At 33.2% G+C, this 115,343-nt stretch carries 73 protein-coding genes (1 of these 73 running past the window's edge); 33 read left to right on the forward strand and 40 right to left on the reverse strand.

The features are described from left to right. The first annotated feature begins 92 nt into the window (after positions 1–92). Positions 93–563: a hypothetical protein gene (locus tag HGP29_RS25375; protein ID WP_168885271.1), complete on the forward strand. Its 471-nt coding sequence runs from the start codon at positions 93–95 to the stop codon at positions 561–563. A 124-nt stretch (positions 564–687) separates the two neighbouring features. Here HGP29_RS25375 and HGP29_RS25380 read toward each other — a convergent pair whose 3' ends face one another. Beyond that, a complete protein-coding gene (locus tag HGP29_RS25380) occupies positions 688–2,223 on the reverse strand; it encodes a sulfatase-like hydrolase/transferase (RefSeq protein ID WP_168885272.1) in 1,536 nt (511 codons plus the stop codon). A gap of 485 nt (positions 2,224–2,708) precedes the next feature. Here HGP29_RS25380 and HGP29_RS25385 point away from each other — a divergent pair, with 485 nt between their 5' ends. Beyond that, on the forward strand, positions 2,709–4,133 hold the full coding sequence (locus HGP29_RS25385; protein ID WP_168885273.1) for a sulfatase-like hydrolase/transferase: 1,425 nt from the start codon (positions 2,709–2,711) through the stop codon (positions 4,131–4,133). 279 nt (positions 4,134–4,412) lie between these two features. Here HGP29_RS25385 and HGP29_RS25390 read toward each other — a convergent pair whose 3' ends face one another. The 3 genes from HGP29_RS25390 to HGP29_RS25400 all read right to left on the reverse strand — a co-directional run bounded on the left by HGP29_RS25390 (position 4,413) and on the right by HGP29_RS25400 (position 7,409). Further along, the gene (locus HGP29_RS25390; RefSeq protein ID WP_168885274.1) at positions 4,413–4,883 is read right to left on the reverse strand and encodes a hypothetical protein; all 471 of its coding nucleotides are present in this window, start codon (positions 4,881–4,883) and stop codon (positions 4,413–4,415) included. Between the two features lie 106 nt (positions 4,884–4,989). Beyond that, a complete protein-coding gene (gene cydB, locus HGP29_RS25395; protein ID WP_168885275.1) occupies positions 4,990–6,027 on the reverse strand; it encodes a cytochrome d ubiquinol oxidase subunit II in 1,038 nt (345 codons plus the stop codon). A 2-nt stretch (positions 6,028–6,029) separates the two neighbouring features. Then, positions 6,030–7,409 carry a cytochrome ubiquinol oxidase subunit I gene (locus HGP29_RS25400; protein WP_168885276.1) on the reverse strand — a complete coding sequence of 460 codons (1,380 nt, stop codon included), beginning with the start codon at positions 7,407–7,409 and terminating at the stop codon, positions 6,030–6,032. 219 nt (positions 7,410–7,628) lie between these two features. Here HGP29_RS25400 and HGP29_RS25405 point away from each other — a divergent pair, with 219 nt between their 5' ends. Together HGP29_RS25405 and HGP29_RS25410 are read left to right on the forward strand one after the other, a co-directional pair. Continuing rightward, complete coding sequence (locus HGP29_RS25405) at positions 7,629–9,287, forward strand: DUF6377 domain-containing protein (protein ID WP_168885277.1); 1,659 nt, start codon at positions 7,629–7,631, stop codon at positions 9,285–9,287. A 234-nt stretch (positions 9,288–9,521) separates the two neighbouring features. Continuing rightward, positions 9,522–11,009, forward strand: a complete 1,488-nt coding sequence (locus HGP29_RS25410; protein WP_168885278.1) for a glycoside hydrolase family 30 protein — start codon at positions 9,522–9,524, stop codon at positions 11,007–11,009. A gap of 289 nt (positions 11,010–11,298) precedes the next feature. Here the strand turns inward: HGP29_RS25410 and HGP29_RS25415 are convergent, their stop codons facing one another. Then, on the reverse strand, positions 11,299–11,841 hold the full coding sequence (locus tag HGP29_RS25415; protein ID WP_168885279.1) for a DUF3944 domain-containing protein: 543 nt from the start codon (positions 11,839–11,841) through the stop codon (positions 11,299–11,301). A gap of 170 nt (positions 11,842–12,011) precedes the next feature. Here HGP29_RS25415 and HGP29_RS25420 point away from each other — a divergent pair, with 170 nt between their 5' ends. From HGP29_RS25420 to HGP29_RS25435, 4 genes are all read left to right on the forward strand, one after another. Then, positions 12,012–13,331, forward strand: coding sequence for a DEAD/DEAH box helicase (locus tag HGP29_RS25420; protein WP_168885280.1), 1,320 nt, complete (start codon positions 12,012–12,014; stop codon positions 13,329–13,331). Between the two features lie 439 nt (positions 13,332–13,770). Further along, entirely contained in the window at positions 13,771–14,700 is a 930-nt protein-coding gene (locus tag HGP29_RS25425; protein ID WP_211093420.1) for an alpha/beta fold hydrolase, read from the forward strand. Positions 14,701–14,877: 177 nt separating this feature from the next. Then, on the forward strand, positions 14,878–15,420 hold the full coding sequence (locus HGP29_RS25430) for a sigma-70 family RNA polymerase sigma factor (protein ID WP_168885282.1): 543 nt from the start codon (positions 14,878–14,880) through the stop codon (positions 15,418–15,420). A 126-nt stretch (positions 15,421–15,546) separates the two neighbouring features. Then, the gene (locus tag HGP29_RS25435; RefSeq protein WP_168885283.1) at positions 15,547–15,822 is read left to right on the forward strand and encodes a hypothetical protein; all 276 of its coding nucleotides are present in this window, start codon (positions 15,547–15,549) and stop codon (positions 15,820–15,822) included. Positions 15,823–15,975: 153 nt separating this feature from the next. Here HGP29_RS25435 and HGP29_RS25440 read toward each other — a convergent pair whose 3' ends face one another. From HGP29_RS25440 to HGP29_RS25490, 11 genes are all read right to left on the reverse strand, one after another. Beyond that, complete coding sequence (locus HGP29_RS25440; RefSeq protein WP_168885284.1) at positions 15,976–18,177, reverse strand: endonuclease; 2,202 nt, start codon at positions 18,175–18,177, stop codon at positions 15,976–15,978. A 118-nt stretch (positions 18,178–18,295) separates the two neighbouring features. Next, positions 18,296–21,238: a DUF5689 domain-containing protein gene (locus tag HGP29_RS25445; protein ID WP_168885285.1), complete on the reverse strand. Its 2,943-nt coding sequence runs from the start codon at positions 21,236–21,238 to the stop codon at positions 18,296–18,298. A 47-nt stretch (positions 21,239–21,285) separates the two neighbouring features. Beyond that, positions 21,286–24,006, reverse strand: coding sequence for a TonB-dependent receptor (locus tag HGP29_RS25450; RefSeq protein WP_168885286.1), 2,721 nt, complete (start codon positions 24,004–24,006; stop codon positions 21,286–21,288). A gap of 28 nt (positions 24,007–24,034) precedes the next feature. Continuing rightward, positions 24,035–25,081 carry an endonuclease/exonuclease/phosphatase family protein gene (locus HGP29_RS25455; RefSeq protein ID WP_168885287.1) on the reverse strand — a complete coding sequence of 349 codons (1,047 nt, stop codon included), beginning with the start codon at positions 25,079–25,081 and terminating at the stop codon, positions 24,035–24,037. A 12-nt stretch (positions 25,082–25,093) separates the two neighbouring features. Further along, positions 25,094–25,963, reverse strand: coding sequence for an endonuclease/exonuclease/phosphatase family protein (locus HGP29_RS25460; protein ID WP_168885288.1), 870 nt, complete (start codon positions 25,961–25,963; stop codon positions 25,094–25,096). Between the two features lie 483 nt (positions 25,964–26,446). Next, positions 26,447–27,598 (reverse strand): sugar transferase, encoded by a 1,152-nt coding sequence (locus HGP29_RS29100; RefSeq protein WP_168885289.1) that lies wholly within the window; start codon positions 27,596–27,598, stop codon positions 26,447–26,449. A 70-nt stretch (positions 27,599–27,668) separates the two neighbouring features. Then, positions 27,669–28,790: a glycosyltransferase family 4 protein gene (locus HGP29_RS25470; RefSeq protein WP_168885290.1), complete on the reverse strand. Its 1,122-nt coding sequence runs from the start codon at positions 28,788–28,790 to the stop codon at positions 27,669–27,671. Beyond that, positions 28,759–30,300 (reverse strand): O-antigen ligase family protein, encoded by a 1,542-nt coding sequence (locus tag HGP29_RS25475; RefSeq protein WP_168885291.1) that lies wholly within the window; start codon positions 30,298–30,300, stop codon positions 28,759–28,761. Before HGP29_RS25475 ends, HGP29_RS25470 begins: the two co-directional genes overlap by 32 nt. Next, entirely contained in the window at positions 30,297–31,505 is a 1,209-nt protein-coding gene (locus HGP29_RS25480) for a glycosyltransferase (RefSeq protein ID WP_168885292.1), read from the reverse strand. The genes HGP29_RS25475 and HGP29_RS25480 overlap by 4 nt, the downstream gene beginning before the upstream one ends. Before the next feature lie 10 nt (positions 31,506–31,515). Then, positions 31,516–33,678: a GumC family protein gene (locus HGP29_RS25485; RefSeq protein ID WP_168885293.1), complete on the reverse strand. Its 2,163-nt coding sequence runs from the start codon at positions 33,676–33,678 to the stop codon at positions 31,516–31,518. Positions 33,679–33,690: 12 nt separating this feature from the next. Beyond that, positions 33,691–34,347 carry a TolC family protein gene (locus HGP29_RS25490; RefSeq protein WP_168885294.1) on the reverse strand — a complete coding sequence of 219 codons (657 nt, stop codon included), beginning with the start codon at positions 34,345–34,347 and terminating at the stop codon, positions 33,691–33,693. A 225-nt stretch (positions 34,348–34,572) separates the two neighbouring features. Between HGP29_RS25490 and HGP29_RS25495 the strand changes: the two genes are divergently transcribed. The 12 genes from HGP29_RS25495 (at position 34,573) to gshAB (ending at position 50,762) form a co-directional block, all read left to right on the forward strand. Beyond that, positions 34,573–35,643: a glycosyltransferase family 4 protein gene (locus HGP29_RS25495; protein ID WP_168885295.1), complete on the forward strand. Its 1,071-nt coding sequence runs from the start codon at positions 34,573–34,575 to the stop codon at positions 35,641–35,643. Beyond that, complete coding sequence (locus HGP29_RS25500; protein ID WP_168885296.1) at positions 35,640–36,431, forward strand: class I SAM-dependent methyltransferase; 792 nt, start codon at positions 35,640–35,642, stop codon at positions 36,429–36,431. Before HGP29_RS25495 ends, HGP29_RS25500 begins: the two co-directional genes overlap by 4 nt. After that, positions 36,428–37,324 carry a glycosyltransferase gene (locus HGP29_RS25505; protein WP_168885297.1) on the forward strand — a complete coding sequence of 299 codons (897 nt, stop codon included), beginning with the start codon at positions 36,428–36,430 and terminating at the stop codon, positions 37,322–37,324. The genes HGP29_RS25500 and HGP29_RS25505 overlap by 4 nt, the downstream gene beginning before the upstream one ends. Further along, positions 37,321–38,508: a glycosyltransferase gene (locus HGP29_RS25510; protein WP_168885298.1), complete on the forward strand. Its 1,188-nt coding sequence runs from the start codon at positions 37,321–37,323 to the stop codon at positions 38,506–38,508. The genes HGP29_RS25505 and HGP29_RS25510 overlap by 4 nt, the downstream gene beginning before the upstream one ends. Then, positions 38,501–39,121, forward strand: a complete 621-nt coding sequence (locus tag HGP29_RS25515) for an acyltransferase (RefSeq protein WP_168885299.1) — start codon at positions 38,501–38,503, stop codon at positions 39,119–39,121. Before HGP29_RS25510 ends, HGP29_RS25515 begins: the two co-directional genes overlap by 8 nt. Further along, entirely contained in the window at positions 39,114–40,040 is a 927-nt protein-coding gene (locus HGP29_RS25520) for a glycosyltransferase family 2 protein (protein ID WP_168885300.1), read from the forward strand. Before HGP29_RS25515 ends, HGP29_RS25520 begins: the two co-directional genes overlap by 8 nt. A gap of 12 nt (positions 40,041–40,052) precedes the next feature. Next, a complete protein-coding gene (locus tag HGP29_RS25525) occupies positions 40,053–41,246 on the forward strand; it encodes a glycosyltransferase family 2 protein (protein ID WP_168885301.1) in 1,194 nt (397 codons plus the stop codon). A gap of 1 nt (position 41,247) precedes the next feature. Continuing rightward, complete coding sequence (locus HGP29_RS25530) at positions 41,248–43,842, forward strand: Ig-like domain-containing protein (protein WP_168885302.1); 2,595 nt, start codon at positions 41,248–41,250, stop codon at positions 43,840–43,842. An 8-nt stretch (positions 43,843–43,850) separates the two neighbouring features. Further along, complete coding sequence (locus tag HGP29_RS25535) at positions 43,851–44,768, forward strand: PorP/SprF family type IX secretion system membrane protein (RefSeq protein WP_168885303.1); 918 nt, start codon at positions 43,851–43,853, stop codon at positions 44,766–44,768. A gap of 2 nt (positions 44,769–44,770) precedes the next feature. After that, on the forward strand, positions 44,771–46,912 hold the full coding sequence (locus HGP29_RS25540; protein WP_168885304.1) for an OmpA family protein: 2,142 nt from the start codon (positions 44,771–44,773) through the stop codon (positions 46,910–46,912). A 231-nt stretch (positions 46,913–47,143) separates the two neighbouring features. Next, positions 47,144–48,484, forward strand: coding sequence for an MATE family efflux transporter (locus tag HGP29_RS25545; RefSeq protein ID WP_168885305.1), 1,341 nt, complete (start codon positions 47,144–47,146; stop codon positions 48,482–48,484). Then, entirely contained in the window at positions 48,471–50,762 is a 2,292-nt protein-coding gene (gene gshAB / locus HGP29_RS25550; RefSeq protein ID WP_168885306.1) for a bifunctional glutamate--cysteine ligase GshA/glutathione synthetase GshB, read from the forward strand. Before HGP29_RS25545 ends, gshAB begins: the two co-directional genes overlap by 14 nt. Positions 50,763–50,978: 216 nt before the next feature. Here the strand turns inward: gshAB and HGP29_RS25555 are convergent, their stop codons facing one another. Beyond that, entirely contained in the window at positions 50,979–51,701 is a 723-nt protein-coding gene (locus HGP29_RS25555) for a hypothetical protein (protein ID WP_168885307.1), read from the reverse strand. 203 nt (positions 51,702–51,904) lie between these two features. Then, positions 51,905–54,193, reverse strand: a complete 2,289-nt coding sequence (gene katG / locus HGP29_RS25560) for a catalase/peroxidase HPI (RefSeq protein ID WP_168885308.1) — start codon at positions 54,191–54,193, stop codon at positions 51,905–51,907. A 306-nt stretch (positions 54,194–54,499) separates the two neighbouring features. Here katG and HGP29_RS25565 point away from each other — a divergent pair, with 306 nt between their 5' ends. Then, a complete protein-coding gene (locus HGP29_RS25565) occupies positions 54,500–54,868 on the forward strand; it encodes a hypothetical protein (protein ID WP_168885309.1) in 369 nt (122 codons plus the stop codon). 57 nt (positions 54,869–54,925) lie between these two features. Here the strand turns inward: HGP29_RS25565 and HGP29_RS25570 are convergent, their stop codons facing one another. After that, positions 54,926–55,219, reverse strand: a complete 294-nt coding sequence (locus tag HGP29_RS25570; protein WP_168885310.1) for a hypothetical protein — start codon at positions 55,217–55,219, stop codon at positions 54,926–54,928. A gap of 224 nt (positions 55,220–55,443) precedes the next feature. Here HGP29_RS25570 and HGP29_RS25575 point away from each other — a divergent pair, with 224 nt between their 5' ends. The 3 genes from HGP29_RS25575 (at position 55,444) to mog (ending at position 59,759) form a co-directional block, all read left to right on the forward strand. Next, the gene (locus tag HGP29_RS25575; RefSeq protein ID WP_168885311.1) at positions 55,444–57,474 is read left to right on the forward strand and encodes an IPT/TIG domain-containing protein; all 2,031 of its coding nucleotides are present in this window, start codon (positions 55,444–55,446) and stop codon (positions 57,472–57,474) included. Positions 57,475–57,674: 200 nt separating this feature from the next. Next, positions 57,675–59,120 carry a hypothetical protein gene (locus HGP29_RS25580; protein ID WP_168885312.1) on the forward strand — a complete coding sequence of 482 codons (1,446 nt, stop codon included), beginning with the start codon at positions 57,675–57,677 and terminating at the stop codon, positions 59,118–59,120. Positions 59,121–59,219: 99 nt separating this feature from the next. Continuing rightward, on the forward strand, positions 59,220–59,759 hold the full coding sequence (gene mog, locus HGP29_RS25585; protein ID WP_168885313.1) for a molybdopterin adenylyltransferase: 540 nt from the start codon (positions 59,220–59,222) through the stop codon (positions 59,757–59,759). A gap of 60 nt (positions 59,760–59,819) precedes the next feature. Here the strand turns inward: mog and HGP29_RS25590 are convergent, their stop codons facing one another. Further along, positions 59,820–60,467: a hypothetical protein gene (locus tag HGP29_RS25590; protein WP_168885314.1), complete on the reverse strand. Its 648-nt coding sequence runs from the start codon at positions 60,465–60,467 to the stop codon at positions 59,820–59,822. Positions 60,468–60,651: 184 nt separating this feature from the next. Here HGP29_RS25590 and HGP29_RS25595 point away from each other — a divergent pair, with 184 nt between their 5' ends. Continuing rightward, the gene (locus tag HGP29_RS25595) at positions 60,652–61,251 is read left to right on the forward strand and encodes a MarC family protein (RefSeq protein ID WP_168885315.1); all 600 of its coding nucleotides are present in this window, start codon (positions 60,652–60,654) and stop codon (positions 61,249–61,251) included. Between the two features lie 65 nt (positions 61,252–61,316). Here the strand turns inward: HGP29_RS25595 and HGP29_RS25600 are convergent, their stop codons facing one another. The 13 genes from HGP29_RS25600 to HGP29_RS25660 all read right to left on the reverse strand — a co-directional run bounded on the left by HGP29_RS25600 (position 61,317) and on the right by HGP29_RS25660 (position 94,202). Beyond that, entirely contained in the window at positions 61,317–66,125 is a 4,809-nt protein-coding gene (locus HGP29_RS25600; RefSeq protein ID WP_211093421.1) for a T9SS type A sorting domain-containing protein, read from the reverse strand. Between the two features lie 217 nt (positions 66,126–66,342). Continuing rightward, complete coding sequence (locus tag HGP29_RS25605; RefSeq protein ID WP_168885317.1) at positions 66,343–68,310, reverse strand: CHAT domain-containing protein; 1,968 nt, start codon at positions 68,308–68,310, stop codon at positions 66,343–66,345. A gap of 231 nt (positions 68,311–68,541) precedes the next feature. Then, entirely contained in the window at positions 68,542–69,999 is a 1,458-nt protein-coding gene (locus HGP29_RS25610) for a T9SS type A sorting domain-containing protein (protein ID WP_168885318.1), read from the reverse strand. A 246-nt stretch (positions 70,000–70,245) separates the two neighbouring features. After that, positions 70,246–70,755, reverse strand: a complete 510-nt coding sequence (locus HGP29_RS25615) for a DUF4625 domain-containing protein (RefSeq protein WP_168885319.1) — start codon at positions 70,753–70,755, stop codon at positions 70,246–70,248. A gap of 70 nt (positions 70,756–70,825) precedes the next feature. Beyond that, entirely contained in the window at positions 70,826–72,139 is a 1,314-nt protein-coding gene (locus HGP29_RS25620; RefSeq protein WP_168885320.1) for a metal-dependent hydrolase family protein, read from the reverse strand. 217 nt (positions 72,140–72,356) lie between these two features. After that, positions 72,357–73,649: an SPOR domain-containing protein gene (locus tag HGP29_RS25625; RefSeq protein ID WP_168885321.1), complete on the reverse strand. Its 1,293-nt coding sequence runs from the start codon at positions 73,647–73,649 to the stop codon at positions 72,357–72,359. Positions 73,650–73,661: 12 nt separating this feature from the next. Further along, positions 73,662–74,906: a T9SS type B sorting domain-containing protein gene (locus HGP29_RS25630; RefSeq protein WP_168885322.1), complete on the reverse strand. Its 1,245-nt coding sequence runs from the start codon at positions 74,904–74,906 to the stop codon at positions 73,662–73,664. 42 nt (positions 74,907–74,948) lie between these two features. Then, on the reverse strand, positions 74,949–77,165 hold the full coding sequence (locus HGP29_RS25635; RefSeq protein WP_168885323.1) for a T9SS type A sorting domain-containing protein: 2,217 nt from the start codon (positions 77,163–77,165) through the stop codon (positions 74,949–74,951). Positions 77,166–77,168: 3 nt separating this feature from the next. Beyond that, the gene (locus tag HGP29_RS25640; protein ID WP_168885324.1) at positions 77,169–85,526 is read right to left on the reverse strand and encodes a LamG-like jellyroll fold domain-containing protein; all 8,358 of its coding nucleotides are present in this window, start codon (positions 85,524–85,526) and stop codon (positions 77,169–77,171) included. A 24-nt stretch (positions 85,527–85,550) separates the two neighbouring features. Further along, on the reverse strand, positions 85,551–86,480 hold the full coding sequence (locus HGP29_RS25645) for a tail fiber protein (RefSeq protein ID WP_168885325.1): 930 nt from the start codon (positions 86,478–86,480) through the stop codon (positions 85,551–85,553). 36 nt (positions 86,481–86,516) lie between these two features. Continuing rightward, positions 86,517–87,401, reverse strand: a complete 885-nt coding sequence (locus tag HGP29_RS25650; protein WP_168885326.1) for a phage tail protein — start codon at positions 87,399–87,401, stop codon at positions 86,517–86,519. Positions 87,402–88,517: 1,116 nt separating this feature from the next. Then, complete coding sequence (locus HGP29_RS25655; protein WP_168885327.1) at positions 88,518–92,501, reverse strand: hybrid sensor histidine kinase/response regulator transcription factor; 3,984 nt, start codon at positions 92,499–92,501, stop codon at positions 88,518–88,520. A 105-nt stretch (positions 92,502–92,606) separates the two neighbouring features. Continuing rightward, positions 92,607–94,202, reverse strand: a complete 1,596-nt coding sequence (locus HGP29_RS25660; protein ID WP_168885328.1) for a sulfatase — start codon at positions 94,200–94,202, stop codon at positions 92,607–92,609. Positions 94,203–94,554: 352 nt separating this feature from the next. Between HGP29_RS25660 and HGP29_RS25665 the strand changes: the two genes are divergently transcribed. The 6 genes from HGP29_RS25665 (at position 94,555) to HGP29_RS25690 (ending at position 107,026) form a co-directional block, all read left to right on the forward strand. Further along, entirely contained in the window at positions 94,555–97,608 is a 3,054-nt protein-coding gene (locus HGP29_RS25665; protein ID WP_168885329.1) for a SusC/RagA family TonB-linked outer membrane protein, read from the forward strand. A 10-nt stretch (positions 97,609–97,618) separates the two neighbouring features. Continuing rightward, on the forward strand, positions 97,619–99,160 hold the full coding sequence (locus HGP29_RS25670; RefSeq protein ID WP_168885330.1) for a RagB/SusD family nutrient uptake outer membrane protein: 1,542 nt from the start codon (positions 97,619–97,621) through the stop codon (positions 99,158–99,160). Positions 99,161–99,224: 64 nt separating this feature from the next. After that, positions 99,225–101,621: a glycosyl hydrolase gene (locus HGP29_RS25675; protein ID WP_168885331.1), complete on the forward strand. Its 2,397-nt coding sequence runs from the start codon at positions 99,225–99,227 to the stop codon at positions 101,619–101,621. Between the two features lie 51 nt (positions 101,622–101,672). Next, a complete protein-coding gene (locus HGP29_RS25680) occupies positions 101,673–104,120 on the forward strand; it encodes a glycoside hydrolase family 2 TIM barrel-domain containing protein (protein WP_168885332.1) in 2,448 nt (815 codons plus the stop codon). Positions 104,121–104,193: 73 nt separating this feature from the next. Then, complete coding sequence (locus tag HGP29_RS25685; RefSeq protein ID WP_168885333.1) at positions 104,194–105,477, forward strand: family 16 glycosylhydrolase; 1,284 nt, start codon at positions 104,194–104,196, stop codon at positions 105,475–105,477. 4 nt (positions 105,478–105,481) lie between these two features. After that, on the forward strand, positions 105,482–107,026 hold the full coding sequence (locus tag HGP29_RS25690) for a sulfatase family protein (protein ID WP_168885334.1): 1,545 nt from the start codon (positions 105,482–105,484) through the stop codon (positions 107,024–107,026). A gap of 54 nt (positions 107,027–107,080) precedes the next feature. Here the strand turns inward: HGP29_RS25690 and HGP29_RS25695 are convergent, their stop codons facing one another. From HGP29_RS25695 to HGP29_RS25720, 6 genes are all read right to left on the reverse strand, one after another. Beyond that, positions 107,081–108,028 carry a ligand-binding sensor domain-containing protein gene (locus HGP29_RS25695; protein WP_168885335.1) on the reverse strand — a complete coding sequence of 316 codons (948 nt, stop codon included), beginning with the start codon at positions 108,026–108,028 and terminating at the stop codon, positions 107,081–107,083. A 97-nt stretch (positions 108,029–108,125) separates the two neighbouring features. Continuing rightward, positions 108,126–109,052, reverse strand: a complete 927-nt coding sequence (locus tag HGP29_RS25700) for a helix-turn-helix domain-containing protein (protein ID WP_168885336.1) — start codon at positions 109,050–109,052, stop codon at positions 108,126–108,128. A 38-nt stretch (positions 109,053–109,090) separates the two neighbouring features. After that, on the reverse strand, positions 109,091–109,453 hold the full coding sequence (locus HGP29_RS25705) for a hypothetical protein (protein ID WP_168885337.1): 363 nt from the start codon (positions 109,451–109,453) through the stop codon (positions 109,091–109,093). 141 nt (positions 109,454–109,594) lie between these two features. Beyond that, on the reverse strand, positions 109,595–110,464 hold the full coding sequence (locus HGP29_RS25710; RefSeq protein WP_168885338.1) for a hypothetical protein: 870 nt from the start codon (positions 110,462–110,464) through the stop codon (positions 109,595–109,597). Positions 110,465–110,650: 186 nt separating this feature from the next. Continuing rightward, complete coding sequence (locus tag HGP29_RS25715; protein ID WP_168885339.1) at positions 110,651–111,529, reverse strand: hypothetical protein; 879 nt, start codon at positions 111,527–111,529, stop codon at positions 110,651–110,653. A gap of 29 nt (positions 111,530–111,558) precedes the next feature. Beyond that, positions 111,559–112,710: an alpha/beta hydrolase-fold protein gene (locus HGP29_RS25720; RefSeq protein WP_168885340.1), complete on the reverse strand. Its 1,152-nt coding sequence runs from the start codon at positions 112,708–112,710 to the stop codon at positions 111,559–111,561. 890 nt (positions 112,711–113,600) lie between these two features. Here HGP29_RS25720 and HGP29_RS25725 point away from each other — a divergent pair. Together HGP29_RS25725 and HGP29_RS25730 are read left to right on the forward strand one after the other, a co-directional pair. After that, positions 113,601–114,749, forward strand: a complete 1,149-nt coding sequence (locus HGP29_RS25725; RefSeq protein WP_168885341.1) for an ATP-binding protein — start codon at positions 113,601–113,603, stop codon at positions 114,747–114,749. Then, entirely contained in the window at positions 114,746–115,174 is a 429-nt protein-coding gene (locus HGP29_RS25730) for a response regulator (RefSeq protein WP_168885342.1), read from the forward strand. The genes HGP29_RS25725 and HGP29_RS25730 overlap by 4 nt, the downstream gene beginning before the upstream one ends. A 102-nt stretch (positions 115,175–115,276) precedes the next feature. Here the strand turns inward: HGP29_RS25730 and HGP29_RS25735 are convergent, their stop codons facing one another. Then, positions 115,277–115,343: the 3' end of an outer membrane protein assembly factor BamB family protein gene (locus tag HGP29_RS25735; protein WP_168885343.1), read on the reverse strand. The gene runs 1,124 nt beyond the window's last position; the window shows 67 of its 1,191 coding nt (coding positions 1,125–1,191); the start codon falls outside the window, past its right edge — the gene reads right to left on this strand; its stop codon occupies positions 115,277–115,279.

Below are 115,343 nucleotides of genomic sequence, written 5' to 3' on the forward strand. Positions count from 1 at the left end.
ATAGTAATAAGTTACAAACTTATGACATAAACAAATTCGTAGTGACACTGCGTTTAACACTACGAATAGAGTGAAATTTCATGAAAATTACAATGGATTTGAAACACCAGAAAAATAACATTCTTAATTCTTTTATTGATGAAACTATCGAAAAAGGATATTGGGAAAACTTTAATGATATTCATATTGATGATATTGATGAAGAATATTCAAATAAAACATCATGGGTTGAAGGTGGGTTAAAATGCTTAAACGATACTAAAGGATACCTTGAGAAAGAATATAAGGATTTTACTTCTTTCTTAATCATTCCATTAGAATCATATGTTACAAAAGTCGGTGTTAATTTTAAAGATGAAGAAACTTTAATTAGAGAATTAAGTTATACACCACCTTCGTTGTATATATGTGAAAAAGGGTGGGATAATTTAAAACAGACATTAGATTATGGTATCCTATTACAAAATGATATAATAAAATTTAAGGACTTTATTTTTTATCATGTTGAATATAAAATTGATGGAGATTCTGAGTTCAGAAGATCAATTATTGTATGTTATTAAATAATACCTTAGGATTATATTCACATTTAAGTACTCAAAAAACATAGATACAAAAAATCACCCCAATTGCTCTAATCCTATTACAGAACAATTGAGGTGATCTTTTTATTTAAGGAAGAGAGAATTACATCTCAAAGTACTTGGCAAGATAAGTATCATTAGATTCCTTCATCCAGTCTACTAAAGCATCTTTTAGTTCTTCAACCTTAGCTTTGTATTTTTTCTCATCAATCACATTTTCTAATTCCTTCGGATCTTTCTTCAGGTCATACAATGCATTTGGTCCTTCACTGTAGAAAACATATTTATACTGACCGTCTGTAATCATTCTACAGACATAATCATTTTTATGTGGATAAGTTCTTTCACAAACATTGTATTTACGCCATGAAGTCTTCTTTTCATTTACCAAAGGTCTTAGAGATGCACCTTGTACTTGTTTTGGAATTTCAATGCCACAATAATCAAGAATGGTAGGCATAATATCGATAATACTCACTTGATGCGTATCTTTCACCATCTTCTTGTTTTGCGATTGTGGTGCCTTAATAATTAATGGAACGCGTACTAACTCATCGTAGAAGCCATCTAAACTTTTACCCATCGCTCCAAATCTACCTTGAATATCACCATGGTCAGAAGTAAAAATAATCAACGTATTGTCATATTGACCTGTCTCTTTTAAAGAAGCGATAATACGGCCTACTTCTTCATCCATGTATTTCACTTGAGACCTGTAGATAGCCAGATATTCTTTAATACCTTCTTCGCCTACCAATTTACCCAATCTTTGGGCATCCATATTGTTTGCGTTCGGGTGTACTTTGTCCACTTCGCTCATGTCTACCTTCATCTTATCTCTATCATACATGCTAAAATAAGGTTCAGGCATGGCCCATGGAATATGTGGAGGATGGTAGCTGACAGTGATCATCCAAGGTTCTCCTTTTTTAGCTTTTACCGTTCGAATTGCTTCATTTGTAATCGAAGTATGCGGTAGTAATTCTACCGGAATAGAAGTTTCTCCAGTAGCTAAAATCCCTTTATGTTTCCATTTTGTTGCTTCTGTCGCTTCTGCTGCTTCTTTATATACTTTACTTTGATACAGCGGATATCCCCAAAGTTCTTTGTCAGATGGTTTCGGGTTGATCTTTGCCATTCCATCAACTAATTTTTGCTTGTAGTTTTTGCTCGCTTCATAAGAATGTGATTGACCTTTTAACAAACTACCTTTGTAACATTTCAATTCCTTTTTCTTACCGATATGCCACTTACCATAATGACCTGTAAAGTACCCTTCATCGTATAAAATATTTTCCGTTAAAAGGTATTCAATTTCCTCCACACCATGCTGTTTGTATTTGGCATTGGGTTTAGTCATTAAATTATTAATAATCGTATTACTGTGTGGGTACATTCCAGTAACAAATGTTCCTCTTGCAGGAGAACATGAAGGAGTTGTCACGATAGCATTACTGAAATATGCTCCATTATCTGCCAGTGCATTCAGGTTGGGTGTATCAAAACCTTTATCTACAAACTCAAGACCGTACCAAACATGTTGATCCGTCTGAATAAATAATACATTAGGTTTCTCTTGCCCAAAAGCATTCATAGCTAGTAAGCCAACTAAAAATGCAATAAGTAATCTCTCTTTCATCTGTAAAAAATTTACCTTTTAAATAAAAAGGGTAGTAGATAATAATTTCATTTCTAAACTCTCCTAAAAGTAGTTATGGATCAAAATTAAGAACCGTAGTTATGGAATGGGTTTAATGTTGTATCAAACTGATTTAATATTTGAGCAATGAAGAGATTTTACTACTCTTTTACAATAAAAGTATACCTCAAAACCATCATGTGTTTTCCTTTTTGTCTGAAGAATCAGGAAGTAGCATAGCTTATTAGAGAAATACTGATTTAAAGTTGGTGTAAAAAAAACTACCCTTCGGAGGAAAAATCTCTTTATGTCATTACATATAAATCAAATATCGTCATTTTATAACACAACCTTATCAATTCAATAGCACAAAATAAGCGATAGTGAAATTGTTAGTTAGAAGTTTCTTTTTTATCAAAAATGTGAGAAGCTCTATTGATATTGTATTACAATGATGTGGAAACATAAATGAATTATTACTTGAAATGAAAAAAAATATTCTTCTTGCAGCCTCACTGTTATCAGTGATGACTTTCTTTTCTTATACTTCCATAGAGAAGAAGAAACCCAAAAAGCCGAATGTAATCGTAGTCTTAGTCGATGACCTAGGATATAAGGATGTTGGTTTTAATGGTAGTAAAGAAATCCCTACACCTAATATTGACAGAATTGCTCATGAAGGGGTGAAGTTTACGAATGGATATGTATCGTATGCAGTTTGTGGTCCTTCAAGAGCAGGGTTGATTACAGGAAGATACCAAGACCGCTTTGGTTCAGGAAGAAATCCTCTTTGGGCTCCAAATGATATTGATCAAGGGTTAAGTGTCGACGAAGAAACTATTGCAGACGTTTTAGGAAGAGAAGGCTACAAAAGTATGGCATTAGGTAAATGGCACTTGGGAGCACATGAGAAACTGAGACCTTTGAAAAGAGGATTTGATGAGTTTTATGGTTTCCTGACGGGTGGCCATAAATATTTCCCTGAAGAATGGATCTTAAATGATATCTCTGAAATCAAACAACATAGTGATGCTTACAAAACAAAGTTGTTGCATAATAATACTAGGGTAGATGAGAAAGAATATTTAACGGATGCACTATCTAGAGAAGCTGTTCGCTTTGTAGATGAAAATTCAGATAAGCCATTTTTTATGTATTTAGCATACAATGCTCCACATGCTCCTTTACAAGCTACGCCAAAATACCTTAAACGTTTTTCTCATATTGAGAACAAAAAGAGAAAAACTTATTGTGCTATGGTTTCTGCTGTAGATGATGGTGTAGGTTTACTTTTAGATAAATTGGATGAAAAAGGAATAGCTGACAATACGATCGTTATTTTCTTATCAGACAACGGAGGGACTCCAAAGATTACAGCAGATAATGCTCCTCTAAGAGGTCATAAAGGTAATTTATTCGAAGGTGGTATTCGTGTTCCATTTGCTATGCGATGGCCAAATATGATTGCCAAGAATTCCGTTTATGAGCGCCCAGTTATTTCTTTGGATATTATGGCAACTGCAGTAGAATATGCGAATGCTAAACCAAAAAAACAATTGGATGGGGTAAACATTGTCCCTTATATCACAAAGGAAAAGCAAGGAGATCCGCATCAGTCTCTACGTTGGAGAAGTTTTGATAAGAAAACCTACACGGTACGTATGGGTGATATGAAATATATCCGTCTTTACAACAGAAAGACAAATAAGACGAGACAAGAATTTTATGACCTTTCTAAAGATATTTCAGAATCAGACAATTTAACATTACCCAAAGAGCAGAAAAAAGAGTTGCAAAAGGAATACGATCAGTGGGTAGAGCAGATGGTTGTACCCAAGTATCTAGGACTTTTACAAGATAAAAAATACTCAGAGTTAAATCCTGACCGATTTAATGTTCTTGCGTATTAAAGATCCAACGTTATATCAATTCACCTAAATAAAAAGACCTACTCTTAATAAGGGTAGGTCTCTTTGTATCTATTTTATGTCAGTTTATTGTTCTTTAGTCATTTGTAAAACACCAATAAATTGATTTTCAATAGTAAAATCGATAAGCCATTAAACTATGCAGACTATTATTATTTAGAGGCTTTATTGAGAAAAAAGGAATATGATATGAATGATAAATTGGCTTTTGTTATTGATTAGCTGATAAAAATAAAAAGGGTAGTTTTTAAGCTGCCCTTTTTATTTATGGTATTGAATACTACCATTTCTCTTATATCTATTAATTATAGATTCCGATTTTATAGTTGATTCTTTATTGATGTAAACAGATTTTGATACATCATCTATATTAATTACCGAAGTATAAATAAGCTTTTCACTTAATGATGAAAGGACTTCAAGCACTAGAATTTCACTATCTAATTGAGCTTTTTCGAGTTGAATTGAAAATGTTCCTTGTAAATTGGAATATCCACAAGTAAGCAATTCCAGCTTATCATTGTTTGGCTTTAATACTTCTATATGATAAAGAGTAGGTTCTTCTGTTTCTATCGATCCTGATAACTTTATTCGTTCAACTTTTTCGGTAAGACTAACTATTTTAATCTGCTTCTTTTGGTTGATATTTTGTTTTACCAAGTAAGAAAAAAGTACTAAGGTAAAACAGAATAATACCCCCAGAAAGAATAGTTTTTTAAAGGGGTGTTTCATATTTGCTGATCACTAATAATTTATATCACAAAATTAAATCGTATTTATCAGCAAACCTTTCAAATTTCAATTCAAAACTATCAAAAAACAGTTATTTATACTAAAATTAATAGGAGTGTTCATCAAGTTTCACTTTACCCCAGAATACTCTATATACAATAAATGTGTAAGTCAATACTAAAGGCGTACCTATTGCCGCAATAGTTAACATCAATTCTAGACCTTTTTCTGAAGCAGCAGCATTATAGATAGTCAGACTATTTGCCGGATCATTGGTAGCAATTAATAAAGAAGGATATAATTGAATAGCTACCATTATTAATAACAGGCTAAAGGTGAGTGATGAAAATACAAAAGCCGATAAATATTTCTGTTTTTTAGCTAACCTTGGAATATTGGCAATACTTAAAACAGCCAATACAGGTAGTATAAATAACTCAGGATATTCTTTAAACCTTTCTGCCAAATGAGGTAAGAAGATTAAAGTATACAAACTCATGATAATGTACATGATGATAAAACCAATCATACACTTTTCTAACATCTGAACGACATGATCAAATAATTTACCTTCTGTTTTTAAAGAAAGGTAGATTGCTCCATGCATCATCATCATAGCTAAAGTAGTTAGCCCTACAATAATAGAATAGGGGTTCAAAAACATCCATAAGTTTGGTTCAATGGCATCAAAATTCTCATCCAAAGGAAAACCTTGTAAGACATTACCTAATACCACCCCTAACAGAAAAGCGATCATTGCACTTGAAATAGAGTAGGACACATCCCACATACTTCTCCACCATTTCATAGGTTCTTTACTTCTAAATTCTATTGAAATAGCTCTAAGAATTATAAACCAAATAAATAACATAAATGGTATGTACATGGCTGAGAATAATGTCGCATAGAAAACAGGGAAACCAGCAAATAGAGTTCCTCCTCCAATCACAAGCCATACTTCATTACCATCCCAGACTGGACCAACAGCATTTAATGCTATTCGTCTACTTTTATCATTATTGATAAATAAGTGCATAGCACCTGCTCCTAAATCGAAACCATCTAAGATTCCATATCCTGAAAATAATGCCCCTACTACAAGATACCAGAGCGTAGGGTAATCTAATCCTAAAAATGTCTCCATAATTAATCTTTTGAGTAGAAGTTATTAATGTCTTTTTGATGTATTCTATGATCGATCAATTCACTATCATCTGGACCATGTTTGATTTTCTTATTCAATAGGTAAATAAATAAGGCAAACAATAATGTATAGATGAAGGTAAACATGATCAATGAAAACAATACTTGTTCTGCTCTAACAGACCTTGATAAGGCATCTGAAGTTCTCAATAAACCATAAACCACCCATGGTTGACGCCCCATTTCGGCTGCAAACCAACCAAATTGATTCGCTAATTGAGGTAAGATCACTGCAAAAACAAAAATCCATAAGAGCCATTTATGATTGTATAATTGATTCTTCCATAGTAAAAAGGAGCCTATTAAGGACAATCCTATGAGCATCATTCCAATGCCTACCATCAGATGATAAAATTGAAATATGGCATTTATCTGTGTCGGTTGATCATTTTCATCAAAAGCATCAAGACCTTTCACTCGGGTATCAAAGTTTTGATACAACAGGAAAGACAACCCTCCTGGCACTTTAATACCATAGACTTCTTTACTTTCTTGATCTACCCAACCAAATAAATACAAATCAGCGGGGTCCTCAGAATGATAATGTCCTTCGAATGCGGCTAATTTTGCGGGTTGATTTTCTGCAACTCCGTCAGCAGAAAGGTGCCCCAAGAATAATTGAACTAAGGAGAAAACAGTAGCAGCTGCAAGGCCAATTTTTATACCTAGTTTAGAAATCTCTTCGTGTCTATCTCTTACTAAGTAATAGGCATGTACACTTATAAATAAGAATGCTCCAGCTAAAAAAGCTCCGACCCACACATGAAGAATACGTTCAACACTAGAAGGGTTAAATACCATTGCCCAGAAGTCAGTGATTTCTGCTCTAGCTTCCATACCTTCTCCAACTATATGATAACCAGCAGGTGTTTGCTGCCAACTATTTGCGACCACAATCCAAATGGCAGAGAACATAGAACCAAGAAAAACACCCACTGTGGCGAAAAAGTGAGTGATAGGTTTTACTTTATTCCAACCAAAAAGTAATATTCCAAGGAAGCTACTTTCTAAAGCAAAAGCGAAAATACCTTCGGCAGCAAGTGCAGAACCGAAAATATCACCTACATACCTAGAATAGGTGGCCCAGTTTGTCCCAAACTCAAACTCCATAACGATACCGGTAGCTACACCAATACCAAAAGTAAGTGCAAATATTTTGGTCCAAAATCTAGTGAGAATTTCATAATTTTTGATTCCTGTTTTTAGGAACATGCCTTCTGAGATGACCAGCATCAAACCGATACCTATACTCAATGGGGGATAGATATAATGAAAGGATACTGTAAAGGCGAATTGAATACGAGATAATATTTCTACATCCATAATTGGTTTGGAGCGTAGTTATAGTTAAATAGATTATTTTATAAAGTTAAATTCAAAAATCTAACATACAAAAGACTATTTGTAGATTGTTATTGTTTCTTGTTTAATCATTATTCTTTGATGAATAAATGCTGTTTATATAAGTGATTTTTTGAAATGTATTACAACATTAATATCATGAACTAAGATTAGTTATCTTGCAGCATTAACCTAGCACATATGGATCGATTTAAATATATAATCACTTTAGTTTTTTTCTGTATTCCTATACTATGTTGGTCTAATGATGAATTAGAGGATCTATTTCTTCAATTGGATGAAATTATTCAGCAGATCCCTAGTTTAGATCAGAAAAAGGAAGAAAAAATTAAGAGCTTAAAAGAGGCATTAGCGCTTAACGAGAATTCATTGAAAGAAAAGTACTTTCTAGCAGAAGAACTCTTTTTGGCATATGAGTTTTATAAATTTAAAGAGGCGATACACTATGCTTTCCTTCAAAGAAAATTGGCAAGAGAATTAAATGATCAAGATTTAATAAATAGAAGTAATCTTAATCTATCAATCCTACTTATCAATTCAGGAAGCTACGAAGAACCTGCCACAATTATGCAAAAGATCGACCGACAATCACTTAATGATGATCGATGGAAACAGTATTATGAGACGCAAAAAACATTATACAATCAATTATTTGCTTACACTCCAACCATAGAACTAAAAGAGGTCTACTTGAAAAAGTACCTTAGTTATTGTGATACCTTATTGAACCTTGTCTCTGAGAATTCAGATAGCTATTTAGATATTAAAGAGACTTTTGCTTTAGATAAAAGAAATCTATTAGATGCTAGAAAAATAAGTTCACTCCGTTTATCGAGAACTAGTATAGGAGAGAGGGTTTACTCAAAAGCTGCCTACATGCGGTCGCTCACCTATGAGTTAGAACATGATGATTTAAACCAAAAAAAATACTTAATACTATCCGCCATTTCTGATATTAAGGGGAATATTAAAGACAATGCCTCTATAGCTTCTCTAGCACTAAAATTATACAACGAAAATGAGATAGAACTTGCTTATAAATATATACATGTTGCTAATGAAGATGCATTGTTTTTTGGTTCGAAATTAAGAGCCATCCAATTGGGTAACGTTATGCCATTAATTTCAAAATCGTATGAAGCCCAATTGCAAGAAAAAAATAATATACTGCAATTGTATACGATCTTAATTAGTGGTTTAATCATCATAGCTCTTGCTGCTGTTTTCTTTAGTCTTCAACAATTAAAAAAGTCTAGAGTCGCAGGAAAAGAATTAGAATCCACAAATCATGAATTGGGCGATGCTGTTGAAAACCTCTCAAAAGCAAATTCACAACTTAGACAACTGAGTATAGATTTGAAAAACACATCACATATAAAAGAAGTCTACCTCGGTGAATTCCTAAAAATATGCTCTGATTATATCGACAAACTTGAACATCAGAATATACACGCTCAAAAAATGTTAGTCGGAAGAAAGTATTCTAAATTTCTTGAAGAGTTAAAAAATCAAGATGTTCGTAAAACCGAAATGAAAGATTTTTATCAGAATTTTGATCAGACATTTCTGTCCATTTACCCCAATTTTATTGAGCAGATAAATGATCTTATCGATGAAAGTGCTCCTGTTATTGTAAAACAAAAAAGTCTTCTAAATACTGAATTAAGAGTTTTTGCTTTTATCAGATTGGGAATTTCTGATTCACATAAGATAGCTAAGTTATTAGGAACGTCCGTTACAACGATATATAATTATAGAGTTAAGCTCAGAAATAAAGCTAGAGGAGATAGAGATCTTTTTGAGGAACAAGTGATGGAAATTGGCAATAGTGAAGACTAGAAAATTAGATTTTAGTAGTTATTTTAAATATAAAAATCACTACTAATTTCATGTGTTGAAAATTATATATAACACTGTATATCAATATATTAATTTAACTAATTCACTACTAAAATACTACTCAAGCTTTACTTCGCTTTAAATTCCTTGTTGTTTTGTCTTGTCATCAGATAGTTCAATAACTATTACTACCTATGGCAAGAAAGTATTTACAATTTTGACAAGGAATAAAGTATGAAAAGGATTTTAACAACAGCTTTAGCCGCTGTATTACTTATCGGATGTGCTAAAGAAAATCAACTTCCAAAGGAAAAAGAAATAACCGACTTAAGTTCTTCTACACCTAGTAAAGTTTCTGTATTTACTACTGCAAAAGATACAGAGCTAAAAATGTCTAATACTGGACAAAGTGAATTTAAAAAAGCTGATCAAGCTAAAGAAAACGAAGTCTCCATCTTTATCAATCCGGAAAAGCAGTATCAAGAGTTTTTGGGAATTGGTGGTGCAATAACTGATGCCTCTGCGGAAGTATTTGCGAAGCTTTCTAAAGAAAAGCAAGAGGAATTATTGAATGCATATTATGGAGAGGACGGCATCGATTATACGATAATTAGAACTTCAATTCATAGTTGTGATTTTAGTTCTGGAAGTCATACATATGTAGAAGAAGGTGACAAAGAATTAAAAACTTTCGACATTGAGCATGACAGAAAGTATCGATTGCCAATGATTAAGAGTGCCATTAAAAAAGCTGATGAGAACCTTACTTTTTATGCCTCTCCATGGTCACCTCCGGCCTTTATGAAAGGGAAAAAAGATATGTTACAAGGAGGATCTTTACTCCCTGAATATTTTGATTCTTGGGCGAACTATTATATCAAATTTATACAAGAATATGAAAAAGAAGGTATAGATGTTTGGGGCGTAACGATTCAAAATGAACCAATGGCTGTTCAGACTTGGGAGTCTTGTATCTACAGTGCAGAACAGGAGCGTGATTTCTTAAAAAATCATTTAGGACCTGCATTTGAAAAAGCTGGGTTTGCAGATAAAAAGATTGTTGTATGGGATCATAATAGAGACCTAATTGTCAACAGAGCAAATACAATTTTCGGAGATCCTGAAGCTGCAAAATATGCTTGGGGTATTGGTTTTCACTGGTACGAAACTTGGGCAGGTGGGGAACCTATGTTCGATAATTTAGGCATTGTCAAAGAAAACTTTCCTGATAAGCAATTATTATTTACTGAAGGATGTAATGAAGGATTTGATGCTTCTAAATATCAGTATTGGCCTAATGCAGAACGCTATGGTAAATCGATGATCAATGATTTTAATAAAGGTACTGTAGGTTGGACAGATTGGAATATTTTATTAGACCAAAATGGCGGACCAAACCATGTAGGTAACTTCTGTTTCTCACCAATCCATGCAGATACTGATAAAAATGAATTGATATTTACACCATCATATTATTATATCGGTCACTTCTCAAAATATATTAGACCAGGAGCAAGAAGAATTAGTACTGCTGTAAGTAGAAGTGTTCTTGAAGCTACTACTTTCCTAAACACAGATGGAAGAATGGTATCTGTTGTTATGAATAGTACTGATGAACCTATCTCATATGCAGTATATGTAGACGGCCAAGAAACTCAAGTAGAGATTCCTGCTAGAGCAATTCAAACACTTTTGTATTCAAATGACCAGAAAACTATATAGATTACCATAATAAGGGCAAAATAAGACTACTATAAATAAATAAAGTAGTCCAAGAAAACCTTTATTAAAATAAAACCCCTTACATTAAAGTAATGTAAGGGGAGTATGTTTTTTATGATATGTTTCCATATCATTGATTCTTTACCCATATCTAATATAGGGATTCCAAGATTATTTTAGCAAATTTTTTGAATCATTTATTCAATATTAATTTTATAATCTTCAGAAAATCAAGCATAAAAAAAGAGCTTATTTTTCAATAAGCTCAAATTATTTATTGTAATATCTTTTATTTATTCACTTTTACTACATCAGTATTATTCTGATTATTGGTCTGTTCTAACCGTAAAATACTAATATATATTACTGCTGGAACTATGGCTCTATAAATAGGAGATGTCATTACTTCTTCATTCATTGCTTCAGCTAATAATACATCAAAAGGCATAGAATAAATCCCTGCATCTTGTATTCCTAAAGCTCTATCGTTTAATGTAAGAATTAACTCTTCTTCTAATTGTTCTGCTGTTTCAAAACCCATTATTTCAATATTCTGTACAATCATAATATCGACAAGAATATCTCTATAGTCTCTTAGGTTTTGTCTTAACAGGTCCCCAATAACATCATTTGATTGGTATTGTAATTCCAACGCAATACGGTCACTGTACTTATAATAATCTGTACCGTAGATTTCTGATTCTAATGAATTGCTCAGCCTTTCTCTCTTTCTGTAGCTTCCATCTATTTCTAATGTTAGAATATTATATAAGAACTCTAGTTGTTTATTGGAACATTGATCTAAAAACCACAGATCTGAATCAGTACGCATATTCATAGAATCTTTTTTGTTATTTTTGAAGTTGAAACACACTTAATTATACTTTAAACAATCTTAAAAGATTATTTTGTTTACGTTTGTTCATTCAGGTTAACGTATAATCACAGAATAAGATGTGTTTTTATGCATTTCACTTCTACTTTCGATCAAAATTTTAATACATGATCAAAAAGCCAAACATCGAACATATTAAAAAGCACTTAGGGTTTGAAGACTTTAATGCAATGCAGAAAGATACATTATCAGCTGCTCAGAAAAGTAACGAAATCGTTGTTCTTGCTCCAACAGGGTCTGGAAAAACAATTGCATTTCTCTTACCTATAGTCACTAGAATTGATCCTAATACAGAAGGTGTTCAATGTATTATTGTTGCTCCATCAAGGGAACTTTCTTTACAAATTGAACAGGTTTGTAAAAGTTTGGGTACAGGATTGAAAGTAAATTGTTGCTATGGAGGACATTCCGTTAAAGTAGAAAAAAACAATTTGTCTAATCCTCCACATATATTAGTTGGAACACCAGGTAGATTAGCAGATCATATCGATCAGAATAACTTTGATTATTCTTATGTAGAAAACCTAGTGCTGGATGAATTTGATAAAGCATTAGAGTTTGGTTTCCATAATGATATGTCATTTATCATTGAGGAACTGAGAAGTATAGATTTTAAAATTCTCACTTCTGCAACAAAGAGTGATGAATTACCAGAGTTTACTAAAATTAAGAACCCTGAAGTAATTGACTATCTGGAAGGACAAGTACCTAAAAGACTATCATTACATGTAGTTAAAGCTCCCGGAAAAGATAAACTTTACGAACTATTAAAGCTCATCTATTTCTTAAAAGCAGAACCGATGCTTATTTTCTGTAACCATAGAGAGGCAGTGAATCGTATTAGTGAATTGCTGAAAGAAAAAGGTGTGGCACATGAAGCTTTCCATGGCGGTCTGGATCAAGAAGAAAGAGAAAGAGCGTTAGTGAAATTTAGAAACGGCTCTGCCAATGTTTTTATCACTACAGATTTAGCAGCTAGGGGTCTTGATATTCCAACCATCAAACATGTGGTTCATTATCAATTACCTCCAAAAGAAGATGCATTTATCCATAGAAATGGCAGAACTGCAAGGATGGAAAAAGACGGTGATGCATATTTGGTTTTATCCGATGAGGATAACTTACCTGAATATATTGAAGATAATCCCAATGAATTAAAAGTACCTTCAGGACTAAAAGAACCACAATTACCGAAGTGGGTGACATTATATTTATCTGGTGGAAAGAAGAATAAGATAAATAAAATTGATATTGTTGGCCTGCTGATGAAGAAAGGAAAATTAGAGAAAGATCAGTTGGGATTAATAGAAGTAAAAGACTTTATTTCATTTGCGGCGGTGGATAGAAAAATAGCTTCTGAACTTTGTAACAAAGTCAACAAGGAGAGAGTGAAGAAAATTAGATTAAAAGTGGATATTGCTCGATAAAAAATAATTCACTGAAAACATGATATTTATAAAAAAAGATAAATAATCTTTTACATTTATTTAGAAGATATGTTCGCATTTTTGTACTTTTATATACGAAATGCGAACAGTCTCTAACTTGCTGCGAAACTTAGAGATGTGAATACTCAAATCCGCTCTCTCTTTAATCTATTTTTATTAGATCTCTAATCTCATTTTTTAATGAGTTTTTTTTTGCCCAAATTTTCAATTTACTAAAAAATCATTGATTCAACTTTTAGGCATTTTTGTTCAACTATATCGAAGGGATACCCATCTACCTTTGTAAAAGATCAAAAACAAAAGATCTGTTTTCAGAATTTGAACTATAAATTTTAGAACTATGAATGCCTTATCATCCTACCTTAATGAGACTATAAATAGCATCAATATTTTAGATAAATTTTACGCTTCATTTCTTATGTTTTGTACGAAAGAGTACAAAGGACTTAAGAAACAAAGAGCATTAAATAAATATTCAGAAAATCCCACATTAAATAACCCATCAGATATTAAGACAGAATATACTGTTATTAATACTATTAAAATTAGGTATGCTCACTATAGTAACCCTGGAAAAGAAACTATCCTATTACTCTCCCCATTACCCCAAAGTATTATAGCTTATGCACCAATTTGGAACGATTTGATAAAAGACTATAATGTCTATGCTTACGATCTTCCTGGGTTTGGTAGAAGTGAAGGTGGTTTAGAGTTTATGACCTTCGAAGCACAAGGGCAATTTCTACATCATTTTATTGAACATTTCAATATTAAAAAACCACATATTGTCGCTCCTGATGTCGGAATGCCAACAGCTATCTACTATACCGCTCAACATAAAAAGAATGTATCCTCTTTGATAATAGGAGACGGGCCAGCTATTAATCCGTCAAATAATGGATCTATTATTGAAAAGCTTGGTTTCTCAAAATTTTGGCAATTTCTAATTGGAAACTTCGTTGATGCGGGTGCCTTTGTTGAAGTTGGTAATCGTTTAGGATATGTCAACTATACACCCAATTCATTTGAGCTATCTGACTATATAAAATCTTATAAAGGAAGGCTTTCTAATCCAATAGAGTGGTTTAAGAAGTATCCTGAAAGCTTAACTACTTTAGATCCATTATTGGAAAAGGTCAGTGTTCCAACATTAATATTTTGGGGTGAAAATGATGAGATTCTACCAAAGGATAATGGAATTAAACTTCAAAACAGAATTAATCAGAGCGAGATCAAAATTTTTAAGAATTGTGGTCATTTCTCTTATCAAGATCAATCGGAAGAGTTTATGACAATGATTCAACATTGGTTGAACCAACAATTAGAAGGTAATAATAAGAATGATTAGGTAATGTAATTTGATAATATTGTATTTTTAAAGTACTCTTAAAAGTAGATATCTATGATGTCTACTTTTTTTGTTATTGAATATCAATACTATAGAATGTTTATTGATAGATAAATGATCTCATTCTGAGTCTTTTTATCTTTGTTACGTCTATGAGGTGAATACTTATTTTAATCTATGGAGACAACAATAATTTGGAATCAATTTAAGGCTGAGCTTTTAAACTTTATCACTTATAAGGTAAGTGATAAAATGTTAGCAGAAGATATTTTACAAGATGTTTTTATTAAGATTCATCAGAAGAGAAAATCACTCTCTGATGATAGTAAACTACATAGCTGGATTTATCAGATTACAAGAAATTCAATCATTGATTTTTATAGAAAGAAAAAGCTTTCTACAGACTCTTTATTAGAACATTTGGAGCTTCCTGAAGAAGTTGATGATGTTGAAGAGAATATTAAAGCTTGCACAGAGTGTGTAAAACCATTTATACTAGAATTACCCGAGAAATATAAGGATGTTCTATATAATGTCACTTATGGTAATGTTTCACAAAAGGAATATGCCATAATGAATGATCTTACATATTCAACTGTAAAAACAAGAGTTCAAAGGGGGAGAGAGCAATTAAAACATTCTTTTGAGACTTGTTGTGATGCAGTAGAAGATATCCAGGGTAATATCAGCTATAACTGTAAAAATGGTTGTAATAATTAATTTTTTTTTGAGTCCTTTTTGAAAACCTCCGTCTCCATAGGTGAAAAGACAATCAAATTAAACCTTATTGAATCATGGAAAAAGAAATAAAAAACTGTTGCGATAATAAAAACTGTACTTGCAAATGTGAAAGAGACGAGCAAGGTAACTGTGTTTGTACTTGTACTTGTGAGGATGGTACAATATGTACATGTATTTGCAAAGACGGTAAATGTGAGTGTGAAAACTGTACTTGCGAATGCAAATGTAATGAAGATGGTTCATGTACATGCACTTGTAAATGTAAAGACGGTAGCGAATGTACTTGTACTTGCAAAGATGGAGAATGTGATTGCGACTGTAATTGTAATGAAGAAGATTGTAAAGATGAAAATTGCTGTACAACATCTTCAACACCTCTAGATAAAAAGGATATTAACCCTTCAGATATCTCAGGATGTTGTCCTCCTGATTGTTGCTAAGGTATAATGCCATAATCATTTCGTAAATTAAAAAGCGACCATTCCATATGTAATTATGAAATGGTCGCTTTTTAATTTAATATAGATCAATTCACTATTTCCAAATAGAATCGATAAATTCTGGATGATCAACATAAGGATTTCTATTTCCTTGTAATAAGAAAATAGCCTCATTTCTATCAATTTCCTTTTGTGAAACAGGGTCAGCCTCATGCCATTCTAAAAGCATTTGTAAATAACCACTTTCAAAAACTTGTCCTGTAGTGCCATTAAATACATAGTCTGCCTCTGAAGAATTTTGATCCCAAGAACTTATTTCATCCTCATAACGCGTAGCCATGTAGAAATAGATTCGTGCAATATCTCCTTTGTATTCATCGATCGGTTCAAATACTTTTTGTCCATCTGCATTGTAACCCAAGATAGAACCGTTTACTGTTTCAGTTCCCCCTGAAGTTACTTCTCCATAAGGGTTGTTACTTCTTGTATTGTTTACTTTTTTATCAGCAGGAATAACATGGAAGATATCACTTTTCATTGGTTCATCAGAATTGAACCAACTTTGAGGCATAGAGTGCTCTCTGTTATAATATTGTCCTTCCTCAGTACCTCCAGAACCAGAATCTTTGTCAGTGATTTGAGTAAACTCATGCTCGCCAGGTTGGTCACCATCAGGAACACTTGGGTTTGATGGATTAGGAATATCAGTATACATATCCCATACGATCTTACCTTCACCATATTTATCATCTGTGGTAGTATAAGCATCCCAAAGTGCACTATAACCTAAATTGACATAATTTTCTGAAATGATATTATGTAAGGTAGATTTTAAGTTGTAACCTGATAATCCATCAGCTAATGCATAATAACTACTAGGGTCTACCGAGATAATCTCTTCAGCGTTGAATTTAAAGTTATCAATAGAATAACCACCATCATTTACATTTTCTTCACCTTCATATAAGAATGCTACAACAACATTTCCATAAGAAGTCAAATCAATATTTCCACTATGTGTCCAAGTACCATACCCACTAGAACCGTCATTAGATAATGTTGCGTTGATTTCAGTCCAAGTAGCTTGTGAAGGTGCAGCAGATCCATTAAAATCACTAGAGACCATCACTTTTAGCGTAGCACCCGTTGCAAATTCTTGTCTTGTATCAAATGATATTACTTTAAATTCTGCATTATTTACATCAAGAATAGGAGAGATTAACCAAACTTTTCTTTTTTCTTCCTGTTTGTAAACAGTCATATTTGCGTAACCATTGCTTTGGTATTCATTATAGAACCAGCCTTGTGTTCCCTCTTCTACGATATTATTCCAACCTTCGATAGCAATATCATCATATTTTGTTCCCTCGAATGCTTCTTTTATTTGACGAACAGTCTCAGAAGGAGTAGGTTCTTCTTCATCGTCATCATTGTCTTCGTCTTCATCATCCTCGTCATTACCACTTGATAATGTGAAATCTACTAAATCTGCAGAAGGAGTATTGATATAAATTTGAGCATCATCTCTAAATCGAGAAACTAAACCGTATAAAGTACCTGTACCTTCTGGTAGTGTATCACCAGCAAAATCAGAATACCCGCTAGTTCTTAAAATAATATCGTTATCAGTAGAACCATCGTTTAAATATCTATTTTGTGTTGACTCATTTTCAGCATCTGCGAAAGTTTTACCCTTATCACTATTCGCTACAGTAATATTTTCAATCATCACTCTTCTACCTACATAGTAGTCTAAGTCTTCTTGAATTTCATTAACTGTTGCGGTATAGGTTACCAATTCTTCTTCAGCACCCGTAAAGAAATAACGTTTCATAATCGGGCTAGGAATTCTTCCTGCTGCAGGCGAACCTTCATATAAACTAGGTACACCTAATTGGATATTACTTCCATAAGAACCTAAGACTAGCTCGTCGCAAATAACAGCTACTTCTTGACCTAATTTAAATTGGGTGTATAGGGGAGAGCTGTCGATTCTGATCAAAATACCACCCGTTGTATCTTGGATGTAGAGCTCTTTATATACATTTCCTTCTTCGTCTGAAGAAATAACTTGCCCTACAATTGTAGTGTTTTCAGGAATTGCAGTGGTATCATTATCACCATGACCAGCTGTAGTGTGCAAACTCTTTAAATCAGCAATAGTCATTGTTGCTGTATCATCAGGAAGAGCTGCATTCGTAGCCGCTTCGGGGTCGTTATATTCTGTATCTACACAGCTTACTAGAAACAATCCCAAAAGGAAAACAATTAGTCTATTTGTAAAAACCTGTTTCATTTATCAAAGTATTAAATTATAAGCGGTTAAGAGTCTTTATCGTTTTTACGCTTGATATTGAACTCTAATTAGTTCCCCACAAAAGTTGCGAGCTTTTGTGGGGAGGAGTGTTAAGGTCTTATTCAACAACCTTTTCTTTAATAGATACGTTGTCGTAAACAACCACTGCACTACCATAAGTTCTAATCTCAAAGTAGATAGAAACTGCATCTGCTGGAGCAGTATACTCAGCAGTGTATGTATTCCAAGAACCATTACCAGCACTATTTTCTAAATAGTCGTTTGGATCCTTGATATCACCAATTGATGAGTTAGCAGCGTTTTTAAAGAATGACCATAATCTACCGTCAGTACCGTCACCAGACTCAACATTGTAGTCGAAGCTTACGATATAAGTTTTACCTGCTTGAATAGAAATAGTCTGAGATATATCTTTAGTACCACCTGCTGTATGTTTAACAGCTGATGACCCTTCGTTTACAACTGTTGATTCCTGAGAAACATTTTCAGCTTTTGTCCAGCTATCAGGTTTATCATCTGTCCAATTTTCGAAACCACCATTTAAGATTAAGTTCTCACCAGGAGCTGGTGCTGGATCGACAGGAGTCTCATCATCTTCTTCCTCAATTTCACCTGCTACAACAGTTTTGATAGTCCAAGATGAGGCATCCGTATTAGAAGAAGCTAAATATTTGAAAGCGATATAATAAGAACCACTTGTTACCACAAATTGCGATAAAGATTCACCGAACTGTGCTCTATCAGTTTCTGTAGATAATACTGTCCAAGAAGCTTGTGATGGATCACCACTTCCTGCATAATCAGAAGAAACCATTACTTGTACTTTTTCAAAACCTTTGAAGTAGTTTAAGTTCTCAGTAACTAATAAACCTGGTTTTGTGAATGATGAGAAATCTACAGTTGATTTAGAAATCATCCATGATTCTACCTCGCCATTATTATAGCCATTGATAGAAGCCTCACCGTTTGCTGCTGCCCAAATTTCTTCGTTTTGTAGTACATTATATGTCATAAAGTCGATAGATGTACTTGTTAGACTGCTACCTAAAATATCATCTCCAGCACCAATTGTACCTGAAGGAGGTAATACTTCTTCTTCTTCAACAGTAGCTCCATCGAATGAGAAGTCTGATGCACTCTTGATACCAGGAACTCCGAAATATGTTAAGATATCACCTTTAACCCATACTTCTTTTCCGGCCATTTCAGGATTATCTTTCAAGTTTAAGCTCGATCTGATAAATGAACCTGATAATAATTGAATTGGCATACCCTTCGTTGCATCCGCTTCATCTGCTGATGCAGCGATAACAATATTAGAGTAAGACGAATTATCAGTTGCTCCTGCTTCAAAGTTACTAGCTAAAGAACTACCATTAACTGAACCAATGATGTATCCTTTAACCCAAACACCTGTTGCATCAACATTTTGTACCGCAGCAGCAATATTATAAGCATCCGTTAAGATACCTGTACCTTCTGCATCTATTGGAGGGGTAGTAGTGAAACGCTCATTTGTGAAATCAATATCATCTGGAGCATTTAATGTTAACTGAGGAGTACCATTGAAAATGGTAAGAATAGCTTGAATAGTACCGTTTTTCTCTGGTAAAGTTTCACCAGCAAAATCAGAATATTTAGAAGTACGAACTACAATTGTATTACCATTTGCATCTACTAAAGTTCTGTTGTATGCACTGAATTCATCGTCAGCATATTTTTTACCTAGTTCAGAATCTGCAAACTGAACATTGCTTAAGGTTACCCAAGTATTTGATAAATCTTCGATGTTATCAGGTAAAGCTGACAGATCTAAAGCTACTGCACTAGGAACATTTCCTTCAACACCAGCAAATAAGTGGTTATTGATCTCGCTTTCCTCAATGTTACCAAATTTCTCTTCGTAGATTCCCCCCATTTGAATAGAACCTCCATAGTTACCCATATACAAGCCTTTTGCTTTGATAAATACTGTTTGTCCTAAAGCGTAATCAGTATATAAGCTTGTTTTATTTAACTTGATTTGGATACCGTAACCGTTATCTTGAATTGTAATGTATTTGTATACATTACCTGTTGAATCTGATGAAATCACTGTTCCTTTGAAAACAACATCTGCTGTCATTTCCATCAAATCAGAACCATCATACATATCTAATACTTCTTGAATTGAATGCGTTGTTTCAAGATCACCAGCATCAGGAACTTCCTCAAAACGATCACTTTCAAAAACCACATCATCAGATGTATTTAAAGTCAGTTGAAGCGTACCATTATATACCGTTAAAATTGCACTGATTGTACCACTTTGTTCTGGTAATTCCTCATTTGCAAAATCTGCATATTGAGATGTACGAACGATAATTGTATTGCCTTCTGCAGTTGTTAATGTTCTGTTGTAAGCACTAAACTCATCTTCAGCATAAGTATTTCCCATTTCAGAGTTATCGAACTGAACATTTGCAACAGAAACCCAAGTATTGTATAATTTTTCAATATCCTCCGGTAGATTATCGATGTCCAATACTGTAGCTGTAGGAACTGTTCCTTGCTCACCAGCAACGATATACTCATCTATTACATCTTCTTCGATGTTACCAAGGCTGCCTTCGTAAACACCACCAATTTGTAAAGTACCACCATAGTTACCTAAGTATAATCCTTTACCTTTAACAAATACAGTTTGCCCTAGAGCATAATCAGCATATAAGCCAGATTTATTCAATTTCACTTGAATACCGTATCCGTTTTCTCCTTGTAAAGTAATGTACTTGTATACATTACCCGCAGAGTCTGATGAAATGACTGTTCCTTTAAAAACGACATCATCAATAATTTCCATCATGTCAGACTCGTCGTATAAATCGATAACTTCTTCAATAGAATGAGAAATTTCAATGTCGACAGTGCCTGTTTCATCTTCGGGTTGACCTGGGCCGTCTAGTTCTTTTTCATCTTTAGCACATCCAATGAATAAAGATGCTACTAAAAAGCTTACCAATAAGCTTCGAAAGAATTGTAGTAAATTGTTCTTTTTCATCATTACAGATTTAGTGAACAGAAAAAATTAGAATTGATTTATTTTTATTAGAAACTTAGGCTCAGATTAACAAAAGCTCTGATGCCTTGTGCGTAGAAATATTTGTTAGCAAACTTATTAGGATTACCATCTACAAAATCGAATCTGTATTGTTGGAATCCAGTAGTTTGTATATCACTATTGTTGAGAATATTATTGACATTAAGGTTTACTCTGAATAAGTAATCTTTAATCTTCCAACTTTTACCCGCGGAAACATCCACTGTAAAAGTATTTTTCATTTTCTCTTGGTGTAAAATTGCGTAGTACTCATCAGAACCATATTCAATACCCGGTTCGTTGATGGCTCTATCTGTATATCTAGCAGGGTTTAATGTAACGAAACGGTCACCTAAATAATTGACTTGAACACCAATAAACCAATATTTTTTAGACCAATATTCTAAACCAAGTGAACCTGCTTCTTCAGGAGATCCTCCTACATGTCTACCATTATAGAAGACTGTTTCATTATCACTTAATTTCTCAGAACTGTTGTCTACAGTAGTTGTAGCATATGGGTTTGCATTATAAGTATATGTTGCCTTTGTATAGGCTCCTTTAAGTCTTAAAGCTTCTGTGATATTGTATTGTAAACCAACCTCAACACCTACATTTTCTTGACCAACACCCGTTAATACATAGTTGACAAAGTTTTGATATGCATCATCATAATATGAAATTACATCTGTTAAGTCAGCAATTTGCGTATAGAAAGCAGATGCTCTAAACTTTAAGCGTTGACCTCTGTAGTAATAGTTTAAATCATATGAAGTCACTTTTGAAGACACTAGATCTTCAACTGTTTCATTTCTAGTTCTTAATGATGTGAAACTATCTTGGAAATAAGGAGCTTTAGTAAAGAAGGCAGCATTGGCAGTAATAACATTTCTACCGTTGATAAAATATTCACCACCTGCTTTTACACCATAGTCTAAGAAACTTAACACATCGGATTTACCATAAGAATCTTCTGGGAATAATCCTTTTAATCGGTTACCAAAACGGTACATCGAAGTATTTGTAAAATTACCTCCCAAGTATACCGAACCTTTAGCGAATGATTTTTTTACTTGACCCCACCAATTTGCAGTTTGGATATTGGCATCATAATCATGACCAATTCTATCACCTTCTCCTTTTACAATATTGTCATCATTGAGGTCATTAACTGCAGCCACTGGATCGATAAAATCTCTATCAGCAAAATTATCAATATCTACCCAGTAATCACCACCAAGTAAATCTCCAATGGTATTGTAGTTATTACTTTGGTACAGTTGATATTGTAAACCTGTGTGTACTTTCCAAGTAGGGTTAATGTCCCAAGTAAGCGTAGGATTGATGTCTAACTTATGAGAATCTAAGTGACGTTCTTCGATAATATAGTGAGATCTATTTCCTGAAACCGTTTCACTGTCAGGATCTAACCAGTCTGTTGGTACAGTTTGGAAGTTACTACGGTTCATATCATACATAAACTCCCAATCTACTTGACCAAACTCATCTGATTTCCAAAGCTCAGTAAGCATATCACCAGCAACATCATTACCTTGATCATATTGATAAGAAGGTAAATTACGGTAATAATCAGGTCTAGGGTCAGGAGCATCATACCAGTTCATTGCTGTTTTCTTTCCTTTACCTAAAGTATATCCAACACTAGTATTTAATCTTAATTTATCATTGATTTTCCAATCGTCCTTTAGGATAAACGATGGTGAGATCGTTGTTTTTTCTCTTGAATTTCTTTTCTCACCTTCCTGATAACCCCAATAAGGGTTGTAAAAGTTAGTCCCTTTTAAATCATAAACTTCCTGAACTGTTGCTCCTTGTTGACCTCTAGTAGAAGGAGCAACAAAAGAAGTAAATACAAGTTTATGTTTTTTGCTGAATTGCTTTTCAACCGCAAAGAAACCCGCCCAAGCATCATAAGTAGTTCCTTCTACATATCCTTCTTGTGCCCATCTTCTTGAACCTGAAACTGTAAATGCCCAACCATTATCTAACAATCCTGTTGAATAAGTTAGCATTACTCTATTTTGATAACTTGAATTACTGAATGAATAACTACCCTTAAAACCTGGTCGTTGCTGTGCTGGATCAGTAAGAATATTAGTTGATCCACCGATATTAGAAAAAGAGAAATCAACAGGTGACAAATTGTATGTTGTTTCTTTATTTCGAGTCACATCATTTAAACCTCCCCATAAAGACCAAGAAGCATAACCTCTTTCAGGATTGGCCATATTCACACCATCAATAAATACATTTAAGTAATTAGATTGATAACCTCTTTGTCTAAACCAATATGGTCCCCAAGCATATCCAGCTATTGAGCTATAGGCATCTCCTGATGAGAAAAGTAAGCCTGGAGTTGACTGAGTATCACCATCACCGGCATCTAAGTCTGTTAATGAAAGTGCAATAGTACTTGCTTCATCTAACTCAGGAATCATCTTAATAATCATTCCGTTGGATAGGGGAAGGTCTACCGGATTAAAATCATCCAATGAAATATGAACCATTGCATTTTCAGGTAACCCTACACTCGGTACTTTAAACACACCGTCCTCATTTGTAAGGTATGTATTCCCGTTTACTATAACTTGTACAGCAATCATTGGAGCTTCAGTTCCTGTGATAATAACTTTACCTTGGATGTCAGCTTCCTGCCCAAATACTGAGAGATGTATAAGGGTAATTAAAATTGTAAATAATCTTTTCATTATAAAAACGAAATTGAAAAGGTTGCTATTATTTAGTTGTATCTACTTTCTTTAAAAGATATATAACAACAGGAAAGTGATCTGAGTAACCTCCAGCATAATTTCCTCCTGCATATGTTCTAAAAGGGTATCCTTTGTATTTGCCTGATGAGTTCTTTAATTCATCATAATTACAGATGCTAGCTTTGTAAAAAAATAAGCCATCTTTATCCTCTTTTAATTCTTTTGTGATGATAATTTGATCAAAAAGATTCCATCTATCTCTATAGGCTAGAGACCCCAATCCATTCTTATACATCTTGTAATATGGGTTGTATAAAAAGTTCTTTTCATTAAGTTTTTTAGCGTCTCCAATTGCTCCTAACGATTTGTATACGCTTTTATTTGTAGGGTCATCATTTAAGTCACCCATGGTTATACAATTCATGTTAGGATGAGCAGTTCTTAAAGAATCGATAATTTGTCGATTAAGTTTCCCCGCTTCTTCTCTATATCTAGATTCTGCTCTTCTTGAAGGCCAGTGGTTTACAATAACAGCTAAAGCTTCTCCACCTAATTGACCTTCGACGATAAGTTGGTTTCTTGATTTGAATTCCCAGTTATCACCAGCATACGTTTCTTTTATCCTTAAATCTCTTGCTGAAACTTTTGTAACATGAAAAATATCCTTTCTATAGATTAAGGCAACATCAACACCTCTTTTATCTGGGCCTTCAATTTGTGCAACACCATAATTATATTTCGATAGGGCAGGTTGATTCACCAAATCTTCTACTACTCCTTTTGTTTCTATTTCTGATACGCCAACAATAGTAGGAACATCTTTTGAAATATCTGAACCAAGCTTGGCAATGATCTTAGACATACGTTCCTGTTTTTCTAAGTAACGCTTACCAGTCCATTTGTTTTTACCATTAGGAAGAAATTCATAGTCGTTTTTGTCTTCTGTATGAAGAGTATCAAATAAGTTCTCGAGGTTATAAAAACCAACTGTATACACTTTATACTCTGCTTCTTGAGCATTTGAGGTTAAAGAGTAACATAGAATGAAGAAAAAGTAAAGTAGTTTTTTCATAAAAATCAGTAATTAGTTTGAGAACACACTCAAAACAGGTCGATGATCACTTACTTTTGGATCATAGTAACCAGAACACTCATCCAATGTCAATGTATAAGCATCAACAAAACCATCAAAAAATTCATCAGTCATTAATATGTGATCAATATGGCTTGGCCAACCAGGGTATGACCAATTCAAAGGATCATCAGATCTTGCTAACGCTTCATCAGAAAACTGATAATTTGTACGATCATCAATAAAGACTTTATAGTCTGAGGTATTTGAAGGAATGATGGTATGATTGAAATCTCCTAAAACGATCACCTTTTCGTTGGCATAATTGGAATCCAAATAATCTTTTAACCTTTTTGCCCCTTCTGATCTTCGATAATTATTTGTTTCTCCACTACAACATTTCATATGTAAGTTGATCACTGTAAATTCCTGACCAGAGGTCTTATCTTTAAAAGTCACTAATAAAGGTTTCCTAGGAAAAAAATAGCTTTCAAAATCACCTGATGCTAGAATCTCTTTTGATAAAACTTCTAGATGATCTGTTCTGTAAACGAAGGCCAAATGGTAATCGTCATTAACGCCAAAAGCAATATCTTCATCAACAATTACATCATATCGTTCATCTAATTGTTTTATCTGATCCAGCTTTCCTGTTTGTTCAATTTCCTGTAATCCCCAAACATCATAACCACTTTCAATAATCGTGGCATTAACGAATTCAGTAGTTTCTGTATGCTTTGGAAAATGTTCAATATTCCATGTCAACACCTCAAGAGTGTTCTCGTTTTCTGAATAAGAAAGACAAGGAACTAAAGCATTATCTGTTTCTGGAAGTGAAACACTAGGATTGTCAACATCGGAAGAACACCCAATAGTAGACACACAAGCTATTATAGCAAGAAGATGATATGTTGTTAATTTAATGATAAAATAGAAAAGATTGAAAGTTTATAAATTGAAAGAGTACGGGTGCAAATGAACAAACTAGATTTCAGAAATTCTAACAAATTTTCTTTTCTTCATTTTACGATAACAATGTACAACCCAAATATAATTTTATAACACAATATACATTTATTGTTATATTTATCTATTGTCCATATTCTTGAAAGAATAATCTATGATATAGAGAAAAACTATACATTTTTTTCGTTGTGTTAAAATCGTCAATGAATGTTAATATTAACTGAATATTAATTCACTAATCAAATTTATCACAAAAAAGCATATAATTTATCTTATATGCTTGATTTAATGAATGTTAAGATGGTGCTATTACCTTTATTTTCGATATAAAAAATTTAAAGTGATTTTTTTAGACAATAAAAAAGGCCAACCCAATTTGAGTTGACCTACATTTTATATTTACTCTTCTTTTTGAAGCATTGCAAATGGTGTCTGATAAAGTAGCCTTAAATCTCTTCGTAAACTATACTTGTTAGCATAATTTACATCTAACTCTATTCTTTTTTCTGTTGTCATAAAAGGATCTGAAGCTTTTTTCACTTGCCATAATCCAGTAATTCCTGCTGAGTTTGAAAAACGACCAACTGCAAAATCTTGCGTTAACTGTTCTGCTTCATATACTGGTAAAGGTCTATTCCCTACCAAAGACATATGTCCTAAGAAGACATTAAACAATTGTGGCAATTCGTCGATACTTGTTCTTCTGATAATTGCCCCAACTTTAGTTACTCTTGGATCATTTTCTAATTTAAAGAAAGTAGCACCTTGCTTTTCGATCTTCAAATGGTTTTCTCCAATTTTGTAACCATTGTCACCAATTAAATCGCTTCCTTTCGGAATATCATTCTTATTTACTTCCTCTTTTGTTTCTCCATAAGCATTCTGATCTTTAAGTTTCTCAACTAAATGATCAGCATTTACCAACATGGATCTAAACTTGAAAAAAGGAATTTCAGAATAGTTTTTTCCGATTCTTTTAGATGTGTAGAAAATGGGTCCAGGAGATTCTAAACGGATAGCAATCGCAGTCAATATGAAAATTGGGCTAAGTAAAATAAGCAGAGTGGAGGAAGCAACAATATCGAAACCTCTTTTGGCTGCAAAATAAAATTGCTTCTTGGTTGGTAAGGATACCTTATTGATCTTTAATAATTTTCCTTTATTGTTTTGATTTTGATCAGGATACTTATCAACTAGTAAATTCTTTACTTTTAAGGTTAATTCTTTTGGTAAAAATGGTTTAACAATAAAATCATTGACACCTTGTTCTAAGGTTTCAATTTTGGTCGTAGAGCAATCTTCACTACTTAAAGTAATGATTGGCAGATTTTGGAATTCTTTTTCAGACTTCAAAAATTTGATAAGAGATATTCCATGTTCATCCTTTAGGTTTAAATCCATGATTAGAAGATGAACTTTTTGATGAGAGAGATGCTCTTTTGCCGCATCTATAGTAGAGCACTTATGAATGATATAGTCCTCAGTAAGTAGATTACTGACAAAATCTAGCATAAATTGATCATCATCTAAAATAACTATGTTTTTCGACATGATTGAAGTATGGGATGATTTTGATTAATATTTTATAACCTTTAAACATACATCACATAATAATCGTTCATTATGCGAGTGCTTTTTTATAAGCTTTTAGTGTATTTTTTATAGATGCATCTTCTGTATATCTTTTTACCCACTCAAAACCCTGATTGCCAAGAGCTTCTAATTTACTAGGACGTAATAAATAAAATGATATTTTTTCTACTAATTCATCTACATTATATTCAACTAAATCGCCTCCTTCGCCTACAATTTCATGAAGGGCTCCTCCTTTAGTACTAATTACTGGTGTTTTGGTAGACATGGCCTCTAGGGGAGTATATCCAAACCCTTCGTATAAAGAAGTAAACACAAAAAGGTCTGCTTTGTTATAAAATTCATTCAATTTATTATCAGGGATATAACCAACAAATTCCACATTACGCAGTTGTAACTCCTCTGCCATTTTGGGATATGGTGTATATTCTGGAAAAGCCCCTGCAATCTTCAGCTTAGCATAAGGGAATTTTTTCTCAATAATTTTCATTGCTTCGAGAAGCATTCCTACATTTTTTCTTTGCCCCAAACCACCTGTATAAATAATATTGAATGTATCTTTTCTTTCTATTTGAGCAATATTTTCAATAGGGAAAAACTGATTGAAATTGATGAAATTTTTACTAACATAAATAAGGTCTTCTGGGTAATCCGCATATTTCATGCAATCTAATTTTGCAGTATCAGAAACAACTAGAATAGGTGTATTCTTTTTCTTCAGTTGTTGAATGACCCATTTATAGTAACCTGTAAACCATTTACTTGCTTCAGTGACATGAAGTAACGATACATCATGCATAGTAACAACGGATGGATTTTTTAATAATGAGCAAGCATAACCGGAAATAAACCAGTGTCCATGTATTAAGTTAGTTGAAGGTGTATTCTTTATTCTTCGATGAATAAAATAGGGTAAGATATAAGGATGTAATGATCGAAAAGATTTGTAATGTATTTTATTAATCCAACTATACCTATGGTATTTTCGGTCTGTATGATCTCTTTTATATACCTTATATAATTCTGTATCAAAAGATAACTTTCTTAAGCCTTCGCCTAATTGATAGCTATATCGGCCAATCCCTGAATTAAAGTGCTGACAGGAAACAAGGGTTATTTTAGTGTCTGGGTTGATTAAATTTTGCTTCATATTCTTTGGTTTTTCTAATTCTCATTTCTTTGATTTTAGCTTCATGTTCAAGTTTTAGATTATGTTCTTCTAATTCCATTTCTTGAAAATGATCATGTATATGGTCTATTACCCGCATCAATAGTGCAATAAAAATCCATAACATAATACTGAAAGGTAAAATACCATTAACATCTTGTGCCTGTTCAACGATAATAAATGAACAGAGGACTGCAAATAATACTAATAGTAAGACCTTAAGTTTTGTGTCTTTAATTTTCCAAATTTTTGTATGCCGGAGCGAATACCATATAAAGGTGAAATAAATACCCATATATATAATATAACCTATCCATCCTGTTTCTACCATAACTCTAATGTGGCCCGAATCAGGTGCAAAGTTTGCTAGCATAGTTCCCGGCGAGAAACGTACGCCCCAAACACCTGTACTACCCAAGCCTCCACCCATGGGGTGTTTCATAATCCAAGGATACATGGCGTTTCTGTTTTCCTCACGTTCTTTGTAAGAAGTATCTTCAGAACCAGCAAAAGTGGATTGAATTCTCTGTATATGGTAATTATTAGAAGGGGTAATGATCAAAATAATAAAAAAGAAAGCGAAGATTCCTCCAGCAATGTAAATTTTAAAGTTACCCCAAAGACCTACAATAATTGCAGTAATTACGACCACTAATGCGATACCTGTTCTTGTTCCTGACCAAACTAACGCTGGTAATGAAATGATCGTCCCAAATGCGATCACTATTATAGAAGGCCATTTATACAAGTATGCTACAACAGCTCCTGCTACAATAATAATTGCCATCAACATACCAAAATGGGCCGGAGAAGCTAGTGTGCCAAATATTCTCCAACGTCCAGATATATATACTAGGTGTTTTGCATCATTAGCATATACCCAGTCCATTTCAAAAGGAAAGTAGCCATTAATATTTTGAATCACCCCCCAAACAGAACTAATATAACTACATAATAAAAGGAAAAAGAAGAGGTGTTTAATGTCTTCAATACTTCTAAAGTAATAGTAAGCTATAAAGTATAAAATGGGATAGAGTACATAAGGTCTCATCACAAAAAACCATGCGACTCTAGAACCAGCAATAGGATTGACCACTTGAAATACATTCCAACCAATCCAAAGGGCAATGGGAATCATCATGGGAACGATGAATGTACTCTTATAATCCTTCATCTCACTGCATTTATACAAATGTCCGAGAATGGTAAAAAGGATGGCAAAATCTACCCCTAAACCAATAGGGACAGGTAAATTCATCTTTAAAGGAATACCAATAAAAATACTAAGGAAGATATACAGGTATATTGAAAACTTGATATAAAAGAATAATGATAGTAGAAGTGGTACCGTAATACTCATCACAGCGATGCCTATCCCTAAACCCCAATGGTGTTTAATGGCTAAATATGCAACGCCTGCTGCTAATAAAGAGGCTATTACAATCGTTGCTACCGTGTTTATTGAGTTATTATTTGGGACCGGTGATATCATTCTTTGTTTCGTTCAGTATGAATAAAATTACCTTTTGCTTTTCCAGAAAATATACTTAGCAATGAATATAAATTACTCATTATTATATGAGGTAAACGAATTATAAGACTGGAAAATGAATGAGAAAGACCATTCCCTAAAATAAAAACAATACCACCAATTAATAGTACTAAAAAGCTAATTGTAAATAGGTAATACGTTCTAAAAAATAATAGTTCTAATAGTGATAATAAGGGAGTGATAAGCATTAAAATACTCCTAGGAGGTCTAAAAATACTAATGAGATAATCTAAAGCTTCAATGTCGAACTTAAAAAAAATCTGTTTTAGTAATCTAGGAAGAAATTGGAATGCTGTCATATATTGTTCAGCAAACCATCGACTTCTTTGTTGTTTTAATACTTCAATGTCTTCCGTCTTTTCTTCATATAATATAGCTTCTCTAGCATAGATGCCTTTCGGTTTTTTATCTCCTAAAATCCACTCAAGAAATAAGTTTTTATCCATACCTGGATTATTTAACGATAAATGGTCTATTCCATTAATAAAGAAGTCCATTGAGATGATAAAGCCACTTCCTGTAAGCTCAGGATTCCAGCCCAAAGCACATTTATAATTACGTAATGAAACATCGTTTAACCGTTCTGATATTTCATCATAATGCCCCACTGATTCTCTAAGGTTTAATGCTGATCTTCTTCCTTGAATATATTCATAACCAACATTTCTGAATTTTAGCAATTCACTAAAAAAATGTTCACCTACACAATTATCTTTATCCAATAAAACGAGATGAGTAGGCGAATACTCGCTGATCATTTCATCTTTTTTAAGCCATTCATTAAAGTACTTTAGAGCTTGTATATAAGTATTCCCTTTATCTGATGAGAAGGATTGATTGAGCATTGTAATCTCATAATTATTGGCCTCCTTAATGATATCTTCAGGTGTCTCTTGAAAAAGAACTACTATTTTAAATTCAACTAAGGGAGCATAAACGTTAATCGATTCTAAGCTTTTAATAAGTACATGATCGGCTTTATATGCAGGAATGAATATAAGCCATCGGTCATCATTAGGTGTATTGTAAGAATCGCCGACTTTTTTCTTATAGAAAGTCCCCACTATCAATGTAAAAGAGAGATAAGAGCAATAGAAAATGAGATAGACTCCGATAATAATATATAGTATTAATAAAATACTCATAGGGTTAATTTTATAATGTTGTTGATGTTAAAATTCCTCCAATAACATTGGCATGCTGTTCTAACATATAGGTTTGGTTCTTGATGTCGTCTCTTTCAAATCTTCTATGTAACTCATATACATAAAAGATATCAGAAGATAAGTTTAACCACTCCATCCAAATAGTAGCTTTATGGGTAGGAGGCGGAATAATGATTACATAATCGAAGACAGTACGTAAATGGGATAAGGTATAAAACCACTCTTGTGGTAGTTTGAAATCATAAGGAGAACAACTTTGTTCCGATAGATTTAGAATACAGTTTTCTCTACTTGCCTCAAAAGTATCTATACTCACAATAGGGACCTTTATCTCTTTCTCTGATAAAGGCGAAAACCAATCATTATAAATAATGATTGATTTCAAAGAAGATTTCGCTAACATTTGCTGAATTTCTATAGCCGTATCAAAAGTGATCGAATTGGTTCTTGCCCCCATAAAAGAAATAATATTCTTATTGGATTTGGGAAGATCTACAATTAATCTCCTTATATACTTCTTACTATCAGCATTTTGATCTGCTACATTTCTTCGTTTGATATTATCCCGTTTAGTCTGAATATACTTATAGAATTTAGGAGTAAACCTCGAGGTAAATTCCCGGATTGGAATGATATATAGACTGGTAATAATTGGGATTTTTGCATGTTTTTCTATTTGAGCCGGAAGGTGATGATTCGGATCAAATATTATTAATAAAGCAACCGTTACTAATAATAAAATAGTTGCACCCACAAAAGCACCTACTATGATTAACCCTTTCTTGGAACTAATCGCTTTAATAGGGAAACTCGCCTTTTCTATAATAAAGAAGTTGTGCCCAGCGTCTCTTTCTAATAATTCTGCAAAATATTTTTTCTCAAGAAGTATTAAATAGTGTTGGTTATCCGTTTCAATCTGATGTTCAAGTTTTGTGATATCAGAAATGATATCTATAAACTTTCTCGATGTAGAATTAAGCTTACCCATTTCCGTTTGAAGGGATTTAAGCTGTGCATCTAATTTTACATATTCAATTTGTTTCTTTAAGTAGTCACTCACCATTGCCTGCTTGGCTAAACTCGGATCATAAGTAGTGTTTGTCACCGAATTGCTTAATTTCTTATTGATTTTAGTTTCAAGCAGGTTGATTTTCTCATTGATTTTATAAGGGTAATCACTTGGTAATTTCTCAAGATTATATGCATTATATTCTTTGTCTCTTTGAAGTTTTCTAAGAGAATCTTTTAGCATCATGATCTCGGTATTCAACTCTTGTGAGTTTCCCTGAAAACCAAAATCGCTTTTATTTTGTAATGTTCTTTCTAAGTAATCAATTGTGTTTTCAACAGAACGCATGTCTTTTTTCACTAAAGAAATCTCTTTCTTTATTTCAGCAGAACGCTCAATAATAAATTTTTTAGTCGCCTTTATATCAATGACATTATTTCTTCTCTTGTATCGCTTAAGGGAATCCATCAATTCTACTAAATCTTGTTTTGCATTGATACAAGATTTATTGATACTTTCAGATTTTTCATGGTATCGACTTTGAAGCTCAAAACGGTATTCTCGGATCCAAGCATCTGTTAAGGCATCTACTATAAATTTTGCATTGTAAGGGCTCTTATCCTCAACACTTACTTCAATGTATTTACTACTACCAATTCTATTAATTTTTATCCTTTTGTTCAGGTCTTCAACACTAAGACCATTAAAAACTAAGATGTTATTAATAATTACATCAACAGGTCGTTGTAAATCAAATTCAATAAAGTTGTCTAATAAAAACTGAGCTCTTTTTATGATTTCCTTCTCCGAATATAAATCTGTCTTAATTTTAATATCATATAAGTTATCGGTTTGTAGACTCTCAATGAGAATCATTAATTGAACATGTTGTATTACTCTTTTGATCCTTGCTATTTCTAAAAGGTCTGTAAACATCAAACCAATTTCGAAAAGCTGTAAGGACTTAGAAGTTACAGAAAGGCTACCGTCAGTATTTAGTTCAAATTGAAGTTTTGCTTTTGATTGATAGGTTTTGAAGTCTGAAAGTTGAGTATACAAAACGACACACAAAACTATAGGTATACCTAACCAGAGGTATATCTTCTTTACAATACTTTTTAAAATGTAAATTAGGTTTTGCATTGATAATCTTTCTTACTCGCTAATCAGTAATTCCATCTCGTGTTGAGCCAACGCAGCTCCAACTTCTGCTTCTACTTTAGCTACTTGGGTTTCGTGTAATCTTTGTTCTAATCTTATATATTCATCAATTTTTGCTTCGCCTCTCAGCAATTTATCCTTTACTAACTGTAGAAGTTCTTTCTGACTTATTTCTTGCTCTGTAAGGATTTTAAGCTGTTCAGTAGCCCTTAAATAATTGGTATAGATTTGTATGTATTCTCTTTGAACAAGCTTGATTTGATTTTTATACAACATCTCATTTTTAACGACTTCTAACTGAGATTTTCTAACTCGGTTATTTAATGAAGTAATAGTAAATAGATCAATAGATAAACCCACTCCGATATCACTAAATGCACTGATTTGAGCAATACTTGCGGAATTTGTATACCTAAATGTGTTCACTTGAAAACTAAAAGAAGACAACCAACTTTTTCTTTCGGCTGCTAATTGCTCTTTCGAGATCTGAACTTCTATATCCTTAGCTTTTATTAAGTAATTATTTTCTAGGCCAATTGCTGATAATGAATCAATCTGGCTTTCTACATATAGTGGTGAATTTTGTGCTTGCGCGTAAAAATTTGATAAATAAAGTAATACTAATGTGAATGAAATTGTTTTTAGATTCATACGAAACAATAGTTTATCTTAAGATAGATAATCTTTTGAAGAGTCTTACCCCTAAAGTTTCATTTAGATAAATATTTATATAAGAATATTCTAATAGTACAAAATGGACTATTCTAAGACGGATAATGCCGTTTGTGATCATTTCAATTATCTATTGGACTATTCTAAAAGACACTATTATTTTAAAAAATCTATGGTTAATTTCAGTATAAACCTAATGATAAGATGAATATTAAGTGGCTATCTTGCGTAGAAAAAGGATGCGGAATAGGAGAGTATTCCGATCAAATGGTCGTTGAACTACTACATCAAAATCAGACGTCAACCTTGTACCGTAAAGGTACTCCAAGTACGTATGCTATTGATTACCCTCATCGATCCCTGAGAGGATTAAAAGATTATATCGCACCTTATTATTTATATAAACAACTAAAAAAAATTGATAGTGAGGACACCATATTACATGCAGATAATATTGACGCTTTTACTGCGATACATTGGTCTCAGAAGAAAACCAAGATAAAATGTGTGACTATACACGATGTTATCCCATTAATTTATCCTCAGAAAAATCAATGGCAACGGAGATATTATAATTATCAGTTAAAAAGTAGCATCCTGCATAGTGACCAAATATTTACCGTTTCTCATTATTCCAAAAATGATCTTATAGCTAAAACAGGTGTAAATGAGAAAAAAGTAAAAGTGATTTACAACGGAATTAATCACGACCAATTAAAACCGGTAAAGAATAAAAAAGAAAATGAACGGTTCACCATAAGGTATATTGGAGGCTTAGGTGCTGTACATAAAAATGCAACAGCTCTAATAGAAGTTGCTAAAATTTTAGAAGAGAAAAATATTGACTTTCTCATGCAAATTGGAAGTGGAAATGCGGCTTTAACACCATTACCTTCATTAGTTGAAAAATATAACTTAAAGAATATTGAGTTTGTTGGTTATGTGAAGGATGAGGACAAAGCTAGCTTCTTAGGACAGGCTGATTGTTTTCTATTTACTTCTTTATACGAAGGGTTTGGATTTCCACCTTTAGAAGCTATGGCTTGTGGTACACCTGTTGTTTCTTCAAATGCCGCATCACTAAATGAGATATTACATGATGCCGCCATGCTTACTTCTGCCTCACCATTAGATTTAGCTAATAATATAATCAGACTAATAGAATCGAAAGATTTACAAAAAGAATTAGTTGAAAAAGGAATAGAAAGAGCATCTCATTTTACTTGGGAAAATTCAGTCAAAACACTTAGAGAGAACTACGATTCTATATTATGAAAACAAATACACCTAAAGACAGATTTTCTTTATCCATCGATCCATCTTGGAGGGTATTAGAAATAGGAGGAGGGCATAATCCTCACCCAAGAGCTAACGTTGTTGTTGATAAATATGATAACACAAATAATGGGCATAGAGCAGGAGATATTGTTGTTCGTAAAGGACAAGAGTTTATTTTAGCAGATGGTGAAAATCTACCATTTGAAGATAACGAGTTCGATTATGTCATTTGCTGTCATGTCATCGAACATGTTGAGAATCCCACGCAATTTGTAAAGGAAATGACGAGAGTTGGAAAAAGAGGCTACCTAGAAATGCCATCTTTAATGGGAGAATACCTAGTGCCAAAAGGATCACATGAATGGGTATTTATGGATATTGATGATACTGTTGTCGGTCTAAAAAAGAATTCCGTTGGACCAATTGGAGAAGATTTAGATTTTGGAGATTTCTTCCTTTACTACCTTCAAAGAGAGTCGATTGCTTTCAAATTATTAATTGAAACTTATCCCAATATCTTAACTGTTCGATACGAATGGGAAGATTCTCTTGCTATAGAAATGAATCCAACCGATGAAAAAGTAAGAGACTATTTCCATGGTGCATGGACCAAAGAACAAATTCTTAATCAGTTCCCAAAAAGGACATTAAAACAAGAACTATCTGTTTTCTTTAATGCATTTATGCATCTCACCAGAGCCATGTTCTCGAAAATAATTACAGGACAACGATTAAGAAAATTAGACAATAGTATAGGGTTGAACACTCAAAAAGTGAAATCATGAAAATCAGTGTCATTGTTCCTACACATAATAGGGAAGAATTGGTCTTATATTTAGCGAAATCACTTGCTGAACAAAATTACCCTAAAGAGGATTATGAGGTTTTCATTGTCTGTGATGGCTGTATTGATAATACTGTAGCTTTATTAGATGAAAATTACGGTCAACTTAATAATTGGACTATTTTATCGATCAATCAATCTGGTCCGGCAAAAGCTAGAAATACAGGTGCTCAATTAGCCAATGGTAAGATATTAGCATTCACTGATGATGATTGTATTGCAGACCCCAATTGGTTAAAAGCTATTTCAGAAGCTTTTGATAGTGATGAAAACCTGATAGGTATCGAAGGGTTAACATTTACGGATAATAAAAATGTGACACCTCTCACACATCAAATTGAAAATTTAAATGGCAATCCAGCATTACCGACTTGTAATGCAGCTTATTTAAAAAGTACGTTTGAAGAGTTACAAGGCTTTGATGAATCTTTCCCTTATGCTCATAATGAAGATGCCGATTTTGCATGGCGACTGAAAGAAAAAGGGAAGGTGATCTTTTTAGACAGCATGAAAATTTATCATCCTCCACGAATGGAAAGTCTATCCAAATTAAAAGGGAGAATGAAAATATTAGAGAGTGAATTTCCTCTTTACTATAAAAACCCATTTCTGTATAAAAAGTATAGAAATACCAATCCCTGGAGAACTATTTATATTGAAGTGTTTCTCTATCACCAATTGATGTTTCTAAAACATGTTTTAGGTTTTTTCAGACGACCAAAAACCTTAAGTAAGGGACTCTCTTTAGTAGTTTCTTGGTGGGTAAATTTAATCGTACTATTTCCTTCATTCTTAAGAATGGATCAAAAATATAAAAAGCAGTTTTCTTCATGAGCAATAAAACACCCATAGTGATGCAAGGGCTCACCCGTTTTGACGAAAAATACGGAGCAACTTCCTTATTTTTAGCAAAAGAATGGGCTAAGGATCGTATGGTATTTTATATTGATCATCCTTTTACCTACAAAGATAAATTATCCAGTCATCTAAAGCACTCGTTAAAAGTTAGGTCATCAATTCTTGAAGGTAGGAACTTGTTTTTGCAACCTTATACTGAATTACCTCAGTTTATCAATATAACCCCTAACATTGTATACCCAATTAATTTTCTTTCTGAAGGTTCTCTATATAAATTCTTAAAGCAGAAGAATCTAAAACAGATTGAAAAAAGTGTAATGAAGGTATTGAAATACTTTGGGGTGACTGATTTTTATTATATCAATTCATTCAATCCCGTATATAATATCATTTCAAAAACCTTTGTACCTAAAAAAACTATCTATCACTGTGTTGATCTTATATCAGGAGAAAGATATATAGCAAAACATGGTATAAAGGCAGAGGTTAAAGCTGTAGCAAAAGCAGATCAGGTGATTACTACTTCAGATCAATTGAAAGATCGATTAAGTAAATTAAATTCGAAAACGGAAGTTGTTCATAATGGTGCTGATTTCTCTCATTTTCAATTAGATGAATACCCTTATCCCGAGGAATATTCAAAATTAGGTGAAGAACGTTTAAAAGTGGTCTATGTAGGAAATCTAGGTCTAAGGATTAATTATCAATTGATTAAAAGTATTGCATTAAAACATACAGATATCGATTTTATATTTATCGGCCCTATTAATGAAAGAGAGTTTGAAGGAGAAGATTTAGTACCGATCACTAATATTCATTTTCTAGGAGCAAGACCCTCCTCAGCTGTTCCTAACTTTATTTACCATGCAGATATATGTATGATTCCATTTGTCATCAATGATTTAACATCATGTATCTATCCACTAAAAATTAATGAATATTTCAGTATCGGTAAACCAGTTATTAGTACAGAATTCACCAATCTGAGTTCTTTTCAAGACTTATTGTATACTTTTTCAGATGTCAAATCTTTCGAAAAAGCAATCCTTGAAATCAAACAAGAGAATATTGAAAAAGGAAGTCGAAGAAAAGAATTCGCAGAGAATAATGATTGGTCGAATAAAGCGAGAACATTTCTTGAAATCATAGAAAATGATTAGTGCATTAAAAAATATTGTCACCCAAAACAACAGCTTAAAACAGTTTATTCATTCGTTAATTGTCAGCAATTATCGTCCTCGTTTATGGGTACGATTATTCTGGAATCCTTTTGTTCATACTATTGCATTTTCGTCGACTATACGATGGTCTGTAAGAAGGGATTTGTTTCCTTTCAATGCTTTTAAAGTTGGACATAATACCATCATTGAAAGTAGGGTAACTTTAAATAATGCTGTTGGAGATCTTGAAGTAGGGGACAATTGTGTTATTGGAATAGGCAATACTATTATTGGTCCAGTAGAGATTGGAAATGATGTGATCCTTGCACAGAATATTGTTATCTCAGCGTTAAATCACAATTATGAAAACCCCGAGCAACCTATTGTGGACCAAGGAGTCAATACCAAAAAAATACAAATAAAAAGTGAAGCTTGGATAGGAGCAAATGTTGTCATTGTACCAGGCGTAACTATTGGCAAACATTCGGTTATCGGAGCAGGGTCTGTCGTTACAAAATCAGTTCCTGATTATCATATAGCTGTTGGTAACCCTGCCAAATTAGTAAAACGTTTCAATTTCGGAACACAAAAATGGGAGAAAATTCATGAGTAAATTGGTATCAATAATCACAGTAAATTATAAGAATAATGCAGTTACTCTAGATTTATTACATTCTATAGTTGGACTAAATCGGAACGATCTTGAGGTAATTGTTGTTGAGCTTGGAAGCCAAAATTTTGATCCATCCATCTATCAAGCGATCATAAGTGATATTGTAGTTATACATAATAAAGAAAATCTAGGATTTTCAGCGGGAAACAATTTAGGTATTACTAAAGCTTCAGGAGAATTTTTGTATCTTGTTAATAACGATACGATACTACTTAGAAATAGTATAGACCCATTAATCAAAATATTAAATGACGATCCAACGATTGGAATCGTCAGTCCTAAAATAAAATACTATGATGAACCTAATACAATACAGTACGCAGGATATACCCTAGTGGATACCCTGACTGGAAGAAATAAAACTATTGGAGAATATGCAAAAGATAACCCTGAATACAACCACTCCTATGAGGTAGGCTTTATTCATGGTGCGGCCATGATGACTAAAAAAGAGTACATCTCAAAAGTCGGATTGATGCCACTTGACTACTTTCTATATTATGAAGAATTGGCTTGGTCAGATTGTTTTCATAAACAAGGTTTAAAAACTTATTATGAAGGTAATGCTGAAATTCTACACAAAGAATCCATGAGTGTTGGAAAGAACAGTCCTTTGAAAGAATATTTTATTTTCAGAAATCGATTGTTGTTTATGAAGCATTATACTTCCTCAACACAGTTCCCCATCTTCTTTATATTTATTTCAATTTTCTCACTACCGAAACGTTATTTCTCATTGTTATTTCAATCCAATACCAAAAACTTAAGGAAAGCTTTATTAACGGGATACACAGATGCGATATCATATTTAATCAATACCAAAAACCATATTCCCGATAAAGGATTGAAATTTCTATAATATTTAAACCTAATGTTAGACTCACTCATCACTTACTTTTTCTGGGCAAGCTTATTTGTCGTAGTTTATTCTATTATTGGCTATCCAATAGTGTTATATGCTCTTGTGCTTATTAAAAGAACCTTTGGCACATCTAAAACTTTAACCTTAGATAAAATAGAGTTTACTGAAAAAGTAGCCGTCGTTATCCCATGTTATAACGAATCAGACATCATTGAAGAGAAAGTCTACAATACGCTATCACTCGACTACCCAAAAGAATTACTAAAGATCTACGTTGTTGCAGATGGTAGTACAGACAATACTTCAAAAGTTATACAAAACTTACAACACAACGGAATTGATATACATTATTTCTATGACAAGAAGAGAGCAGGAAAATCAGCTGCTATCAATAGAGTCATCAATAAGGTAAAGGAAGAAATTACTGTATGTACTGATGCCAATACTTTATTGAACAGAACGGCAATTAAGGAAATCATCAAAAACTTTAAAGACAAGAAAGTCGGATGTGTTTGTGGTGAAAAAAGAGTACTTCAGGAAGCAGGCGATGTGGCTTCATCTGGAGAAGGTGCTTATTGGAAATACGAATCATTCCTAAAGAAATTAGATGCTGAACTTACATCTGTAATGGGTGGAGCAGGAGAACTAATTGCTTTTAGAACTAATGTATATCCACAGATTCCTAAAAAGATCATTTTAGATGATTTCTACCTTTCAATGAAAATCTTATTACAAGGATATAAAGTGGCCTACGAGCCTAAGGCTTTTGCTTCTGAGAAAGCATCGGTCTCGGTTAGAGAGGAAATGAAGCGAAAAATTAGAATCGCTGCAGGTGGTTTTCAAATTATATTTACACTGCTGCCTCTATTCAATATTTTCAAAAGAGGAATGGTCACTTTTCAGTATGTATCACATAGAGTATTAAGATGGTTATTTGTTCCCTTCGCTCTACCGTTGATATACATTGCAAACTTTTATTTAATGGTTTTTGTTAATCCTTTATACAGTTTACTGTTTTTAGGGCAAACACTAATGTACACTATTGCATTCATAATCCATTCAATAAAAAGAAAAACAAAACCATACAAAGTATTCATGTTGCCCTACTACTATGCAATTATGAATTACTGTGCATTGCTAGGTTTCTTCAGATACTTATCCGGTACCCAATCTTCAGTTTGGGATAAAGCAATCAGAAAATAAGATGAAAAATAAAACTTACATATGGCTCTTACCACTAATATTTATAGGACTTTGCAGTAGTGCATATATCTTCACTACCTATTCATACCTTGTATTGGGTGATAATCCTAATGCTGGACAAGCATGGAATAATGATGGACGACCGGAAGGTACTTATGTTGTATCAACTCGTCTTACACCACCAGCTGAAAGTGCAGAATTGTTCCAGTATATTTACGATACAATCTCTATTGCTACAGAGGCTTTTATTGAGGAACACAATAGAAACTTTTTAGTAGTAGAAACAGGTGCAGTTTATATCACTTTAGGGTTCGAAGATGCCGATTGGTTTAATACCTTAGGCTTCTACACTTACCCACATAATGATCCACCCGAGAGCATTGCTGATATAGAAAATACAAAAACAATTGTTTTCCCTAAATTGGATACTGAAAACACAATAAACAATGGTTTTCAGTTATACCTTGGAGATTACACTGCGGGTACTGTAATTGGCTTTTTCCTAGTTTCACAGGGTTGGGACCATACTGCTCCGGATAAAGTTTCTGCTATAGTTGATGGTCGATATACACTCTATTCAAACAGTGATTTGAACGAAGGAGTTGTTGATCCAGATGGTACAGAAATCGGATTCCTGACTCACTCAGTAGTTGTAGCCAACAGAAGAACAACAGAAAGAGATTTCTTATTATGTTTTGAAGATGATATTGAGAATGCAGATTACGATTATAACGATGCTGTTTTCTTTGTTCACTCATCACCTGAAAATGCAATTATTACATTTAACGGAGAGGTGAATGAACAAATTGTAGCAAGAGATACAACCATTACATTATCATTAAACCAAACATCTACTGTACCAATTACAACACTGATAGAAGATGAAGTACCGGAAGATGCTGTGATTACAATTACATCCATCTCAGACCCTATGCTAACGACAACACAAGATTTACCTAGTATTTCTGTGTTGGGAGAGGATACAAATATTGGTACGGATACCATTTTCTATACAGCCTGTGATCTAGGCTTTCCTCAAACTTGTGATGATGGTATGATCATCGTAACGACAAGTGATCAGAATGAACCTCCAGTAGCTAGAGATAGTGTATTGATTGATTTTGATGACCCTTTGTTTATCAATGGAATTACTGTGGCCGATCTCGCTACTGATCCAGATGATAATCTAGATTTATCTACAATTGCTATTTTAAGTGATGTTGATTCTAACTTAAATCTAACGATCACAGGTGGAACGATTACTTTTGCACCAAACCAAGATTATTCTGGCCCTGATTTCATACTATATAGAATTTGTGATTTAGGATCACCCGTGTATTGTGATGTTGGATCATTTATTATTGGAGGGAACGATGGCCCTATAGCCAATCCAGATGAAATCGATATTTATGCAGGAGAAGGAGTTATTATGGATGTATTGGGTAATGATACTCCAGGTAGTTCTCCATTAGATCCGGAAACCCTTACTATCATTTCAAAACCAGATGACAATACTGCAACTGTAAATGTGGTAGACGGAAAAATTGAAAATGTACCTCATCCAGATTTTACAGGTCCTTATGAAATAATCTATGAGATTTGTGACAGTGGTACTCCAACACTTTGTGACACCTCTACAATAACAGTCAATGTTGTAGATCCACAAGGAGATGAAGTGATTGATAGATCAAATATTCCTCCTTTAGCTCTAAACGACTCCGTAGTAACCAATGTAAATACAGCGATTTCTATCGAGATCAATAATAATGACTCTGATGAAGATGGTATTATTGTTCATGATTATTCATATATCGTAAAGCCACCATTAAGGGGTGAAGCTACATTAAATGTCTTCGTCAATAATGGGCAATCCATCCCAATTATCAATTACACTCCTAATGAAGGGTTTACAGGATTGGATGTCCTATCATACAGAGTATATGATGATGGAGACCCACATTTATCGGACGATGCGTTAGCACTTATCTTTATTACTGAAGATGGAGTAACCATAACTACTAATAATGATACCTTATGGGTAGATACAATTTATGTATCACCTTCTCAGGAAAGTTGTTTTTCTATTGCCAATAAACTTGCTGAAGAAAACTCAACTTTAAACGTTACATCAAATATTATCAATGTCTATCCTAAAAAAGAAGGTGCTTCCTTAAATTATTCGGATTCTGTGATCTGTTATCAAGCACCTGAAAATATGGAAGGAACAGATCATGTCTATTATACTATCTGTGATGCTTGGGGTACTTGCCAGCAAGGGTTACTAGTTATAATAGAAGGGGATGGAACACCAAAATATGAAGAACCTCTACTTACTTTCTATTCGGGCTTTTCTCCGAATGGAGACCAATTAAATGATGCATTTGTAATCGAAGGAATAGGTGGATATCCGGACAATGATATCACGATTTATAACCGTTGGGGACAACCTGTATATAAAGGCAACGGTTACGACAACACATGGAATGGTAATAACCAGAATAATGAACCATTACCAGACGGAACCTACTACTACATTTTAAAAGTAAGAACTCCTTACGAATTCAATTACAACGGCTATGTAGTAATTAAAAGATAATAATTCGTATGAAAAAACTACTCATCTTCTGTTTATTTTGCTTTGGGATAACAGAAGCCATAGGTCAGCAAATGCCTATGTTCTCACAATATGCTTACAACACACTAGCGATTAACCCTGCTTTTGCTGGAACAAAAGATGGGGTAGATGCCACTATGCTTTTTAGAAAACAGTGGACTGATTATGAAGGTGCTCCTTCGACGGTGAATTTTTCTGCCAATTCTGCAATTGCCAAAGGTAAAATGGGAGTAGGGCTAAATTTCGTCAATGATAAAATTGGTATTTCAACCAATAATACTGTGCAAGGAGCTTTTTCATACATTACGCCTATTACACCTGACATCACTATGTCATTAGGTATGTATCTTTCTTTATTAAACTTCAAACACGATTGGGGTGACTTAAGAATACAACATACCAATGATCCCGTTTTTGGTACAGAAAGCGAATCTATTTCTCAATTTAATACTGGTTTTGGTATCTACTTTTATAGCGACCGATTCTATTTTAGTTTTTCTGTTCCTAGTATTCTTGAGGTAAGTATGACAAAGACAGATGGTGATAATAATTTATATAGAAGACACTTTTTTGTAAAAGGTGGTGTACATTTCAATTTATCAAACCATATTGATTTTGTACCATCTGTTTTATTAAAAAAAGTAACCAACTCTAATTTACAGGCTGATGTAACAGCTACTTTTATTTTCCAAAAAATGCTTTGGGTAGGAGCATCATACAGAACTGAAGACGGGTTTGCAATTATGTCACAAGTTGTTCTAAAAGATAGATTTAGAATTGGTTATGCTTACGACTACCCAAATACTGAAATACAAAACCATACCTCTGGTACACATGAAATATTATTAGGAATTAATTTCCCTACGAAGAATAATAACTCAATTATTACCAGTCCAAGATATTTTTAAAGATGAGGACGTTCATACTATATATCATAATACTATCATCGATTAATGTAACTTTTGCTCAAAAACAAGAAACCTTACTACAGAGAGCTGAAAAGCATTACAATAGGCAAGAGTATGTTTTAGCAATTAAAAACTATAATAAAGTCAATACGTTGGATGTTTCTTCTAAGTATCGATTAGGCTATTCATACCAAATGATCGATGATTATCGTAAGGCACTAAAAACTTACCAGAGTATCGTAAAAGTAAAATGGGAAGGCCAAGATTTAGTTTTCCTAAATTACGGTTTGATGGCTAAAGCGATGGGTTTATACGGCAAAGCGGGAGATGCTTTTAAAGAGTATCTTTTTGATCATGCTGACGATAAGGATGTAAGAGATTTATACCTCTCTTGCCAAACACAATATTATGATGAGTTAGTAAAAAATAAAGCGCTAACTATAGTAGAAAACCTATCTTTTAATACGGAGCATAAAGAGATATCTCCCGTCTTGCTTCAAGATGGATTGATTTATTCTTCATCAAGAAGAGACCATGTGAAAAATGATATTCACCATAGGGATGGTAACCAGTTTTTAGACTTACACTTTGTCCAAAAAAATGACTTAGGAGTTTATGATGAAACAGAAATTCTTCATGAACATGTATTAAACAACCTACATGTTGGTCCATCTTGTTATGACACGATCAACAACAAGTTTTACATGACTGTCAATTTAAAGAAAAAGAAGTCTGTCGATGCCATTAATAATCTACAGATTGTGGTTTCCAACTATGATCCTATTGATCATCATTTTGACAGACCCGAAAGTATCAATATTAATAATCCAGAATATAATTTAGGACATCCTACTATTGCCAACCATGGAAATACCATGTATTTCGTTTCGGATATGCCAGGAGGTCATGGGGGGACAGATATTTATAAAACAGAGAAAGGTATTAACGGTAAATGGACTGAACCTGAAAATCTTGGAGATCTAATTAATACTTCAGGAAATGAAATGTTCCCTTATGTCTATGACGATAATACGCTATATTTTTCTTCAGATCGACACATAGGTTTAGGAGGCTTAGATATCTTTAAAGCAATCATTGTAAAAGGTGAAATTACAGGTATTGAAAACGTCGGGGCTCCAATTAACTCCTCTACGGATGATTTTGGTATCTGCTTCCAAAACCCTAATGAAGGGTACTTTACGTCCAATCGTTTCGATGGTAAAGGAGATGATGACATTTACTCTTTTAAGCATAATTCGTTTGACTTTACCGTTTTTGTTATCGATAGTGTTACAAGAGAACCATTGGAAAATATTATTGTAGAGTGTTATGATAATGACCGTATGGCAGTAATGAATTTTGAAACAGATGAAAAAGGATATGTACGTTTCAACAGTCGAGACAAAAAGATGATTCAGACCATCGCTGCTATGTCTTCAAACTATAAGTACAAAGAAAAGAATATTAAAGACAGAAAAGAGGAACGAAATGTTGTTGTCATTGAATTAGTAAAAGGAAGAAATTTACAACTTATTGGAGACGTTTTCGATTCTAAGACACATAAGAAAATCAAAAGTGCACATGTGTTCCTGTATGATAACGATTCTACCAGAATCCGGTCTATTGGTGATGTAAGAGATGGGCATTATTCTATCATTATTACTGAAGTACCAAATCATCATTACTTTATTTCTAATGCTGAAGGGTACATCACTAAAAATATGAAATTGATTAATCCGACTCCTGATCGATTTGGTGTGATTTATCAAGACATATATTTAGATCCAATTATGTCCGAAAATGTTGTGGATATTGAAAACATCTATTATCCTTTTGATTCTTCTTTCCTTACAGAGAAATCTATATCAACTCTAAATGAAGTATTTGCATTACTAAGAACTAATTATGACTATAAAGTTGAGATGCAGTCACACTGTGATATCAGAGGAACTGAAGGGTATAATATGCAATTATCTTTGGAAAGGATGGAATCTGCCATGGGTTATTTAGTAAGAAAAGGTATTTCTAAAGACCGATTGATTCTAGGATATTTTGGTGAAGAAGTAACCGCTATTGATTGTAAAGATTGTAGTGAAAGTGAACATCAATTAAATAGAAGAACTGAGATCAAGATCATTAGGTAATAGTTCCAAGATTTTGGTATTACAGACTTGTTACATTTACTTAAAGAATCTTTATAATAAAGTTTAATACCTGCTTTTTTTTAAGAAGTTGTTGTAATTTGTGTTATTAACGAATAGAGGGAATCAATCATAAAGCAAAGTCACTATTTCCTGTAGAATAATGAATGCCATTATCCTTTAATCCCTCAAGGTATTATCGAAATTACTTGCCTAAATACTTAGGCAACTCTTATGAAAAAAGATTTAACTAAAGGATCCGTTTTAAAAGGGATCCTTACTTTAGCCTTACCTATTATTGGTGCCATGTTTATGCAAACTGCCAATAATGTAATTGATATAGCATGGATTGGAAAAATAAGTAGTGATGCCGTAGCAGGTGTAGGTACTAGTTCTTTTTTTATTCAGTTAGTATGGTCTATTTGTTCCATATTTCTTATTGGTTCCGGTATTCTGGTATCACAATCCATTGGAAAAAATAACGAACAGCAAGCAAGAGAATACAGTAGAGAATCATTGATTGCATTATTTGGTATTATTCTCTTGATGGGGGTCTTGATGCAGATCTTCTTTCAACCGATAATTTCCTTTTTTAACTTCGAGAAACCCATCGTAGAAGATTATGCCTACACTTATCTAACATGGATGTCAGGCTTTTTATTCTTCTCTTTAACTGTTTTACTTATGACACAGATAAGTAATGCAAGGGGAGACTCTAAAACTTCATTAAAGTATTCTACCATAGGAGTATTTATAAATCTTGTCCTGGATCCACTATTTATCTTCACTTTTGATTTGGGTGTAATGGGAGCTGCATTAGCTACAGGTGTTGCCCAATTTATTACACTTTTCTTATTCCTAAAACGTTATGCTAAAGCATTTTTTGGTGATAGAGAAGAATGGATTTTTAGATTCGAAAAAGTAGGAGAAATCTTTAAAGTGGGGTTCCCCGCATCGCTACAACGTATCCTATTTACTTTAGTAGGAATTGCGATTGCAAAGATTGTTTCAGAATGGGGAAGTGATGCGATTGCAGCTCAAAAAATCGGCAACCAAGTAGAAGGAATTACGTACATGTGCATTGGCGGATTGTCCTCTGCAATGATGTCATTTACAGGGCAAAACTTTGGAGCAAAACAATATAAAAGAATAGAAGAAGGATATAAAAATGCCATGGCATTCACAATACTAATTGGGTTAATTAACGGTGCATTTTTCTATATTTTCTCTGAGTCTTTAATCCAATTGTTCGTCTCTGAAAAGGATACTATTGCAATGGGAGCAAGCTACCTTGAAATCTTAGGTATAGCACAAGTATTTATGTGTGTTGAAATGGTCACCAGTGGAATTATTAACGGTCTTGGTAAAACCAAATACCCTGCCTATATTAATATAAGTATGACGGTAATCCGAATTCCAATGGCCCTATACTTTGCTAAAAACCTAGGTTTAGGAATTGATGGTGTTTGGCTATCAATTGGTGTAAGTATGTTCTTACGCGCTGTTTGCTTAACAATAGCCTATAACTATACAAGAAATAAAGTGATTTTAAAATTGAAAAATGAAGTCAGTTAACCATATCATCGATCAACATTTATCCTCTCGATTATTTGAAGGCAACTTCGGTTTTGAAAAAGAAAATATTAGAGTAGATAAGTCAGGACATATTGCATTAACTCCACACCCAGAGAATTTGGGTGATAAATTAACACACCCCTACATTACAACTGATTTTTCCGAAAGTCAGATTGAAATGATTACACCTATTCGCCCTTCTGTAAAAGAGGCGTTAGGTTTCTTAGAGACTATTCATGATATCGTTACCTTAAACTTAGATAATGATGAATTGCTATGGCCTCAGAGTACTCCACCTTTATTACCTGAAGATGAGGCAAAAATTAACATTGCACATTTCGGAGAGAAAGGCATAGAAAATGAAAAATATAGAGAGCATTTAGCCAATACCTACGGAAAGAAAAAACAACTTTTATCGGGTATTCATTTTAATTTTTCGTTTCCAGAGAAAGCATTAGAGCATTATTACGAGACTTCCGAGAAGAATATATCTTATGATAAGTTCAAAGAAGAAATTTACTTAAGAATCACGAGAAACTTCTTGAAAGATAGATGGTTTTTAATTGCTTTATTAGGAAATAGTCCAGTACTACACAATACGTACAATAAAAGCTGTATCGATGAATTGCCAAAAGCTACTTCCGATGCCCACCACTTTTGTGATGCCACATCGATGAGAAGTAGTATGTGTGGTTATAAAAATAATATCGATTTAATACTTGATTACTCATCAATTGAGAATTATAAGAAAAGCATAAAATCGTGGATTGATAAAGGTGTGATTTCTTCTGAAAAAGAAAACTATTCAACTCTGCGATTAAAAGAAATTAATGGTAAGCTTTCGCATATCGAAGTAAGATTATTGGATTTAGATCCTTTAGTTAAGTGTGGCATCAATCCGCTGAATGCAGAAATTATCCATATTTTCTTAATCTATTGTCTTTTAAAAGATGAAGAAGGGATCAGTGATGAAGAACAAACTGAAGCACATTTTAATCAAGAAGTAGCTGCAGAACAAGGGATGTCGATGACTGCAGACCTTAAAATTGATGGGAAGAAAGTTAATCTCCAAAGAGAGATCATGCTAAAATATAGAGCCATAGAAAAAACTGTTGAAGATATCCTTCCTCAAAAATATATGGCAAGTTTAGAACATCTAAGAAATCTGTCGGATCATTTAAAACATCGTCCTGCATATAGAGTTTTAGATGGAATTAAAGAAACTACTTTCTTAGAGTTCCATTTACAACAAGCTAAGCAATATTATAAAGAAAGTAACGATCAAAACTATAAGTTTTTTGGTCTAGAAGATATGGAACTTTCTACTCAATTATTATTGAGAGAGGCTGTATTTAGAGGGGTCAATTTTGAAATTATGGATAGACCCGAAAATTTCGTCCGTTTAGAAAAAGATGGTCATATCGAACATGTAATGCAAGCGACTAGAACATCATTAGATAACTATGTGAGTGTCCTGATGATGGAAAACAAAGTAATGACTAAGAAATTACTTGAAGCTGCCAATATTAGAACTCCAAAAGGAGAACAGTATTCTGATGTTATCAAAGCAAAAGAAGACTTTATGTTCTTCAAAGGTAAAGCCATTGTGATCAAACCAAAGTCAACTAATTTTGGCTTAGGCATTACAATCATCAAAGAAAATAAAAATGAGGAGTTCTATCATAGAGCTATTCAAATGGCTTTTGAACATGATAATTCAATTTTGATTGAAGAATTTGTGACTGGAAAAGAATATCGAATTTTCATTATCAAAGATGAAGTTGTGGGTATTTTACATCGAGTTCCTGCCAATGTGAAAGGGGATGGTGAAAGTACCATCAGAGAATTAGTAATTGAAAAAAATAAAGATCCACTAAGAGGAAAAGGGTATAAGACTCCTTTAGAAAAAATTGCTCTTGGTGAGGCTGAAGAAATGTTTTTAGAAACTCAGGGGTACTCTTTTAGTACTGTTCCTGATAAGGATCAAATCATATATTTAAGAGAAAACTCAAATATTTCAACCGGAGGTGATAGTCTAGATTTCACTGATGACATTCCAGATTCCTACAAGAAAATCGCCGTTGATGCCACCAAAGCACTCAATGTTGAAATTACGGGATTAGACATGATGATTGATGATATAAAGGAAGAAGCAAATGTAAATAATTATGCTATTATTGAAATGAACTTTAATCCTGCCATCCATATTCACTGTCATCCGTATAAAGGAAAGAACAGGAAACTGAATGCAAAAGTGATGGATGCCCTAGGGTATTGATTAAAACGGTTGATGATATTAGATGTACTCGGTTAAAAAGCAATTTTTAACTCCTAGTTTATCAATCAAACCATCATTTGCTAAACTATAGAGCTGTGTGAATTTCGCATGGCTCTATTTCTTTTAATACAGATTACGTTTAATATATAACAACAAAGCCACCAACCTTTCGATTGATGGCTTTACAACTATCATAACTGAAAACATACTTATCATTTATCCTCTAAAATCATTGATTTGATATCTATGTCCTTCTAGGGTAAATATCAATGTAGTACCGCTGTAACTACAATCAACATTTCTTAAAACTTCATATCCATCATCGTACATATCATCAGGGTTGTTATAGTAGACAATCATTAATTTTAATTGACGACCTTCGAAAGATGGGTCTACATAAGCTTTTGTACCATCAGGAAGTGTTATTGTTTTAACATCTGCTACTTGTGGAGCTTCACTTGCCATCCAATCATTTGTTGGGTGTGTACTTGGACGTAACTCTCTAGTCCATTCACTTAGTGTTTTTTCATGTACTTCAAACGAATTAGTGTCTGTTATTTCAGGTTCATCAACAACTGTTCTATCAGCATGCGATTTTACTAATTTACTTTTATGAATATTCAAATGAGTAGTTTCGGTAGGAGTAACCTCATCAATGATTGTTTTTGAAGTATTCGTTTTTACTAGTTTTGTTTTATGAATATTGGATGTAGTTTCATTCGTTGGACTTACTTCATCAATTAGCTGTTTATTCAAACTTTTTTGTTGTTCATTATGATTGACTTTAGTTGAGTCTGGTTGTTCTGCACTCTTAGTCTCAAAATGTTGAACTTTTAATTGTTGAACAGGCGAAATGGGTTGTGGCTCATTGTCGTGGTTACAAGCTACCATTGAAAGTAATGATAATGCGATAATCGAAGTTGTGAACAGATTTTTCATAGTAGATATATTTTTGAATGTGTTTTTGAATAATTGTTATAGTTAATCAAACGGGACACATCCATAAGAGATGATGATATTTAATGGAGGTAACATTAGCGGGAAAAACCGTCACTTAAAGGGAAAAATTGAACATAAAATCCAATAAAAAAGGAGACATATCTCTATGCCTCCTTAACTTCAATCGGTATACTACTTATCTATTATGATTGTTTTACATCGAATCTATCTAGGTTCATCACTTTTGTCCAAGCTTTAACAAAGTCACGAACAAATTTTTCTTTTGATGTTTCGCTTGCGTAAACTTCAGCAATAGCTCTCAATTCAGAATTTGAACCAAAAATCAAATCCGCTCTAGAGGCTCTCCAGACTTCTTTTTGCGAAGTTCTATTTTTTCCAACGAATTCCAATTCATCTTTATCTACTGGACTCCACTCTGTATCCATATCTAATAAGTTGACAAAGAAATCGTTTGATAATGTACCAGGATTATCCGTTAGGATTCCCAATGACGAATCATCATAGTTGGCATTTAGTGTACGCATTCCGCCTAATAAAACTGTCATTTCAGGAGCAGTTAATGTTAGTAAGTGAGCTTTATCAACTAAAAGTTCTTCTGTTGTTAAAGTATACTTTTTCTTTTGGTAGTTTCTAAAACCATCTGCCATTGGTTCAAGTACCGCAAATGATGCTGCATCTGTTTGTTCTTGTGTAGCATCCATTCTACCTGGAGTAAATGGTACAGAAATAGAATATCCACCTTTTTTCACTGCTTCTTCTACGGCAACATTTCCTCCTAATACAATCAAATCTGCAATAGAAACTTGCTTGTTTCCTTTGTTAAATTTTGATTGGATAGCTTCGTACTTTGCCAATACTTTTTTCAACTGAGTAGGGTTGTTACTTTCCCAGTTTACTTGAGGAGCTAGACGGATTCTTGCTCCATTGGCACCACCTCTTCGATCGGAACCTCTATATGATGAAGCTGAAGCCCAAGCTGTTTCTATTAATTCGTTGTGAGCAATACCTGCATTCTTAATTTCTTTCTTTAACCTATTAATATCCGCTTTAGATAACGATTTAGTATTATTCTGAGGAATTGGATCTTGCCAAATAAACTCCTCTTTTGGAATTTCAGGACCTAAATAGGTTGTTTTTGGACCCATATCTCTATGTGTTAATTTAAACCATGCTTCAGCAAAAGCTTTATCGAAAGAAAGAGGATCGTCCATAAATTCTTCCATTACTTTTCTATATCCTGGATCTTCTTTTAATGCTAAGTCAGAGGTAAGCATCGTAGGTCTATGTCTTTTCGATTTGTCAAAAGCATCTGGAATAATTTCTCCCACATCTTTTGCCACCCATTGGTGATGACCTGCAGGGCTTTTAGTTAATTCCCACTCATTATTCATCAATAAGTTAATAAACGAATGACTCCATCTAGTTGGGGTAGGTGTCCATATTACTTCAAGACCAGAAGTTATCGCATCATTACCTTTTCCTGATTTATAAGTACTTTTCCAACCAAAACCTTGTTCCTCAATTTTTGCTGCTTCAGGTGCTGCTCCTACATGTTTAGCATCGCCTGCACCATGAGTTTTACCAAAAGTATGTCCCCCTGCGATTAATGCTACAGTTTCCTTATCATTCATACCCATTCTTCCGAAGGAGATTCTGATATTTTTTGCTGATGCTAACGGATCAGGTACACCATTTGGTCCTTCTGGGTTTACATAAATTAATCCCATTTGAACCGCTGCTAATGGATTCTCCTTATCCAAATCTAACTCACCCTCTTCATTCAAACGTTTTGATTCTAACCAACCTGCTTCTGAACCCCAGTAGATATCATTTTGAGGTTCCCATACGTCAGCTCTACCACCAGCAAAACCTATTGTTTTAAAACCCATAGATTCTAAAGCAACATTACCGGTTAGTATCATTAAGTCAGCCCATGAGATTTGATCTCCATATTTTTGTTTGATGGGCCATAATAATCTTCTTGCTTTATCTAAATTGCCATTATCTGGCCAGCTATTTTGTGGTGCAAAACGTTGAATACCCATTCTTGTCCCTCCACGTCCATCTCCTGTACGATAAGTACCTGCACTATGCCATGCCATACGTACGAATAGGGGACCATAATTACCATAATCTGCTGGCCACCAATCTTGAGAAGTAGTTAGTATCTTTTTTATATCGGCTTTTAATGCATAATAATCTAGTGAGTTAAATTCTTCTTCATAGTTAAAGTCTTCACCCATTGGGTTTGTTTTCTCCGAATTTTGAGCTAGAATTTTTACATTCAATTGGTTAGGCCACCAATCTTCATTTGTCTTAGCTGTTTTTAATTGTTCTTTTTTATGTAGTTTATCAAAACCAAAAGGACAACCTCCACTAGATTTTTCTGCTGTTGAGTCTTCGTTATTGTTTGTACATGCCACTGCAAAGACAGTCATGAGTGACAAGGAAAATTGGAATAATTTGTTCATAACTAACGAGTTAATAATGATGATATTTAAAAAGTAAATCGATGGAAATTCTGATGTGTAGAATTTACTTTCTGTTTGATTAAATTGTAGTACAAAAGTAGCCGACAACCCCGAATAAGTAAAATTGATAATATTGATACTAGTATAACTAATGATTATATATGGGTGTGAAATTTAGAAACGTTTCTAATTTATCTCTCACTTTTGGTGAACGAAAAATCACAATCATTGAACTAATATTCCAAAGTAAATAATGTGAGAAGAGTGACATTTGTAACATACAAAAACACAAACACTTAATTTATTATGGATACAGTTACTCTTCAAACAGCACCTCAAAAACCTATCGCATTACGCGTAATTATGGTTTCGTTTTTACTAAAAGTATTTATTGCATTTGGGTTATATTATGCAGTAAGTAGTGGAAAATTGGAGATTCCAAATGCTAATCCTGATTATATCCTTTACACTGCAGGTATATATATAGTGAATCTTGTCTGTATGATTGCCTCAGCATTAAATGGTAAGCTAAAACTATTTAGAGCAATTATCCTTTTCGACTTTATTGCATCTATACCAGCAAAGGCAATAATTGGATTTATTATGGCAACTTATTCCTTTGGGCTTACTTTTCATCCTAAGGTGAAAGAGTTTTTCAAAGCTAAAGCTGAATAAAAAAATAGCTTCAATGATTTAATATATCATTGAAGCTATTTTTTTGTGATCAATATTTTAAGCTACTTCTTGTAAGTTTTGGTTAATCCATGTATTTAATTGATCGATTACCTGTGAATCACCTAACTCATACTCAAAGCTACTTTTTTCTTCCAGATAAGTAAACCCTAAAGCTTTTAGAAAGAAAATCAATTTGAAACTTAATCTTTCATTCTTAGTAAATACTTGAATACCCAAATTCGTCTCCTTCCAAACTATCTTTAAAGATTTTATTCCTAGTTTATTTCTTTCAAAGAATATTCGTTTTTCTTCATTTCTAATGTATTGTCCTATGGGTAAAAGTTGATGCATGGAATTCGTATTTAAGGAAAATAAAATTGTAATAATAGATGATTAACAATTATAGTAACGATGTTTTATTTTATCTTGTTGCTTATATCATGACAACAAATATTAAGTAACCTGATATAGTTATTGTTACTTAAATTGATGGAAGGAAAAATTCAGTTTCACCAATAATTTTTTACCTTTGGAAAGCAAACTATTAAATAATTGAGCTAAACTATTCAACTCCCATGAAAGCATACTTATTGTATTTAAATTTAATATTTTTGGGCTTTTTATTAAGCTGTGAAAAAGAAAAAAATCCCGTTGAAGATGAAGACAAAATATCTGTAGAAGTTCCTACGGTAACCACTGATACAGCTATTGTTTTAGAAGAAGGCGGTGTAGAATTGTATGGTACCTTAGATAATAATGACCTAATTTCAGAACATGGATTTTATTATTCCTTAGATAGTAACTTCACTTTTTATAGTGAAACAAAACTAGGACTTCCAACTTCTTCAAGTGAGTTTAAAGAAGAGATATATTCTGGATTATTACCTGATAGAATTCATTATTTCAAATCCTACATTCATACCATTCATGACAGTATTATTTATGGTAAAACATTACCATTTACTCCTTTAAAGAATCGAGCACCAATAATTAATGGGATAATCCCAGAAATCGGATATTTAGGTGATACAATTAGTATTAGTGGTGAATATTTTGGAAATAATTCGAACGATAGCAAAACCTATTTTGGTACAAATAGAGCAAGAATACTAGAACAGAATGATTCATTAATTACCTGTATTCTTCCAAATAATATTGATTCTACTTCGGTCACTGTTTATGTAAGATCTTATAATCAAGAAGATAGTACCACTTTCCACTTGTATGACCCAGTAATAGAAAGTGTTTCTGCTAAGGAAGTTACCTTTGGTGATAAAGTAACGATATTCGGTAAACACTTTGATCATAATACGGAAAGGAATCATTTATATATAAGCAATAAGAAAGTTGAAATCTCGTCATCAAGTCGTACTGAAATCACATTTATTGTTCCCGAAGATTTAACGTCAAGTATCCTTGAAATTGAATTGCATACACAACTTCAGAAGCTAATCTATAATGACCCTTTACAAATAAAATCTCCAGAAGTCTCATCTGTTCCATCATGTACTTATTCAAACAGTTACATTCAGATCAAAGGAAAGTATTTTCATCCAGACTACTCTAAGAATTTAGTACATATCAATGGGGTAGAAGCAAAAATTATTGATGGAAATGAAAGTCAACTCACTGTTTATTTCCCCGATGGTCCTTACCCTAATGCAAAAGCCAAAATTGCAGTAGGTATTTTCGATACAGTAACTGATACAGAAAAAGAAGTTTGTATCCGAGATACTTGGGTGATGGTCACAAACACATTGCCTTTTAGTTTTTATGGCGATCCTGGTACTATGGAAATGAATAATAAAGCTTATGTCCTTTCTGATCCTGACCATTATAGCGACAATGAACTAGCTTTATGGGAATTTCATCCTGAAAGTTTAGAGTGGACAAAACATACTCTCCCATTTGAAATGAAATTCAGTGGAAGAAGTACTTCATCAACCACAAAAGGATATGTATATACTGCCACTAGTGAAAATAATTTCTGGGAGTTAGACCCAGTAACTAATCAATGGAAACAGCTAACAGATTTCATTGGACCAAGAAGAGATAAGGCATCAATGTTTACAATAGATAATGAAGTGTATTTGGGAATTGGAGCTGATACAGAACCATACACAAGCATAGCATATACAGATTTTTATAAATATGATGTGAATACAAATCAGTGGAGTAAAATCAGTGATTTTCCAGGTGATATTTATACTGGTAGAACCGAAACATCTACTTTCGTTCTTCAAGGTGAGGGCTATATTACTTGTGGAGCTAGGCATACAGGCATGTACGACTCATGGAAATATACTCCTAGTACGGATCAATGGACAAAAGTTGCTGATTTCCCAAATGCTAGATCTTATACGAACTCATTTGTATTAGATGGTAAAGGGTATGTTGCAAACGGTACTCGAATTGGAGGAACCGAAGACAGTCATTGTTACCAATATGATCCCTCTAGCAACCGTTGGTTTAAACAAGAAAATATCGGAAATACAGGAAGGTATAGAGGGTTTTCTTTCGTAGTTAATGGTGTTGCTTACAGTGGTGGTGGCTATGGAATTCATGGAGGTGATAATTTTAGCAACGAACTATATCAAAAACAATAAATTACTTAGAATGGAGATAGTAAAAAAAACTATCTCCTTTTTTATAACTATTAGTGGCTGGAGTATTGCAATAATTGATAAGAAAAGCTATCTATCACATTACCTATTAAGAAATACTCTAAGATCTTCTTAAACAAAAATCCATAGTTGGGCTCTATAACTTGGAATGATTTTTTAATAGTAGAAATAAAAAAGTTATTATGTCTACTTACACCAAGCTTTCTTTACTCCTTATTCTGTTTATCGCTATTGGATGCAAAGAACATCCTACAAAAATTCACCAAAGAATCCCCTTCACCTTTAATTGGCAGAAGATCGTAACAGATACATTCATTGTACATAAAGATTCTATTCTTGTAAAAGAGACTTCAAAAGGGAATGTACTCTATTTCGATGGTCATGATATAAAGGAGAATATTAATGGAGACTTCATTACAATTGAAATAAAAGAATTGATTGGGGCCAATGATTGTGCGAATTCTGATTTAAGAACCATCACAAAAGATCATCAACTACTGAGTACTGCTGGTAGTTTTTACTTCAATATTTCATCTGAAGATGGTAAGCAGTTGAAGATAGAACCTAATAGTAATAGTCACCTTTTTATCAAAGGAGTGGCTGATCCATCAATGAAAATATTTGAGGGTGTTCTAGATTCAACGAATAATTTAGTCTGGAGTGAAATGAATGAAAATATATCAAAAAATGCTCAATCAGAGTTTATTATTAAGAAACCAAAGTTTAAAGAAAAGAACTTAAATCCTTACGAAAATCTTCACAATTATATTCAAGAGACAGAACAGCTTTACCAATTTGATTCAGAAAAAAACCATTACGTACATAAAGTTTTCTCTACGAAAAAGAAACTAGAGAAGGCTTTATTTGATATCAACATACTTCCAGTTACAAACTCTGAGCTCAGTATTATTAAGCGTTACTATTACCATGAAGATAACGAAAATATCTATTTAAGATATATCTATCCATCAACCAAAGAAACGAGGTTTTCTTTAGAAGGAGATATTATCAGAGATATTGAAGTATATACTATTATTGCCGTACAAAATGGATTTATCGCTAGAAAGATCGCTAAAGGAAATCAAACTATTATACAGGAGGAATTTAGGACAAAAGAACTTCTGAGCATAATTCAAAAAGAAGCAAAAAAACATCATAAACAATATAAGGCATCTCTTAAGGCCAATAATCAACGTATTGCCAAGATCAATGAATACAGAAGAAATAATCAGAAATATAAAATCTATAATACATTCAGAGAGAAAAAGAATATTACATCAGGTTATAAGATCGACTTTGGAAATAATGTTCAATGGACTAATATCGATAAATATTACGATCAGGAATTAATAGTAACCTATAAAGGAAATGTAGTTAATCATGAAGGAGAACCTCTACGTTGTTCAATAGGCTTTTATAGTACCGATGAAAATATATATAATTCAAGTTATATCGATATTGATGAGGAGTATACTATATCATTTATAAAAGATGAAGGCTATTTTATAAAAATTAATGCCACTGATTATTTTGAGTATACTTTCAAATATGATGGTGACCCTTCAAAGCTTAAAAAGATTATAGTACCTGAAGAATATTATAAATTGGAAAAAGTATCGATGAGATAATTAATACTTTAATAAGAATTTTGATATGTTGAAGTTGAAATTTATAAAATATCTAGTTTTCACTAACTTCACTTACATTTTAACAAACACACCAAATTAATGAACAAGAAGACATTAAAAATAGGCATTATCAACGTATCTGACAGAGCTAGTAGAGGAGAATACGAAGATTTACCTGGAAAAGAAGTAAGAAGATTAATGAATCTATGGCTAACTACCCCATGGGAAGAGGTTTATGCAGTTGTTCCCGATGAGCAAGACTTATTGGAAAAAGAAATGATTGATATGTCTGACAATAAAGGCTGTAGCTTAATTGTAACCACTGGGGGAACAGGGCCTGCTGTGAGAGACGTTACCCCTGAAGCAACAGAAGCGGTCTGCGAAAAAATCTTACCCGGCTTTGGAGAATTAATGAGACAAATGAGTCTAAAATATGTCCCAACGGCCATCCTTTCTCGTCAAACTGCAGGAACTCGCAAAAATACACTGATCGTTAATTTACCAGGAAAACCTAAGTCTATTAAAGAATGCTTAGAAGTGGTATTCCCTGCAATACCATATTGTATTGACCTAATAGAAGGTGCTTATATAGAAACAAATGAGGAGGAAATGAAAGTCTTCAGACCCAAACAGAAATAATGGAAGTTCTACTTTTTCTCAGAAGTTCTGCTTAGAGCCTCTGAGAAAAAGTAAATGATGTTATTCTTCACCAATCCATATTTCTCCTTTTTTAAAGGAATATTGTTCTATTTTTCTATCTCTTGAGTAATCTAAATAGCTTAATCTATGGGGTTTCTTTAACAGTTTTTCAAACCATAATTTCTCTTCTTCATAAGCTTTTCTACTCACATAATTTTCCGGTTCATCTATAAACTGCTCATCGTAATGGTCTTCTTCCCAAGCATTAGTCCATTGGAGTTTATCTAATTCATCATATAGATTTCCATAATTTTTAGAATGGAATACCTTCTCTTTATTGGGTTGATGGAAGAGTTCTTCATAATAGCTGATATTACTGCCTATTGCACAAACAACCTGAGATTTAGAAATATCCCTTTCATATAACCATATTTTCAAATAATACTCTTCATCAAGTTGCTTGAGTTGTTCTTTCCAAGAATTAAATATATCAAGCAGCCCTTGAAGTATTTTCATCTTTGTCTTTCCCTTCGGAGGGGCAATCACACTGTTTCGTAAAGAGAGGTTACACCAAGGCTGGATATATACTTTCGCATATTCTTTTTCATAACGTTTTAGAACATCAAGATTTAAATTCTTATTATATTCTATCCAATTATCAATCTTTTTCCACCTTCTTCTGTGACCTCTAACTTTTTTGATTCTCATATTATATATTTTACAAACTGATATATAAAGCTAAGCATTTCAACTTATCTAAATCATAGAATGCATATAGTTTTGCCTTTTTTGTATAAGTAGTTTACCTTTTTATGTAACAAGTAGATCACAAGAAAAATGACCTTTGTGAATAGGTATACACCTAAATAATATTCATCAAAAAAATATCATTATGGAAATCTACTTTCAAGGAATACTTACAATTATGTCATTAGTTAATCCTCTTATTTGTTCGCAGATTTTTAATGGAATTGAAAAGGGGAGATCCTACCGACATAAACTCAAAGATCTAACAGAAACTGTCTTAAGTATAGGAGCCATTTTAGCTATTTCAGCATTTTTAGGATCCAAACTATTAAATACATTAGGGATAAGTTTAGATGCATTCCAAGCAGCAGGAGGTATAGTTCTATTCTGGATAGGGTTTAATATGTTAAATCAAAAATCGAATCAGCAACCAGAAGAAAAAGAGAAAAGTTTAATGCCACTAATATTATTTGCAGCAAGTCCCGGTACTATTACAGGGGTAATTACTTTATCCATAGCTGAAACAGAAAATAACTTCCCAAAAGTTGCATTGATTTCTATCCTAATAGTATTAACCTTAATGTGGGTGATTATTGCCCTAAGGTCCAAAGGAGATTCACCAAATAAAAAACCATCAAAAGGAGGGCAGTTAGCCACCAGATTTATGGGGCTTATTATCTTATCTATGGGTATTCAATTTATATTATCTGGAGTTTCTGGATTTTGGATGGGGGTTTCGATATAGTGTTATTAAAAAAGGCAGTCTCGAAGTATCCAAGACTGCCTTTATTATATAGTGAAATTCTATGCTTAATTTTTAATAAACTTAGCTACATAAATACCTTCATCTGTTTTTAACGTTAGGATATATAATCCGCTTTGGTATTCAGATGTTTTAATCTTTGTTGTAGAAGACCCAATACCATTTTCAATCAATTGCCCTTTTAGGTTTGTAACATTGTAAGTATATGGTTGACTTGTGATACTATTGATATTAAGAATATCTTTAGTCAATGTTGGATACACATTAAAATGTTTTTCTAACTCATCTTGTAGTGCTGTTATATCATCATTAGGATTGTTGTAATTTAAAGTTAATTCAATTATCACACTTTGATTTTTGTTATCAGCGAGGATTAAATCAATTCTATAATCATCCAATAATTGTTTTTTCTCTAAACTAGTTAGACCACCATCTATTTCGTTAAGATCAACACTTAATTCTTTCGAAGAAATATCAAACGCAAACCAAGTAGGGGCTGTCTCATTTGATTCTAATACAAGTGTATATTCTAACTCATCACCCAAAGTTGTAAAATATTGGTCCTCTAAAGTTGTTTTGAAAACACCTTCTGTAGTGACGTCAATTTTTACATTCTCAAATACAGTAGATACTACATCTTCTGTTTGGAAAATAACATGAATAGTATCTTTATCTGATTCAACTGTGTAAGTTCTTTGGTAAGAAATCTCCTCCTTTTCATTATTGATATAAAGTGTATAGTCAATATCTCCATAAGGGATGTTCTTTGTGAAGGTATAGACATTATTAAAATGTTCTTCAATACTATTTGATGAATAGCCATTTTCTCCAGAGATCTCTAAAACCAATTCATCACCCGAAGTAAAACTGTTATTCTCGATAGCATTATTCATGTCTATTTCCCAAGTGATATTTCCAGTATTTTCATAATCATCAATGCTAAGGTCTGAAGCAATCACTGAAACGCCATAATAAGTATCGTTAATTCCTTGATGCGTAAAGTCTTGATATCTAAAATACTCTCCATGAGTTGAAACCATACCCGTTAAGAATATTTTGTTATCAATATGTACTAAATCTTCATACCAACTTATAGATTTAAGAATAAGTCTGTTTTTTAATTCCCCATTATTGTATTTTAAAACTGAAAAAAATCTCCATCTTTTTTCATTCATTAATATTACTTCTTCTTCATTAAGGTGTAATCCATCTCGGATGTCTAATAGATAATAAGCATTATTATTTTCATCCACTTCTAACCTAGTGTAACCATAGTTTCCTCCTGAAGTAATATTATTTCTTAATATTTGTCCCCAAATTGGATTCCCTTTGCTATCGACTTCTAGAATAAAGTTGGAGTAATAATCTTCTGCATTCCCTTCTCCATATGGATCAAAAAGATCCCCAATCACGTTGTCATCTTTTTTTACCCAACCTGTCACATGTACAGAATTTTTTCCTGCCTGGAAACCAGTAGGCCATCCTGTATAACCACCACTCATTAACGGTTGGCTAAGTATTGTGTTAGCAAATTCTAAATTTTTTGTCTCTGTATTAATACAAATGATTGGGAAGTTTGAAGCTACATCCTTTAATATTTCTTCTTCATTTAGAGATATTTTATCAAAAAGAAATTCACCAGAGAGATATAAATGGTTAGATTGATCTACAGTAATCATATTGAAATAATATCCAGAAATTTCATCAACATGAATTGTTGAAAATAGCTCATTAGTATCATTTGTCAACTTATAAATATTAAAATCTGAATTTTGATCTATTTTAATACGTTCACAATAAAATGCCACTCCATTATTATCGATTGTAACCGAATATTCTGAACTGTGAGAAGCACTTGCTCCTACAACATTTTGTACTTCCAACTCATTATTAAGATATAAAAATATTGTTCGGTTTTCTGAACTTACGTTATATGCCTTGCCATCATAGATAAAAGATGTTTTACCTTCTGAGTTATTAAGAGCTAGAATCATATTTCCTGAATATGGGTCCACTTTGAATGTATTTCCAAAATCATTCTGTGTTTCCAATGTAAAATATTTACGCTTAATCAGTTTACCCTCAGCATCTAACTTCTCAATAACAGATCCTTCAGTATCTTCATTATTTATATATAGACCTGTTCTATAAATGTTATTCTCTTTATCCTTTTCAATCGCTTTGTAATCAAAAGAATCACTTATCAATACATCTAGAATTTTATTTGAAGTTTCATGAAGAATTTCATGACCAAAGCGAGAATGATTACAGTCAAAATAAACATGGATGTCCGCTACATTTCCATTATGTGTTGGTATTGCTGTATCATCAGAGTAAGTGGCTTCTCCGTATGTTAACTCTGGGTTTGAATTAATAATATAAATCAGGCTATCTTTTAAAGTAACGTCCTCAAAACTAAATTTAAAAGAATTTGTTTCTTCTAAAAACTCATAATCTTTGTTAGACACTACACTTTCAAGATCAATTTTCTCGTCTTTATAATAAGTATAACCTACAGTTTCGACCTCAGTAAACACCATCTTTTGTTTCTGATAATCTAATTGAGCGATATATAAATTTTGATCATTTTTTCCCTCCAAGTAGATCGGGTCTTCCGAAACAATAATATTATTTTCTTCATCCACCGACCATTTATCTCCATTAGATGTTATGATATTAAATGGTTCGTTATTCTCAATAAAAATAAGTCCTTCAAAAAGACTACCATCTATTGAATTAATTGGTGTTTCATCAACATCAGTACCACCAAACACGAAAGATTTAGAAGACCAATAATTATCTAAAGGAGTGTCTGAAATATAAGGTGTACTGTCAAAAGTTAACTTAAAGTTTTTACTAATATCACTACCAAAAGAAATAATCTCATCGTTATTTATATAAGAAGATTGTTGATTAGAACTACCAATAATATTTACTTTACCGTTCTTCTCAAAGATACTATGAAGGTTAAAATCAAATGAGTCAGATATAAGTTTAATACTTCCTGATTCAACTACCTTAAATTTCTCATGTCCATTACGGACTTCAATTTTCAAAAAACTCAATCCTTTACTATTATCATAGCTCATCAAATGTGCCCTTTCATTATAAACCTCAAAAGGTCTTTTGTGAAGAAAAGCCAAATAACAATCATGATTTTTGTCTACAAATAATTTAATCTGTTCGTTTTGAGCAATCCCTATTTGATTTTTAAAGGGAGTCAATAAAACTGCCCAATTAGGTTGGTAATTACTCCAACTTGAAGACAAGTTTAGAACAAAAAATGATTCTTCATGACTTTCATCAGTATTATCAATTCTACTAAATAATTTATCTAAGTACGCTTTTCTACCAGCAAGAAAAAAATCATTGTAGGCGCCTTCTAGGGCAAACAATTCTGAATAATCGCTTATTTCGTAGTCTGGTGAATTGGTAATATTTTTAGAATCAGAGATACTACCATTAGCATTATCAAACTTGAATATAAATAATTTCTGTCCCGTTACTTGACTTGGTAAGTCTAAAAAGTATGAACCATCTTTATAGAAGTTATCTAATCTAGCATCTATTGCTAAAGCAATTTCATTATATTCATTTACAGCAATAAGTGATGTATTGAAAACGGTTTGATTATCTAAATCTAACCTTGTATTCCAAAGAGATGCACCATTATTACTAAATTTAGAGATAACTACAGCACTAGTATGAGAAATTGTTTGCTGACTCTCATTAATTGTTAGCTCATTAGAATTTACAAAATGTTGAGTCAAGAAATTTCCACTGTTATCTACAGTAACTCCATAGCCATCAGAGATCAAATCATCAGCTACTTGAGAGATATGCAATTCTTTTGTGGTTATAATGTCTAAGCTTTCATCTAAGAGTATTAATACTAATTGGGCATCCCCATCAATCACATAACTTTGACCATCATAATTAAAACCCTCACCGTTGCGTCTTCTAGCAAGTATAGCAATATGTTCTCCATCTTTACTTACAGCAAGTTGATGTCCTTTTTTACCCTCAAGTTCAATACTAAAATATTTTTTTTGCAATTGAGTACCATCATCTTTTATGATAACTGACCTTTTATCGGCATCACAAGAATTACAACTTCCTACAGAATAAACATTCTCATTATTATCTAATTGAGTATCAAAAATCATATAGTCATCATCTGCCGCTTCAACTGAAGTAAGGAGATGAAACTTTTCTGTATTAATCTGTAAATCTTTTTCTCCGAATTTTGGATAAAAATTTAAATTAAACTCACTTGGTACATCAGATGAGTTTAATCCAGATATACCATCCCAATGTACATGATATGAAGTTAATTCTTGAGTAAGATAGTATTGAGGATCATGGTTTATCGAGACCTTAAATCTTTCTCCTAAGAAAATTTTACTTCCTACAGAACACTTTACTGATAAATTAGCCTCATCGATTTCAATGGACAATGGAATTTCATTAGAAAAATTACCTGTACTATTTTGATCTATCTGTACTCCTAATGATTTGATTTCTGATAAAGTGAATTTTTTATAATCACCTAGAGAGACTTTTATATAATAAAAACCAATTCCTTCTTCACCAGAAGTAGTAAAATTAAGGCCTTCTACAAGGTCTGTATCTCTGCTTGCACCAAAAAAAGTATCATCTGCTTTTATTTGGAACGATTTACCTCTTTCTAAAAGTAAAAACCCTTCATAGTTTTGAGAATAATTAGTATAGTTACCTTGAAGAGTTAAAGGGTAACTTGTCACACCTTCTGGTAACGCATTTCCTACTGCAGTAACGGAAGAATACGTTTGAGAAAAGACATAGTTATAGGATGATAGAAAAAGTAATGTAAGCATAAAAAATACATTACGACAGTAGTTTGCTTTCATAATAAAAAGTAAAAAATTGATAAATAATTGAATAGTTTACACAACAAATTTAACTAAGTGTTAATATATTTCCAAGAAACATTACTCATTAACAACAATTTATATAAAAGTATTACAAAAATGTATGCTATATTTATAACAATCTAAAACAGCTCTTTTTTAGTTTATTCCTTTTTAATTCAATCTAAAAAGGAACCCCCATAATAGAAAATGATGCCCAATAATAGGGGTTATCACTCACTTCTTTCCTAAATCGTTTAATTGCTTTTTGATAAGGAGAATATGGGAAAAGTGGACTTCCTTCTACCAAACATTCAAAATAGAGTTCCATAAACTTTGCTGTATACTTATCATCAATGCTCCATAATGACATCATGATATGATTGACACCCGCTTTTGAAAATGCTCTCGATAAACCAATAATTCCCCAATCATATGATGCTCCTAGACCTGTATTACATGCACTCATTACTGTTAACCATGCATCAAATTTGTGATTATTAGATAGGTTTAGAATATCGCGACCAGTAATTTTATCAACACCATTACTCTGTTTAGATAGGGCAAGGTAACTACCTTCATAAGGGTTTTTAGGATCGGTGACACCGTGTGTTCCAAAATACAGTATATCATTCTTATAAATATTCTCTATCACATTATCATATACTGCCTTGTCACCTGAATATTTTTTCACATCAAAGTAATCATGTATTCTTTCTGAGATTAAATCCACCTCTAATTTTGTTCCAGGTAACTGTGTAAACTCAGAGGAATAACTAAAATTAGGGTTATAAAAACAGGCAATACTTGACTTATTTTCAATGTCAAAATTCACCGCACTTCCTAATTGAAAAATGTAGCTATCTTGCTCATCCAGCTCAATTACTGCTGAGTATTGATTCCTTTTATCTAGTACCTGAAAAAATACTTCTATTTCAGAAGGATCAGTTCCAGTTAGTGTAAAGAAATTGTCCATGATGTTATTGATGTAATCCACAACACTTGGAACGATAGAATAGGAGAGGTGATCAATAAAATAGGATTGATCTGAAAAACGTATCGCACTAAAAGGAATAGTCCCAATGTTATGGGTTGGAATTATCACTAGATGATCAAAACTCGAAAGTAAACTTTCATTGAAATATAGAATTTTCTTAAGTTTATCATAGGATGCCAATAACTCTTGGTTTGTAGCTTTATTATTGGTTTTTACTTTTAATGATCTACTTTCATCTATTAAGTTTCCGTTTCTCAAAAGTTGGTTGGTGTCATTGACTAGTCTCTCGAGCTCTTTCTTTTTTATCTTATTTTTCTGTATTAATACTTTACTTTTTGGTCTGAAAAATGTCGAATACAAATAGCCATTGGAGTAATTGTACATTAATATTCCTATACGATGATCATTTGCATTAAATGCTTCAAGACTATTTTGCATAATGTCTTGTGTCTTTTCTGACATCGTCTTCATTACTAAACTTCTTCTTGTATTTACTCCACGGACTGCATGACCTAATCGATAATTATGACTATTAATCTCTACCAAGTTTTTTACAAACTCATATTCTGTTGTTGTAAAGTCTACAGAAATATTCTCTTCATCTTTCTTATCAAGTATATATGATGAAATACTTGTTTCAGGCAAATCTGTTACTCCAAAAAAGTTGACATTAATCTTGATGTCAGAGGCCTCTGAAGTTTGGACTAAAGTACCCAAGAATAAATTTACTTTTTCATTGATGCAATAATATCTTTTACCTCTGTAGTTCATTCCTGATTGTAAATCAAGAAAATTGACTTGTATTTCGTCTTTATTATTTCCAATTAAAAAAGAGGGTTTGAGATCAATTCTTCTTTCATATATAGACTGATACTCCACCATTTTTAAGGTTTGCTTATTTACACGAATCTGATTAATGTCTAAATCCTTAAATTCAATAAATACAGTAAAATTATTATCCTTACACAACCGACCACTGTTTTCTTGAATCCCTACAATGTATTTGATTGAATAATCATAAGTGATTTTACCTAAATCTTCATCGATAAATTTATGTGTTCCCTTGTTGATAAATTCTTCTTCTTTGATGATTGATTGAGAGTAAAGACGAAGTGATAAAGAGAAAATAGCAAAAAGTAATATTAATGTCTTCATAAGAATGAAATTGAAAAAATCATCTATCAAGGATAGAATTAGAAAGTGCCGTTTTAATATGATTGTAAAGATTAATAATATAAATGGTAATATCAAAGATTACCTTTACGTCATTATTATTCAATTTTGAATGAATATTGTAACTACATCAATATAATATAATCTACATTATGTTAAATATAATATTTTGAAATAAAGGTTATGCTCTTCATAACCTCTATGCTATGGCTTTTACTCTTTTACAAATCTTACCACTTCATTATAGTTCTTAAAGAAATAAACCCCATTATCTAGTTTCTCAAGATTAATGGTCAGCTGATTTTCGCCATATCTCTGGATATCAACGGCTTCAAGTACAGATTTCCCATTGATATTAAATACCATAATTTTATCATAAAATATTTTCTGTGTTGATGTGATGGTTATAGCATTTGCTGCAGGAATTGGAAATGCATGAATCTCCACTTTTTCAATTTCTCCAACAGAAATCATTACAGGTGAAAATATTTCATAGCTTCCATCAAAGTCTACTTGAGTGAGTCTATAATATGAAATACCTTTGTAAGGAGCCTTATCAATTAGTTGATAAGAAATAGAAATGTTAGAATTTCCCATTCCTTTAATTTGATCTACTGCCAACCAATTTCTCTTATCCGTTGATTTTTCAATTAGAAAATGGGAATTATTTTCCTCTGATGCCGTTTCCCAAATTAGCTCGACTGCATCATTATTAGTAATGGCTTCGAAATAAACTAACTCTACTGGTAGGTCCTCATTTCTTGCGTTTTTCGTACAAGAATAAACATTATCTCGATCTACTGAAATATTATCATTACCATCATCTTCAGTAAGTAAATCGGTGAAATTATAGTTTGAACCATCTACCTTATAAATAGGTGTATCACTATCACCCCCACCAGAACAATTTTCGCCGTCACTTATCACTTGATCTACAAGATCAGCTGACCTATCTCCCTTTTCATCTAATTCTAATATATTGACATTAATTTGTCCTCCACATTCAATTTTAGCTCCATGAAGCTTCAACTTTGCAGTTCCATCGACATGAATAACGTTAATCAATCCGATATTACATAAATCTCCATCTAAATGTAATTCAACACTTACATTAATAATTCCTGTTGCGTAATTATATAATTCTCCATTTCCATCTTTCCCTAAATCTAACTTGTCAAAAGTAATTTCTCCCGAATTATAAATATAAGGGCCTTCATCAACCCCTGAATTACTTCCTTCCGCTTTAATTTCAATCCCATCTCCAGATATGGATCCATTCTCTGTAATTGTAATAATGGCATCATCATCTTCTACCTTAATATCTATGTCTTCAGAAAGAATTACATCGGTATCAATATATAGATTACCATCTATTGAAATATTTCCACCAGACATAGTTACAGTAATTTCTTGATTTGTTTTAGATCTGAATCTTAATGTTGACCCACTAGCAATCGTTATCGTCTTATAATAAACATTATTTTGGTTAATGGTTACCCTACAGTCACAATCAATTTCTACATTATCATCTGTAGTTGGTACCGAATTATCCTCCCAATTCCCAGCAACCGACCAATTCCCATTAGCTCCAATCCAAGATTTACATTCTGCAGTAATAGTTATTGATAAGGTTATGAGAACTAATAAAATGAAGTTCTTATTTAAGTTCATGTCGTCTTATATTGTATAAGTATATAAAAAATAGCAACTTGAATTTAGAATGTTATTTTGGTTATTATCTACTAACGGGTATTATGTGTTATGAGTAAACTGATTTGTTGTAGAACTCGCTTTATTTATGATAACACAAAACTGATTAACTCATATTCTACATGAGAATGAACACAAAAAACTCCCCTACTTTCTTCCAAAGAGAAGAAAATAGAAGAGTATAAAATTTATAAACGAAACTAGATGTTATTCATGTTCATGATTTGAAATAATCTCTACATTAAGAACACTTTGAGTTTCATTTCCATCTTGATCCCAGAGATGCAATAAGAAATGATAATTACCTTCTTTAATTGGAAGACCTTCTACCATAGAAGGGATATCGATATGTTCATGTAGTTGATGATTATTAGGATATACACCTTCTGGAGTTAAGCCATCATTTACGCCAAATTGCCAAATGATATTGGTCGCCCATGGTATTGAATCTTCATCATGAGTGATGCTATGTTCATGACCTTCACCCCAATGTATATCCAATTTGACAGTAGATAATTTATTCCCTTCTAAATCAGCATCAATAATCGCTTCCTCACCAGCAATAATAATAGTACCTTCATGTGCTCCATGATGGTGATGACCGTCGCTTACACTAAAATTTGATATTTGTGGTTTCGGACTAATATCTTCATCATTATTGCATGAAAAAAGCATTATAAATGGAAGTAAAATGATATAAAAAAGATTGTTTTTCATAAGACTAAAATTTTGATTGTATATAGATTGATAATTATTTATTTACTGATTTGTAGGATCATCAATTAAATTATTGATCCATTGTGTTTTTGTAGATCACACCATCTTTCATGATCATCAGGAAATTATTCTCAGGATCAGCAACTAGATCTAAGTTTTCTAATGGATTACCATCAACGATAATCATATCAGCATATGCACCTTCTTGTACAACTCCCAGAGGACCTTCTTGATATGGATGTCTTGACCCTGACATTTCTAATAACTCCGCATTACCCGAAGTAGCAATTCTTAATGCTTCATATGGTGAATACCAATTCCCTAACCTTGCCAGTAATGCACCTTGATTCTTGGCTGATTCCCCATCAAAAAGAATATCTGTACCAAAGGATACCTTCACTCCTATCTTAGAAGCTTTTTGATAAACATTGTCTACCGCATCGACTACATCTAACCATTTTTTCTGACTGTTGGGATCAGCAAAACTATTATCACCCTCCAAGAATGGTTGAGGACTTAGCCAAACACCTTTTTCCTTCATTAATTCAAGAGTAGCATCCGATGCAAAGAAACCGTGTTCAATAGATTTTACACCAGCGTTTACTGCTGCAATAATACCCTTATCAATCATTACATGAGATTGCACATAGGTACCATAGTTTTCTGCTTCTTCAACTACAGCCTTGATTTCATCCATAGAATATTCCATCACTTCTAACGGATCATATTCCGATGATACTCCACCACCTGTACAAATTTTAATTTGAGTGGCACCATATTTCAAAATTTCTCTTGTAACCTTTCTAACTTCTGGTACACCATCTGCAGTAATAGCCATCATATTTCTCTCCCAATAGCTCATATCGCCCGGTGATTTTCTAGGCTCATCCAATACACAATAATGGTCGGCATGTCCAGTAGTCTGACTCATAAATGGCCCTGAGGGAAGAATACGGTGTCCTGGATATTCTCCTGAATCGATTAACTTCTTTACGGCAAAAGGATTTCCCCCTGGATCTCTAACGGTAGTAAAACCTCTTAATAATGTTTGTTCTGCGCCTTTCATACTTCGTATGGCTACTTCCGGCATATCTCCTTGATTAAGGAATAAAATTTCCGCAGGCGTATAAGCATATGATGTATGCCAGTGAGCGTCGATCAATCCTGGTATTAATGTTTTTCCTTCTCCATTGATCACTTCACAAGAATCAGTTTGAATATTTTTTGCTATTTTCTGTACTTTATTTTCATGGATTAATACATCCACTCCTTTTCTTAATTTTTCGTTTTTACCATCAAAAACATCAATGTTTTTAATTAAGATATCTTGAGCAAATAGATTAAAGCTTGTAATTAAACTAACGATGAATAATATGTATTTCATAAATAATATAATGATTAACAGTGATACATTTTTGTGATATCATTTCCCTAAACATCACCTTACAAAGGTCATCGTTTTACAAATCAATCATTTACATTATTTAGTTACAATTTTACACATTTTGGTCAATCTCAAACAAAGAACTATTTACATAAAAAAATGGATACCCGTTAAGGATATCCATTCATTATAACTTTATTAGAGAAACTCATCAAGATTAATTATATACATGAATCCATGTTTTATCTAATCCAATTTCTCTTAATTCTTTCATCTTCTTCACTGCATCTTCCCTTTCTTTAAACTGATCGATGAACAGATAATAATAATTAGTTTCATTATTAAAGATGATCTTTCCATTTATTCCCATTGGTTTTAAGGCCGCTTTAATAGAATCTAACTCTTTTTCTGTATTTGCTGCAGCAATAATTAGGAAGTAGATTCCGTCTTCTGTCGATACATCTTCTTGAGCAGAGATACTAAACCTCGTTTCATATACATCTTCATGGTTAGAGATTTCATCAATTCGCTGAGTCAAATCCATAATTACTTGTTCTTGCTCACTAATGATATCCGTAGCATGTTGCAATTGCTCATTTTGCTCTTGCAGTTTTCTTAATATCAATGTCTGTTTCTGCTCTTGTTTTTTCATGGATAGCTTAACAGAATTGTCTTTTTTCTTTGTTTTTAATCTGTAGCTTAAAACAAACTGATGTGTTGGGTGTGAATTTAGTTGCTTGCTATGGTTTTGTGCATAGACATATTCTATCCCTAAATTTTTTACATTAATCTCCGTACCGCCATAAACTCTAAAGTTATCACCCCCTAAAGTAATCCCTAGTATATCATTCCATTTTCCACGAACTGAAGCTCCATATATAAGTTCTTTGCTCCAACGGTCCACATTACCTTGTATAGTATAATCAATCTCTTTTGTCATGATTTTGTAACCCATATTAAATACAAATTCATCTGTATTAAAATTTCCTCTTTTCAATAAATATGGAAGGCCAATATTGATCGTAAATCGATTTCTAAAAACATAACTTGCCGATGTATTGATATGAAAACTATACAAATCCATATTGTCGCTTAAAACAGGATCATCAGGATTCAAATACACTAAGTCTCCTGCTGTATAATTTGTATTGAATAAACCTGTACCAATATTAAATGATAAATCACTCAGTTTATTAAGATTAAATCTCTGAGTAAAGTTAATAGCCAATGTATTGTTGTCTAATAGGGTTTCTGATGACTGAAGAAATTGTACGCCAAACATAATATTCTCTTTAGCCTTCATCCTAACACCCGCAATGATTGATTGTATTGAACTGCTCTGAGATCCATCTGTTTGATGTCCTAAATAAGCCAATTCATTGTCTATATCATTACTAGGTGTATAAATGTATTCTTCTTCAGTATTATTAAATAAGAATGATCTATGTTGACCAAAAGTTGAAGAAAATAATAAAGTAAAAAACGAGAGTAATAGAAGTAATTTTTTCATGATGATACAGACTTAGTAAACAATTAATATTTCACCAGAGAAAAACTCTCCTGTAGCATTATTTGTAATTTGATAATAGTAATTACCAACCGGCAACGGCTGACCTTTATAATAGCCATTCCAAGTGTTATCATAACCTATAGATTCATAAAGGATTGTACCATTGATCGTATATATTTGAAATTTTGCCTCACTTAAACGATCAATTTCATTGACGATCCAATAATCATTATACCCATCATTATTTGGTGTAATTACATTGGTCGCTTGAGCTTCTACACCATCTCCTAAACCATTAAATTCAATATCTAATACATAGGATTGTTCATTGGCCAGATTTTCAGAAACCACTTTTAGCGTATCACCCAATGTTAGGTTTAACTTTTGTCCACTATTTATTAGTGAATCTTGATAATACAAATAAGCATTTTCAGAGATCTCATAATCGACCGTTACATCACTAATTTGGGTACCAAAGGGTAATAATAGCCATACTCTTTCGTCGTCTATTGAGGAATCTAGAATAATACCATCAACAGCAAAATAGATAATTTCTGTTTGGTCATTAGCAAAACGATTATCGACAAAAATAGTATAGGTTTTCATGGTAGATTGATCTTCTGACATCACATCAACTACCATCGAATCTGTAAAATTGATACCTACACTACTGTCATTCATTTGTACCCGGTCTTGATACATACTTGCTCCTTCACTCATCGAAAAGTTAGGATATAAATTCGTTAGGTCTGCATCAAAATCCACCACATAAAACAAAGAATCTTCAATCTGGTAACTATCCAATATTTCAACATTATTGAAACTTTCAATTTCAAGTTCTACAGAAGTACTTAGCTGAGGTTCAGCAATACTGTAAGATTGAAAAACATCTCCATAATGTTCATCGATTGCAAAAGTTATGATTTCTTGTACTTCAACTTCTTTGTCTTCATCTGATTTGTAGATTTTAAATGACAATTCTTCATTGTTGCTATTAGAATAGATCGTTAAATAGGCTAGGTATTTATCTATAGCCTCTACATATATCAAGTTGGTGACTCCTCTACAAGTACTTCCATTAAATACAGCAACTTTATCTTCTGTACTTTGGAGAACTTCTCCATCTACAGCGATAAAAGCTGTTAATGACATCGTGTACTGATAATCATTTACATTAACGTTCCAATTTCCATTTTGTGCCAATGTTGGAAAAGTCAGATAAAAGATTCCTAAGAGTAATATTGATAGTTTTTTCATTGTGCCTTGTATTCGCTTTTTCAATAAAGCCTGATCGTTAAATTATTTTAGAATACGTTTTGTATATGAAGTGGTAGGTGTTGAAATATGTAATAAATAAACCCCTGGATTGACCTGTAATTGTAGATTCCAACTGTTCAAACCTTGTTGTAAAATTTGTTCATTTTTAAAGATGGATTTACCATTCATATCAATCACTTCAACCCAAGCTTTTTCTTCTTGTGTATGAATAATAGAACAAGTCATTTGATGATCAAATGGAATAGGATAAACCGATATACCTTTATCAATCTGCGGATTACTTAAAGTATAAGGTTGTTCTAAGTCTCCTAGCAATGCATCTGATGTAAATTGGAATGAATCGACTGTCTTTTCTCCGTTTAATAGGAAAAATAGTTTTTCACCTTCTTCAGCGAAAATGGTTAGAAATACCAAATTCTTATTTTCTACAATTGATGTAGTTGATTCTCCCCTAATATTCCCTTCCTCATCTACTACTTGCACATTCTCAATTAAATCATCAACTTCTACTACCGCATTCATATTGGTTGAATATTGAGGTAAAAGAAATGTTGTAGTTGGAATTACAGTTGATGTTTTTGTTCTTGTATTGGAAGTAAAGGTAGTTGAAGGATATGAAAATTCTTGAGTCTTGCCCGTCTTGATCATATAACCTTTTCCTGCTTCTAATTGAGATAAAGTACCTGTCCAACCTTTTAATGTGGCATAAATGGCAAATGAGTTTTGACTCTTAATAATATCGCCATCTTGGGCATCTAAGTTTTCCAGGGCCTCTGTAACACTCATGGTTTTAGAAATTGGATAAGATAACCAATTCCAACCTTCATGAAGTGAAATTACAAGATCATCGGTATCGACTACCTGACCTTCCAGAGATAAGAAATTTTCTTGAGCCAATTTTGTTTTATACATCTTTGTTGGATCTACACCTCCTGAAGCACTTAACGAACCTGTCCAACCAATTCGCTCATCATACATATCAAAATTATACTGATCGTAGATTCTATCTAAGTCAGATAATTCTAGGTTTTCTGTTAAAGCATTGACATCGTAATAATCATCTTTATCAATAAACAAAGACAACCATGTCCAACCAGAATTTAAAGAAATAATCTGCTGAACAATATCAGTATTCTCAAAAACAACTGGTTCTGCAAGGTTACCCAACAATTGATCACTGATAAATTCAATGCTTTCTTGTTCATCAATTACTGCATGAAGAGATTTTCCTGCAAAGGCATCCCAAATTTTGAATTCGATTTCTTCTCCTGAAATAGTATTGCTATAAATACTTAAATAGATATAATAATCATCATAAGCATCATCATATTCCAATACCGCTTCACCTCTTTCTTCACCATTCACAAACGCTCCAACTTTTGTGTATAGATCTGATGAAAAGTCACCGGATATTTTAATTTTACCGATAATGTTCATACTGTAAGTATAGATCGTTGGATCTACCGACCAAACTGGAGCTTCTTCTAACTCTCTATTCTTCAATTCAACTTTTATCACATAAGACTGAATCTTCGATTGGTCCTCTGACATGACATCTATATTAATCGGATTGCTAAAATCAACTTCCTCATTGGTATCAAATAAGGTTAAAGGTGTTCTTCCATTATAGAGCGAAGCCCCTTCACTTATTTCTACATCAGGAGTTAGTTTTCTTAAATCTGTGCCATATTCCATTTGGTAGTATAAGGTATCATTTGATGTTGAAGAGTTTAGAATTTCTACCTCTTCAAATCCATTAATACTGAAAGTAGCTACTGTATTAAGACTTGGTTCTGCTATACTGTATGCTTGAAAAACATTTCCATAATGTTCATCAATTGCAAACGTAATAGTTTGTGATACATCAACTACCTCGTCTTTTTCTGAGTTGTAAATTTTAAAGTTTAACTCCTCTCCATTTGTGTTAGAATAGAACTGTAAATAAGCCAAATACCTGTCAGTAGACTCTATATAGATTAATTGTGTGAATCCTCGACATTCATCACCATCAAATACACCTACAAAATCATTTTCATTAGTCAATACCACATCATCGACAGCGATAAAAGCCGTTAAAGACATGCTGTATTGATATGCATTCAAATCAAAATCCCAATCAGGAGTTTGAGCATTTACCATGGTTACCCAACCAAGGAGAATACAAAGTAATATGGATAGTTTTTTCATCATATCTTGATGTATTCCCTTATTATCGGTTGAAGATAATAAGGGAATCATTAGTTATTTTACAATACGTTTAGTGTAAGTTTTAGAAGGAGTAGTGATATGTATTAGATATACTCCAGAAGAAAGATTCAATGACATATCCCATTGATTCGCCCCTTTTTGTAAAGTCATTTCTGAAGAAAGCATCACTTTACCATTGATATCCAACACACTTACATTCGCTTTTTCTTCATTTTCATGGAAGAGTGAAACCGAAACTTTTTTATCAAATGGCACTGGATAAACATTCATCTCCTCAGCGTAATTTCCTTGACGGAGATCTACAGGTTGAGCAATAGTACCAAGTAATGCATCTGATTGAAACTGTAATTCTTTTTCAGTTTCAATCTCTTTTTCTCCCACTTCTATATAGTATTTAAGATGCTCTTCATTATCAGCAAACATTGTGATAAAGGCTAGCTTTCTATCTTCTATAGTATTTGTTGGTGCTATACCTCTAATATTGCCATTTACATCTTTGATAATTACCTGGCTCACTTCATCATCTACTAATACAACCGCATTCATATTGGTAGGATATGAAGTCAATACAAAATTAGTTGAAGCTACCTCTTCGCTATTATTGTGATTAGAAACAACATGTGTTCTAGCATTCGATAAATAGCTTGGATAAGTAAATGATTGTTCATTTTGTGTTTTCAACATATACCCAATTCCATCTTCCAAATAGTTCAATGAACCTGTCCAACCGCTAAATTGATCATAGATTGCAAAAGCATGTTGACTCTTTAAAATGTCTCCATTTGAAGCTTCTAAATGAGCCAAAGCATCATTTACATTCATATTCTTAGCTAATGGATATGAAAGCCAGTTCCATCCTTCTTTTAGACTTACCTCTAAATCTTCAAGATCTATTTCATGTCCTTCCAGAGATAATATATTTTCCTTTTCTAATTTGATTTTATACATCTTTTCAGCATTTAATCCACCAAAAGCTGAAAGAGTACCTGTCCAACCTGAAATACTATCATAAGTATCAAAATACGTTTGAGAGTAGATTCTATCTTGGTTGGTTAAATCTAATTCTGCTGTCATGGTGTTGATATCGCTGAAAGATTCTTGATCAACGAAGAAGGATAACCAAGTCCATCCATCATTTAACACTATAGTTTGTTGAACGATATTAGTATCCTCGAAAATGGCAGGGTTCGTCTTATAACCAATCACCTGATCGTTGATAAATTCAATCGTTTCTAAATCATTGATACTCGCATTCAATGCTTTACCCGCCAAAGCATCCCATATACGGAATTCTATATCTTCACCAGAGATTTCATTACTGTAAATCCCCAAGAAAACGAAATAGTCGTCGTAAAATTCATCGTATGCTAAGCTTGCTTCTCCTCTTGGTTCTCCATTTACAAATGCACCAATCTTAGTATGACTATCTTCTGAGAATACTCCATCGATTTTAATTTTACCGATGATGTTCATATTGTAAGCATAATCTATTGGATCAACAGACCATTCTGGCTCTACTTCAAACACCCTTAAATCCAGCTTTACTTTCTCATCATAATCATAGTCTGTATTCAGATACAAGTCTAGGTTATATTGCCCAATTGATAAGTTTGGATCTATGGTCGCTGTAATTACTTTTTTACTATCTGGTGATAAAGTCCCTCCTGTTTCAGATAATGTTAACCAAGTAGGAATATTCTCAATAAAAAATGGTTGATCTTTACCACCTTCATTGGCAATTGTGATTTCAAATGAACTCGATGTTCCTACTTGCTTTTCGATAGACAAGTAATCTGTCTCATCACCAACATACCAAGACACTTCATTTCTTCTAACATAAGCTGTCCAAGTAATTGGTGATTGCTGTAAGTTACCTGCTTCATCAAACATTCTATGTACTGTAATATCTACAGTTTGTCCTTCTAAAACAGCATAGTTACTGATGATTGGACTTAACAATAATTCATCACCATTAATCACATGATAAATTTCAAAGCTTTCCAATTCTCTACTTGGCTTGATCTTAGGAGCATCATCAGAGAATGTATTGGTAAATGGAATTAACGCCTTGGTCGAAATCACTGTCTCGTTTTTAAAGGCATGGTAATATGTTGGTCCATCAGATGTCAATGGATCTGGGGCATTCATATCTAAATACAACATCAAACCAGTAGTATTGTAATCTACTTCATTGAAAGCGTCTCTAGTAATTTGTTCTTTTGTTCTAGCAGTATTCCAAAGGCGAACTTCGTCTAGATGTCCTTTAAACTGACGGTCAACAATAGTACTCCCTCCATCATAATAACCTCTTGCTCCTATCCATATCATATTCCCTGAGAAACCGGATATTCCTGTAGCAGCATTAGATGAAATAAGTTCAGCATCAACATAGGTCTTCAATGTCCCTTGACGAGTAAGTATCATCGCAATATGATGCCATCCCCCATCAATAATTTCATGGGTCAATTCATAAGCTGTACCTTCATTTTCAAGGTATAATTTACCATCTGTTGTAAGATCAACAGACCATTTATTTGCTGCTCCATTTGCTTGAATAATATCTTCTCCGTTTCCTCTTCCGTTGGAGAAAATTGTTGATTCTTGAGCTTCATCTGCTTTAATCCAGAATGATAAAGTCACATCCATTTCACTAGTTAACTGAACATAATCAACATTGTCTAGTGTTAAATAGTCGATTCCATCGAATGCATAAGAAGTACCTTTTGGTTTAATGTCCCAATCAGCTCCCATAATACCATGGCGATTTCTTGCTTTATCATAGCATAGCTCACCTTGTCCTTCATTCATCGGCCAAAAACCCTTTAGGCCTACTTCAGAACCTACCAATTTGCTATACATATTTGAGTAAGCAACAGAAAGAGATAAGAACTTATCCCAGATTCTGAAGTCATGGATATTTCCTATGAAGGTATTCCCACCAATAATTAGTGGATTTGAATTGATGATCTCTAGTTCATCAGTTACAGTAAAATCTAATTCTGTATCGTCTTGGTAGATCGCCATTTTACCATTAGAATCATCATAAGTTAAAGTATAGTGATGGAAAAGGCCATCATTACTTATAATCCCTGTTACTGATTCTCCTCCTAAATTCCATGTCAAACTTGTGCCACTCACTGTTAAAGATGTTCCATTAACTTGACTGAAAATTGTGGCATTACCAGCTACAGTCGCATTATTCATCCAAAACTCAATAGACAAGTCTCCATTTTTTATTGGAGGGTTCTCTAGAAACAAAGTATTTGATTCTCCTGTAAAATATACCGATACATTATGCTTTACATCCTGTTGATTCGTTTCTCCAGTAATCTCAATTTTACTGATTGCCGAGTTATAAATGATATTCTCATTAAACTGCACCTTTAAATCTTCTCCAACATTTAAAATTCCGTCTGAAGGAGTTGGCGTACCAAATACAACCGGAGTATTTAAATCAATCGTCCCCGAAATAATATCTGATGTAAATTCAGTTCCATTTTTACAATAAGATATTGCTCTTACTTCATAAGATCCATCGTCCAATAATGGGTCGGTAATATCCCATGTATAATGAATGGTATTTTCAGTAATTAATTCGATATTACTTTTTCCAATTGACTCCGCATAATCATAATCTTCTTGAGCGTTATAGTAGCTTTTTAGCCTTGTCCATGATGGCGAAGTCGATTTTCTATATTCTAATTCGATTCTATCAAAGTTCTGGAATGTTCTATTATATCCTGACAACTGGATAGGCACACCATTTACTGTCCCATCGTCGTTATAAGTATTAGTTGTGTTTTTCACCCAATTATCTAATGGTAGGTCAATTTGTACCATCGAACAACTTGGAACAAAACTGGCAGAAACATAAACTTCATCATATACATTCAAATCTCCAATATCATCACATAATGATGCTAAAATGATTCTTATATCCTCATATTCATAAACATCAGAAATAGTCTTCTTCAAGGTTAAGGCGAACGGTACTTTTTGTCCATATGGGATATAAACAATTTCCCCATTTTTTTGAATATTTAATTCTGCACTATTAGGATTAGTAGTATTATCCACTAATAACTGGAAGTTCACATCCGACTCAGAAGCACTATTATTTTCTAAATACAATAAAAACTCAGCTTGTCCAGATTCATTGATATCTGTTAGGCTCGCAACTTCAACTGATATCATTGGATCTTCCACCTTTTGGGTAGCATAAGAAAGTTGTTCTCCACCTTCACCTAAAACATTGGGATCAAAACCATCATGAACATAAAACTCTGATTCAGCTGCATCTTCATAAGGGCAAGAAGTTCTACCTCCGATGGTACTAAATACTGGACCATTACCGTCAAATGTATTAATCACATCGACACTTAAGAAGTTATCATCATCCTGATCAATAAAAGTATACGAAACAGTTAAGGTCTCTTCATTTTCAGTACCAATTACTTTCGTTTCGCTGTTAGCAGCACTCGCTTCAACCGATCCTTCAAAACCAATACCGTTAGTTTCTAAACCAACAGTCGTAGCAAATAAAGCATCTACAGCTACTGTATATTCATATTCATCACCTGTTACTTTTACTGTTTCAATTGTTCTTGTTAATTCACCAACACCAGCATCGTAAGAGATATTCTCAGAGAAATTATTATCTGCAAAATCATAAAAATCATCACCTTGCTCTAAGAAAAGAGTAGTATTAAATAATTCCGTTTTTAAAGCCTCTCTTTCAGACAATGCCATATATTTTGTACGTTCATTATTCTGTACAATCTTCTGCCATAAATCGATTTGTTGAACATATTCGGCTCTAGATAACATACCAGGGGTATTGTCAGGGTCTACAGAACCATTATCGATATTTTCAACAATCAATTCTAATTCGGGAATTAACGTTCCTAGGATATGGTTTTGAGAGTAGATAAATAAAGTCTCTGAAGGCTCTTCATTAAAGTACATGGCCTTCATTTTATTGACATAAATCTTGTCTCCGTTTGTATTGGTCAAAGTATATACATCTCTTCCATCTACCGCTTCTAATTTAGGTTCAATATTATCATAAGTACCATAATAATAGTTCATAGATTGACCTATATATAAGTCTCCATCAGCTCCTACATAATTCGGGTCATCGCTTGTAGAAATCGCTTGTGAGAATGTATATGTTTTAGTAATTGTACTGGCATCATCTGAACTAACTTCCACCCCGATACCGTATTCATAATCAAGAGTAGATTCAATTTCCACTACAGGTCCTGCTAATCCACCACCGATCTTGAAATCTGCCCCCATACTGACCGTACTAGACATTGCAGAAGCAATAGAAGAGCTTGTAGCAAGAGTTTTAGAGAAAGTAAAAGATTCACCAGCCTCAATGGTTGCAAAACTATTAGAACCAGGAGGGTCTCTTAAAATAATATCTGGAATATCAGGTGCTGCGGTTACAAATGTCTGTGATCCATCAGATTGACCTCCTAGAATTATCCCTTCTTTCAAATAAGAAATTGGCTCATAATCAATATTCTTTACTCTTAATTTGATATTGATATTTTTGGTAAATGGTAATGAGACCGAAGGAGCACCAGCTCTAAAAGTATACAACGCTTTACTTTGGTCATCAGCTCTTACTGTCAGTGATTCTGAATCATCTAATGCTAAATTATTATTGATGATAAACTCACCATCAACCACAGGTACATCATAACGAACAGGGTTATTAGGGTCTACATCAAAGTTTTCGTACTTCTCGTAAGAATATAATTCAACACCATAAGTTTGGAACTGACTGTACACCGGAAATTCAAAACCTTCTGTATCGTAATCAACTCCTTCAATCGTTACTATTTCTTCAGATTCTTGTGATAAAACACTAATCTCTGGTGTAGATCTATAACTAAAGCTTTGTACATATTGATATGGATTAGAAAGTAAAAGAATATTGTCATCATCGTCCTTAAATTCTGACATCACAGGATCTATCACTTCAGAAAAATCCACTTCTTCTCTAAGAGACAATAATCTTAAGTTGGTATTACTTGGAATAACCACTTCATCTGCTTCAATTCCGTAAGATAGAGGTAAAAGTTCCACTCTATATTCCCCTGTTTCATCATTTGTTGTTACTTGATGTTTTAGTGATCCTGTAACAGGGTCTGCACCTTCTGGTAAGTAGCTAAAAGTTATTTTTGCTGAACCAATATTATTTATTGAAGAAACTGATTCAAAATATGCTGAATCCGTTTCTGAATAGAATTCATAATGAACAGAACCATCATAACCAAAACCAATTTCTTTTGATGATTCTACAGCACCACCTGTCACTCTTCCGACTACAGTCACTTTTGTTGTATCAACAAAAACTCTTTGACTTTCCTGATGTTCAAAAAACTCGAAAAATCCTGTAGATGGGAAACGGCCTGCATGTACTAATGTGTGGTTATTTTTCTTGACCTCAATAAAGTGATCTCCGATCGGAACGCTGATATTAAATGATCCATCAGACTCCGTTTCAACCGGATTTTTATTCTCATCTAATACCAATTCACCATCAATGTAAATATTTGCCCCTTCGAGGAATACATTCGGTTGGTCGTAGATAACTGTACCATTTATATCAGGAGCATAGTAATCTGCTTTGTTTAAAAGCCTTTCACCCGATGAGGTGGTAACTCTATATTGGTTGTAGCCTTCTTCTTGTATTTGAATAACGTCTGATAATGTTTCTATTGGATCAAAAACATTCGTCACATCATACATGACCACACCTTTAAAAATAAATGCTGAAATATCACTAAAGTCAATCCCATTAGCTACCTCAGAACCTTTTCCTAAAAAGGTTACTTGTCGGATTGGATCAAATTCATGTACTCCAAACATTGGGATAATAGTATATGATGCTCCGTTTCCTGAATATGGAATAGCAGAAATAACATAATTACCATATTCGTCTGTAATACCGTAGACTCCTAATTGACTTGCTGTTGGGATGACATCAGACCAAGTACCATTAATTATAGTTGCATGATTTTTATTGAATTCAAAACTTACTTTTGAAAGATCATATGCATATTCACCATTTGCTTCATCCATTCGAATGTAAGCGACAAAGTCTGCCTCGTCGCCACCAAGATATCTTCTAAAATCTGCTCTAACCTTAGCATCAGTTAGGCTTCTTTTCCAATATCTAAATTCATCAATATTTCCTGAGAACCCTTCTCCAACAAATACATCAAAACTCCCTTCTTTGTAGGCTGCGTACGTCCAATTATTATCATCAGTAATAGTAATTGTAGGTCCAATATACTCTTCTGGTAAAGTTGCATTATACTCCTCATTCATCAATCGGCCATTCAAATAAAGCAAAGGAGCTTTATTTTCTTTTAGCACTAATGAGATATTATTGAACTGATCTAAGATCTCATCTATAGGAAGTAAGATATCTGCACCTCTACCATCAACAAGGCCAGAAGGTAGAGAATCCTCTAAATGAATCTCATAAGTATAATTATGATGATCCGCTACAATAAAGTTGATATCAGAAGACGAGGTTTCCATCTTCAATGAATAATTACCAACAGAAGAAGATAATGGCTCTAATTCAAACAGTGTACCCGACACCGAAGTAGTTGCAGTTTTAAACCAAGACTGAATTGTTAGGCTATCAGAAATTTCATCTTCTGTCAAGTTTAAAGTAAGGTAACCGCTTCCATCGAATTCAACACTGCTTCCTACTGAAATAATGCTGCCTTCAGGTTCCGCTCTTACCACAACATCTTTTACAGGGTTTCCCCCTTCAAATGATATATTTCCTGAAACTATTGCTGTAGGATTTCTATAACCTACCCCAGTAATATAAGTCAGGAACTCCTTTGGAATAGCTGAGATTCCATTGGCTTGTAATTTATATTCATAGATTACGCTACCATCTACATAAGGGTCTTCGTACTCATAAACATCACTTGCCAATTGGGCAATTTCTACGAAATTATCTTCATCATTGACATTGTTATCGTCGAATACTCTTCTGTAGATTTTAAAGTTGGTGATGTCTTGATTATTATCAAAAACTTCCCATTGAATTAAGATTTTATCCCCATAATATCCTTTAGATACTTCAAAACCATCATGGCTAAAAGTTGGGAAGGCATATAATCGGTTATAGGGAAACCCTAAAGAAATACTATTCGAATTATGAGGCATATTCCCTAACATAATAGGGCTACCAATCTGAAAATCGATATAAGATCCATCGGAAGTAATTAGTCTTTGCTGATTACCTCCTGAACCTGTAAATACTTTAGGAGCAAATTCATCGTCTTGAGCGAGTACATTCCTCCCATTTACAACTCCGAAAATTAGAAGTAGTATGAAATAAATATTTTTCATATGCATTTATTTAAATGGGAGATCTTAATATTTAATGATATAGTTTACACCGTAAGCAATTGGACGTGTTTCGTTATCACCTGTATTATGTGTATTACCTGAGAAAGTATGGGTATGATCACCTGCTGATAAAGTATTTTCATCATAATCTTCACTTTCATTACCCTTGTTATTTAATACTCTATCTCCATCTTCACTATCGAGAACATCACTTGCATTATCCGCGTCAATTTCATGAACATGGGCTCCATCTGTTGAAGTAGATATATCTAAGTAGTGATTATGTGATTGAATTTGATCTTTTTGTACTTGATTTAATGAAGGACCAACGGGCGCAGAGCCGCCAGTCGTTGTATATTCTCCGTTTGTCCCGATTCCTCTTAAAAATAGACCTCTTAAATCCGGTACATTGGTATCTTGTAATACTCCGATCAAATCACTCGACTGTGGTATTGATTGACCATTGCATAATAACCATCCATCAGGAACATCCCTCCAAGTACCAAGGAAAGGCATAATCGTACCCACAGGGCAACCATTATCTGCATAAATCGATGTCTCTGCTGTTACCGCTGCAACTGCTTTTTCAGCTGATTTTGCATAGGGAACATATTGGAAAGGTTCCTCTGAAATTACAATCGTGTTTCCATTATATTCAACACTGATTCTTAATGACATTTCATCTTCGCTGAAGTCTACATTGTTAAGGTCTCCACCAGTTCCAGTACCAATTACATGTGAAAAAACACCGTAATCATCTGTTTGGATCACCTGAGTTTCTGTAAATTTTGTATGATTCAGAGTATTTTTAATAGCAAAAGTAAATGTCATTGTTTCATTTTGAATTGCTGTATGTGCACTTGTTCTTGCAATACCTTGAATGACAATACCTGTTTGTGCATTCACACTTAGGCTCAAGAGAAATGAAAAGAAAGATATATATAAGAGTTTCATAGTTACGAGATAGAAAGTAAAAGTCGTTGAGATTAATTATATCTTGATAATAAATAAGATACCGTAATTAATAGGTCGGGTATCAATAGCTCCAGTATTGTTTGTGTATCCTTCAACATCATGATCATGTGCTCCTGCAGAGACTGTATTTTCTCTGTAAACTGTTGACTCATGACCTGAATTTTTTAAGACTTTATCAGGACCATCCCCACCTACATTACTGGCTTCATCTGCATCAATTACATGGGTATGTGCTCCGTCTTCACTTGAAGTTAAAGAGGCATAATGTCGATGTTCTTCAAAAAGGTCTTTTTGTATTTCATTTAAAGCTGGACCTTCTGCATAACTTCCATTTTCTAGTCGGTACCTAGCACTTGTTTCAATGTTTCTTAGAAACATTCCCCTCAAATCTGGAGTAGTCGTTGAGTTGATTAAATCTCTGAGACTACTTTCGCTTGGGATAATACTACCATCACAAACTAACCAACCGTCTGGAACTGTTGATTCAATACCAACATAGGCTACAATTGTACCGACAGGACAGCCATCATTGGAGTAAGGTGTTGTTTCAGCATCGTCAACAAACGTCGCTTTATCAACTGATTTGGCATAGGGAACATAATAAAATGGAGCGTCTGAAATGACTAAAGTATTTCCATTATAAATCACACTAACGATCATAGATAATTCGCTAGCATTAAAATCCACAGTTGAAAAGTCATCTCCTACACCTGTACCAAGTACATGCTGATAGACACCATAAGGGTCTGTTGTAATAGTAGATTCTTCTGAAAAGACAGTTTGAGATGTTTCATCTTTTAATGTGAAACTGAAAGTCAATTCCTGACTTTTTATGGCTGCATATGCGGAGTTTCTTGCAATACCTTGTACTACAATTCCAGATTGCGCATACAGAGACAAACTAAATATTAGTAGATTTAGTAAGAGTAGTAGTATAAGCCTCATAGTTTACGAGAAAAATATAGAGTCGTGATGTAGTAAATTTAGTAACCGATTAAAACACTTTTAGCGTAGTAAAATAGTTTAAATAAGATTTGATACCTAATGTTATGATCTTAAAAGATCCATTTAAATAAAGAGCACCAGTTTGCTCAATTTTTAAAATAAATGCTGAGATGAATTATTCTTTAAGATTGTGTAGCATAGTATGAAAAATTAAAAAGTTGTAGATGTTGAACGTCTTGTAATTGCAACATATTAATATTCATTAACTTTTTAAGCAAATCCGTAATAACTACTTAAAACATCTTAGAATAATACAACGTTTAATATGTTTTGTATATTATTTCTGTTCGATAGTATCATTCAATATTAGAATAGTAGAATTTTTTCATCTAGTTTACATTTATAATATTAACATTAATTTAAATTTAAGATACATTACGGTGATTCCTTAGAAAGGTTATTCCATAGTGAAGCTATAAATACATTAAGTTCAATATTCTTAATATAATCCTATACATTACGTAAATAATTGTATGATTTTAATACTATTATTTAGAAAAGCAGTAAAATGTGAGGCATTACTTGTGAATAGAAATTAGGAGATACTCCTTCTCAATTCTTATATATGTTAAAGAGATTTCAATCAATCTTTGATAAAAAAAGGAAGTTAATGAGAAAGAGAAGGAAGTTAATACTTTATCCATTACGCACTAGATATATTCAATTAGTGATATTCTATCAACACCAATACTCCAGTAGTAATCAATGTTATGAAGCAATCCACAGGAAGATGATCTTTATGATTTAATTTTAAAATTCATTCTCCAACTGATAAATAATATTAAAGGTAGCAAGTACTTATTATCCTTCACTACTTCTATCACATTAAACTCTTCCATTCCAAATCTAAAAATATAGATAAGGCAAAGCATAGAAATTGAAAAGATAACATGCAATGTAAAATAAAATGTTTTTAAGGTAATCGATCTGTTCATAATATAAGTAACATTGAGAATTAGTTGTTTATTTGTATCACAAAATACATACCTAGATTGTATTATAGAACAAAAATCAGGTATTATCATCTAGTTGATATTCCTTATACACACTAGGATCTACTTCATATTGTTTTTTAAACTCTCTATTAAAGTATCTCACATCGTTAATTCCAACATTTTCAGCAATTACCTTTATTGAATCATCTGTCTCTAAAATTAATTGTGCTGCTTTTTTAAGTCGAACTGAACGTATAAACCCAACTATAGTATTATTTGTCAATGCTTTAAGCTTCCTATAAATGGTGGATTGACTCATTGCCATATGGTGAGCCAGTACTTCTACATTCAATTCATCATTGTCTATATTATCTTCAATAAACTGTACGGCGTTCTGGATAAACTTCTCGTCTTCTGTTAATGGTTTATCTATCTTTGGTTCTGCTTTTTGTATTGGGTTAAGGGTCGATCGATAGAAAGTGATCAATTGTAACTTATAGGCGAGAAGGTTTTTTACTTTTTCTTTAATCACCTTGCTATTAAAAGGTTTTCTTAAGAAATCATTAGCTCCTAATCCTAAACTTTCTAGTTCATTTTCTGTCGTTGCATTTGCTGTAAGTAGTAAGAAAGGAATATGTTGTAATTCCGGTTTACCTTTCACCTCTTTACAAAAAGTGAGACCATCCATCACTGGCATCATTACATCGGATATGACACAATCTACATCTTGTTTATTCATTATTTCTAACCCTTCTTTCCCATTTGTCGCAGTTAGAATATGGTATTGATCTGTAAATATTGATTCCAAGTATTGTAAAATATCATGGTTATCATCTACCAACAATAAGGTATTATTTTTATTTATTGGTCGATCTTCAATTTTGTTCTCAACTTCAGATTCTTTGGTTTCTATTATAGGTAATTCTATGATAAAAGTACTTCCTTCGTTTTCTGTACTTTCTACATAGATTTCACCATCATGCAGGTTGATAATGTTCTTAGATAGAGATAGCCCGATTCCAGTTCCTCTTTGTTCAGTAAGTTCTTTCGTACTTCCTTGGTAATATCTTGTGAAGATTGCGTCGAGGTCTTCTGTTTTTATCCCTACTCCTTCGTCTCTAATACTAATTTTAATTTTCTCGTCTATTTCTAAATTGACTGTGATTTTTTTACCTCTTGGTGTAAATTTTATAGCATTTGAGATCAAGTTATTAATCACAATTTCAATCTTTTCCTGATCTAGTTTATAAAGTTGATTTTCTGATACCTTGGTTTGAAAGTCTAACTTTAAACCAGCAGTTTGAATAAGTGACTGAAACTCCCAACATTTATTTTCTATTAGTTTCTTGAGTGAGACAAATTGATAAGAAAGTGTGATTTTATTATTTTCAACCTTCCTAAAATCAAGTAATTGATTAACTAATACCAATAAGCTATTGGCGTTTTTATTTATAATCTGAAGTTTTGTTCTGTATTTATTGGGAAGGTCTTCCTCTTCCAATATTTCCTCCAATGGCGAATGGATTAATGTGAGTGGAGTTCTAATCTCATGAGAAATATTGGTAAAGAACCTTACTTTCGCTTCTGTGATTTCGTGTTCTTTTTCTTTCTCAATATTGACTAGTTTGATTTTGTTCTCCAGTTTTTCCTTTCTAATAAAGAAACTGAACACTCCATAAAATATAATTAATACAACAATTACATAGATCACATAAGCAGTGGTTGTTTGCCAAGGTGCTGGACTAATGTTTATTTGTAGTTGAGTTGATTCTCCACATTCACCATTTTTACAGCCTTTAATCTCTATAATATTTTCACCAACCGGCAGCTGAGTAAATGTGATACTTGTGGTATGCTGATTATTAATCCATTGATCAGATATAGATTTAACTCTATAATAATAAGTGATATTTTTTTGATCGATATAATTATTCGTATTAAAGTCTAATCGAATGACCTTCTCTCTATATGTAAGATCAATTTCTTTAGTAAAGGCCAATATTTTATCTAATATGATTTTTTGATGTAAGCTATCTCCTACACTTATGTTCTTATTATCGATAAATACTTTAGAAAAGTATAATTGTGGAATCGTTTTCTTTGTATCAAGGAACTGTGGAGAGAAAACAAGTAGACCTTTCTGTCCACCAAAATAAATCAGATCATTCGTATTAAATACTGCATCAATATTTATAGAAGAAACATTAACTCCATCTTCTTTTGTATAGTTCTGAATGGTATTGGTTGATAAATCAATGCTACTTATCCCTTTTGATAATCCTAGCCATACTAAGCCTTTTTGATCTAAAGTAATGGCATTGATACAATCATTTTCTAAACCAGATGACTGATCGAAAAAATCGATAAATTGTAATTCTTCTCCAGTATTATCTAATACTAATAACCCTTTCGCACTTCCCACAAAAAGAGTATCTAAACTAGGAGTTGTATAAAGTGATAATATGATATTTGACGGAAAATCGAAATTACTTTTTAGATCTATAAATTGGTATTTGTTGGTGGTTGTGTTCCATCTGAACAAGCCATGATAAGACCCAATCCATATGGAATTATTGTTTCCTGCAATGATATGTTCAACTCTATCTGAAACGAATTTATTCTCTTTTCTCACATCGGGAGCATAAAAAGTAATCTGGTCAAGAGAGAATACTATGTCACTCTTAATTGTTGCAAGACCACTTTGTTGTAAACCGAACCAGATGGACTTTGTTGATTGATCATGGTAAATGGATTTTATTTTTCTAAATCTAGTTGATCCAAACAACTGATGCTTCTTATTGGGATCATTGAGAGGGAAAATATACAAACCATTAGAGGCGCCCACATACATAGAACCATTGATCTCTTGGAAGGCATTAATTAGTTGGTTTTTAGTGACAGTAATTTCCTTATAATTATTATCAGATGCACTCTTATATACCAAACCCCCATTCTTAGTTCCTACCCATTGATTGTTATGTGAGTCGACAAATATACTATTGATGTTATTGTCCGTAAAACCTATATTCTCTCGATGAGAGTTCGCTACTTTATAAATTCCTCTGTTTTCGGTTAACCTTACCACACCTCCATGAGTAGTTGTAATCCAAATAATACCAAGGTCATCAATTAGAATATCAGTAATCCCTTCATAATTCTTATTGATTTCAGCGTCAGGCAATAGATCAATTTTGGTGAAGTGTGTTTTCTCTGGGTTACTTCTGTAGAGTCCATCCTTCCATGTTCCTACCCAAAGTCTTCCTTGTTTATCAATTAATAATGAATTGATTAATCGTAATTTATCAGAATTTTTTCCGCCAATTTTTTTATTGACATGCGTTTTAAGGTCAAACTGATTTAAAGAGGTACTAGAACCAAAATATATAAGGTCTCTATTTTTATCATAGGTTAATTTCGTTATCCATCGAACTTTATCTACAAAATGTTTCTTTACTTTTCTTTCATGAACATCGTATTCAAATAAACTACCAGATGTACCATACCAAATATTCCCGTTGTTTACTTCTATAATGGATTGTATTACTTTCTTGTCTTTTCGATGAAATATAAGTTCTCCCGTATTTAAATCAATCACAAAAAAACCATGATACCAAGTGCCCACATATAAATGTCCAGAAGAAGTTTCTTTCAAAGAGATAATTCTGAGGTATGAATTCTTTGGAATATATTTTTCAAATATATGATTATAACTTGTAAACTGGTCTTTTGCAATGTCATAAGCAGATAAACCACCACTTTTTGTTCCTACCCACAATATATTATTTGCCCCTAATTCTAAGGTCTCAATATCTTCACTGATCAATTGGTCATACCTTTTAGAGGGTTTGAAATATTCAAAACCTTGTGCATCCAATTTGACAATACCTTCACTACTTGCAAACCATAATTGCCCCAAATGATCTTTAACTACTCTAGTTACAGAGTTATTCGACAGTCCGTTAGATACATTCAGGTATTCGTATAAATAGTCTTCTTTCGAATCGGCTAAGCCAATGTTGGTAATAAATAAAAGAACAAAAAAATGTAGTAGTCTATTCATTTAACCCGAGTTTAATTAGCGTTAAATTTACACTAAGAAATATTTAGAAAAAAATAGACAATAGTTATAATATTTAAAACTATTGCCTATTTCTCGTTAGAAGAATTAATCAACAATCAGTTGGCTTCCCCACCAATCTGCATTGGGTTGGTACGTTTCACCTAACATATTGATACGGCTTTTCTCTAAGCTTTTCATTTTTACTGTTCCAACCTTATTCAGATATTTATCCTCTTTGTCCTTTGTCCAAAGTTTATCTTCTTCAGGATAGTTTGCCCCTAAATCATTCAGATAAGTAAATAATCCATCACTTAAGTTTTTCACAATAGAAGGATAGTCAGCGGATAAATCAGTTAATTCACCACCATCTTCCTCCAAATTGTATAACTCTTCTCTATTGTCTTCATAATAATGAATCAGTTTCCATTTTCCAGAACGAATCACTGAAGAAGGTTCACCACCCTGATTACCATAATGAGGATAATGCCATACTATAGCTCTTTCTTCTGTTTTTTTTCCCTCAAATATTGGAGCTACACTGATTCCATCTTGATGTTGTTCTGGATACAGTGGTAACCCTGCAAGGTCCAATAAGGTTGGGTAGAAATCTGTTCCTGTTACAGGAACATCACTATGTATTCCTTGATGCTTATTACCAGGAACTTTTATAATGTAAGGTGTTCTTAGTCCCCCTTCAAATTGATATCCTTTCCCACCTTTTAATGGAAGGTTTGATGTAGAGAATGAATCTCCTGCAGATACACCACCGTTATCTCCTGTAAAGACAATGATAGTATTCTCGCTTAAACCTAATTCATCTAAAGAAGATAATACTCTACCGACAGCATCATCCATTGATTCAACTAAGCCTGCATAGACTGGGTTATCTTGATATTGACGGATTGGTAAGAACTTACCCATTTTATATCCTGTTGGATCTATTTCTTTAGTTGTTGCTTTATCTCTGTATTTTTTCCATTTCTCCTCCGTTGTCTGAATAGGACCATGAACAGCATAAAATGATAGGCAAGCAAAAAACGGATTGTCCTTATTATTCTTCATAAAAGCTACCGTTTCATTGGCTAGACGCATGCTTAAGTTTTCACCTTTGGGTCCATCTTCCAATCTTGGGTTTTTATAGGGTGAAAAGTAACCTCCTTTAGGCGAACCAGCTTCAAACCCTCCAATATTGATATCAAAACCATGGTCTTCAGGTAAAGATCCCTCATCACCTATGTGCCATTTACCAGCAAAGAAAGTGGTATATCCATGTTCTTTAAAAGCTTCCGGCATGGTTACATAAGAAGTATCTAATGCATGTTGATAATAGGCAGGCAATAGTTTATTATTTCTTTTCTTCTTACGCCACTTTTCACCTTCAAGTGCACCGATCCAATCTGTTATTCCGTGCCTAGCTGGTGACTTCCCTGTCATAATACTTGCTCTTGAAGGACTACAAACTTGGCAAGAAGCATAACCTTGATCGAACTGTATACCCTTCGCCGCTAGTCCATCTATATTAGGTGTCTCATAATATTGTGACCCCGTTGTTGATAAGTCATGTGCTCCTAAATCATCTGCTATTATAAAAAGAATATTTGGTAACTTCTCGGTGGTTTTATAATGCTTACTTTTTTCGCTCTTACAGGAGAAGAGTGACAGTAAACTAAAAAAGAAAATATATCGCTTTGACCAAACCATTATTGACAAACATTATATAGTGATTAACATATTAAACGTTACAAATACACCACAAAAATAGAGTTTAATGTATATTTGTTATTGACTAATTTCATCAATTAATTGACCAAATCGGTCATTCATCTTTGACGAGAATAATCACTAACACTGTTATTTTACTTATTTCCAACTACTTAAGCAGAAAGAAATATTTTCGTCACCCATTGACGAAAATGGACAGACATAAAATTAAACAACTCATCAAATTTGTACAAACGTTACAAACACACTTTAAAATGAAATGAATCGGCAATTCTATTTCTATAGAACAAATAGAAGTTTTTTAGCCATCAATTAAAGTATTTTTTATTTTATGAAAAGTTTTTATTCACTGAAGCAAGCACAAACATTTCGCTATCTACTTGTGCTTAGTATGATCTTTCTAGGGCTAACTGTTCAGGCTCAAGACAAGACTATTTCCGGAGTTGTTAAAGACCAAAGTGGTATACCACTTCCTGGTGTTAACATTAAAATTAAATCTACCACTACTGGTACAATTACAAATTTTGATGGTGAATTCACATTAGCGGGTGTATCATCAGACAATACTATTCTATTTAGCTTTATGGGTTATGAAGCTCAAGAAGTAGTAGTTGGTACAAATCAAAATTTTGATATTGTATTAGAAGAGTCAACTGAATTACTTTCTGAGATAGTAGTTGTAGGTTATGGTACACAAAAGAAAGAAAATCTAACTGGTGCTGTAGGTGTGGTTACGCCTGATAAAGATATCGGTAACCAAGCTATCACTAACACAGAAACATTATTACAAGGTAGAATCGCTGGTGTTCAGTTAACACAGTCAGGTGGTAAGCCAGGAGCTGGAGCTGAAATTACTATTCGTGGTAATGGTACACTAAACAACTCTAGTCCCCTAGTTTTAATTGATGGTATTCCGGGTAGTATGCAAGATATCCTTCCATCAGATATTGAAAGTGTGTCTGTATTAAAGGATGCAGCATCGGCTTCAATCTATGGTACTAGAGCGGCCAATGGTGTAATCTTAGTTACAACTAAAAAGGGTGGCAAGAACGAAAAAATCAAATTATCTTATAATGGTTACGCTGGTGTTCAAAAAGCGACTGTTCTTCCAGACTTCTTAGATAGTTGGGATTACATGACATTAAAAAATGAGGCTAGTGTAAACGCAGGTAGATCTCCAATTTATACTGACGAGGAAATTGCCATTGCGAAGGCAGGAACAGATCCTTATAAATATGGAAATACTGATTGGGCAGATGAAACATTTAAGGATGGAGCATTCTTCCAAAACCACCAAGTTTCACTAACACAAAAAGTAGGTAAGACACAATATTTGGCATCACTTGGTTACTTAGATCAAAATGGTATCATGTATGGTACTTCTGCAGAGCGTTTAAACTATAGAATAAACTTAAAAAGTGAGTTAGGAAAAGGCTTTACTTTTGGTACTAACTTCTTTGGTGCAGTAAAAACAGCAGAAGAATCAGGTGATACAGACGATCAAGGTGTAATGAGGTTAATTGCTAACTCCTCTCCTTTAGTGCCTGTTTTCAATCCTGATGGTTCATGGGGATCTGCATCTGGTAATCCATATGAAATTAATACTAAGAACCCTGTATTTTATGCCACTGAAGCTTCACGTAAGACCACTAAGTCAAATAAAAATACAATCAACCCTTATTTAGAGTTTAATCCAGTACAAGGGCTTACGTTTAGAACAAACTTCAGTTATTCATATACTCAGGCGTTTAATAAGACTCATAAGTATACTTTCCAATTAACGGATAGTGATGGTAATGATTCTGATGTAGGTAGACAACAAAATTCATTACAGGATATCTCAAATACATATGAAACTGTACAATGGGAAAACACTGTTAATTATGAGAAAAAGCTGAATAGACATAGCATCAACTTACTTGCAGGTACAACTATGAATACCTACAAACACAAGTGGATGAAAGCAAAAGTTACTGACCTACCAAGTAATGACTTGACAGAAATTGGATCTGGTAGTAATCCAACTGTGGATGGTACATTCAACGAATCTAGATTAATGTCGGTATTTGGTAGAGTACAATATAGTTATGATGATCGCTACTTAATAGAGGCAAACCTTAGAACGGATGGTTCTTCAAAGTTCCCTTCTAATAATCGTTATGCTATCTTCCCAGCGTTATCTGCGGGTTGGATCTTCTCTAACGAAGCATTTTTAGAAAGCGAAAACTTTTTGTCATTTGGTAAAATTAGAGCCAACTGGGGACAGCTAGGAAATGATAAAATCGGTTACTACCCTTATTCTCAGTCTTACACTCCTACTGATGGTTATCCTTTTGATGGATCACAAATTTACAGCGGTGGTTTAGCAGTAATCGACTTAGCCAATCCAGATATTAAATGGGAAACTACTACATCTTATGGCATTGGTGCAGATTTAGGATTCTGGGATGATAAATTGACTGTAACTGCAGATTACTTTGTAAAAGATACGGATGATATCTTATTGAAATTACCAATTCCGGGTGCCACTGGTATTACTTCACCTGCTTATCAAAATGCTGGTAGAGTGAAAAACACAGGATGGGAATTAGCAGTCAATCACTACAATACTATTGGTAATACTGGTATTGAATACAATATTGGTTTCAACGTCACACATATCGATAACGAAATCATCAGTATGCAGGGAGAAACTCAATATCCAAACAACCGCCAAGTAAATATGGAAGGTTCACCAATCGGTTCATTCTATGGATATAACAACACTGGAATTTACAGAACTGAAGAAGACTTAGAAAGTTACCCATATATCGACGGACAAACACCACAATTAGGTGATTTAATCTATGAAGATATTAATGGTGACGGTGTAATTGATGACAAAGACAGAACTATTATTGGTAACCCTAACCCTGAGTACACTTATGGTATCAACTTAGGTATCGCTTACAAAGGGTTCGATTTGAAAGTCTTTTTACAAGGAGTACAAAATGTTGACATCTACTCATCGTCAACAGGTAACCATAGTGGAGCTGGAAATAACTTAATGAACTGGACAACTGATTGGATGGATCGTTGGACACCTGAAAACCCTAATGCTACAAAACCAAGATTAGGTAATGTAAATAATGAAGAAATCTCTTCATTCTGGGTAGAAGATGCTTCTTACCTAAGATTGAAAAACATTGAAGTGGGGTATACATTTAGTCAAAATGTTTGTAAGAAATTGAAAGTGCAAAACTTTAGAATTTTTGCCAATTCAACCAATCCTATCACTTGGACACAATTAGAGCATTGGGATCCTGAACGTTATGCAAGTCAATCTAGAAACGAAGCATACCCTCAGACAACAACACTAACTTTTGGTACAAACATCACATTCTAATCAACAAACCATGAAAAAAGCATTAATCACATTATTAAGCGCTGCTTCATGTATGTCATGTAGCAACTTCTTAGAGCTTAAAGATAATAATACATTAAATCAAGATTCATTCTGGAACACAGAAGAACACTTGGAATTAGCAGTCACTGCAGCCTACGAGAGCCTTACTCCCGAAGAAATGTTTGGCCGAGGCTATAGAGATTTAGATGTCATTAGTGACAATGGCTACAATGAATGGACTTGGATGCAATACTGGGATATCAGTGTAGGTCAACATAACCCTGCAGTTGAAAGAATCAACTGGGTTTGGAATGATAATTACAAAGGTATTCGAAGAGCGAATGAGATCTTAGACAATGCTCCAGGAATGAATATTGACGAAGACCTTAAAGATACTTCACTTGGAGAAGCCTATTTCCTTAGAGCATTATTTTACAATAACTTATCTATGTTATTCAAAAATGTGCCGCTGATCTTAAAGGTTGTTTCACCAGAAGAAGCAAAAATCGAGAAGTCTTCTAATGAAGAAGTCGTTAATCAAATCATTGAAGACTTATCTACTGCTATAGAACTACTACCTGATTCAGGAGAAACTCCAGGTAGAATTAATAAATATGCCGCATTAGCACTTAGAGCAAGAGTTTATCTATACAATAAACAATATGAAAATGCGGTAAAAGACTGTGAGGAAGTGATTAACTCAGGGAAATACAGTTTAGTAGATGACTATGCATTCTTATTCTCTAATGAAGGACAAAACAGTGAGGAGTCTATTTTCTCTGTACAATTTGTATCGAACATGAAGTCAGGTGAGAAGTTTAGTGGTACTTACAAAAAACAACCTCAATCTCACTTTGGTGTACTGCCAAACTTAGTATATGATTTTTATACAAAGAATGGTTTAAAACCAGAAGATGATCCAGATGCAACTCCATTCTCAGAGTGGTCAGATGAAAAAGGAATTCCATTAACAGCAGAGCAATTAGAAGAAAAAGGATTAAGCATTTTTGACTACTGGGCAGAATTTAACAATAGAGACCCTCGCTTAGATGTATCTGTTTTAAGAGGTGGAGAACCATGGGTGGATCAAGCTAAATGGGATAACGTTGTAAAAGCAACAAGATATGGTATCCAAAAATATATCCGTACTGAAGTGGGCCTTTATGAAGATGGTGATAAAAACTTCATGGTACTAAGATATGCAGATGTATTATTAATGTTTGCGGAAGCTAAAAATGAATTAAGTGGTCCTTCGGGAGATGTATTTGCTGCACTTAATCAAGTAAGAAGAAGAGTGAGTATGCCAGACTTTGATTCATCATTAGATCAAGCTGGTTTAAGAGAAGAAATCCGTCATGAAAGAAGAGTAGAACTTGCTTTTGAGGGATTAAGATACTTCGATGAATTAAGATGGGAAACAGCTAAAAATGACTTCGAAAATAAAGTGATCTTCCATGAAAGAACCTTTAACGAAGGAAAACATTATTGGTGGCCAATACCTCAAACAGAAATTGACAGGAATCCAAACCTGACTCAAAACCCTGGTTGGTAATCCATTTTTTAGATGTGAGGGGAGCCTCTCCCCTTATTTTTTCAAATGCTGAACAGAAATAATAATGAAAAATAAATATTTAAAGTTATCTCTATTAATACCATTCTTAGCCACACTATTCTTTGGTTGCGAAATGGATGATATGATCAACAATAGACCTATTCCTGGTGAAGAAGAGGAAGAAGAATATGTCTCTTATGGGAAGAAAGGTTTTGGTCAAACCACTAAAAGTCATGTTTGGAGTAATTGTGTATCTCTATCACAACCCTTCTGGCATTACTCATGGGGACCAGATTATCCACAAGGCCTTCCAGACAATGTAGAATTTGTCCCTATGCTTTGGGGACGTAATAATGTTGCTGAAAAAGTTGAGACGTTAAAGCAATTAGCTGCTGAAGGTAAGATCAAATACTTACTGGGTTTTAATGAACCAGATAAAGAAGATCAATCACATATGTCTGTAGAAGAGGCTATTGAACTTTGGCCTTTACTTGAGTCGGTGGGTGTTCCTTTAGGGTCTCCAGCTCCAGCAAGCTTAAATAGTGGTTGGTTAGATGAATTTATGACTCAAGCGAATGCTAAAGGACTAAGAGTTGACTTTATCTGTATTCACAGATATACTGATTCTATTGATCCTAATAAATGGATGGAAGCTTTTCAAGGATCTTATACAAAATGGGGGTTACCAATTTGGATTACAGAAATGGGACTTGCCGATTGGAATGCTACTACTCCTGAAAATAATAAAAGAACAAAGGAACAAGCCTACGATTTAATGGAAGCTTTACTTCCAATGATGGATGAAGCGGATTATATCCAAAGATATGCATGGTTTGATGGTGGTAGAGCGAAAAATCAAGCTGCACTTCATATTTCTGCGGTTTACGAACAAAATTCTGACGTTCTTACAGATTTAGGTATTCTTTATTCGGAACATGATCCTAACTTAAAAGCTGGTGGTGGAAATAGTGAAATTCCTGAGCCAGGTGATTACGGTTTAGTTGTTGACGGTGGCTTCGAACTAAGAAACGCTGATGGAGCTTGGAGTGGATATGACAACGGATTCACAGAAGAAACTGAAGCTAGAAAAGGTATCGTAAGTGGTAAAATCCAACCGGACAATAATGGCGATGGTGGGTCTATGTTACAAGCCATTGAAGTTGAGCCTAACACTACTTACTCTTTCTCTTACTCTACGAAATGGGCTGAGGTACCTGATGGTACAATAAAGGTCCAAGTACAAGACCGTTCAATGGATTCTAAACCTGAAGGTGGATGGCCACAATTATATATTGAACCAATTGCTGAAACAACAGAATGGACAGATGTATCGGCTTCTTTTACAACCACAGAATCTACTTCAAAAGTATATCTAGTGTTTTACAAAGGAGGTACAAACGATGAAACAAATGCAGGTTTAACAACACTATATATTGATGAAGTATCAGTATTTAAAACAGGCGATGCTGAACCTACTCCAGACCCAGAGCCAAATCCAGTTCCTGATTCAGGAATTATTGTAGATGGAGGATTTGAGCAAGTAACAGCTGGTCCATTCCCTAGTTCTTCTGCATCATCTTGGTATGGTTTCGATGGTAGCTTTGTGAATGATGTGGCTGAAGCTCATACTGGTAGTCAATATGCAGTTCTTGCTACAGATAATAATGGTGATGGTGCATTTATTAACCATGTAATCTCTACTATCAACGCGAACAAAGTATATACATTAGATATGCATTCGAAGTGGTTGCAAGTACCAACTACTGAAGGTTCTATTAGAGTATTTGATGTCACTGATGGTGGAAAAGTAACATTACTAGATGGTAAATTCTCTAAAGAAACTGCATGGACAAAAGATACATTTACTTTTGAAACTTCAGCAACGACTTCAGAAATCCGTATCACTATCATTAAACCGGGGGGAGAAAAAGACAACTCTGTTATGATCGATGATGTGCTTTTATTTGAAACTGGTGATGTTGAAGTGCCACCAGTAGAAGATGACGACTTAGTTCAAGAAGGTGGTTTTGAAGGTGTTGAACTTGGTGCTTTAAAAGCAGATTCTTCACCATGGTCAGGATATGGTTCTGGTTCTACAGATATTGTAGGTACTTCATTAACTACTCCTTATGAAGGTGACCAATGTGCTCGTCTGAAAAAAGATGAAGCATCACTTATTCAAACTATTGCAGTAGAAAGTGGTAAGACTTATGTTTTCTCTTTTTATACTAAATGGGAAGACGGTGCAGGTAGTAACTTGAAATTCACTATTAAGCCATCGAATAATGGTAGTATTAAAACTCAAGAGGTGATTACTGCTACAACAGATTGGGCTGAAACAACTTTCGAATATACTGTACCTGATGGTCACACTAGTCTTACTTGTAATATCTACAAAACGAAGAATACTAGTGGTGGTTATTTCCTAGTTGACAATGTCTCTGTAACTGAAAAAAAATAATATTCTAAAGAGGGGAAGATCAACTCTTCCCCTCCTACTTCACCGTTTAATATGAAAAGGCACTACTTAATTTATATCATTGGAATATTATTTTCCATGAATATTGGCTGTCAAAAAGTCGAAAAAATTGACAGACAATATCGAGAAACTATCCGACTAACTGACAACTGGCAATTCCAATATCAAGATACTTTATCTGATCAATGGACAAATGTAACGGTACCACATGATTGGGCCATCTCTATGGATTTTGATAAAACTATAGATATGCAAGAAGTGATGGTACTTGAAGATGGTGATCCTGTTCCAAAATTACGCACAGGTAGAACTGGAGCATTACCTCATATTGGAAAAGGTTTTTACAGAAAAGAATTAAACTTCACTAACCAAGACAAAGGAAAGAAAATATATATACAATTCGATGGAGCAATGAGCCATGCAAAAGTCTATTTAAACAAAAAGTTTGTAGGCAGTTGGCCATATGGATACACTTCTTTCGAATTCGATATCACTCCTTATATTAATTATGGAGACTATAACCTATTGGAAGTTCATTTAGAAAATAAACCACTATCATCAAGGTGGTATCCTGGTGCGGGGATTTACAGAAATGTAAGAATAGTAAAAACCAACCCTATTCATGTCAAACAATGGGGTACGTATATCACTACCCCAGTGATCAATGAAGAAGAAGGCTTAGTGAATATTGAGACAAAGATTTCTAATTCGACTGTAAAAGAGCAAAAGGTAACTTTAGTTCAGACCGTTTTATTTAATAACGAAAGAGTCGCTTCTGAAGAACAAAGCTTATATGTCCAAAAAGGAGAAAATACATCTGAAATAAAAATAGATGTCCCTTCTCCAAAATTATGGTCACCTGATACGCCGAACCTTTATAAAGTAATCACAGAAGTTGTTGTCAATAATGAGATAATTGACACTTTCCATAGTGAATTTGGGTTCAGAACTATTGAGTTTACAAATAATGATGGGTTCTTCCTTAATGGAAAAGAATTAAAATTTAAAGGTGTGTGTTTACATCATGATCTAGGTCCATTAGGTGCCGCACATAATGAATCGGCACTTAGACACAGATTATTAAAGCTAAAGGAAATGGGAGCCAATGCGATTCGTTCTACGCATAACCCCTCAGATCCAAGTTTAGTAAGACTAACAGATGAATTAGGTTTCTTATTTATCGCTGAAGCTTTTGATGAATGGGAAGTACCTAAAACTGAAAATGGCTACAATACTTTATGGAACGAATGGGCAGAAAAAGATTTGGCAGCTTTAATTCATAGAGATAGAAACCACCCTTCTTTGATCATGTGGTCTATAGGAAATGAAATTAGAGAACAGACAAAGAAAGATGGTGCAAAGAATGCTCAATTCCTAACAGACATTTGCCATAGAGAAGACCCTAGCAGACCTTCAACTGCTGGCTTTAATAATTGGAAAGGAGCTATTGCTAACGGTTTGGCAGATGCTGTGGATATTCCTGGTTGGAATTATAAGCCAAATAAATATGAAGCTATTCATAAACAACATCCTAAATGGAAGATGTATGGAAGCGAAACAGCATCAACTGTAAGTTCTAGAGGAGAATACTTCTTCCCTGCCAAAGAAGGAAAGCATAAAATTCGACCGAGTTTACACTCTAATTCATTTGATATGGATTTCCCAAACTGGGCGCAAACTCCTGATAGAGAATTTAAGGCACAAGACAAACATAAGTTTATCATGGGAGAATTTGTTTGGACAGGTTACGATTATTTAGGTGAACCAACACCTTACAACGAAGAATGGCCAACCAAGAGCTCTTATTTTGGAATTATTGATTTAGCAGGGATTCCAAAAGATCGTTTTTACCTATATAAAAGTAAATGGTCTAATGAAAAGGTGTTACATGTCTTACCGCATTGGAACTGGAAAGAAGGACAAACAGTTAGTGTACACGCTTACACTAATTACAACAAAGCTGAATTGTTTATTAATGGAAAAAGTATGGGTATTAAAACCAAAAATAACAATTCACTATACGATACTTATCGATTAAGATGGGATAATATCACTTACCATTCGGGTGAGATGAAAGTAGTTGCATTAAATGACCAAAATGAGGCTATTGAAGAAGTCGTTAAACAAACCGCAGGAATACCATATCAACTAAAAATTGAGGTTGATCGATCTGAAGTGCAAGCCAACGGTGAAGAAGTCATTTATGCAAGTGTATCTATACTCGATAAGAATAGACAACTTTGTCCAAAAGCTGATCAGTTAGTCACATTTAATGTAGAAGGACAAGGAACTTTAAGAGCAGTAGGCAATGGTGATCCAACTTCTTTGGAATCTTTTGTAGCGCCAAAAAGAAAAGCTTTCAATGGCATGTGTATGGCAATTTTACAATCAACAAAAGAAGAAGGAAAAATCACAATGACAGCTTCTTCTCAAGGATTAGCTCCTGCCACAATTACTATCCATACCCAACAGACATTATAATATTTTTATAAAATAAATAGATCAGGGAGGATACAATGTGTTCTCCCTATTTTTCCACTTCAATTTTTAAATCATGATCAATAAACTACTCAATTTCACATTATTACTATCTATTCTTGGTTGCACATCTGTAAAAGATACTTTGAGTATCCAAGAACAAAACGAAATTCACCAACCTTATATCCACTCCTCCAATAATAGGGTATTCGATCAAAGTGAAGGATGGATTCCTGTATGGTCGGATGAATTTGACGGGACCAATCTGGATGAAACAAAATGGACGAAAACTGTAAGTTCTAAATCTAGAGCACCCCGACCTGAATTAGGGATAAGTTCTTGGTTCTGGGTCCAAGACCATGTTTGGTTAGACGGTAATGGACATTTAGTGCTAAAGAGTTCCAAGGTATCCGATAACAAGATGTTTTGTGGCAGCGTTGATTCTAGAGGAAAATACCAACCAAAATATGGTTATATGGAAGCTAGAATTAAAATCGCTGATACCAGTAAAGGAAACCACACTGCTTTTTGGTTACAAGGAGAAAATCAAGGGAATGTTGATGGTACTGGAAATGATGGAGCAGAAATAGATATTTTTGAATCTGCCTGGCTGTCTGAAACTACCAAGTCCGTTATCCATATTGATGGATATGCCGAAGATCATAAAGCAAATACAAAGAAATATGATACTCCTAACATTCATGAAGGTTTTCATATCTATGGTCTTTTATGGGAAGACGATAAATTGGAAATCTATTATGATGGGGAACTTAAAGTTACCTATAGTGGAATTTGGGTACCTCAAGTTGAAGAATGGTTATGGTTATCTGTAGGTGCAAGCTTTGGTGATGGAGACTTTATATCTCAACCCATCGGTGATCTATCTACTGCAGAAGTAGATTATGTAAGGGTTTGGCAGAAAGATCCTTTATATGAAGCTCCAAATACCACTGATGTTATTCGATTAAGAAATAAAGCAAGTAATTACTATTTCAGAGTAGTAGGAGAAGGTGATAATGTAGAAGTACAGCAAACTGATAATTCAAGACAAGGTGACTGGACGTATTGGAAGTTAGTAACCAATAATAGTTACTATCATATCAAAGCAGAGGGTACTTCAAAATATATAAGAGCCATTGAAAACACTAACGGGGCAGTTTTATATACCAAACCACTTGATAATGTAGGTAGTTGGACACAATGGGAATTTATTTATCAGGAAGATGGGTATTTTCTAATTAAAAATAAGGAAACAAAAAAATATTTAAAGGCGAGTTCAAATCAAAGTGATACTCCCATTATACTAAGCAATACAACAGACGATTCCGCTTTGTGGAAAATTGAAAAATTAAACGAATAAAAGAATGAAGAAAATACTAACATGTTTGGCAATTGCCGGTTTAATTAGTTGCAACAAGCAAACAAAGGTCGATCAGAATACAATAGAAAAGCCTAATATTGTCATCTTTTATGTGGATGACTTAGGATATGGAGATATCGGTGTTAATGGTTTACAAGGGGCTGCAACTCCTGAAATCGATAAGCTAGCAGAAGGTGGTATATTATTTACTGACGTTCATTCGCCTCATGCTACATGTACTCCTTCAAGATATTCTATGCTAACTGGGGAATATGCTTTCAGAAAAAATGCTCAAATTCTTCCTGGCGACGCTCCCCTATTGATCAACCCGAATAAGAAGACATTGCCAGACATGTTAAAAGAGCAAGGATATGCTACAGCAGTAGTCGGTAAATGGCATCTAGGATTAGGTAATGGAAATGTTGACTGGAATCAGGCAGTAAAACCAGGGCCTTTAGAAATAGGGTTTGATTACTCTTTTCTACTTCCTTCAACAGGCGATAGAGTTCCTTCGGTTTACTTGGAAAACCATCATGTGGTTAACTTGGATAAAAATGATCCAATTACGGTAAGTTACAAGAAGAATATCTCAGACCGACCCACTGGAAATGATCACCCAGAGTTATTACGACAAGGGGCTGATCAACAACATGGAAATACTATCATCAATGGTATTTCTCGCATTGGTTATATGAAAGGTGGAGAAAGAGCTTTATGGACGGATGAAGACTTCCCTGAGATGTTAGCAGGTAAAGCCTCGGATTTTATCACAAAACATAAAGATGAACCTTTCTTCCTCTATTTTGCATTTCATGATATCCATGTACCAAGATTACCTTCAGATCGATTTAAAGGTAAATCTGAAATGGGTTTTAGAGGTGATGTCATATTACAAATGGACTATACCACTGGACTTGTCATGAAAACCTTAAAAGATTTGGGTATCGATAAAAATACATTAGTGATCTTCACATCTGATAATGGCGCTGTTTTAACCGATGGTTACGATGACCAAGCGATCGAACTCCTAGGAGATCATCAACCTAACGGTCCATTTAGTGGCGGTAAATACTCTTCTTATGAGGGCGGAACGAGAGTGCCAATGATTGCTTACTGGCCAAATAAAATTGAAGCTGGACAAGTAAATAATGCCACTTTTTCTCATATAGATTTTTATGCTTCTTTTGCCGATTTATTGGGTGTAGAGTTACCAAAAAATGTTGCCGTGGATTCAAAGAACATGTTACGACCACTTTTGGGTGAAACAGATAAAGGCAGAGATTTTATGGTGGAAGAAGGTTTCAGTTTAGCTATTCGTAACGGTCAATGGAAATATATACAACCCATTCCTAAGGATAGAAGAATTCCAAATTTTATGGAGAAGACTAAAAAAATAGAAGGAGGATTATCTAGAAAACCTCAGCTTTTCAATTTAGATAACGATTTGCAGGAGAGAATAAATATAGCTTCTCAACATCCTGAAATTGTTGAATTATTACAACATAAATTGGATTCTATTACTTCTTCATCAACTACTTTATCAAAATAACTTTAAGGATACAAAAAGTTGGTAGGCGTTATCGTTTACCAACTTTTTTATTAATTATTGTCGACTTAAATAAGCCATCTTGTTATCCTTAAACCTATAAATACCATTTAATGAGCCTATCAGAAGATTTCCATTTTTATCTTGATTGATAGTAAAACACATCACTTTTAAATCAAAAACCTCTCTTGGTTGGTAGTTATTTAATAATCTGGAATTCTTAGAAAGATAACTTAGTTTTCCACTTGATGTAACTGTCCATATACTTCCTTCATTGTCTTCATAAATACAATTGATAAAGTCATTCGCTACCTTTTCAATACTATTATTTCTTGATAGAAAGAGTCCATCTTTACCACCAATCCAAATATCTCCCTCCGATGTTTCAATGATACTCCAAACATTTTCTATAGCCTCTCCATTATGCTGGGTAACTTCGATAAATGATTTCCGGTCAGTGTTATATATAGCAGTTTTTCCTCTTGACCCGATCCAAATATCTCCATTTTTATCTTCCAATAAAGTGTTCACATCATCATTAGGAAGTCCATCCTTTGTCGTTAAAGTAGTAATGGTTTGACCCTTAAAAATACTGATTCCATTATTCGTCGCTACCCAAATATCACCATGCTTATCTTCCAATAGATCTATCACTCTATCACCAGACAGTCCATCTTTTTGTTGGTATTGAGAGGTTCCGCCTTTATATATTTTGAACACACCAAAATGAGTGCTTCCTATCCATAAATTATCTCCCTTATCTATTATCGAATCAAAAGCATCAAGGCTATCAATATTGGTAGGGATAGTTATTTCTTTAAATGTTTCCCCATCAAAAATAAGAAGGTCTGAAAAAGCAGTAATTAGTAAATTCCCCTCCTTGTTCTTTCTGATCTTTCTAGTAATTCTTATTGGGGCGAAAGTTGTTTTAATCGTATCAATTTTGTGTCTACTTATGTTAGGTATATGGTTTTGACTTTTCTCTTTGTTTGTACTTTCCTGCATTTTCTTTGAGCAAGACGTCAGAGGAAAGTTTAGGACACAAAATACTATTGGTACATATAACAACTTCACTGGCAAATAAGAATATAATCGATAACAATTAATTTAATGTAGACTGAGCTATATATGCTTTTGGACTTAAGCCCGTTTTCTTTTTGAACAAACGAGAAAAATATTGAGGATATTCAAAACCAAGTTTATAGGCTGTCTCAGAGATACTAATATTTGGAGACAATAATAAGTTTTTCGCTTCCTCAATAATATAAAGGTTTATCTGATCTACGGCTGTTTTTCCAGTTTCCGTCTTAATCGCATCACTCATGTACCTATGACTTACTCCCATCTGTTTTGCCAACCAATGAACTGTTGGTATCCCATTTTCTTCGAACTGATTCGTTTCAAAATATACATTGAGAACAGCTTTAAACTGAGAGAATATATGGTTGTTGTTGTCTTTTCTGTTTAAGAACTGACGTTTGTAGAATCGGTTCGCATATCTTAATAATGTTTCCAACTGAGAAAGTATAATTTCCTTACTAAACTCATCTTGGTTATTTTGATATTCTAATTCAATATTCCTAAATAACGTTTTTAATAATGCTTCTTCCTTCGGTGATAAATGTAAGGCCTCATTGACTTTATATTCAAAGAAAGAGTATTCTTTAATCTGATTATAGAGTGCAGTTCCTCTAATAAAATCTTTGTGAAAAGAGATATGATAAGCTTCAGCACTAAAAACTAGATTCTTAAAAACGAGTGTCTGTTTAGGTGCCGTAAATAATAATGTTCCATTGGTACAATCGTATTTAGTTCGACCGTATACCAACTCACCTGAAATGATATTTTTTAGACTGATATTGTAGAAGTCACAAGTTAAACTCACTTCTACGTCTTCTTTATCTTCACAGCTTTCTTTCTGATTCTGTTCCGTATTAGTATGTGATGCACTAAATAAAGGATTTTCTGGTTCGGGTAATCCTCCATATTCATGCAAATCAGCTATTGTATTAAAATTTAAAGTTTTCATCGGATACAATTTTATAACATTCTATTGGATAGAAGGATCTATATCTGTGGAATTAATTCTAATGTAGAAGCTTCATGCTTTTTTCTACTATACGTTAACCTCATTAACCAATACATGATATTCATTTTCTTAAAATAAGCCTTATTCACCAATTTATTGACTTCTTCTAAATTTTCAGGAACTACACCCTTAATAAGCACCTCTGTATCACCAACCTTCATTGCACCATCAGGATGATCAAGAAACGCATCTCTCCAACTTCTTTTTCCAAATTTATACTGTCGAACAAAGAACCTTCCTTCAGCTTCAACGATCGTAATATCTACAAATCTATGTTCTCCACAACGTATTTGATGTACCCAACTTGAATTTACCTTATTTGCTATATCTTGAATTGTCATTTCTTTATTTTATTGATTTAATAATCTATTAACGAATACAAAGTACGTCAATACACAAAGAAATGGACTTAAACATTTTTGCAGAAGAAGTATACATTTTCGTTTCTGAAAGTATAAAGCGATATAATTCTGTTGGTCATGCTATTTGATTTCTGGAAAAATCAATTCTTCTCTTTCTAATGAGAAATTCATATGATCATACACTTTTCCTTGATTTTTATTAAATACAATGTGCTCACCGAATTGATCATTGCCCAACCAAGAAATAAAATATACACCATTATTTATCTTCGTTACATTGGTTTGGTATTCTTTCGGGTTCTCGCCATTTATACTAACTTTTGTGATATCCCCTGCCACTTGAATAACGACTTCTCCTTTTTCACTCTGATACATTATAGGCTCTTCTGCTAATTCCTTTCTAGCAGTAAAATGTTCTTCTATCAATGGTTTTTTCGTTTCAAAAATGGGTGGTAAATCAAACTTCTTAGTATTCAGGTATAATGTAAAAACCATCTCAATCATTGAAATAGGTTCTCCCTCTGGATATGTACAAGAAGTAGAAGAACCACATTTCACATTACCATGGATCATCTCAAAGTCTGCCGGACTATTTTCATCAGCATTTCCAGAACGAAGATGGGCATACACCTTTTTTGTATTAAAATTTACCACGACATTATCTCCACCGTTCTCACCAAATACCCATGAAAGAAAATAAATCCCTTCTGAAACTTTAGTAATCTTTGGTGTCACTTTTGAAACAATCCCATCAAAATAGCCTCCATAACCTTTCCACTTAATGGAATTATTATAGATGGCCAATCGAAAACTACCAAAATCAACATACTCGTAATCAATAAATTTACCCTCTAAATCTCGATACCCAGTGCCTGTAGTATTCTCTTGTGCGACATGGTCTATAATTTGGTCTTTACTCCAATTTTCTTCAGAATTTCCACAGGATATCAATAAGACAGCGATGAAAATGAAAATAGAATAAGCTTTCATTACGGGTTTATTTTAGGTGAATTAAATAATTTAATAATGTTACTAAGGTTTATCTAAATGAACAAGGTATACAACAATATCTTGTCATTGAAAGGGACACTTAATCCTTCTATTGGTTATCTGATTCTTCCTGTTTTTTTTAAATATTGAATGTCTCTTCTCAACCTTTATATTCCTATTATAGGATCAATAAGATTGACGTTGAATAGAAGTTTCCTTTATCCAATCCATAAGTTTTAGAGGATCAACAATACTCCAAGAATGAGGATGTCTTGAACCATTTTGTCTATAACCTTTATCTGTTGTGATAGAAATAGATACTTTAGTAGCAGGATTATCATTTAAAACATGATAAAATGATTCCAATATATACTGATTTGTTTCGTCTTCATTATTACATCTGTTTTCTTTCCACCATAAAGGATCTTTTTCAGTTATAATATAAATTGGAATATTGGTTACCAAATCATCTAACTTAGAATAGTCCTTACTCTTACTATCATATAAAGAATTAATGGAGTAAACGGTTTTCTCTTCTATCTTACTTTCAAGAATTGAATTAATATAACGCGACTCTTGTACTGATACTTTTGAACAATTACGTTCAATATTTTTTAAGTTAGTAGAGTATAAGTGTTGTAAATCAATTGGTGAGTCGACCACAAATACTCCTTTAAGATTAGAAACTTTATTTTCAACGAAATATTCTCCTAGAGATAAGCTAATAGTACCTCCACTAGAAAAGCCACCTAAATAGATATTTGCATCTTTGAATTGTTTAGAATGTAACTCAAGGATGGTATGCATCAATTCCTCTTTTTCATTTTTTGTTAAAAATAATCGTCGATTAAAGTTAAGATATACTACAGTAAGGTTGCTTGAAGTATGATCTGGTATTGTAAATTCTTGTTTCGTTTTTTCAGCATTCGATCCAAACCCTGGAAAAATAAAAAGTAAGTCATCTGTTTTCTTTGCTTCGGAAATGACATAAGAATATTCCTGGCCAAAAAGCACAAAAGGAAATCCAACAAATAACAGCAATAAGAACTTGAATTTTCTGAGCATTGAAATGATGTAGTAAAAATTATAATCTATTAATCGTAGAAGCTTAATACTTTTAGGTTGAAAGTAGATTGTGTCTCTGGCTTAATAATAATATTACCAAAAGAACCTTCTACTTCCGCTTCTGTATCCCAGTTTCCTTTGGTTAATTTAAACTGTGTTGGACTTTTGAGTTTTAATGTAATTGTTCTTTCGTAATCAGATAATTTTTTCATCTTAATTTTCTTAGGATTCCAATTCGCTAACTTATCCTGATTACCAGTAATGTAAAGCACATCTTTTTTATTTGGTACTGATACATTAATTGTTACTTCATACTCTTCTTGAGATAAGATGCTTTCTTGTAGAGGAAGTGTCTTATCAATATATATAGGGAGTGCTTTATTTAAACTAACAGGAAATGTAGTCCAATGATTATACTCCTCGAAGTTTCCCTTCTCAAAAATTAGATTGTCGTTGTCTTTACTTTGTAAAAATGAATATACTTTCTCTCTTGATGGTTTCCATTCTTTCCAATATCCATTGCCTTCGTCTGCATGGCTTATATATACTAATGTTGGTTTGGTGAATTTTGAGTAATCAAATTGCAATATTTCTTCTGCCACTCGCTCATTATCATAAGCAAAGTTGGGGGATATTGCTATATAATTATCAAATATGGTAGGTGTCTTTACCATTGAAGAAAGTATAAATGAAGCACTTAAAGAATGTCCTATTCCTACACTGTTTAAAGTCCTATAGTTGGCTTCAACATATGGGATTACTTCATCTTTTACATACTCATAGAAATTGTCGGCATTGCCCGAATACTTCCCATATCTTTTTTGGGCAGCTTCAGAATTAAGAACGGGTAGTAAATCATTATTTCTAGAATAATCAGTCTCTTTAATATAAGGAGATGTAATCCCAACTACGATAAAGTTTTTAGAATTTTCAGATATAAAAGACAGTATTGAAGTGGTATAATCAAATAATTCTCTATGATGAGCATCGAATACATAGATCACATTAAAATATTCATGCATTCTCCAATCATAATCTAAAGGAGTATATATTAATATTTCCCTTTCCTGATCTAAGGCTTTTGATTGAATTTTGATGTTTTCTACTCTAGCTATATTCTGTGCATGTAACGTCAAAGAGCATACGGTAAACAATAGTATTGAAGTAAGTTTAGAAATCATGGTTCTATTAAAATAGGTTAGTTATACTTTAGTAATTTTTTTGGGAAAGTCTTCAACTATGAAATCAACTATGAAATAAAAATAGTTTTACAATTAATAATACTACAGACCAAAATAGGATACTAAGTATTAAATAACTCCAACCTTGTTTGTTAAGGCTATTTCGGTCTTCTTGTTTAAAAATCGAGGAATTATGTAGGTAGAAAATTGAAAAAGGCCCTAGAAGAAATATCATCCATTTTTCAGTTAAAGAAACCGAGACATTCCTTCTTACCTTGTCTTGTTCTCTTCTTCTTGATAGACTTTTATTTTGTCTTTGTTTTTTTAGTTGATTTTGGTATTCATTTTCCATTCGAATAACGGTTCATTAGTTTATTAATCAATTATAATATGATACAGCATTTAATTTATAACATAGTTGCTTTTAGCGTATTCTGTATATATTCATGAAGTTAACAAAAAAAAATGAAGCAATTCAAAAGAAAAAAATAATAACATAGAGACAATAGAACCAATTCAATAAGAATTGAACTATTTCATGATAAGTTTGATGATTATTAGATCTATGTACTATCAAAATCTAATCACTATTATACTAAAACTAGCTAAGTTCAATAAAAAGTAAATATAGTACAATCCGTTAGCCTCTTTTTAAAAATCACATAGATTGACCAAAATGTCTAAATTCATCAATATCAGTTGTTCAATTGTCGCTTAGAGCAATTCATATTGTTTTTAATTTTAACATATGTTCACTATATTATACTTGAGTAAAGTATTTATTAAAATTAATAAGCACATATTACCCAGTCTAAATTGCATCATACAACCATTATTGTTTGTATTTAAGTTCTAGATTATTGGAACAGATTACCATTTAATTTTACCTTATGACTTCTGTTAACACCGAAGGATTTAAAGCAGAATCCTACTATCAAATGTTGGAAGAGAAAGACAAAATCCTATCGTTAATTTATGATACGGTAGGCGATGTTATCTTTGCCCTAAACGTAAACTCCACTGGAGAATACATCTTCAGTTCAGTAAACCAAAGTTTTTTAAACGCTACAGGATTAAATCGGGATCAAGTAATTGGAAAAAATGTAAAGGAAGTAATTCCTGAACCCTCCTTGTCTTTAGTATTAGGCCACTATGAAACGGCTATTCGTACCAAGTCTAGTGTAAGTTGGGAGGAGATTACACCTTATCCTACAGGGAGAAAAATAGGTGAAGTGAGAATTGCTCCAATTTTTGATCAGAATGATCGTTGTAAAATGCTTATTGGTAGTGTGCATGATATTACCGAAAGCAGAAATTACGCAAAGAAACTTGAAGACTCCATGGAAAAAGTAGCTCAAAAGAATTATGAGCTAGAACAAATGGGTTATGTCACATCACATGATTTAAGAGAACCATTAAATACTATTCAAAGTTTTTCTATGTTATTGAAAGAAGAACTTTCTGAACTTGATAACATAGGCAATTCTGAGAAATACCTGGAATTTATAAATTCAGCTACGGGAAGAATGCAAGTTCTATTGAAGGGTATGTTGGATTATAATGTAATTGGAAAACAACTTCAATTAAAAAGGTCTGATCTAAACGCCGTTGTAGATGTCGTATTGGCTGATTTAGCTGGATCAATCATGAAAGTGGAAGCCGAGGTGATTGTCCCTGAACTACCTACATTAAATGTTTATGAGACTGAACTTAGATTATTATTCCAAAACTTAATCAGTAATTCAATAAAATACAGACAACCTGATGTACCAATAAAAATTGAAATTACCTCAGAACAACTAGATGAAAAATGGAAAATTGAGGTAATCGATAACGGTATAGGTATTGAAGAAGAATATTTTGAAAGAGTATTCCATGTTTTCCAAAGACTACATAAAAAAAATGAATTTGAAGGAGCCGGTATAGGCCTATCTATTTGTAAAAAAGTAATTGATTTACATGATGGGCAAATATGGGTTGAAAAGAACCAGCCACAAGGAAGTAAGTTTTGTTTTACAATAAGTAATGAATTAGTATGAGTGAAGTGTTAGATTGTATAATGTGTATTGATGATGATGAGGCTACTAATTTTTATAATGAATCAATTATTATGAAAATGGATGTCATCAAAAACCATTTGATATATGAAGATGCAGAAAAGGCTCTAGAATATCTATCACACCCTGTTGATTCTATTAAGGTACCTGATTTAATATTACTTGATATTAATATGCCTAGAGTTAACGGATGGGATTTCTTGGATCGATATATTATAAATGGTTTTGATAAGAAGTTTGACCAAACAAAAATAATAGTACTCACCACCTCTTCTAACCCTTCAGATATCCTTCGGGCTGACTCCTATTTTTGTGTGACCGGTCTTGAAAATAAGATTTTAAATGCCACCAAAATTAAAAATATTCTAACCAATCATTTCGGAATATCTTTCGAAAATGTTCATTAAATCAGAACTTTTATTGTTCCATATATTAGTTTTTCGTTTTCAATAAAATGCTAAACGGAAACATGAGTTGACTTTTCATGTTTCCTGTTTAGCATTATTTTTTTATTCTAACTCTTTTAACTTATACGCATATATATACCCATTTGAGTCACCAAAATAGATAACCTGA

Source organism: Flammeovirga agarivorans (genome assembly GCF_012641475.1).
GTDB classification, from domain to species: domain Bacteria; phylum Bacteroidota; class Bacteroidia; order Cytophagales; family Flammeovirgaceae; genus Flammeovirga; species Flammeovirga agarivorans.

Excerpts from the sequence above, each read along its gene's own strand:
- HGP29_RS25375 (WP_168885271.1), top strand. The coding sequence starts at position 93 with ATGGATTTGAAACACCAGAAAAATAACATTCTTAATTCTTTTATTGAT.
- HGP29_RS25380 (WP_168885272.1), bottom strand. The coding sequence starts at position 2,223 with ATGAAAGAGAGATTACTTATTGCATTTTTAGTTGGCTTACTAGCTATG.
- HGP29_RS25385 (WP_168885273.1), top strand. The coding sequence starts at position 2,709 with ATGAAAAAAAATATTCTTCTTGCAGCCTCACTGTTATCAGTGATGACT.
- HGP29_RS25390 (WP_168885274.1), bottom strand. The coding sequence starts at position 4,883 with ATGAAACACCCCTTTAAAAAACTATTCTTTCTGGGGGTATTATTCTGT.
- cydB (WP_168885275.1), bottom strand. The coding sequence starts at position 6,027 with ATGGAGACATTTTTAGGATTAGATTACCCTACGCTCTGGTATCTTGTA.
- HGP29_RS25400 (WP_168885276.1), bottom strand. The coding sequence starts at position 7,409 with ATGGATGTAGAAATATTATCTCGTATTCAATTCGCCTTTACAGTATCC.
- HGP29_RS25405 (WP_168885277.1), top strand. The coding sequence starts at position 7,629 with ATGGATCGATTTAAATATATAATCACTTTAGTTTTTTTCTGTATTCCT.
- HGP29_RS25410 (WP_168885278.1), top strand. The coding sequence starts at position 9,522 with ATGAAAAGGATTTTAACAACAGCTTTAGCCGCTGTATTACTTATCGGA.
- HGP29_RS25415 (WP_168885279.1), bottom strand. The coding sequence starts at position 11,841 with ATGCGTACTGATTCAGATCTGTGGTTTTTAGATCAATGTTCCAATAAA.
- HGP29_RS25420 (WP_168885280.1), top strand. The coding sequence starts at position 12,012 with ATGATCAAAAAGCCAAACATCGAACATATTAAAAAGCACTTAGGGTTT.
- HGP29_RS25425 (WP_211093420.1), top strand. The coding sequence starts at position 13,771 with ATGTTTTGTACGAAAGAGTACAAAGGACTTAAGAAACAAAGAGCATTA.
- HGP29_RS25430 (WP_168885282.1), top strand. The coding sequence starts at position 14,878 with ATGGAGACAACAATAATTTGGAATCAATTTAAGGCTGAGCTTTTAAAC.
- HGP29_RS25440 (WP_168885284.1), bottom strand. The coding sequence starts at position 18,177 with ATGAAACAGGTTTTTACAAATAGACTAATTGTTTTCCTTTTGGGATTG.
- HGP29_RS25445 (WP_168885285.1), bottom strand. The coding sequence starts at position 21,238 with ATGAAAAAGAACAATTTACTACAATTCTTTCGAAGCTTATTGGTAAGC.
- HGP29_RS25450 (WP_168885286.1), bottom strand. The coding sequence starts at position 24,006 with ATGAAAAGATTATTTACAATTTTAATTACCCTTATACATCTCTCAGTA.
- HGP29_RS25455 (WP_168885287.1), bottom strand. The coding sequence starts at position 25,081 with ATGAAAAAACTACTTTACTTTTTCTTCATTCTATGTTACTCTTTAACC.
- HGP29_RS29100 (WP_168885289.1), bottom strand. The coding sequence starts at position 27,598 with ATGTCGAAAAACATAGTTATTTTAGATGATGATCAATTTATGCTAGAT.
- HGP29_RS25470 (WP_168885290.1), bottom strand. The coding sequence starts at position 28,790 with ATGAAGCAAAATTTAATCAACCCAGACACTAAAATAACCCTTGTTTCC.
- HGP29_RS25475 (WP_168885291.1), bottom strand. The coding sequence starts at position 30,300 with ATGATATCACCGGTCCCAAATAATAACTCAATAAACACGGTAGCAACG.
- HGP29_RS25480 (WP_168885292.1), bottom strand. The coding sequence starts at position 31,505 with ATGAGTATTTTATTAATACTATATATTATTATCGGAGTCTATCTCATT.
- HGP29_RS25485 (WP_168885293.1), bottom strand. The coding sequence starts at position 33,678 with ATGCAAAACCTAATTTACATTTTAAAAAGTATTGTAAAGAAGATATAC.
- HGP29_RS25490 (WP_168885294.1), bottom strand. The coding sequence starts at position 34,347 with ATGAATCTAAAAACAATTTCATTCACATTAGTATTACTTTATTTATCA.
- HGP29_RS25495 (WP_168885295.1), top strand. The coding sequence starts at position 34,573 with ATGAATATTAAGTGGCTATCTTGCGTAGAAAAAGGATGCGGAATAGGA.
- HGP29_RS25500 (WP_168885296.1), top strand. The coding sequence starts at position 35,640 with ATGAAAACAAATACACCTAAAGACAGATTTTCTTTATCCATCGATCCA.
- HGP29_RS25505 (WP_168885297.1), top strand. The coding sequence starts at position 36,428 with ATGAAAATCAGTGTCATTGTTCCTACACATAATAGGGAAGAATTGGTC.
- HGP29_RS25510 (WP_168885298.1), top strand. The coding sequence starts at position 37,321 with ATGAGCAATAAAACACCCATAGTGATGCAAGGGCTCACCCGTTTTGAC.
- HGP29_RS25515 (WP_168885299.1), top strand. The coding sequence starts at position 38,501 with ATGATTAGTGCATTAAAAAATATTGTCACCCAAAACAACAGCTTAAAA.
- HGP29_RS25520 (WP_168885300.1), top strand. The coding sequence starts at position 39,114 with ATGAGTAAATTGGTATCAATAATCACAGTAAATTATAAGAATAATGCA.
- HGP29_RS25525 (WP_168885301.1), top strand. The coding sequence starts at position 40,053 with ATGTTAGACTCACTCATCACTTACTTTTTCTGGGCAAGCTTATTTGTC.
- HGP29_RS25530 (WP_168885302.1), top strand. The coding sequence starts at position 41,248 with ATGAAAAATAAAACTTACATATGGCTCTTACCACTAATATTTATAGGA.
- HGP29_RS25535 (WP_168885303.1), top strand. The coding sequence starts at position 43,851 with ATGAAAAAACTACTCATCTTCTGTTTATTTTGCTTTGGGATAACAGAA.
- HGP29_RS25540 (WP_168885304.1), top strand. The coding sequence starts at position 44,771 with ATGAGGACGTTCATACTATATATCATAATACTATCATCGATTAATGTA.
- HGP29_RS25545 (WP_168885305.1), top strand. The coding sequence starts at position 47,144 with ATGAAAAAAGATTTAACTAAAGGATCCGTTTTAAAAGGGATCCTTACT.
- gshAB (WP_168885306.1), top strand. The coding sequence starts at position 48,471 with ATGAAGTCAGTTAACCATATCATCGATCAACATTTATCCTCTCGATTA.
- HGP29_RS25555 (WP_168885307.1), bottom strand. The coding sequence starts at position 51,701 with ATGAAAAATCTGTTCACAACTTCGATTATCGCATTATCATTACTTTCA.
- katG (WP_168885308.1), bottom strand. The coding sequence starts at position 54,193 with ATGAACAAATTATTCCAATTTTCCTTGTCACTCATGACTGTCTTTGCA.
- HGP29_RS25565 (WP_168885309.1), top strand. The coding sequence starts at position 54,500 with ATGGATACAGTTACTCTTCAAACAGCACCTCAAAAACCTATCGCATTA.
- HGP29_RS25570 (WP_168885310.1), bottom strand. The coding sequence starts at position 55,219 with ATGCATCAACTTTTACCCATAGGACAATACATTAGAAATGAAGAAAAA.
- HGP29_RS25575 (WP_168885311.1), top strand. The coding sequence starts at position 55,444 with ATGAAAGCATACTTATTGTATTTAAATTTAATATTTTTGGGCTTTTTA.
- HGP29_RS25580 (WP_168885312.1), top strand. The coding sequence starts at position 57,675 with ATGTCTACTTACACCAAGCTTTCTTTACTCCTTATTCTGTTTATCGCT.
- mog (WP_168885313.1), top strand. The coding sequence starts at position 59,220 with ATGAACAAGAAGACATTAAAAATAGGCATTATCAACGTATCTGACAGA.
- HGP29_RS25590 (WP_168885314.1), bottom strand. The coding sequence starts at position 60,467 with ATGAGAATCAAAAAAGTTAGAGGTCACAGAAGAAGGTGGAAAAAGATT.
- HGP29_RS25595 (WP_168885315.1), top strand. The coding sequence starts at position 60,652 with ATGGAAATCTACTTTCAAGGAATACTTACAATTATGTCATTAGTTAAT.
- HGP29_RS25600 (WP_211093421.1), bottom strand. The coding sequence starts at position 66,125 with ATGCTTACATTACTTTTTCTATCATCCTATAACTATGTCTTTTCTCAA.
- HGP29_RS25605 (WP_168885317.1), bottom strand. The coding sequence starts at position 68,310 with ATGAAGACATTAATATTACTTTTTGCTATTTTCTCTTTATCACTTCGT.
- HGP29_RS25610 (WP_168885318.1), bottom strand. The coding sequence starts at position 69,999 with ATGAACTTAAATAAGAACTTCATTTTATTAGTTCTCATAACCTTATCA.
- HGP29_RS25615 (WP_168885319.1), bottom strand. The coding sequence starts at position 70,755 with ATGAAAAACAATCTTTTTTATATCATTTTACTTCCATTTATAATGCTT.
- HGP29_RS25620 (WP_168885320.1), bottom strand. The coding sequence starts at position 72,139 with ATGAAATACATATTATTCATCGTTAGTTTAATTACAAGCTTTAATCTA.
- HGP29_RS25625 (WP_168885321.1), bottom strand. The coding sequence starts at position 73,649 with ATGAAAAAATTACTTCTATTACTCTCGTTTTTTACTTTATTATTTTCT.
- HGP29_RS25630 (WP_168885322.1), bottom strand. The coding sequence starts at position 74,906 with ATGAAAAAACTATCAATATTACTCTTAGGAATCTTTTATCTGACTTTT.
- HGP29_RS25635 (WP_168885323.1), bottom strand. The coding sequence starts at position 77,165 with ATGATTCCCTTATTATCTTCAACCGATAATAAGGGAATACATCAAGAT.
- HGP29_RS25640 (WP_168885324.1), bottom strand. The coding sequence starts at position 85,526 with ATGAAAAATATTTATTTCATACTACTTCTAATTTTCGGAGTTGTAAAT.
- HGP29_RS25645 (WP_168885325.1), bottom strand. The coding sequence starts at position 86,480 with ATGAAACTCTTATATATATCTTTCTTTTCATTTCTCTTGAGCCTAAGT.
- HGP29_RS25655 (WP_168885327.1), bottom strand. The coding sequence starts at position 92,501 with ATGAATAGACTACTACATTTTTTTGTTCTTTTATTTATTACCAACATT.
- HGP29_RS25660 (WP_168885328.1), bottom strand. The coding sequence starts at position 94,202 with ATGGTTTGGTCAAAGCGATATATTTTCTTTTTTAGTTTACTGTCACTC.
- HGP29_RS25665 (WP_168885329.1), top strand. The coding sequence starts at position 94,555 with ATGAAAAGTTTTTATTCACTGAAGCAAGCACAAACATTTCGCTATCTA.
- HGP29_RS25670 (WP_168885330.1), top strand. The coding sequence starts at position 97,619 with ATGAAAAAAGCATTAATCACATTATTAAGCGCTGCTTCATGTATGTCA.
- HGP29_RS25675 (WP_168885331.1), top strand. The coding sequence starts at position 99,225 with ATGAAAAATAAATATTTAAAGTTATCTCTATTAATACCATTCTTAGCC.
- HGP29_RS25680 (WP_168885332.1), top strand. The coding sequence starts at position 101,673 with ATGAAAAGGCACTACTTAATTTATATCATTGGAATATTATTTTCCATG.
- HGP29_RS25685 (WP_168885333.1), top strand. The coding sequence starts at position 104,194 with ATGATCAATAAACTACTCAATTTCACATTATTACTATCTATTCTTGGT.
- HGP29_RS25690 (WP_168885334.1), top strand. The coding sequence starts at position 105,482 with ATGAAGAAAATACTAACATGTTTGGCAATTGCCGGTTTAATTAGTTGC.
- HGP29_RS25695 (WP_168885335.1), bottom strand. The coding sequence starts at position 108,028 with ATGCAGGAAAGTACAAACAAAGAGAAAAGTCAAAACCATATACCTAAC.
- HGP29_RS25700 (WP_168885336.1), bottom strand. The coding sequence starts at position 109,052 with ATGAAAACTTTAAATTTTAATACAATAGCTGATTTGCATGAATATGGA.
- HGP29_RS25705 (WP_168885337.1), bottom strand. The coding sequence starts at position 109,453 with ATGACAATTCAAGATATAGCAAATAAGGTAAATTCAAGTTGGGTACAT.
- HGP29_RS25710 (WP_168885338.1), bottom strand. The coding sequence starts at position 110,464 with ATGAAAGCTTATTCTATTTTCATTTTCATCGCTGTCTTATTGATATCC.
- HGP29_RS25715 (WP_168885339.1), bottom strand. The coding sequence starts at position 111,529 with ATGCTCAGAAAATTCAAGTTCTTATTGCTGTTATTTGTTGGATTTCCT.
- HGP29_RS25720 (WP_168885340.1), bottom strand. The coding sequence starts at position 112,710 with ATGATTTCTAAACTTACTTCAATACTATTGTTTACCGTATGCTCTTTG.
- HGP29_RS25725 (WP_168885341.1), top strand. The coding sequence starts at position 113,601 with ATGACTTCTGTTAACACCGAAGGATTTAAAGCAGAATCCTACTATCAA.
- HGP29_RS25730 (WP_168885342.1), top strand. The coding sequence starts at position 114,746 with ATGAGTGAAGTGTTAGATTGTATAATGTGTATTGATGATGATGAGGCT.